Here is a 113932-nt window from a genome sequence, read left to right as displayed (position 1 = left end):
ACCACATCGATCACCGCGATGATCGAGGTGAAGATCAGCACGCGCGGCAGCGACAGGAACGACTGGAGATCGAAGCCGTTGCTCTCGTTCGAGCCGGTTGCCTCGCTGATCGTCCCGCCGACCGTCGAGAAGACGCCCATGGCGTCCATGACCATCCACAGCACCGCGGAGGCGACCACGGTGCAGATGCCCAGCGCGATGGAGAGCAGGAAGCTGACCTTCATCACCGACCACGGATCGGCCTTCGCCACCCGCAGCCGCGCCTTGCGCGTGCGCGGCGTCGTGCGGGCACCGGTCTTCGGCCGGCGCACCGCCGACGCGGGCTGCGGCCCGCCGTGCGTGCCGCCCGGCGAGGGATACGCCTGCGGCGGGTGGTACGGCTGGCCGGCCTGCTGCTGAGCAGGCTGCTCGCCGCCAAACATCTCGTATGGGGGCTGAGGCCCCCGGGTGTCCGTCACTGTGGCCCCCTGGGAGTCCGCGGCGGGGCCACGGGCACCATTCGCTCCAGAAGCGGACGCTCCGGCACCCGTGGCTCCACTCACGCTCTACTCCTCGTGCTCCCCTGCCGAGGACGGAGTGCCCTCGACTGCCGACTCGGCCGACGCTTCGTCGCCCGCTTCGGTCCCGTCGACCTCTTCGGCCTCGCGACCTGCCTCGGCGTTACGAGCGATGCCCACCACGGCATCGCGCTTGCCCAGGTTGATCAGTTGGACGCCCATGGTGTCACGGCCCGTCTCCCTGACTTCGTTGACTCGCGTACGAATCACACCGCCGCCGAGCGTGATGGCGAGGATCTCGTCGGTCTCCTCGACCACCAGCGCGCCCACGAGCGATCCGCGGTCCTCCACGATCTTGGCGGCCTTGATACCGAGGCCGCCGCGGCCCTGGACGCGGTACTCGTCGACGGGGGTCCGCTTCGCGTACCCGCCGTCGGTTGCGGTGAACACGAACGTACCGGGCCGGACGACATTCATCGAGAGCAGTTCGTCGCCCTCGCGGAAACTCATGCCCTTCACGCCGGAGGTCGCGCGCCCCATCGGGCGGAGCGCCTCGTCCGTGGCGGTGAACCGGATCGACTGCGCCTTCTTGCTGATGAGCAGCAGATCGTCCTCGGCGGACACCAGCTCCGCGCCGATCAGTTCGTCGTCGGCGCCGCTCTCGGTCTCCCGCAGGTTGATCGCGATGACACCGCCCGAGCGCGGGGAGTCGTAGTCCTTCAGCGACGTCTTCTTCACCAGACCGGCCTTGGTGGCGAGCACCAGGTAGGGCGCGGCCTCGTAGTCGCGGATCGCCAGGATCTCGGCGATCTGCTCGTCCGGCTGGAAGGCCAGCAGGTTGGCGACGTGCTGACCGCGCGCGTCCCGGCCGGCGTCCGGCAGCTCGTAGGCCTTGGCCCGGTAGACCCGGCCCTTGTTGGTGAAGAAGAGCAGCCAGTGGTGCGTGGTGGAGACGAAGAAGTGGTCGACGATGTCGTCTTCCTTCAGCTTCGTGCCGCGCACGCCCTTGCCACCGCGCTTCTGCGAGCGGTAGTCGTCGGTCTTCGTACGCTTCACATAGCCGCCACGCGTGATGGTGACGACGATGTCCTCCTCGGCGATCAGGTCCTCCATGGACATGTCGCCGTCGAAGGGCACCAGCTTGGATCGGCGGTCGTCGCCGAACTTCTCGACGAGCGCGGCCAGTTCCTCGCTGACGATCTGGCGCTGACGGGCCTCGGAGGCGAGGATCGCGTTGTACTCGTTGATCTTCGCCTGGAGTTCGTCGTGCTCGGCGACGATCTTCTGGCGCTCCAGGGCGGCGAGCCGGCGCAGCTGCATCTCGAGGATGGCGTTGGCCTGGATCTCGTCGATCTCCAGCAGGCCCATCAGGCCCTCGCGCGCGACCTCGACGGTGTCGCTGCGCCGGATCAGCGCGATGACCTCGTCGATCGCGTCCAGCGCCTTGAGCAGACCGCGCAGGATGTGCGCCCGCTCCTCCGCCTTGCGCAGGCGGAACTTCGTGCGACGGACGATGACCTCGATCTGGTGCGTCACCCAGTGGCGGATGAACGCGTCCAGCGAGAGCGTGCGCGGCACGCCGTCGACGAGCGCCAGCATGTTGGCGCCGAAGTTCGTCTGGAGGTCGGTGTGCTTGTAGAGGTTGTTGAGGACGACCTTGGCGACCGCTTCGCGCTTGAGCACGATGACCAGGCGCTGACCGGTGCGGGACGAGGTCTCGTCCCGCACGTCGGCGATGCCGCCGATCTTGCCGTCCTTGACGAGGTCGGCGATCTTCTGGGCCAGGTTGTCCGGGTTGACCTGGTACGGAAGCTCCGTGACCACCAGGCACTGGCGGTTCTGGATCTCCTCGACCTCGACGACCGCACGCATCGTGATGGAGCCGCGTCCGGTGCGGTACGCCTCCTCGATGCCCTTGCGGCCGACGACGAGGGCGCCGGTCGGGAAGTCGGGGCCCTTGATGCGCTCGATCAGCGCGTCGAGGAGCTCCTCGTGGGTGGCCTCGGGGTGCTCCAGCGCCCACTGGGCACCGGACGCGACCTCGCGCAGGTTGTGCGGCGGGATGTTGGTCGCCATACCGACCGCGATGCCCGCCGAGCCGTTGACCAGCAGGTTCGGGAAGCGCGCCGGCAGGACCGTCGGCTCCTGGTTGCGGCCGTCGTAGTTGTCCGTGAAGTCGACGGTCTCCTCGTCGATGTCCCGGAGCATCTCCATGGACAGCGGCGCCATCTTGCACTCGGTGTAGCGCATGGCGGCGGCCGGGTCGTTGCCCGGGGAGCCGAAGTTTCCGTTGGAGTCCACCAGCGGCATACGCATCGACCACGGCTGGGCCAGGCGGACCAGGGCGTCGTAGATGGACGAGTCGCCGTGCGGGTGGTACGTGCCCATGACGTCACCGACGACGCGGGCGCACTTGTAGAAGCCCTTCTCGGGCCGGTACCCGCCGTCGTACATCGCGTAGAGCACGCGGCGGTGGACGGGCTTGAGGCCGTCCCGCACGTCGGGCAGGGCACGCGACACGATGACGGACATCGCGTAGTCGAGGTACGACCGCTGCATCTCGGTCTCGAGCCCGACGGGCTCGACACGCAGGGCCACGGGCTCTTCTTCTTCGGTCGTGACGGGGGTGTTCTCGTCGGCCATTGCTGGTCTTCAGTCCTTTCGTGCGGTCAGCTGAGACCGACTCAGATGTCGAGGAAACGGACGTCCTTGGCGTTGCGCTGGATGAACGAGCGCCGTGCCTCCACGTCTTCGCCCATCAGCACCGAGAACAGGTCGTCCGCCTGCGCCGCGTCGTCCAGCGTGACCTGGCCGAGCACCCGGTGGTCCTGGTCCATGGTGGTGATGCGCAGCTCCTCGGCGTTCATCTCGCCGAGACCCTTGAAGCGCTGGATCGAGTCTTCCCTGATCCGCTTGCCGTTCTGCTTGCCGAGCTCGGTGAGCGCGTCGCGCTCGCGGTCCGAGTACGCGTACTCGAAGTCGTCCCGGCCCCACTTGATCTTGTAGAGCGGCGGACGGGACAGGTACACGTGCCCGGCCTCGACCAGCGGCCGCATGAAGCGGAACAGGAACGTCAGCAGCAGCGTGTTGATGTGCTGGCCGTCGACGTCGGCGTCCGCCATCAGGATGATCTTGTGATAGCGGAGCTTCTCGATGTCGAAGTCCTCGTGCACACCGGTGCCGAAGGCTGAGATCAGCGCCTGGACCTCGGTGTTCTGAAGGATCTTGTCGATCCGCGCCTTCTCGACGTTCAGGATCTTGCCTCGGATCGGCAGGATCGCCTGGTACATCGGGTTGCGGCCGGACTTGGCCGAGCCGCCTGCGGAGTCACCCTCGACGATGAAGATCTCGCACTGGGTGGGGTCGTTCGACTGGCAGTCGCTGAGCTTGCCCGGCAGCGACGCCGACTCCAGCAGGCCCTTGCGGCGCGTCAGATCGCGCGCCTTGCGGGCCGCGACCCGGGCGGTGGCCGCCTGGATCGACTTGCGGATGATGTCCGTGGCCTCGTTGGGGTTGCGGTCGAACCAGTCGTTCAGGTGCTCGTGCACGACCTTCTGCACGAAGGTCTTCGCCTCCGTGTTGCCCAGCTTGGTCTTGGTCTGGCCCTCGAACTGCGGCTCGCCCAGCTTCACGGAGATGATCGCCGTCAGACCCTCGCGGATGTCCTCGCCCGTGAGGTTGTCGTCCTTCTCGCGCAGCAGCTTCTTGTCGCGCGCGTACCGGTTGACGAGACCCGTCAGCGCAGCGCGGAAGCCCTCCTCGTGCGTACCACCCTCATGCGTGTGGATGGTGTTCGCGAACGAGTACACACCCTCGGTGTACTGCGAGTTCCACTGCATCGCGATCTCGACCGAGATCATCCGCTCCTTGTCCTCGGCCTCGACGGCGATGACGGTGGGGTGGACGAGCTCGCCCTTGCGGGAGTTGAGGTACTTCACGAAGTCGACGATGCCGCCCTCGTAGTAGTACTTCACGGTCCGGGCCGGGTGCTCCTCCACCGCCGCCGCGTCCGGGTCGTCCGCGCCGACGGTCGCCTTCGCGGACTCGCGCTCGTCCGTCAGCGTCAGGGTCAGGCCCTTGTTGAGGAAGGCCATCTCCTGGAAGCGGCGCGAGAGCGTCTCGAAGGAGTACTCGGTGGTCTCGAAGACGTCCGGATCGGCCCAGAAGGTGACCGCGGTGCCGGAGTCGGACACTTCTTCGTGCTTGGCCAGCGGGGCCGTGGGGACGCCCGACTTGTACTCCTGCGTCCAGCGGTAGCCGTCCGTCCTGATCTCGACGGCGAGCTTGTAGGACAGCGCGTTCACCACGGAGACACCCACGCCGTGCAGACCGCCGGAGACGGCATAGCCGCCGCCGCCGAACTTGCCGCCCGCGTGCAGCACGGTGAGCACGACCTCGACGGCCGGCTTCTTCTCGACGGGGTGGATGCCCACCGGGATGCCACGGCCGTTGTCGACGACGCGTACGCCGCCGTCGGCGAGGATCGTGACGTCGATGCTGTCGGCGTGGCCGGCCATGGCCTCGTCGACGGAGTTGTCGACGACCTCTTGGACGAGGTGGTGGAGTCCACGCTCACCGGTCGAGCCGATGTACATGCCGGGGCGCTTGCGGACCGCGTCCAGACCCTCGAGGACGGTGATCGCGCTGGCGTCGTACGAGGCGGTGACCTCGCCGTTCCCACCGGCAGCAGTGGACGGAAGGTTCTCGTTGGGGTTGCCGGAATCGGCCACGAAGCGCCCTTTCTGGCACAGCACAAGCCGCTCTCCGTCACTGCGGGACCGGCTGCGTCGTTCGGTATCTAATCGACGAGTCCCGCGAGAGACGCGGGATTGTCCACCAGTCTACCGGTACCTGCGACACGAATGGGGGTTTGCCGGTAGCTGAGTCCGCATGTGCCGCCCTCAACCTCCTCCCGCCGACTCCCCATATGCGGGAAGGGGCTCCAAGAGGCTCACGCGGGCTTTGAGAGCTTCGGGCTGTCAACCTCCGGCTACCGTGAGGGATGCCTCAGCCGTACCGCCCGGTTTCCTGCGTCGCACAGCCCGGTTTCCTGCGTCGCACAGCCCGGCCTCAGCCGTACGTGTCCCCCGGGCCGGTGCTCCCCGGCGCCCGCAGTGGGCCGAATCTGCGCGCGGGTCCGCCGGGGCCCAGCACCTTGATCATGCGGACCGTGCCGTGCCCCAGGTCCTCGTTCAGCCGCGCCACCAGCCGCGGAGCCAGCAGCCGCAGCTGGGTCGCCCATGCCGTCGAGTCGCACTGGACCGTCAGCACGCGCTGGTCGGGGTCCTCGTCGTAGCGCAGCGGTACGCAGTGCTTGGCCAGGTCCTCGCCGACGATCTGCGGCCAGCGGCCCATCACACCACCCACCGCGGCCGGCGTCTCCCAACCGCGTTCGGTGATCAGGCGGTTGATCGCCGCGCCCAGCGGCAGCGGGTCGCGGCCGTCCGCCCGTGCACCCGAGCGCAGCCCGCCGCCGCGCCTGGCCTGCTTCTTCTGCTGCGCGGCCGCGCCTTTGGCCTTCGCCTGCTCCTTGGCCGCGCGCAGCGCGACCCGGGCCAGGTCCACGCCCGAGGACTCGGGGACCTTGGGGACCGGGGTCTCGTCCTCACTCATACGCGCTCCACCGCCCCGTCGGCCACCACGTACCGGGCGCCGGCCAGCACGCCCGGGACGTCGTCGTCGACGGCGGCTGTCACCAGCACCTGCTCGCCGGGGGCCACCAGCTCCGCGAGGCGCTCCCGGCGGCGTGCGTCCAGCTCGGCGAACACGTCGTCGAGCACGAGCACCGGCTCGTTGCCCTCGGCACGCAGCAGGTCGTACGACGCCAGCCGCAGCGCCAGCGCGTACGACCAGGACTCGCCGTGGCTGGCGTACCCCTTCGCCGGCAGCTGCCCCAGCTTGAGCAACAGGTCGTCACGGTGGGGCCCGACCAGGGTCACGCCCCGCTCGATCTCCTGCTTGCGGGCCTCGGCCAGCGCGGCGATCAGCTGCTCGTACAGCTCCTCACGGCTCGCCTGGCCGGCGGGCTCCGCACCGGCGGAAGCGGAGGAGGAACGGTACTCCAGGGCGATCGGGCCGCCGCCGGGGGCAAGCGCCTCGTACGCCTTGTCCGCGAGGGGTTGCAGGGCGGCGATCAGGTCGAGCCGCCTGGCCAGCACCTCGGCGCCGGCCCGCGCCAGGTGCTGGTCCCATATGTCCAGCGTGGACATGTCCATCGAACGCCCGCCGTGCCGTCGCGCCATCGCGGCCGACTTCAGCAGGGTGTTGCGCTGCCTGAGCACCCGGTCGTAGTCCGAGCGCACCCCCGCCATGCGGGGCGAGCGCGCTGTGACCAGCTCGTCGAGGAAGCGGCGGCGCTCACCGGGGTCGCCCTTGACCAGGGCCAGGTCCTCGGGTGCGAACAGCACCGTGCGTACGATCCCGAGCACGTCGCGGGGTCTGACCTGCGAGGATCTGTTGATGCGGGCCCTGTTCGCCTTCCCCGGATTGAGCTCGAGCTCGACCAGCTGGGAGCGCTCGCCCTGGGTGACCGCGGCCCGGATCACCGCTCGGTCTGCCCCCATCCGCACCAGCGGCGCGTCCGAGGACACCCGGTGGCTGGACAGGGTCGCCAGATAGCCGACGGCCTCGACGAGATTGGTCTTCCCCTGCCCGTTCGCCCCCACGAAAGCGGTGACGCCAGGATCGAGAGGGACCTCGACCCGGGCGTACGAGCGGAAGTCGGCCAGCGACAGATGCGTGACGTGCATGGTGTGGCGCCGACCTTCCCCCGGCGTGGCTGCGCACCGCCTGGTGCACAGCCTGTGGATTACTTCTTGCTCTCCACCGCGTGGCCGCCGAACTGGTTGCGCAGCGCGGCGATCATCTTCATCTGCGGGGAGTCGTCCTGGCGGGACGCGAACCGCGCGAACAGCGACGCGGTGATCGCCGGCAGCGGCACGGCGTTGTCGATCGCGGCCTCGACGGTCCACCGGCCCTCGCCGGAGTCCTGCGCGAAGCCGCGCAGCTTCTCGAGGTGCTCGTCCTCGTCCAGGGCGTTGACCGCGAGGTCGAGCAGCCAGGAACGGATGACCGTGCCCTCCTGCCAGGAGCGGAAGACCTCGCGCACGTCGGTGACGGAGTCCACCTTCTCCAGCAGCTCCCAGCCCTCGGCGTAGGCCTGCATCATGGCGTACTCGATGCCGTTGTGGACCATCTTGGCGAAGTGGCCGGCACCGACCTTGCCGGCATGGACGGAGCCGAACTCGCCCTCGGGCTTGAGCGCGTCGAAGACCGGCTGGACCTTGGCCACGTGCTCGGCGTCGCCGCCGTACATCAGCGCATAACCGTTCTCCAGGCCCCAGACACCGCCGGAGACACCGCAGTCGACGAAGCCGATGCCCTTGATGCCCAGCTCGACGGCGTGCTTCTCGTCGTCGGTCCAACGGGAGTTCCCGCCGTCGACGACGATGTCACCGGGGGAGAGCAGCTCCGCCAGCTCGTCGATCGTGGACTGGGTCGCGGCACCGGCCGGGACCATGACCCAGACGACGCGCGGGCCCTTGAGCTTGCCCACAAGCTCCTCAAGGCTGTGGACATCTGCCAGATCCGGGTTGCGGTCGTAGCCGATGACGGTGTGGCCTGCGCGGCGGATGCGCTCGCGCATGTTGCCGCCCATCTTGCCGAGGCCGACGAGACCGAGCTCCATCAGAGATTCCTCAATCGTTGAGTGCCGTTTCCTACCCGCGTCCGAGACTACGCCCGGGCGTGGGTGCACACCTGTGGGGTCAGGCGCTCAGAAGCCGCTGCTCAGCCGCTCAGGCGCACCGGCATGATCAGGTACTTGTACGCCTCGTCCGCCTCCGCGTCCACGGCCGGCCTGCCGCTCAGCAGCGCGGGCTTGGTGGACGTGGTGAAGGAGAGCTGGGCCACCGGCGAGTCGATCGCGCTGAGGCCGTCCAGCAGGAAGGTCGGGTTGAAGGCGATCGAGATGTCGTCACCTTCCAGCTGTGCGTCCACACGCTCCACAGCCTGTGCGTCGTCGCTGGAGCCGGCCTCCAGGATCAGCACGCCCTGCTCGAAGCTGAGGCGCACCGGGGTGTTCCGCTCGGCGACGAGGGCGACACGCTTGACGGCCTCGACGAAGGGCGCGGTCTCGATGACGGCCACCGAGTTGAACTCGGTGGGGAACAGCGTGCGGTACTTCGGCAGGTCACCTTCGAGCAGGCGGGTCGTGGTCCGCCGTCCGGCGCCCTCGAAACCGATCAGCCCCTCACCGGCACCGGAGCCGGACAGCGCCAGCGTGACCGTGTCGCCGCTCGTCAGCGCCTTGGCGGTGTCGAGGAGCGTCTTGGCGGGCACCAGGGCGACGGCCGAGGCGTCCGGGCTCTCGGGCTTCCACAGGAACTCTCGGACCGCGAAGCGGTAGCGGTCGGTGGAGGCCAGGGTGACGGTGTCGCCCTCGATCTCGATCCGCACACCGGTCAGCACGGGAAGCGTGTCGTCACGACCGGCGGCGATGGCGACCTGGGCGGCGGCGGAGGCGAAGACCTCGCCGGGCACGGTGCCGGTCGCGGTCGGCATCTGCGGAAGTGCGGGGTACTCCTCCACAGGCAGGGTGTGGAGCGTGAACCGCGAGGAGCCGCAGACCACGGTCGCCCGTACACCGTCTGTGGAAATCTCCACCGGACGGTTGGGCAGCGCGCGGCAGATGTCGGCGAGCAGGCGGCCGGAGACGAGGACGGTGCCGTCCTCGTCGATCTCCGCCTCCACGGAGACCCGGGCCGAGACCTCGTAGTCGAAGCTGGAGAAGCTGAGGGCGCCGTCCTCCGCCTTCAGAAGAAGGCCTGCGAGTACGGGCGCCGGCGGACGGGCCGGAAGGCTGCGGGCCACCCAGGCCACCGCCTCCGCGAGTACATCGCGCTCCACCCGGATCTTCACCGGAACCGCCTCCTGCTGTTGCTGGCTCGCCCTGCTGGCCTTCGTCGTCGGCTTGATGCCGGAGACCAGTCTGACGCACGGCGCCGACAGTCGGTGCGGGTCGGGGTCAAGTCTCGCCAAGAGGTACGGGGCGCTCCGGGCTCGAGTTGTGCACAGGCCCGGCTTCCAAGCGAATTTCCCGGTAACTCTGAGTGGGAGTAGTAGTAGGGCCTGTGGAAACCGTGGATAACGTCGTCCGCGCAGGTCAGGGCACGTTTTTTGTCCACTGCGCCTGTGGGCGGGAACCGTGGACAACCCTGTGCTTCTGTGGACACCGAAAAGTTCTGCACACCCGATGCACAGCCCACGGGGACTTCTCCCCAGTGCCGTCCCCAGCTTTACCCACGTTCCCCACAGGCCAACCCACCTCCGTGGTGTGACGCCTTTCACTCGACCCGGTGAGCGGGGGTGTTGGGTTGCCGAACAGTGGACAGGGGTGGGGAAAAGCTGTGGGCAACGGAGCCCTGCCTGTGGGCTGCCGGTGGACAACGTGGATCAAGGTCTGTGCACGATTTCCCTGTCCACAGACTGTGGAGGGCGTCCGGCCACAAATCCACAACTGGCTGACCTGGCCCGACATCTGCCGCACAGGCTTGCCTGTGGATCGAATATGGACAACTTCCCGGTCCCCAGGTTGTGGACGGAAGATCGTGACCAGTTCTGTGGAGAACGGGCAGCGGCCGGGTGGTATTCGAACACGATCTTCCGGGGGGGAAGCGCGGGGGGCCGTGCGCCGTGAGGGTCCCGGACTGCTCGCGTGCCGACGGTGAGGCTCCCGGGGACGTCCGGCGAGGACTCACGGGCCTGCGTCGCGCTGCCTGCGGCGGGGGCCGGGGCGCGCCCGGCGGGCTCAGGCATGAGCCGGCGCGAATGCGGGTCTCCGGTTCGGCGGGCTCCGACGCCGCTCCGGCAGGTGCCGCCGGGTGCGGCGAGGACATCCGCTCTCCGGATTGGTGGGCACCGCGGGCCCGCCTCTGGCGACGCTCCGGCGGGGGCAGTGGGTCTCCGGTCGGCGGCTCCGGCTCCCTCCGGCGGGTGCCGGCGGGAGCCGTGGGGACTCGGTGGCCACCGCGCGGCTCCGGCAGGGGCCCCGGGGACGCCGAAGGCGCCCGCGGGATCTCGTCCCGTGGGCGCCTTCGCAGGCCGTGCCGGCGGCTGGGTCAGCCGTTCTTGATGCGGTTGGTGAGCTCGGTGACCTGGTTGTAGATGGACCGCCGCTCCGCCATCAACGCCCGGATCTTGCGGTCCGCGTGCATCACGGTCGTGTGGTCGCGCCCGCCGAACTGCGCGCCGATCTTCGGCAGCGACAGATCGGTGAGTTCGCGGCACAGGTACATCGCGATCTGGCGCGCCGTCACCAGAACACGGCTACGCGAGGACCCACACAGATCCTCGACCGTGAGGCCGAAGTAGTCCGCTGTGGCCGCCATGATCGCCGTTGCGGTGATCTCCGGGGCCGCGTCCTCGCCGCCGGGGATCAGGTCCTTGAGCACGATCTCGGTGAGACCGAGGTCCACCGGCTGCCGGTTGAGCGAGGCGAACGCCGTCACCCGGATCAGCGCGCCCTCCAGTTCACGGATGTTCCGCGAGATGCGGGACGCGATGAACTCCAGTACCTCCGGCGGGGCGTTGAGCTGCTCCTGCACGGCCTTCTTGCGCAGGATCGCGATACGCGTCTCCAACTCGGGCGGCTGTACGTCGGTGGTCAGACCCCACTCGAAGCGGTTGCGGAGCCGGTCCTCCAGGGTCATGAGCTGCTTGGGCGGCCGGTCCGAGGACAGGACGATCTGCTTGTTGGCGTTGTGGAGGGTGTTGAAGGTGTGGAAGAACTCCTCCTGTGTCGACTCCTTGCTCGCCAGGAACTGGATGTCGTCGACGAGAAGGATGTCGACGTCCCGGTAGCGCTTGCGGAAGGTGTCGCCCTTGCCGTCGCGGATCGAGTTGATGAACTCGTTGGTGAACTCCTCCGAGCTCACGTACCGCACCCGGGTCCCCGGGTAGAGGCTGCGGGCGTAGTGCCCGATGGCGTGCAGCAGATGCGTTTTTCCGAGCCCTGACTCCCCGTAGATGAAAAGGGGGTTGTACGCCTTGGCCGGCGCCTCGGCCACCGCGACGGCGGCCGCGTGCGCGAACCGGTTGGACGCGCCGATGACGAACGTGTCGAAGAGGTACTTGGGGTTCAGCCGGGCATGCGGCTCGCCGGGGCCGGGCGCCGGCGAGGGCTTGGCACCGAGCGGTCCGGGTGCGCCTGACGGGCCGCCGCGGTGCGGGGCCTGCGACTCGGGGAGCTGACGCTCGGGGCGCGGGTCGTACTGCTGGCGCTCGGGCGGCTGCCGGTAGTCGTGCTGCGACCGTCCGGGCGGTGCTGAGGCGTAAGGATCACGCTCCTGGAAACCACCGAGACGGGGCTGCTGCCAGTTGAGGTCTTCCTGGATCCGCGGCCAGGCGCCGGGCTCGGGTCGCTGCTGCTGGTACTCGGGGTACGACGGGCGCACGTTCGGCAGGCCGTCGTCCGGTGAAGGGTGGTGGCCGTAGCCGCTGTCATAGGGGGAGCCGCCCTGGCGCCTGGTCTCGTACGCGTCGCCGCCCTGGCGCGGTCCGTCGTACGCGTCGCTCTGGCGGGAGCCGTCGTATGCGTTCCCGTTCTGGCGCGGCTCGTCGTGCTGCGGCCCTTGATACCGGGGCTGCTGCTGAGAAGGCGGCGACTGGGGGGCCGGCCCTTCACCCACGGAGTCGTCGACGGTGATCGCGATCCGGATCGGGCGGCCGCACTCACGGCTCAGCGTCTCGCTGATCAGCGGGGCGAGCCGGCCCTCGAGCACGCGCTTGCCCCACTCGTTGGGTACGGCGAGCAGCGCGGTGTCGGCGACGAGTGCGAGAGGCTGGCAGCGCTCGATCCACTGCTTGTCCTTGGGCTCGACGCCCTGCTGGCCCTCATCGAGGAGCTGCTCCAGCACTCGTGGCCACACTGCGGCAAGATCGGCAGGTACATCAGCCACAAGGCACGCTCTCTCACAGGTCCCACTGAATGTGTGGTTCTCGGGACGGGATGGGAAGACAGGCAGGAAAGGAATCCGAGTTCAGCCACGGTAGTCAGGCCGAGCCGTACGGTTCAAGTTGTTGTCCACAGCCTGTGTACAGCGGGGTCCGTCATCGACCTGGTTTGACCGGATGGCGTAGCCGCGCGTACCGTAACCAGGTCGAGTTGTCGATGGCTGCTGCCGCCTGCCTCCGATGGGCAAAGATCACGGTCTGTGATTGTGAAGCGGTGCACTCGGGCGTAATCGCGAGCTACTCGTGGGCGCACGGTGACAGCCAGGCGATGTCCCGCCATCAACGAATCATTTCTGGAGCCCCCGAGTGAGCAAGCGCACCTTCCAGCCGAACAACCGTCGTCGTGCGAAGACCCACGGTTTCCGCCTGCGCATGCGTACCCGTGCCGGTCGCGCCATCCTGGCGAACCGTCGCAGCAAGGGTCGCGCCAACCTGTCCGCCTGATCGCGTACAGGTCGTGACGTGCTGCCTACCGAGAATCGGCTGAGGCGGCGCGAGGACTTCGCGACTGCGGTACGCCGAGGACGCCGGGCCGGGCGCCCGCTCCTCGTCGTCCATCTACGCAGCGGTGCTACGGACCCGCACGCGCCTGGGGAGAGCGCTTCCCCGACGTGTGCGGGTTTCGTCGTGAGCAAGGCCGTGGGCGGAGCTGTCGTACGCAACAGGGTCAAGCGGAGACTGCGCCACCTCATGCGCGATCGGCTGTCCGAGCTGCCCCCCGGTAGCCTGGTGGTCGTACGGGCGCTGCCCGGTGCGGGCGACGCCGACCATGCACAGCTGGCCCGAGACCTGGACGCCGCTCTGCAGCGGCTGCTGGGAGGGGGCGCGCGATGAAGTACCCACTGCTGGCACTGATCAAGATCTATCAGTGGACGATCAGCCCGCTGTTGGGGCCTGTCTGCAGGTACTACCCGTCGTGCTCCCACTACGGATACACGGCCATCGACCGGCACGGCGCGGTCAAGGGCACGGTGCTGACCGCCTGGCGCATCCTGCGGTGCAACCCGTGGTCGCCGGGCGGCGTGGACTACGTGCCGGAGCGCGAGCGCCCGCGGTGGCACGAAATGCTGCGCAACGCCTTGCGCGGCGACAGCAAGGGCGGGGACTCCGCCGCTGATCTGCCTGCCCCGGGGCCTGCCTCCGCATCCCAGGGCCCGGCCGCAGAGACCTCGCCCAATGCTCAAGGAGCCTGATTAGTGGACACGATTGCCAGTCTGTTCAGTTTTATCACCACGCCTGTCTCGTGGATCATCGTCCAGTTCCACAGTCTCTACGGGGCGATCTTCGGCCCGGACACGGGATGGGCCTGGGGACTGTCCATCGTGTCGCTGGTGATCCTCATCCGGATCTGCCTGATCCCGCTCTTTGTGAAGCAGATCAAGTCGACGCGGAACATGCAGGCGCTCCAGCCGAAGATGAAGGCGATCCAGGAGCGCTACAAGAGCGACCGACAGCGTCAGTCCGAAGAGATGATGAAGCTGTACAAGGAGACCGGGACCAACCCGCTCTCCTCGTGCCTTCCGATCCTCGCGCAGTCGCCGTTCTTCTTCGCGCTGTACCACGTGCTCAGCAAGATCGCCTCGGGTGACGAGATCGGCGTGCTGAACAAGAGCCTCGTCGACAGCGCGCGTGAGGCGCACATCTTCGGTGCTCCCATCGCGGCCAAGTTCATGGACGACCCGTCGAAGGTGGAGGCGCTCTACGCTTCGCTGACCGACGTGCGCATCGTCACCGCGATCATGATCATCATGATGTCCGCGTCGCAGTTCTACACGCAGCGCCAGCTGATGCAGAAGAACGTCGACCTCACGGTCAAGACGCCGTACATGCAGCAGCAGAAGATGCTGATGTACATCTTCCCGGTGATCTTTGCCGTCATGGGCATCAACTTCCCGGTCGGTGTCCTCGTCTACTGGCTGACCACCAACGTGTGGACCATGGGTCAGCAGATGTACGTCATCAACCAGAACCCGACCCCGGGCAGCAAGGCCCAGGACCACTACCTGCAGCGCCTGCTCAAGAGCGTCGTCGCGCACGGCGAGGTCCGCTCGCGGCGCAAGCGCACCGTCGTCCAGTCCATCGTGGCCAAGGGGACGGACCGCAACGACAACGAGCGCCGTTTCATCACCGGGCTGGCCAAGGCGGGTCTGGCCGCCCAGGCGGACGGCACCGTGGCCAAGAGTGAGACGGCGGTGGCCGAGGCCGAGAGTGGCAGCGGCGCTCAGCGGCGCCAGCAGCCCAAGCGGCAGAGCAAGGCACGGCGCCAGACCGCGGTCGCCACCCCGGGTACGGCCAAGGACACCGAAGGCCCGGCCGAGTCCACGTCCAAGACGTCGCTGCAGAAGGAAGGGTCCGCCGAGGGCACCAAGCCCAAGGCCGGCGGTGGCAAGGCCACCGGATCCGCCCGCCAGGCCAAGCCCGGACAGGCCAAGTCCGGACAGCGCAAGGGCCAGCAGCGCCCCAAGCACCCGTCGTCCAAGAAGTAAGAAGGAGTCCATCCGTGACGGAAGGCACCATCTCCGCCGCCGAGGGTGGCGACACCCTGACCCGCCTCGAGCAGGAAGGGGAGATCGCGGCTGACTACCTCGAGGGTCTGCTCGACATCGCCGACCTCGACGGTGACATCGACATGGACGTCGAGGCGGACCGAGCTGCGGTCTCGATCATCAGTGAGGCGGGCAGCCGGGACCTGCAGAAGCTCGTGGGCCGGGACGGCGAGGTCCTCGAAGCCCTCCAGGAGCTGACGCGCCTGGCCGTGCACCGCGAGACCGGTGACCGCAGCCGCCTCATGCTCGACATCGCCGGTTTCCGGGCGAAGAAGCGCACCGAGCTGGCCGAGCTCGGCGCCAAGGCGGCCAACGAGGTCAAGACCACCGGTCAGCCGGTCAAGCTCGACCCCATGACGCCCTTCGAGCGCAAGGTCGTCCACGACGCGGTCGCGGCCGCGGGGCTGCGCAGCGAGTCCGAGGGCGAGGAGCCTCAGCGCTTCGTCGTCGTACTCCCTGCCTGACCCCAATGTTCCGTCGGCCCCGTCTGTTCGCAGGCGGGGCCGATCTTTGTCAGCCTGAATAGTCAGCCACCACAGCCCCGAGCGGCAGTGCGGTACGGAAGGACGGTTCCCGTGACGGAGGCAGCAGAGCTTCCCCAGGCGCCCGAGGCGGCGCGGACGGTATTCGGAGAGCTCTTTCCGGAGGCCGTGCGGTATGCGGAGCTGCTCGCGGATGCGGGGGTCAAGCGAGGTCTGATCGGTCCGCGTGAGGTGCCCCGACTGTGGGAGCGCCACCTGCTGAACTGCGCCGTGCTCTCCGAGGTCGTCCCGCAGGGGGTGACGGTGTGCGACGTCGGCTCGGGCGCCGGGCTTCCGGGTATCCCGCTGGCACTCGTCCGGCCGGACCTCAAGATCACCCTTCTCGAACCCCTGCTGCGGCGTACGAACTTTCTCCAGGAAGTCGTCGAGCTGCTGGGCCTCGACCATGTGACCGTGGTCCGTGGCAGGGCAGAGGAAATGCTGGGCAAGGTGCCTCCGGTGCACGTGGTGACGGCGCGGGCCGTGGCACCGCTGGACCGGCTGGCCGGCTGGGGAGTCCCCCTGCTTCGTCCCTATGGCGAGATGCTGGCACTCAAGGGCGACACCGCGGAGGAGGAGCTCCAGGGCGCTCGGGCCGCGCTGAGCAAGCTCGGGGTGGTGGAGACGTCCGTTCTCCATGTCGGTGAAGGAATCGTCGACCCGCTGTCCACCGTCGTACGGGTCGTGGTGGGTGAGAGCCCGGGCGGTGTGAGGTTCGCCGCGAAGCGCGCGAAGGCCGCAAGGACGAGCCGTACGCGCCGTCGGCGCTGATCCGTTGGTCCGCTGAGCCATACAAGCTTCCATACGTACACATTTCGGAGTGTCGTCCCGGTTCGGTCATGCGGCGCGTGCATCGTGTTTCACGTGAAACGTCGCTCACTGCTGCAGGGAATCATCAGCCGCGGCCGTGCGGCCGCCCCGGTAAAGGGCCGCAAGCCCCTCGTGCGGGCCACCGAGTTGTCCACAGAGGTGGATTCCTCCACAGAACCACGGGCCTCGCTGGTTCACGACCCCGAAAGCATGGCAGGCTCTCCTCATCGCGAGCCTGAAGTCGAGGAGAGTGAATCCTTGCGGTCCGACGCCAATATCGCGGGACCGATGACCGATCCGGTCCCCGGTCCCCGTACCGAGTCCCCGGGGGAGGATGTTTCACGTGAAACACCGCCGCCCATGGACGACACCCCCATCGGCCGCGCTGCACAGCTGGCCGTGGAGGCGCTGGGGCGTGCCGGTGAGGGGCTGCCCCGACCTGAGCAGACACGCGTCATGGTTGTCGCCAACCAGAAGGGCGGCGTAGGGAAGACCACCACGACGGTCAACCTCGCCGCCTCGCTCGCCCTGCACGGAGCGCGCGTTCTCGTGGTCGACCTCGACCCTCAGGGCAACGCCTCCACGGCGCTGGGTATCGATCACCATGCGGAAGTCCCCTCGATCTATGACGTCCTGGTGGAGAGCAGGCCCCTCGCCGAGGTGGTCCAGCCCGTCCCCGACGTCGAAGGACTCTTCTGCGCTCCCGCCACCATCGATCTCGCCGGTGCGGAGATCGAGCTGGTGTCGCTGGTGGCGCGGGAGAGCAGACTTCAGCGCGCCATCCAGGCGTACGAGCAGCCGCTGGACTACATCCTCATCGACTGCCCGCCGTCGCTCGGCCTGCTGACCGTCAACGCACTGGTCGCCGGTGCCGAAGTCCTCATCCCCATCCAATGCGAGTACTACGCGCTGGAAGGGCTGGGTCAGCTGCTGCGTAACGTGGACCTGGTGCGAGGACACCTGAACCCCTCGCTTCACGTCTCGACGATCCTGCTCACCATGTACGACGGCCGGACCCGGCTCGCCTCGCAGGTGGCGGAGGAGGTGCGCACCCACTTCGGGGACGAGGTCCTGCGGACGAGCATTCCGCGGTCCGTACGTATCTCGGAGGCACCGAGCTACGGGCAGACGGTGCTCACCTACGATCCGGGTTCGAGTGGCTCCCTGTCGTACCTCGAAGCCGCCCGCGAGATCGCGCTCCGAGGCGTAGGGATCCACTACGACCCGCAGCATGCCCACGCGGCTCAGAACAATCAGCAGAACATCTCGGAGGGGATCCAGTGAGCGAGCGACGTAGAGGATTGGGGCGTGGTCTCGGTGCGTTGATCCCCGCTGCGCCCCAGGAGAAGCAGGTGCCCCTGTCGTCGGGTGCCACCGCCTCTTCGGTGGCGGCTCCGGTGCTGACCACGGACCGCGGGGTGGCGGCGGCCAAGGTCGCCACCCTCCCGGCGGCTGCCACGCCCCTGGACGCGGCCGGGAGCACCGTGGACCACGACGAGGCATCGCGCCCGAGCGAGCCGGCGGGAGCGCACTTCGCGGAGGTGCCGCTCGACGCGATCACCCCCAATCCGCGCCAGCCCCGCGAGATCTTCGACGAAGACGCTCTCGCCGAGCTGATCACCTCCATCAAAGAGGTCGGACTCCTCCAGCCCGTTGTCGTACGGCAGTTGGGGCCGGACCACTACGAGCTCATCATGGGTGAGCGCCGCTGGCGGGCCTGCCGCGAGGCCGGCCTGGAGCGGATCCCCGCGATCGTCCGGCACACCGAGGACGAGAAGCTTCTTCTGGACGCCCTGCTGGAGAACCTCCACCGGGCGCAGCTGAATCCGCTGGAGGAGGCAGCTGCCTACGACCAGCTGCTGAAGGACTTCAACTGCACCCATGACCAGTTGGCCGACCGCATCGGTCGCTCGCGTCCGCAGGTCTCCAACACGCTGCGGCTGCTCAAGCTTTCACCGCCTGTGCAGCGCAGGGTCGCTGCCGGCGTTCTGTCCGCGGGGCACGCGCGGGCGCTGCTCTCCGTCGATGACTCGGACGAGCAGGACCGGCTGGCCCACCGCATCGTGGCCGAGGGGCTCTCGGTGCGGGCGGTCGAGGAGATCGTCACTCTGCTCAACTCGGGGCCCAAGAGCACGCCCAAGCCGAAGGGGCCGCGAGCGGGGAACCGGCTGTCCCCCGCGCTCAGTGATCTCGCCTCCCGGCTCTCGGACCGCTTCGAGACGCGGGTGAAGGTCGACCTCGGGCTGAAGAAGGGGAAGATCGTCGTCGAGTTCGCGTCGATAGACGATCTGGAGAGGATCCTGGGCACGCTGGCCCCTGGTGAGGGGCGAGTCCTGGAGAAGGGGTTGGGCGACGAGCCCGCCGAGGGCGAAGACGTCTGAAGCGTTCGATCGCCGCCATCGGTAGGGCGGGGCGTGTTCCGGTTCAGGGAACACGCCCCGCCCTTTGCCGTGGTGCGGTATCCGTGTCGCGGCTGGGTGGATACGATGCGTTCTGGTATGACGCATCCACCTTGAGCCACCTCAGAGGGAGGGCGGGGGCCATGCGAGCGGTGAGCCGCAGCCAACTGGTGACAGCGGGTCTGGGACTTGGGGCAGTAGGCGGATTCGTCAGCAGCCTGCTTCGGGAGCGGAGCGCGCTGGCAGCCGCGCGAAGCGCGGCACATCAGGGAAGTGAGGATGAGCCTCCATGGGGCGTCGAGTCGTACCGCTCACGCTGGACAACCTTTCAGACCTTCCCCAGCGCTGTCGTGCGTGTGTCTTCTGGGAGCTTGACCCGGTCAGCGGCGAGGCAGCGGTAAAGGCGGGGACGCCAGAGCTCGAGAAGGAAGCCTGGATCTCGGCCGTCCTCCTCGACTGGGGCTCGTGCGGCCGCGTCGTCTATGTCGATGATGTCCCGGTGGGCTTCGTTCTCTACGCGCCACCTGCCTATGTGCCCCGCTCCATGGCCTTTCCGACGAGCCCGGTCGCTGCGGACGCGGTTCAGCTCATCACCGCCTGGGTCATGCCCGGCTATCAGGGCCAGGGGTTGGGGCGGGTGATTGTGCAGACCGTCGCCAAGGACTTGTTGCGGCGAGGCTTTCGCGCGATCGAGGCATTCGGGGACGCTCGGTGGAAGGAGCCCGCATGCGTACTGCCCGCAGACCATCTGCTCGCGGTGGGCTTCAAGACGGTTCGACCGCATCCGACGCACCCCCGGCTGCGGCTGGAGCTTCGGACGACGCTCTCCTGGAAGGAAGACGTCGAGCTGGCTCTGGACCGGTTGCTGGGCGCGGTCCAGAAGGAGCCGGCGCTGCGCCCGCTGTGAGGCCGACAGGCCCCCGGGTGACGCCGACAAGAGAAATGGGCTCATCCCCGAGGTGGGGATGAGCCCATGCGACGTTTCACGTGAAACATCGAGGCGATGACTACTCGCCGATGAAGCCCTCGAGGTCGCGAACGATCGCGGCCTTCGGCTTGGCGCCGACGATGGTCTTGGCCACCTCGCCGTTCTGGTACACGTTCAGCGTCGGGATGGACATGACGCCGTACTTCGCCGCGGTGGCCGGGTTCTCGTCGATGTTGAGCTTCACGACCTGGATCTTGTCGCCGTGCTCGGCCGCGATGGCCTCAAGCGACGGCGCGATCTGGCGGCAGGGGCCGCACCAGGCGGCCCAGAAGTCCACCAGTACGGGCTTGTCGCTCTTGAGGACGTCCTCTTCGAAAGAGTCGTCGGTCACGTTCTTCAGGTCGCCGGCCACGGCGTCCTCCTTACTTCTTTGCGGGGTGTAGGGGAATGCGGTTCTCGGGTCAGACCACAGGGGTCTTCTCGGGCTCGGCGACCTTCTCGCTGTCCGAGAGGGCGGCGAGGAAGCGCTCGGCGTCCAGGGCGGCGGAGCAGCCCGTGCCGGCGGCCGTGATGGCCTGGCGGTAGGTGTGGTCGACGACATCGCCCGCGGCGAAGACGCCGGTCAGGTTGGTGCGCGTGGAGGGCGCGTCGACCTTGAGGTAGCCCTCGTCATCGAGCTCGAGCTGTCCCTTGAACAACTCGGTCCGCGGGTCGTGGCCCACGGCGATGAACAGGCCGGTGACGGCGAGCGGCGAGGTCTCTCCCGTCTTGGTGTTGCGCAGGGTCAGACCGGTGAGCTTCGGGTCGCCGTGGATCTCCGCGACCTCGCTGTTCCAGGCGAACGAGATCTTCGGGTCGGCGAAGGCGCGCTCCTGCATCGCCTTGGAGGCGCGCAGCGTGTCACGACGGTGGACGATCGTGACGGACCTGGCGAAGCGCGAGAGGAATGTGGCCTCCTCCATGGCGGTGTCGCCGCCGCCGACGACGGCGATGTCCTGGTCCTTGAAAAAGAACCCGTCACACGTGGCGCACCAGGAGACGCCGCGTCCGGAGAGAGCGTCCTCGTTCGGCAGACCCAGCTTGCGGTGCTGCGAGCCGGTGGTGACGATCACGGCCTTCGCGCGGTGCACGGTACCGGCAGTGTCCGTGACGGTCTTGATCTCGCCCGTGAGATCGACGGCCACGACATCGTCGGGAACGAGCTCGGCACCGAAGCGCTCGGCCTGGGCGCGCATGTTGTCCATCAGATCCGGACCCATGATGCCGTCGCGGAAGCCGGGGAAGTTCTCCACATCGGTCGTGTTCATCAGTGCGCCACCGGCGGTGACGGCACCCTCGAACACCAGCGGCTGCAACGAAGCGCGCGCGGTGTAGAGCGCGGCCGTGTAGCCCGCGGGCCCGGAGCCGATGATGATCACGTTGCGGACGTCGCTCACGGGTATTTTCCTCGTCTCTGCAGACTGCCTACTGCCTACGGGGCGGGTTACAAGGTCTCACCCCACCCAACGGATCCTACGGGGCTTGCATTCCCGGGACTCGAAGCGGCACAGGCAAGGCCGTCAGTGGTGAGGGTAGGTCTCCGTGTGCAGCAGTTTCCCCGCACCCGCGGCGGCGTTGCCGACGCATGCCGCATCGATGACATACGCCTGGACCCGCGTTGCGTCGGTGGGGTGCGCCATCACGACGAGGTAGGCGTCGACGCCCGCGTATCGGCCCTGCTCGAAGGCAAGGGGGCGGTCAGACCGGCCGGTCCCCTGCTGGATGCACGACGGCACTGAGGTTTCCGGCGAGCTCCTGGGCGAGACCGGGGAGGTCTCGGCGTCGAGCGAGGGTGCCTTCTCGATCCTCGGCTCGGCCTGGTAGGCCGCCGCGAGCAGCGTTTGCACCCGGTCCTGGATCGACGTCCCCGAGAACTCTCCGGTCCCGGCGCTGACGCTGGCCTCCTTGGCGGTGCCGGAGTCGCTCCCCGACTGCGTCTGCACGGACTGGAGGATCAGGACGCTGACCCCGACGGCAGCAGCGCCGAAGACGGCGCCGAGCACGGCCACCCGCCGGCGGCGGGTCCGACGGTTGCGTCCGAGGCCGGTCGCGCCACGCGAGTGCCCTGCGGGCCGGTCCGCGGCAGGAGGGTTCGTGTCCGCCGCGGGCTCCGGCGGCGTCGCTGTTTCACGTGAAACATACGCGGCATCGGCGGGCGCGCTGGCATCGAGGACTGCCTCCGCCGCCAGGGCGGCATCGATTCGGCCGGCGATGTCGGCGGGCATGCGTGCCGCGCCTGGGAGGGTCCCCAGGAGCCCTCGGATCTCTTCCAGCGAACTCAGGACGTCCGCGCACAGAGAGCAGTCTTCGAGGTGGTGGCGCACGTCGGCTGCGCGGGAGGGAGGAAGAAGACCTTCGCTGAGGTCGGAGATCTCTGAGACGTCCGGGTGCTGTGTGGTGTCGGCCCTGTCGCTCGAGGATGTCACGCGCGCCCACCTCCGCCCTTCACAGCCGCTGGACCGTTCGGTCCGGTCTTTCTTGCTCCCGACTCCGGTGGGACGGATGTCCCCGGCGTCCGGTTCCTTCCCCCGCTGACGTCGGGGTCATCCCCGCTCTCTGTACGGAGGTGGGTGAGCATGGGCAGCAGTCGGGCTCGTCCCCGGGCGCACCGGCTCTTGATCGTTCCGGTGGGTACGTCGAGGACTCGTGCGGCTTCGGCGACGGGGTAACCCTGCATGTCCACCAGCACGAGTGCGGCCCGCTGATCAAGCGGCAGCTTGGCCAGTGCCGCCAGGAGCTCGCGATGGAGGTCCTGGCGCTCGGCGGGCGCCTCGGCGGACTCGTGGGGCTCCAGCAGCTGTTCCAGTCGCTCGGTGTCGTCGACAGGAGAGGTCTTGCGGGAGGCCGCTTTGCGGGCCCGGTCGAGGCAGGCGTTCACGGTGATGCGGTGCAGCCATGTGGTGACGGCGGACTGGCCGCGGAAGGTGTGGGCGGCGCGGAAGGCGGAGACGAGGGCGTCCTGGACGGCGTCCGCGGCCTCCTCCCTGTCCCCCAGGGTGCGCAGCGCCACGGCCCACAGCCGGTCGCGGTGGCGCCGCACGAGCTCACCGAAGGCATCCGGGTCCCCGGCGACGTGGCGGGCCAGAAGATCCTGGTCGCCCGCGTCGCCGAGTGTGGCGTCGTCCAACGGTGAGCCCCCTCCCCGCTTCGTTCTCCGTCAGCCGGTGAACGTGACGTCCGTGATGCCTTGCTTGTAACCGGTACCGCTGTACTCGTCGTTCGACGAGTGCGGCATCGCGGTCATCCAGAGCAGGACATAACGGCTTGTCACCGGCTTCTTGGCCGTCAACGTGAGTGCCGATCCGCTGGTCTGTCCGGAGGCGATCTGTGTCATGGAGGCCACCGGGCCGGACGGCGACAGTGAATCAGCGGCGTAGAGGCTGATCGTGGTGTGATCTCCGCTGTAACGCAACGCTATGGACGCGTTGGAGACGCCCTTCTCAGAGCCCAGGTCGAAGACAATGCCCACACCCTGTTTCACCGACGGAGCGAATTCCGGTCCGTCGAAGTAGCTCTTGGTCCGCCAGTACGTGGTGCTGTCGCCGTCGTGGGCGGCACCGACGTTCCCCGCGTTCTGGGGAGCGCCGTCCGGGGCGTACTCCTGTGCCGACTGCACGGCCAGGGGGACGGGAGCCTTGGGCTTCTCGTTCTCGCCGCCCGTGATGGACGTCTGAGAGGTCTGGGGCTCCTCGGAACCGTTCTCCTGGCCCAGCAGCGTGTCGGCCACCTGCCAGCTGCCGAGGCCCAGCGCCGCGATGAGGAGCGCGGACACGGCCCACTTCAGTGCCTTGCCGGTACGGCTCTCGAGCGGGGCGGGCGGTGTGGGCGCCGTCTGGGTGACGCCCATGCCCGGTCGTGCGGCCGGGCGGCCGTAGTTGCCCTGCTGGTAGGTGGTGCGCTGGTACTCGGGCGGCGCGGTGAACGAAGGCTCCGGCGGCCGGATGCGCGGCATCGCGGCGACCGCCTTCGCCAGTTCGTCCGGCGTGGTGCACGGCGGCTCCTGGCGGGATGCGGTGGCACCGTCGTTGACGAGAGCACGCATGGCCAGTTCGGACAGTCCGCGATGGACGCCGGCGCGTACCTGGTCGGGTGCGACAAGACCGACGCCCTTGGGGAGCCCCGAGAGGCCGTACGCATCGCTCTCGTACGGCCAGCGCTGGGTGAGCGCGGCGTACAGCAGGGCGCCGATCGCCTCGGTGTCGGTGCGCTGAGGACGCTCGGCGGAGATGCCGCGCAGCGCTGCGTTCACCGCGAGGCCGCGGATGCGGTACTGCCCGGTGGACGTCCGCAGAACCGCGCCGGGGGTGAGCCGGAGATGTGCGAGCCCCTCGCGGTGGGCCGCGGCCATGGCCAACGACACCTGCTCGACGAGCTGGTAGGCGTCGTGCGGTTCCAGAGGGCCGGCGGCCAGCAGCGTGGTCAGCTCGACGGCGTCGGGGAGCCATTCGTGGACGACGTAGACGAGGTCGTTCTCCTCGACGGCGTCGAGGACCTGGACGAAGCGCGGGTCGCCGAGAAGGGCTGATGAGCGGGCGGCCGCGAGAACGGACCGGGCCCTGGGGTGGTCGGCGGGCAGGAGGTGGACGCCGACGGCTCGGCGCAGTTTCTCGTCGACGGCACGCCAACTGCTGAAACCGTCCAGACGGGTGACGCATTCCTCCAGGCGGTAGCGTCTGGCGAGTTTGTGGCCGCTGTGCAGTTCAGGTGTCGAGTGGGAGAGCTCCCCGCCCTTTGCCGCGCTCTTCGTTCCGGTCTTCGCCTCGCCGTCCTCAGGTGCGGTCGTCTCCGCCGTCTTCTGGGATTCTGCCGCCCCGTCGGTCGTGGCCTTACCCGCCTGTGCGGTCAGCGGTTCGTCCCCGCCGTTGTCGGCCACGTCGACGGCAGCCGTGCTACGTTCCGCCACCGTCGTTCCTGCCTCCCCATCCGTTGCGCCGTATCCAAACGCCATGCCAATTGTGCCCACAGTCGGACGCTATGCACGACACGCGACGTCCGACGATGGTTGTGCCAGGGCCGGTCCGTCCTAGCGGCCGAGACGTCCTCGGACCATGCCGACCATGGCGTTGAGTTCCGCGATGCGCATCCTCTTCGCCGCGACGAAGAAGACGCCCAGCAGTACGGCTCCGCCGACGACCAGTGCCACCACCGAGCCGCCCGCGCCGCTGCCCAGTACTGTGATGACGCCGAAGGCGGCCGTACCGCCCGCGATCGCGGCCGGTACGGAGGCCATGCAGAGCCGTGCGTAGGTCCGCATCACATGCGGGCCGTCCAGATCGCCGCTGAGGCGCTTCTTGAGCCGTCGCCAGGCGACTCCGACACCCACCGCGTAGGCGAATCCGTAGGAGGCGCCCATGCCGACAACGGCCCATTGGGCGGGCAGCAGCACGTAACAGAGGGTGGAGGCACCGGCGTTGACCGCGGCGACGATGACCGTGTTGTAGAACGGGGTCCGGGTGTCCTCGTACGCGTAGAAGCCGCGGAGCACGACGTACTGCACGGAGTAGGGGATCAGGCCGAGACCGAAGGCCATCAGGATGAAGCCCATGCCCCGGGCGGCCTCCTGGCCGCTGGACGCGAAGAGCAGCGTGGACATCGGGACGCCCAGCGCGAGGAACGCGAAGGAGACCGGGACGATGGCGACCGCGGAGTTGCGAAGCCCCTGGGAGATGTCGTCCCGTACGGCACCCGGATCGTCGTCGTGCGCGGCGCGGGAGATCCGCGGCAGGAGGGCGGCCATCACGGAGACGGTGATGATGGCCTGGGGCATGCCCCAGATGAGCTGGGCGTTGGTGTAGGCGATGAAGCCCGCGCCCTGCTTGCCCGAGGCCTCACCGGCCGCGGTGGCGAGCTGGGTGACGACGAGCACTCCGGCCTGGTTGGCGAGAACGAAGAGCACCGTCCACTTGGCCAGCTTCACCGTCTTACCCAGGCCGTGGCCCTTCCAGTCGAACCGCGGACGGAAGCGGAAGCCGGTCTCACGCAGGTACGGAATCATCGCCAGCGCCTGGACGACCAGGCCGAGCAGGGTTCCGATGCCGAGGAGACGGACGCCTTCCGGCGGGATCGTCTGCACACCCATCTGTGATTCGGCCGAGGTGCCGTACACCCAGATGAAGAGGCCGAACGTGGTGATCATGACGATGTTGTTGAGGACCGGGGTCCACATCATCGCGCCGAACTTGCCGCGGGCGTTGAGGATCTGGCCCATGACCACATGGATGCCCATGAAGAAGATCGTGGGCAGGCAGTAGCGGGCGAAGGTGACGGCGACACTGTTGGCCGCCTGGTCGCTCGCGATGGTGTCCGACATCAGCCGGATCAGCAGCGGCGCGGCGAACACGGCAAGGGCGACGATGGCGCCCAGCGCCACCATCACCAGGGTGAGCAGGCGGTTGGCGTAGGCCTCGCCGCCGTCCTCGTCGTTCTTCATCGCCCGCACCAACTGCGGCACGAAGACAGAGTTCAGCCCGCCGCCCACGGTGAGGATGTAGATCATCGTCGGCAGGGTGTACGCGACGGTGTACGTGTCACCCAGGAAAGCCGCACCCAGCGCCGCGGTGATCACCAGGCTGCGGACAAAGCCGGTGAGACGGGAGACCAGTGTGCCCGCCGCCATCACGGCGCTGGACCTCAGCAGACCGGAGGCCTTCCCGGCCGGCTTCTTCGGCGGGGGCGCCGCGGGCACGGGTTCGGCCGGAGCCGGTTGCGCCGAGGTCTGCTGGTCCCGGAAGAGGTGGGCGAACGCGTCGGGTTCCGGAGTCTTGTCGCCGGCGCGGGTGACGAGATCGTCCACGCCGGTGAACTCGGTGGTCCTGGCCGCGTCCCCGTAGGGGAGATGGCGCAAGGGCCCCTCCGGCTCGGGCGGCGGCGTCTGGGCCCAGACGCGGGGGTCGGGGGCGTACGCGGAGGCAGGAGGCTGCTGGTAGAGCGGCTGCGGTTCCGGGTAGCTGCCCGGAGGCGGTGGAGGGTGTGCCGACCGGTCGTAGAGCGCCTCGGTCACCGGGTCCTGGGCCGAGAGGTCCTGCGACTGGAAGGGGTCGGGGGCGTAGGCGTCCTGGACGTAGGGATCCTGGGAAAACTGATCGGGAGCGGGCTGATGCGGCGGCGGGACCTGGCCGGCCGGGTCTGCACCCGTGCCTTGGCCGCGGTCACCGTCGTACGGCGCGTTCATCACTACCCCACCTCATCGTCCCCGGCCGACCGGCCACCACATCGCTCAACGGTCCACTTTCTCACCAGCGCCCGACGGGGCGCCGCTTTCGGGTCGGGTTTCCGGTCCCAGGTCACTCGCCTGCCCGCGATCCGGGCCCTCGATGTCACCCCGCGTGCTTTCTGCCCCGTCCGCGTCGGTGTCGTCGCCGACCGATGCTTCCTCGGCCTCCGCAGCCGCCGTCTCCTGGGCGCCGGCGCGCTTGCGCTGGGTGTACATCCTGATGCCGGCGAGCACGAGAAGCAGAACGCCGCCCGCGATCACCAGCATGACCGTCGGTGTGATCTCGGAGACCTTCACCGTGAAGTCCATGGCCTCGCCGTACAGCCTGCCGTCCTGCGTGTAGAGCTGCGCGGTCACCTGGACCTGACCGTTGACATTGGCCGTCGCGGGGAACTTCACCGTCTGGCTGTGGCCGCCGTCGATCTGGACCCGCTGCTCGGCGATGCCCTTGTCGCCGTCGAGGTTCAGACGCGTCGGGTTGTGCGAGGTGAGCCGGAGCACCAGATGGTCGATGCCCTGGACCAGTTCGTTCTGCACAGTGACCGGAATCGTGGCGCTGCGGCCGGAGAGGGTCACATCCGACTTCTCGATCAGCTGGACCTCCTCCGTGAGGTCCCGCAGATAGCTCCGCACGCCATTGCGGTACTGCTGGGCCGCTGCGGGGTTGCCCCGCCAGGAGGCCGACAGCTCGCGGTCTATGGCCCTGCCGAAGGGCGTGTTCACCCGGTCGGCCTGGGTGAGGATGCCCTCGAACATGTCGAGGCCTTCCTGAGTGCCCCTGACGTCCTGGAACGCCTCGACGGGCAGCTCCTGCCTACGGAGCTTGCCCGGGTACTGGGAGGTGCTGGGCACCTTGGTGTTGGCGTCGGCGTCCGGCTTCGCGGCCGCGGCGGAGACCAGGTCCAGCGGCTGGGTCCAGCGCTGGCTGCTGAGTGCCTGGACGGCACGCGCCATGGACTGGGCCTGGGCGGCCGTGGGCACACGCTGGGGGGCGACGACGATGCTGCGCTGTTTGTCCGGGGCCTGATGCAGTACGGCGAGCGACTGGGCGAGGAACTCCTGGACGGCGAGCGTCGAGGTGTCCGACCGGGTCATGTCGCCCTGGAACGCCTTGGAGAGCCGCGAGTCGGCGACGACCGCGGTCGTGCCGCCGCCGATGGGCCGGGCAGCGGTGGGCGTGTAGCCCAGGCTGTCCTGGAGGCTGTCGCTGCGGGCGATCACCTTGTGTGCACCGGCCGACGTGGCCACATCGACGATCGAGGAGTCGATCGCCCCCTCCACGGGCCAGGCGAAGTCGGTCGACGCCTTCACATGGAGGACGGTTTCCACCGTGACCGCGGCGACCTCGGTGGCCGGCTTCAGATGGCTGAGGGAGCCGGAGACGGATTTGCCGCGGTGGGCCAGGGAGGCCAGATCGGGATCGGCGAACGGCAGGGCGACGACCTTGCGGTCCTTCACCGCCGCTTCGAGATCGCTGAGCCAGCGCTTGGCCACGGCCTGGTTCTTGCCGGGGACCGTGGTGTTCCCCTTCTTGACCTGGTAGTCCCGTGTCATGGCGTCCACGGTGGCCAGCAGGTCGGGATCGATCACCCAGGTGACCGGCAGCTCACCGCCGAGGGAGACGAGCTGATCGAGGCGGCCACCGGTGGACAGTTCGGCTGCCAGCGACTCGTCCTCGAAGACGGGTGTCTGCTGCTCGTCGGAGCCCGTCTCGGAGGTGAGATGGGTGGAGGAGATCAGCGGCCACAGGTAGGTCAGACGCGTCTTCTTCTCCGCCGCCTCCGGCTGCCACGGCAGGAAGGTGCGCTCGATGCCCAGCACCTGGTCGAACGGCAGGCTCGCGGTCTGACCGGAGAGCGAGACCCCGAGCTGGTAGACGCCGCCGTCCTCGTCGAGGTCGAGCTCGTCGGCGGGGACGGAGAGCCGGAAGTCATGGCTGATGCCGGAGGCGAGCCGTGGGATCTCGACCGTGTACTTGTCGTCGATCTCCGGGCCGTCGAGGCCCGGGTAGTAACCGGTGCGCTCCGCGGCACGGTCGATGGAGGTCCGACCGGACAGCTTCTGCCCCACCCGCAGATCGACGTGTGCCTCCGTGATCGTCTGCTTGCCCTTGTTGATCACCGTGCCGGAGATGGTGATCGTGTCCTTCTTGCCCGGTGCCGAGGGCGTGAACGTGTCGAGAGACACATCGACCGTCCGCGATCCGGTGGCGTCCTGCGCGGCATGTACAGCCGGCGCCGCGGGGCCGCCGAGCAGCCCGGCCACGAGAGGTACGCCGGTGAGCAGGGAGGCTGAGCGACGCAGCCACCGGCGGGCAGGAGAAGTACGCATCCCCTGGAAGTCTGCCGCCTCGGCCACGCGCTCGCCCGTCCCTCGTCGTCTGCTTGCCGGTGGTGGTTCTCTGGTTCTTGCGTCCACGCATGGTAACGAGGCCCGCTGTGTCGAAGTGCCGCGGAGTGCATCACAAGATCGCAAGGGTCTGCCAGGGCCGCCGTAAACCGGGGCGCTCCGGTCGGCCCGGGCACGTACCCTTTTCTGTTGTGCCGAACGCCAATGAAGACAACCCCAACGCCCTGAACCAGGTGCAACGCCGCGCGGTGAGCGAATTGCTGCGGGTGTCCCCGGTCGCCGACGATCTTGCCCGCCGTTTCCAGGAGGCCGGGTTCAGTCTCGCCCTGGTCGGGGGGTCGGTACGTGACGCACTTCTCGGCCGGCTCGGCAACGATCTCGACTTCACGACGGATGCTCGGCCCGAGGACGTATTGAAGATCATCCGGCCGTGGGCGGACTCGGTCTGGGACGTCGGCATCGCCTTCGGCACGGTCGGCTCGCAGAAGGACGGCCGGGTCGGGGACGAGGTGCAGCGCTTCCAGATCGAGGTGACCACCTACCGTTCGGAGGCCTACGACCGGACCTCGCGCAAACCCGAGGTGTCCTACGGCGACTCCATCGAGGAAGACCTCGTCCGTCGGGACTTCACGGTGAACGCCATGGCCGTGGCCCTTCCGGAGAAGGTGTTCATCGACCCGCACGGCGGCCTTGAGGACCTCGCGGCGCGCGTGCTCAAGACCCCTGGCACCCCTGAGGAGTCCTTCTCGGACGATCCGCTGCGCATGATGCGCGCCGCCCGATTCGCGGCTCAGCTCGATTTCGAGGTGGCACCCGAGGTGGTGGCCGCCATGAGGGCGATGGCACAGCGCATCGAGATCGTCTCCGCTGAGCGTGTGCGCGACGAACTGAACAAGCTGCTGCTGTCCGCGCACCCCTGCAAGGGGCTGGGGCTGCTCGTGGACACCGGGATCGCCGAGTACGTGATGCCCGAGCTGCCGGCGCTGCGTCTCGAGAGCGACGAACACCACCGCCACAAGGATGTGTACGAGCACTCGCTCACCGTGCTCGAGCAGGCCATCGACCTCGAGGACGACGGTCCGGACCTGGTGCTGAGACTCGCTGCTCTGCTCCACGACATCGGAAAGCCGAGGACACGGCGGTTCGAGACGGACGGGCGCGTCTCCTTCCATCACCACGAGGTGGTGGGAGCGAAGATGGTCAAGAAGCGGATGGCGGCGCTCAAGTACTCGAACGAGATGGTCAAGGACGTCGCGAGGCTCGTCGAGCTGCATCTGCGTTTCCATGGCTACGGCACCGGTGAGTGGACGGATTCGGCGGTGCGGCGCTATGTGCGGGACGCCGGGCCGTTGCTGACCCGGCTGCACAAGCTGACGCGCTCGGACTGCACGACCCGGAACAAGCGGAAGGCCGCTGCACTCTCCCGGGCGTACGACGGGCTGGAAGAGCGCATTGCCCAGTTGCAGGAGCAGGAGGAGCTGGACGCGATCCGGCCGGATCTCAACGGCAACCAGATCCAGGCGATCCTGGGTGTGGGGCCGGGGCCGGTCATCGGCAAGGCGTATGCGTTCCTTCTCGATCTGCGTCTGGAGAACGGGCCGATGGAGCACGATGCCGCCGTTGCCGCGCTCAAGGAGTGGTGGGGGACTCACGGCTGAGTGAGAAACGGGTGCGATGTTTCACGTGAAACATGCGCCCGGGACGACTGTGGCGGGGCGATGTTTCACGTGAAACATCGCCCTGCGGCTTTACGGCATCTCCCCCGCGCGTTTCCAGCGGGCCAGCGTCACCGCGACCACCGCATAGACCACCGCGACCAACCCGACCAGCGGAGCCGATCTGCCGTCCGGGGGCAGCATGAGCGCCGCGATACCGGCCGCTCCGACGAAGCCCACGTTGAACAGCATGTCGTAAAGCGCGAAGATCCGGCCGCGGAAGGCGTCGTCCGTGGTGGTCTGGACGATCGTGTCCGTCGCGATCTTCGCTCCTTGGGTGACGAGCCCCAGAACGAAAGCGGCGGCCAGCATCGGCCAAGGCCTGAAAGGGAGGCCCAGCGCCGGCTCCAGGAGGGCCGCCGCCGCGGCACAGGCCACCATCCAGCCGTACCGGCCGAGGCGTCCGACGCCCGAGGGTGACAGCACGGCAGCGGCGAAGAACCCCGCGCCCGAGAAGGCGAGTGCAAGGCCGAGGAGGGCAAGCCCGTCCGATTCGGTTTCGGACCAGGCGTACCGGCACAGCATCAGCACCATCACGGTGAGTGCTCCGTAGCAGAACCGCATCAGCGTCATGGCTGCCAGCGCATGAGCCGCCGGAGGGCGCTGTGCGAGATGCCGCAGCCCGCCCATCAGCCCGCGTGCCGTGGAGGCGATCGCCACGAGCAGACGGGGCTGGACAAGCTCTGGGGCGGGGCCGAGCAGCTCACGCGCCATGCGCAGCGACGCCATGGCAGAGCAGAGATAGAGCACCGCCCCGAGCAGCACCACCACGGCATCGGAGTCGGCGACGACGAGACGGACAAGAAAGGCCAGCCCGCCGCCCGCGGTGGCGGCCAGGGTCCCTGCGGTGGGCGAGACGGAGTTGGCCATGACGAGGCGGTCGGCGTCGACCACCCGGGGCAGGGCGGCCGACAGCCCGGCCAGGACGAACCGGTTGACGGCCGTGACGGACAGCGCGGAGGCGTAGAGGAGCCAGTCCGGCAACGAGAAAAGGATCAGCAGCGCCGTACCGCCGGCGAGGAGGGCGCGCAGGAGGTTGCCGTAGAGAAGGACCTGTCGGCGCTGCCAGCGATCGAGAAGTACGCCGGCGAAGGGGCCGACGAAGGAGTACGGGAGCAGCAGGACGGCCATGGCGGTGGCGATGGCGGCCGGGGAGGTCTGCCTCTCGGGGGAGAAGACCACGTACGCGGCGAGCGCGACCTGATAGACGCCGTCGGCCGCCTGGGAGAGCAGTCGGACGGCCAGCAGTCGGCGGAAGTCGGACAGGCGCAGTAGTACGCGCAGATCACGTACAGCGGACATGCGAGCAAGCGTCACATACGAGGAGGGTCCCCGGTCCGATGACCCGGGGACCCTCCTCGATCGGACGGGACGAACGCTTAGCGCTCGACCTCGCCCTTGATGAACTTCTCGACGTTCTCCCGTGCCTCGTCGTCGAAGTACTGGACCGGCGGCGACTTCATGAAGTACGAGGACGCGGAGAGGATCGGACCACCGATACCCCGGTCCTTGGCGATCTTCGCGGCGCGCAGGGCGTCGATGATGACACCCGCGGAGTTCGGCGAGTCCCACACCTCGAGCTTGTACTCCAGATTCAGCGGGACGTCACCGAAGGCACGGCCCTCGAGGCGCACGTACGCCCACTTGCGGTCGTCGAGCCAGGCCACGTAGTCCGACGGACCGATGTGGACGTTCTTCTCGCCCATGTCGCGGTCCGGGATCTGCGAGGTGACGGCCTGCGTCTTCGAGATCTTCTTGGACTCCAGGCGCTCGCGCTCCAGCATGTTCTTGAAGTCCATGTTGCCGCCGACGTTCAGCTGCATCGTGCGGTCCAGGATCACGCCCCGGTCCTCGAAGAGCTTCGCCATCACACGGTGGGTGATGGTGGCGCCGACCTGCGACTTGATGTCGTCGCCGACGATCGGTACACCGGCCTCGGTGAACTTGTCCGCCCACTCCTTGGTGCCGGCGATGAACACCGGGAGGGCGTTGACGAAGCCGGCCTTGGCGTCGATGGCGCACTGCGCGTAGTACTTCGCAGCGTCCTCGGAACCGACGGGCAGGTAGCAGACCAGGACGTCGACCTGCTTGTCCTTGAGGATCTGGACGATGTCGACCGGGGCCTCGGGAGACTCCTCGATGGTCTGGCGGTAGTACTTGCCCAGACCGTCCAGGGTGTGGCCGCGCTGCACGGTGACGCCGGTGGACGGCACGTCGCAGATCTTGATGGTGTTGTTCTCGCTGGCGCCGATGGCGTCGGCCAGGTCGAGGCCGACCTTCTTGGCGTCCACGTCGAAGGCGGCCACGAACTCGACGTCACGAACGTGGTAGTCGCCGAACTGGACGTGCATGAGACCCGGCACCTTGGCGGCCGGGTCGGCGTCCTTGTAGTACTCGACGCCCTGCACCAGCGAGGCGGCGCAGTTGCCCACGCCGACGATGGCTACGCGAACCGAACCCATTCCGGTTGCTCCCTGTGTGATCTCGGTATTCCGGATGAAACCCTGCGGAGCGCAGGGCCTCACTTGGCGGTGTCGTCGGACGGATCCGGCGGGGTGGAGCCGTTGGGAGGTGTCCCTCCGGAAGACTCGCCTCCCTGATGCCGGGGCAGGCCGCCCGTCGCTCCTGATGTGTTGTGCTGCTGAGCGGTGCTCTCGGGGGAGGGCCGTCGCTGATCCCGCCCTGCCCGCTCACTCTCGATGAGCTCGTTCAGCCAGCGCACTTCGCGCTCCACGGACTCCATGCCGTGCCGCTGCAGTTCGAGCGTGTAGTCGTCGAGGCGCTCACGGGTGCGGGCGAGAGAGGCGCGCATCTTCTCCAGGCGCTCCTCCAGCCGGCTGCGGCGACCCTCCAGGACCCGCATCCGCACCTCGCGCTCCGTCTGCCCGAAGAAGGCGAATCGCGCTGCGAAGTGCTCGTCCTCCCAGGTGTCGGGGCCGGTGTGCGAGAGCAGCTCCTCGAAGTGCTCCTTGCCTTCCGCCGTCAGCCGATAGACGATCTTGGCGCGTCGCCCCGCCAGTGATGCGGCGAGGGCGTCCTCGGGTGCGTTTCCCGGTTCCTCGATCAACCAGCCGTTGGCGACCAGCGTCTTGAGGCAGGGGTAGAGGGTTCCGTAGCTGAAGGCCCGGAAGATTCCCAGCGAGGTGTTGAGCCGCTTGCGCAGCTCGTACCCGTGCATCGGGGCTTCGCGGAGCAGACCGAGGACGGCGAACTCAAGGATGCCTGAGCGTCTGCTCACTGCCGCCTCCCTTGCCCGTCGGTGCCCGTATGCTCATCCGATGTGTCGTGCTGATGTATCGAGTCGATACATCAGCACGATAGAGCGGACCTCCGCATGCGACAAGGGGGGGCATCGTGAGCGGCGTCACATCATCAATTCGTTGGTGGCCGGTTGCCTGATATGGGGTGAACTTCAGGGCTCGGGGGTTTTGACCGTGCGTAGTCTGTGCGGCATGCAGACCACTGGGAACCATGTGACGCCCCTGTGCGTCATCGCCGTGGATGCACAGCGGATGAGCTCTGCCAGGAGCTTGGTCCGTATCCATTTCGGGGGGACCGGAACTCAACTGCCGCTTCCAGGCGTCTCGCCTGCCCGAGGAGTAGTCGTTCGATGAGCGAGCACCGACGCAAACCGCCACAGCCGCAGGGTGGCGGACGCGCCGCGGCCCGACGCGCCGCCCAGCCTTCCGGCCGCCGCGCAGCACATGATCGGGCTGCCCCGGCAGCCCCCGCGCCCCACGGCGAAGAGCGCGCCTACGGCAGCCGGGCCGAGGCCCGGCGCGCTGCCCAACGGGGCGGCAGCCGCAGGCGTGGCCCGGAGACCGCCGCTGTCGGCGGCGGGCGACGTGCCGGGTCCGGAGGGGCTCCCGGCAAGAAGCGGCTGATCGACTACCCGCGCCACAACAAGTACGGATGGCGGCGCTTGGTGCCGTCGTGGAAGCTCGTCGCGGGGCTGTGCATCGGCTTCCTCGGGATGCTGACCGTGGCCGCGGCCATCGCGTACAGCATGGTCGTCATCCCCAAGGAGGCGGAGGCGGCCACGGCCCAGAACAACGTCTACTACTGGGCCGACGGGACCCAGATGGCCGCCACAGGTGGCGAGATCAACCGCCAGATCGTCGGCATCGACCAGATCCCGCGGGCGATGCAGCACGCCGTGATCTCCGCGGAGAACAAGACCTTCGAGAAGGACTCGGGCATCGACCCGATGGGTATCGCTCGTGCGCTGTTCAACATGGCCAAGGGCCAGGACACCCAGGGTGGCTCCACCATCACCCAGCAGTACGTGAAGAACGCGCGGCTGGAGGACCAGAACCAGACCCTGAGCCGCAAGTTCCAGGAACTGTTCATCTCCATCAAGATCGACAGTGAGATGGACAAGCCCGCCATCATGCAGGGCTACCTGAACACCTCGTACTACGGGCGCGGTGCGTACGGCATCCAGGCCGCGGCCCGGACGTACTACAACAAGGACGCCGAGAAGCTGAACCCGAGCGAGTGCGCGTTCCTCGCCACGCTCCTCAAGGGCGCAACGTACTACGACCCGGCCGGCGTCACGGAGATCGACGCGAGGGCGAGCGCGGACGCCAACAGGGACCGGGCCGAAAAGCGCTGGCGCTGGATCCTCGACGAGATGGTCAAGGACGGCCACCTCAAGGCCGAGGAGCGCGCCAAGTACACCGAGTTCCCCAATCCAGAGAAGCCGAAGAAGAACGCCCAGCTCAGCGGGCAGATCGGCTACCTGGTGGACCTGGCCAAGTCCAACTTCATCAACAACCACGAAGGCATGACGGCCACCAAGCTGGCGCAGGGTGGCTACGAGATCCACACGACCTTCGACAAGAAGAAGGTCTACGCGCTCGAGGCCTCCATCAAGGACATCTACAAGAAGCACATCGACCCGAAGGGGCGGCCGAAGACGGACACGCACGTCCAGTTCGGCGGCGCCTCCGTGGAGCCGGGGACCGGGAAGATCGTCGCGATCTACGGTGGCGCGGACGCGACGAAGCACTTCACCAACAACGCCGACGCGACCGGTGCTCAGGTCGGATCGACGTTCAAGCCCTTCGTGCTGGCCGCCGCGATGCGGGACGGCGTGCGCGACCCCCGCCTCGGATCGGAGCAGGGGTCGGACACCCGCAGGATCGTCGACCCGGACAAGAGCCGCTACAACGGCGCCAACAAGCTCAAGATCAAGAACTACGACGGCTCGATCTGGCGCAACGAGGAGGGCAAGGAGTGGCTCCAGCGCAACGACGGTGACGAGTCGTTCAAGAACATCAGCCTGCGCGAAGCCATGATCCACTCGGCCAACTCGCCCTTCGTGCAGCTCGGCATGGACATCGGCATCCCCCAGGTGCGAGAGGCGGCCATCGACGCCGGTCTGCTCGAAACCAGCCTGGTCAAGGCGAACGTCCCTTCGTTCTCCCTCGGTATCTCCGACCCCAGCGCCATCCGCATGGCGGGCGCCTACGGCACCTTCGCCGCCAATGGAAAGCAGCGCGACCCGTACTCCGTGACGTCCGTCGAGCACAAGGGCCAGACGATCTACAAGCACGAGGACGAGGTCGAGACGGCCTTCACCAAGGCCGTCGCCACCAACGTGACGGACGTGCTCAGGGACGTCGTCGACGACGAGGAGGGCACGGGTAAGAACGCGCGCCTCCCCGGCCGCCAGGTCGCCGGCAAGACCGGTACCACCGACGACAACAAGTCCGCGTGGTTCGTCGGCTACACCCCGCAGCTGTCGACCGCCATCGACATGTACCGCCTCGACGACGACGAGAAGAGCGGCAAGAAGCGCGAGTTCCTGAAGATGTACGGCACCGGTGACCGGGACACGATCCACGGTTCGTCCTTCCCGTCCGAGATCTGGCAGACGTACATGTCCAAGGCGCTCAAGAACGCCAAGATCATCGAGTTCGACGAGCCGGAGGAGCTCGACGCTGAGGCCGTCTGGGGCGGCGGCGCCGTCAGCCCCAAGCCGACGCCCAGCAGCACGCCGTCCTCGAGCCCGTCCGAGTCCCCCTCCTCGAAGCCCTCGAAGGGCCCCTCGAAGAGCCCCGGCCCCTCGGAGTCCTGCAACCCGTGGGAGGACTGGACCTGCGAGCCCACCGGCGGCGCCAACGGCGGCACCGACCAGGGCGGCGACAGCGGTGGGATCACCACGAGTCCCACGACGTCACCGACTACCGACACCGGAGGAGGCAACGGCAACGGCGGCGGTAACGGCGGAGGCTTTATCGGCGGCTCCGACGGCACCGAGCAGTAGCCACCACCCGTAGGTCCGGCAACGCCCGAGGGCCGCCGTACCCGGCATGCGCAGCGCCCCGCGCCTGTGCCCGCCGGAGACGGCGGCCCTCTCCGTGCGCCGACCCCTTACGGCAGGATGTGCACCATGCCCAGCGCAGAAGAGACGAGCGTGAACGAGGACCGCCGCCGTGGACTGCCCGCACGGCGGGAGAGCCCTGATGTGCGCCCCACCCGGCGCGACAGGATCGCCGCGGCCGGCAGCGAGCTGATCGGCGGCCCGGCGGGCCGCTGGGCACAGCGCGGCGGAAACGGTCCTCTCACGCCCGTACGCGTCATCGCCCTGGTGGCCATCGGCATGTTCGCGCTCGGCATGGTGCAGAAGCTGCCCTGCTACAACTGGGCCTGGTTCAGGGGCACCAGTTCGCAGTACACGCACGCCTGCTACTCGGACATCCCGCATCTGTATCTCGGCCGCGGTTTCGCCGACGGGCGCATTCCCTACTTCGACCGGCTGCCCGGCGACATGGAGTACCTCGAGTACCCGGTGCTGACCGGCCTGTTCATGCAGGTCGCGTCCTGGGTCGCCGACGCAGCCTCCTGGCTGGGCCTCGCCGCTGACGACATGATGCAGCGCGAGCAGCTGTACTGGATGATCAACGCGGGCATGCTGATGGTCTGCGCCGCGGTCATCGCCGTCTGCGTCACACGCACGCACCGCCGCCGGCCCTGGGACGCGCTGCTCGTCGCCCTGGCGCCCGCCTTCGCGCTGACGGCGACGATCAACTGGGACCTGCTGGCCGTGGCCCTCACCGCCTCGGCGATGCTGATGTGGTCGCGCAGCCGGGTGCTCGCCGCCGGCATCCTCATCGGACTGGCGACGGCCGCCAAGTTCTACCCGTTCCTGCTGCTCGGGCCGCTGCTGGTGCTGTGCTGGCGCGCGGGCAGGTGGCGCGAGTTCCTCACGGCGGCCTTCGGGGCGGTGGGGGCGTGGCTCGTGGTCAACGTCCCGGTCATGCTGCTGGCACCGGAGGGGTGGAAGAAGTTCTACGCCTTCAGCCAGGAGCGGCCGGTCGACTTCGGTTCGTTCTGGCTGATCATCACCCAGCGCACCGGTGAGTCGATCGAGGCGGAGACGGTCAACACGTACGCGATGGTGCTGACGCTCCTCGCGTGCGCCGGCATTGCCCTGCTCACGCTCACCGCGCCGCGCCGCCCCCGATTCGCGCAACTCGCGTTCCTGGTCGTCGCGGTGTTCGTCCTCACCAACAAGGTCTACTCACCGCAGTACGTGCTGTGGCTGATTCCGCTCGCCGCGCTGGCCCGGCCGCGCTGGCGGGACTTCCTCGTCTGGCAGGCCTGTGAGGTCGTGTACTTCCTCGGGATCTGGATGTACCTGGCGTACACGACCAGCGAGAAGCACCAGGGGCTGCCGCCCGAGGGCTACCAGGTCGCCATCGTCGTGCACCTGCTGGGCACGCTCTACCTGTGCGCGGTGATCGTGCGGGACATCCTCATGCCGGACCGCGATGTGGTACGGACGGACGGGTCGGACGATCCGTCGGGCGGGGTGCTCGACGGGGCCGCGGACGTGTTCGTCCTGGGACGGGCGGCGCGGCCGCGGCGGCACGCCGCGCCCGCCGTGGAGGGACCTCGCGTGGAATGGGGCACTCCGGCCGGGACAGCGCAGGGCACAGGGCGACAGCCGTCCGCGTGACGGCGCCGCTTCGGGCGCCGGCGAACGCCGGGCAGCAAAGGCGTCCTAGCGGTCGACGATGCGGTCGAACTGGGTGGTCGTGTGCCGCAGGTGGGCGACCAGCTCGTCGCCGACCCTGGGCTCGTCGGCGTCCGAGGGCACGAACAGGATCGACACCTGCATGTGCGGCGGTTCCGCGAACCAGCGCTGCTTGCCCGCCCACACGAAGGGCGACAGATTGCGGTTCACCGTCGCCAGACCGGCGCGGGCCACGCCCTTGGCACGCGGCATCACCCCGTGCATGGCCTTGGGCGCCTCCAGCCCCACGCCGTGCGACGTGCCGCCGGCGACGACGACAAGCCAGCCGTCGGACGCGGCCTTCTGCTGCCGGTAGCCGAAACGGTCCCCCTTGGACACCCGGGTCACGTCCAGGACCGCTCCGCGGTACTCCGTCGCCTCGTGGTCGCCGAGCCACAGACGGGTGCCGATCCGCGCCCGGAACCGGGTCTGCGGGAACTGCTGCTGCAGTCGCGCCTGTTCGTCCGCGCGCAGGTGGCTGACGAACATGGTGTGCAGCGGCAGGCGGGCGGCGCGCAGTCGGTCCATCCAGCCGATGACCTCCTCGACGGCGTCCGAGCCGTCCGTTCGGTCGAGCGGCAGATGCAGCGCGAAGCCCTCCAGTCGCACGTCCTCGATCGCGGCGTGCAGCTGGCCGAGTTCCTGCTCGGTGATGCCGTGACGCTTCATCGAGCTCATGCACTCGATGACGACCCGCGCACCCACCAGGGCGTGCACACCGTCCACCGACGACACCGAGCGGATCACGCGGTCCGGCAGCGGCACGGGCTCCTCACCGCGCCGGAACGGCGTGAGGACCAGCAGGTCTCCGCCGAACCAGTCCTTGATCCGGGCCGCCTCGTAGGTCGTGCCGACCGCCAGCATGTCGGCTCCGAAGCGTGCGGCCTCGTCGGAGAGCCGCTCGTGGCCGAAGCCGTAGCCGTTGCCCTTGCAGACAGGTACGAGGCCGGGGAACTGGTCGATCACGGACTTCTGGTGCGCCCGCCAGCGCGCGGTGTCTACGTAGAGGGAGAGCGCCATGACCGGCCCGGACCTTTCTGGTGGCTGCGGTGTATCGAAGACAGGTACGAGACTTCACAGACTACGGAGTTGTTCGCACCGCCGGAGCGGTGCGCGGCGTCCTCAGCGGCGCGACATGTAGATGTCCAGCGCCTTGTGGAGCAGCTTGTTGAGCGGGAAGTCCCACTCACCGATGTACTCGACGGCCTCGCCGCCGGTGCCGACCTTGAACTGGATCAGGCCGAACAGGTGATCCGTCTCGTCGAGCGAGTCGCTGATGCCCCGCAGGTCGTAGACCGTCGCGCCCATGGCGTAGGCGTCGCGCAGCATCCGCCACTGCATCGCGTTCGAGGGCCGGACCTCTCGGCCGATGTTGTCCGAGGCGCCGTAGGAGTACCAGACGTGTCCGCCGACGACGAGCATGGTCGCCGCCGAAAGATTCACGCCGTTGTGCCGCGCGAAGTACAGCCGCATGCGGTTGGGGTCCTCGTTGTTCAGGACGGTCCACATGCGCTGGAAGTACGACAGCGGCCGCGGCCGGAAGCGGTCCCGCTCCGCCGTGATCTCGTACAGGCGCTGCCACTCGGCCAGGTCCTCGTAGCGGCCCTGGACGACCTCGACTCCGGCCTTCTCGGCCTTCTTGATGTTGCGGCGCCACAGCTGGTTGAAGCCCTTCAGGACATCGTCCAGCGACCGGTTGGCCAGCGGCACCTGATAGACGTACCGCGGCTGTACGTCGCCGAAGCCCGCGCCGCCGTCCTCGCCCTGCTGCCAGCCCATCTTGCGCAGCCGGTCGGCGACCTCGAAGGCCCGTGGCTCGATGTGGGTGGCCTCGACGTCACGCAGCCGCTTGACGTCCGGGTCCTGGATGCCGGCCTTGATCGCGGGGGCGTCCCAGCGGCGGATGACGACGGGCGGGCCCATCTTCACGGAGAAGGCGCCCTGGTTCTTGAGGTGCGCCAGCATGGGCTGCAGCCAGTCGTCCAGGTTCGGGGCGTACCAGTTGATGACCGGCCCCTCGGGGAGGTACGCGAGATACCGCTTGATCTTGGGCAGCTGCCGGTAGAGCACGAGGCCCGCGCCGACGAGGTCGCCGTTCTTGTCGAACCAGCCCAGGTTCTCCGAGCGCCACTCGGTCTTCACGTCCGCCCACGCCGGGACCTGGCAGTGACTGGCCGAGGGCAGGCTCTGGATGTACGCCAGATGCTGCTCACGGCTGATGGTCCTCAGGGTCAGGCTCATGCGGGGCGCTCCTCGGCAGGTGTGTCCCCATGGGTACAGGGGCTCCGGCTCTCGCGCCGAAGCCTACTGCGCCCAGGAAGCGGCCCGAATGGCTGTACGCAGGAGCGGGCCGCACGCGGCCCGCTCCCGATGCGGCGTGTTCTAACCGAGTACCCCGCCGAAGAGTCCGCCGTGGGCCATGCCGAGGAAGAAGCCCACAGCCGACGCCCCCAGACCGATGATCAGCAGGAAGCGCTCACGCGTGGTCGCCGAGATGAACTGTCCGTACCCTCCCGTGACGATGCCCAGCAGGCCGGTCCACGAGCTCAGCAGGTGGAGGTGGTGGAACATCGCCGAGACGAATGCGATGGCACCGAGGGCCAGAGCGACCGCCATCAGGGTGTCCTGAAGCGGATGAGGCTTGCCGTCCGTGGCGAGGAGAGAGGCGGGGGACCGTCGTCGCATTGCATGTGCCATGAGGCACCTCCTGGCTGTGCCGGAAGGCGGCGCATCGTAGCGCCGCGCGCACCAGATGCGTACAGATTGCGGCCATCCACCGCCGGATTTCAACCGGAAGCCGGTCTGCGGGTAGTCTGTACGGTCTGCACCGGTGTCTGCCCAGGCCAGGACGCGATCACCCCTCGTCGAGGGGGATTGTCAGTGGCGGCGGATACCGTTGCTCACGCATCACGACCCTCCTGCCACGGAACGACCGTGGCCGCTGAGTCCAAAGGAGGTGGGTTCCACATGCGTCACTACGAGGTGATGGTCATCCTCGACCCCGATCTCGAGGAGCGCGCTGTCTCCCCGCTGATCGAGAACTTCCTCTCCGTCGTCCGTGAGGGCAACGGAAAGGTGGAGAAGGTCGACACCTGGGGCCGTCGTCGTCTCGCTTACGAGATCAAGAAGAAGCCCGAGGGCATCTACTCGGTCATCGACCTGCAGGCCGAGCCTGCGGTCGTCAAGGAGCTCGACCGGCAGATGAACCTGAACGAGTCGGTCCTCCGGACCAAGGTCCTCCGTCCCGAGATCCACTGAGCGTCTAGCTCAGAGGTCATCGGGTTCGAGTAGCAAGCAGCCAGAAGCAATCCCCGCCGAGAGGTTCCCCCATGGCAGGCGAGACCGTCATCACGGTCGTCGGCAATCTCGTCGACGACCCCGAGCTGCGCTTCACCCCGTCCGGTGCGGCGGTCGCGAAGTTCCGCGTCGCGTCCACTCCCCGCACCTTCGACCGGCAGACCAATGAGTGGAAGGACGGCGAGAGCCTGTTCCTCACCTGCTCGGTCTGGCGGCAGGCGGCGGAGAACGTCGCCGAGTCGCTTCAGCGCGGCATGCGCGTCGTCGTGCAGGGCCGTCTGAAGCAGCGGTCCTACGAGGACCGCGAGGGCGTCAAGCGCACGGTCTTCGAGCTGGATGTCGAGGAAGTCGGCCCCAGCCTCAAGAACGCCACGGCCAAGGTCACCAAGACCACCGGCCGCGGCGGCCAGGGCGGGTATGGCGGCGGTCAGCAGGGCGGCGGCAGCTGGGGCGGCGGCCCCGGCGGTGGTCAGCAGCAGGGCGGCGGCGGTGCACCCGCCGACCCCTGGGCCACCAGCGAGCCGGCCGGCGGCGGCCAGCAGGGCGGCGGGGGCGGCTGGGGCGGAAGCTCCGGCGGTTCCGGCGGTTCCGGCGGCGGCTACTCGGACGAGCCTCCCTTCTAAGGGCAGCTCGTACCCCACTTCTTGATCACACAGGAGAATCACCATGGCGAAGCCGCCTGTGCGCAAGCCTAAGAAGAAGGTCTGCGCGTTCTGCAAGGACAAGACCGCATACGTGGACTACAAGGACACGAACATGCTGCGGAAGTTCATTTCCGACCGTGGCAAGATCCGTGCCCGCCGCGTGACCGGCAACTGCACGCAGCACCAGCGTGACGTCGCCACGGCCGTCAAGAACAGCCGTGAGATGGCGCTGCTGCCCTACACGTCCACCGCGCGATAAGGGAAGGGTGACCGAGATATGAAGATCATCCTCACCCACGAGGTCTCCGGCCTCGGTGCCGCCGGCGACGTCGTCGACGTCAAGGACGGCTACGCTCGCAACTACCTGGTCCCGCGCGGTTTCGCGATCCGCTGGACCAAGGGCGGCGAGAAGGACGTGGCGCAGATCCGCCGCGCCCGCAAGATCCACGAGATCGCGACCATCGAGCAGGCCAACTCTGTCAAGGGTCAGCTCGAGGCCGTGAAGGTGCGTCTGGCTGTTCGCTCCGGCGACGCCGGCCGCCTCTTCGGCTCCGTCACCCCGGCCGACATCGCCTCGGCGATCAAGGCTGCCGGTGGTCCGGAGGTCGACAAGCGTCGCGTCGAGCTCGGTGCGCCGATCAAGACCCTGGGCTCGCACCAGGTGTCCGTGCGTCTGCACCCCGAGGTTGCCGCGCAGCTCGGCGTCGAGGTTGTCGCCGCCTGAGCAGCGCGCTCGACTGAGCAGTAGGAAGGGCCGCACCCCTCGGGGTGCGGCCTTTTCGCGCGTTCCCAGCGGTGGTGTGTTTCTCAGTGGTGTGTTTCACGTGAAACGTCAGCGGGTTGCGCCGGTCACGATCCAACGGCCTGACCGTGCCCGCCACCACAGGGTCAGCAGCCGCACGGTCATCATCAGGGTCATGGCCCACCACAGTGCGGTCAGGCCGCCGCCGAGAGTGGGGACCAACAGGGCGACCGGTGCGAAGGCGGCCAGGGTGACGAACATGGCCCAGGCGAGATAGGGGCCGTCCCCCGCGCCCATCAGCACGCCGTCCAGGACGAAGACGACTCCCGCGATCGGCTGGGACACCGCGATGACGAGAAGTGCGGGCAGGAGCGTGTCCTGTACCGCCTGGTCCGCGGTGAACAAGGGGATGAACAGCTGGCGTGAGGCCACGACCAGGACTCCGAGGACCGCACCTGCGGCGACACCCCACTGCACCATGCGGCGGCATGCCTGCCTGGCTCCCTCGGCATCATTCGCACCGAGGTAGCGGCCGATGATCGCCTGGCCGGCGATCGCGATCGCGTCGAGGGCGAAGGCCAGCAGGCTCCAGAGCGACAGAACGATCTGGTGGGCCGCGATGTCCGTGTCGCCCAGGCGGGCTGCCACGGCGGTGGCGATCATCAGGACGGCACGCAGCGAGAGCGTACGGACCAGCAGGGGGACCCCGGCCTGGGCGCTCGCCCTGATCCCGGCCGCGTCGGGGCGCAGTGAGGAGCCGTGTTTGCGGGCGCCGCGCACGACGACGACGAGATAGGCGATCGCCATGCCGCACTGGGCGGCTACGGTGCCCCAGGCGGAGCCCGCGACACCGAGCCCGGCGCCGTAGACGAGTCCTGCGTTGAGGGCGGCGTTGGCCGCGAATCCGCCGATGGCCACGTAGAGAGGTGTGCGTGTGTCCTGGAGTCCACGCAGTACGCCGGTCGCCGCGAGCACGATCAGCATGGCCGGTATGCCGAGGCTGGAGATGCGCAGGTAGGTGATCGCGTGCGGTGCCGCGGTGTCCGATGCGCCGAGGAGGTCGATGAGCCAGGGAGCGGTGGGCAGGGTCACGGCGATGACCACGATGCCGAGGAAGAAGGCGAGCCAGATGCCGTCCATGCCCTGGCGGATCGCCGACTGGAGGTCGCCTGCGCCCACCCGGCGGGCCACGGCGGCAGTGGTGGCGTAAGCGAGGAAGACGAAGACACTCACGGCCGTCATCAGCAGGGCCGCCGCGACGCCGAGACCGGCCAGTTGCGGTGTGCCGAGGTGACCGACAATGGCGCTGTCGACCATCACGAACAGCGGCTCGGCGACCAGTGCGCCGAAGGCGGGGACGGCGAGCGCGATGATCTCTCGGTCATGGCCTCGACGGCGTGCCTCGGTGGTCGCGGGAGCCTGTGTCATGGCGTCAATCTAATCTTCCACAGGTAAGAGATGCAAAGCGATTGTGTCCCTTACTTTGTGCCGCTTGTCGCGACGCCCTGTGTGCTGTTTGTTCTGATCTTGATCCGCGCGGGAAAGTTTTTCTCCCCCACAGCCGGTGGACGGAAAAGCCCCAGCTCAGAGGCCACATGGCGAGGTGGGTATGAGTTTGTCCACAGTGCTGTCCCCCGGTCCGTGCACAGGTTCCGAAGAGTTCTCCACAGCATCTCGTCGTTCGTCCACACCGCCTGTGGATAACCAGATTGGCTGACGGTGCCGCCGGGCCTACCGTGGACCGTCGCCCGACTCGCCGCAAGCGGAGTCTGGCGACATGTCTTGTCAGTGTCGTGCCGTAGAAAGAGGGCCACGGCAAAGGTCCGCGGAGCGGACGGAGGAGGTGGCCGCGGGTGAGCATTTCCGAGCCCTTGGACGACCCGTGGGCGGCCGATACTCCAGGTGACCGTCTCCCCGCATCCCGCCGCCGTGGCAGTGACAGCCGCCGTGACGACCAGCACGACCGCGGCCGGGACAGCACCGGCTGGGACAGCGGTCCCGGCTTCGAGCGCGTGCCTCCGCAGGACCTCGACGCCGAGCAGTCAGTCCTCGGCGGCATGTTGCTGTCCAAGGACGCCATCGCCGATGTCGTCGAGATCATCAAGGGCCACGACTTCTACCGGCCGGCCCACGAGACCGTCTTCCAGGCCATCCTCGACCTCTACGCCAAGGGAGAGCCGGCCGACCCGATCACGGTCGCGGCCGAGCTCGTCAAGCGTGGCGAGATCACCAGGGTCGGCGGGGCCTCCTATCTGCACACGCTGGTCCAGTCGGTGCCGACGGCCGCCAACGCGTCGTACTACGCGGAGATCGTCCACGAGCGCGCGGTGCTGCGCAGGCTCGTGGAGGCCGGCACCAAGATCACGCAGATGGGATACGCGGCGGACGGCGACGTCGACGAGATCGTCAACTCCGCTCAGGCCGAGATCTACGCCGTCACCGAGCAGCGGACGAGTGAGGACTACCTGCCGCTCGGCGACATCATGGAGGGCGCTCTCGACGAGATCGAGGCGATCGGCTCGCGCAGCGGCGAGATGACCGGTGTGCCGACGGGCTTCACCGACTTCGACTCCCTGACGAACGGCCTGCACCCGGGCCAGATGATCGTCATCGCCGCCCGTCCCGCCATGGGCAAGGCTCTCGCGCTCGACACTCCGTTGCCCACTCCGACCGGGTGGACCACCATGGGCGAGGTCAAGCCCGGCGACTACCTGCTCGACGCTTCCGGGAAGCCGACACGAGTGGTGGCCGCTACCGATGTGATGACGGGGCGATCCTGCTACGAGCTGTCGTTCGACGACGGCACCACGGTCGTCGCCGATGCGGATCACCAGTGGCTCACCGATACGCGGGCCTCACGCAAGTCGGCTCAGGCCGCAGCGAGCGGCTACAACCGTTCCCGCAATCAGCGCACCTTCGCCTCGGTCAAGACGACCAAGGAAATCGCTGAGACGTTGCACTGCGACACCGCTGACCGGCGCAGGAACCACACCGTGAAGAACGCAGCCTCTCTCGATCTCCCCCACCGGGACCTGCCCGTCCCGCCTTACACGCTGGGCGCGTGGCTCGGTGACGGCCACAGCGAAGCTGCGAGGATCACTTCGGCGGCCCCGTGGATCGTGCAGCGTATCGCGGAAGAGGGATTCGAGGCCCGCCGCGTGGGCACATCGATCACCTACGCCTTGCGGTTCTCGGTGGAGAAGCCGGAGCTGCTCGAGCGTTCCTGCGTTGTGTGCGGGAAGACCTTCGTGCCCAAGCTCGCCCACGTGCGGAGCTGCGGGAAATCGTGTGGGGGCAAAGCGCGGTTCGTTTCTGCGCCCGTCCCTCAAGCCGCGTGCGTCGACTGCGGCGAGCGCTGTTTCTCGCCCTGCTCCGAGCCGCGCTGTGCTACCTGTACCAGAAACCATGGCAGCCTTCGCGTCGTGCTCCGCGACATGCGTGTCCTAGGGAACAAGCACATTCCTCAGGAGTACCTACGCAGTTCCGTCGCCCAGCGGAGGGCACTCCTCGCCGGGCTCCTGGACACGGATGGAACCGTCACGAACACCGGATCGGTGCAGCTCACGGTCACCAACAAGGCCCTGGCGGAAGGATTCCGGGAACTGGTTGTCAGTCTTGGCTATCGCTGCGGCATGAGGACCAGGCAGGTCAGGGGACGCTCTGCGGAGTCGTCGACCGCATATCTCGTCACTTTCACGCCGACTGACGATGTGTTCGGGCTGGAGCGGAAGCGGCGAGTGCACGAGATGCGCAGGCGTTCTGGAACACCGAAGCTGACACAGCGTTACATCACCGGTGCCCGGGAGATCGACAGCGTACCGGTCCGCTGTGTCCAGGTGGACAATCCGGATCACATGTACCTGGCCACCCGGTCGATGGTTCCCACGCACAACTCGACCCTGGCCCTGGACTTCGCGCGCGCCGCGTCGATCAAGAACAACCTGCCGAGCGTGATCTTCTCCCTCGAAATGGGGCGCAACGAGATCGCGATGCGTCTGTTGTCGGCGGAGGCCCGTGTGGCGCTGCACCACATGCGCTCCGGGACGATGACGGACGAGGACTGGACCCGCCTCGCGCGCCGGATGCCCGACGTCTCCCAGGCCCCCCTCTACATCGACGACTCGCCGAACCTGTCGATGATGGAGATCCGCGCCAAGTGCCGCCGCCTGAAGCAGCGCAACGACCTGAAGCTGGTGGTCATCGACTACCTCCAGCTGATGCAGTCGGGCGGCTCCAAGCGTGCCGAGAGCCGCCAGCAGGAAGTCTCGGACATGTCGCGAAACCTCAAGCTCCTGGCCAAGGAGCTGGAGGTCCCGGTGATCGCGCTCTCCCAGCTGAACCGTGGTCCCGAGCAGCGCACGGACAAGAAGCCCATGGTCTCGGACCTGCGTGAATCAGGTTCGATCGAGCAGGATGCCGACATGGTCATCCTGCTGCATCGCGAGGACGCGTACGAGAAGGAGTCCCCGCGCGCGGGCGAGGCGGACCTGATCGTGGCGAAGCACCGTAACGGTCCGACGGCCACGATCACGGTCGCGTTCCAGGGGCATTACTCCCGCTTCGTGGACATGGCCCAGACGTGACCCCCGAACTGTAGGTTCGCGTTTCGCGTGTCCTTTTCTCGTTGACCGTGGCCTTTGTCTGGCCCAAGGGACGGCATCGTGAGACGAACTCCCGTGTGATCGTTCACTCGTCGTAGTGCTGATCCCGGTCGCGATCTATGCAGCAGCGATCTCCACCCTGATCGTGGAGACGTCGCAGCTGATCGAGACCGGGGTTTCAGCTCCCCGCTCTCGCTGCTCGGGGGTGGGGTATGTCGCGAGTCGTCGGCGAAGTTTCGATGAGTCTCCGTCGTACCGACGGGGAGATCGACGAGGATCTGGCCTGGTCGACGACGGGCGCCGATGTCTTCGAGCCCTCGTTGCCATGGCGGACATTCCGCTGGCGCTACGGGCAGAGGCACTACTCGGGCACGCACTGGTCTTCCACCATGCGCGACCACGTTGTCTACGAGTCCCGGCTCGAGCTGACGCGCCTTCTCTACGCCGACTTCGACCCGGATGTGACGGCGGTCTACGCCCAGCCATTCCTCCTGTCCACTACCGTCGACGGCCACCGACGCCACCATGTACCTGACTTCCTCGTTCTGCGCGAGAACGATGTGCCCCTGGTCGTGGACGTCAAGCCGGGGCACCTGCTTACCCGGCCGAAGGTCAACTTCGCGCTCGGCTGGGCACGTGAGGTCGTGCTGTCACGCGGTTGGGACTTCGAGGTCTGGGCCGAGCCGCCGGAGGCGGAGTTGGCGAACCTGCGCTTCCTCGCCGGCTATCGCCGTGACTGGCTATTCGACCCGGACCTGCTCGCGGAGATCCGGGCGACGGATCTGCACGGGGCAACGCTGGGCGAGGCATTTTGTGCTTTCCCTCAGCACTCGGACTGGCGCGTAAGGGCCGCTGTCCTGCGGCTGCTGTGGTGTCAGCACCTCGTGACGGACTTGGCGGAGCCATTGTCCGAGCGCCACGTGCTGCACAAGGGCGGGGCCGTAGTGGTCGGGGCCGGTCGGCGTGACCTGCCACGCCCCGTCGAGGAGCCCGAACCCGATGGCGCGGAGGGCGAATTGATCTGTCTGGTGCAGAAGTCCAGCAGGGGAGGGCATGTGACCGGAGCTGCTGTACGTGTCGGCGTTGGTACGAGGTTGAGGTACGACGGCGAAGTCGTCGTGGTGGAGGAGATGTTCGGCTCGGCGGCCGGCAACGAGGTCTTGGTGCGGGATGGTCCGGGGCGCCGGTTCCGGCTGTCGCTGCGTGAGGTGTTCGCCGCCGGCCGGGACCAGGTCATCGCGACCGAGCCGGGTCCAGATTCGGACGACGACCGCGAGACGGCCTCGGTGCTGCTCGCTCAGCTCAGCGAGGAGGAGCTGGAAAAGGTCAGGGAGCGGGCTGCCCATATCAACGAGGTGCTGACCGGCTTCCGGTCGGGTAGCGACGAGCTGCCGGAGCTGGGCGAGCCCCGGCCGCAGTACGCGGCCACCGTGCCCAAGCTGGAGCGATACGAGGCGAAGGCGACGGAGCTGGGCGTGAGCGTACGCACGATCAAGCGGTGGGTGCGCGCCTTCCACACCGACCGGGAGGCCGGTCTCGTACACGGCGGCCCGGATCGCGGGAACGGCGACATGGGCGGGCTCGGTCGGGCCGATGTGCGGTGGGTGGAGATGGCCCTGGAGATCATGGCCGAGCACGGGAAGGAGTCGAAGCCGACCCGCGGGAAGGTGATCCGTGCCGTCGGCCCGCGCCTCGTCGCCCGCTACGGCGAGGGTGAGGTGAAGCTGCCGGGCCGCGCGACGGCGTACCGGTGGCTTCAGGAGCTGGAGCGGCGGCTGCCGACCTTCCGGCTGAGCTCGAAACGCAACCGGGACATCGCCGCCCGGCCACCCGGCGCGTACGGGAAGCTGCGGCCGACCAGGCCCGGCGAGTACCTGCTGCTGGACACGACGCGTCTCGACGTGTTCGCGATGGACCCGATCACGATGAAGTGGGTCCAGGCCGAGCTGACGGCCGCGATGGACTGGTACGACAGGTGCATCACGGGGCTGCGGGTGACCCCGGTGTCTACGTCGTCGATCGACGTCGCGGCGGTGATGTTCCAGACCTTTCGTCCCCGCCCGGCAGGTAAGGACTGGCCTGCGTACGCGGTGTGGCCGGACCACGGCATTCCCCGCACGGTCTTCGTCGAACGCAAGGCGCTCAACCCGGAAGAGGACGAGGAGGATGAGGAGGCGGCGGAGGGCACACCACGCGGTGTCGCGTCCCCGGCGCTGGTGCCGGAGACGATCGTCGTCGACCACGGCAAGCCCTACATCTCCGAACACATCACCTCTGTCTGCCAGCGTCTGGGTCTGTCCATTCAGCCGGCCCGGCTGCGAACGGGCCGGGACAAGGGACCGCTGGAGCGATTCTTCAAGACCGTGCGCGAGGGGGTGCTTCAGGATCTGCCCGGCTACAAGGGGCCTGACTTGTTCTCGCGTGGCGAGCGTCCGGAGGACCAGGCGTTCTTCTTCCTCCATGAGTTGGAGGCGATCATCCGGGAATGGGTGGCATGCACGTACCACCACAGGCCACATAGGGGGCTCGTCGACGCCTACGTGCCAGGGCTGAACCTCTCGCCGGCGAAGATGTTCGAGCACGGCATCGCCCGTGCCGGATACATCGAGGTGCCCCGCGATCCGGACCTCGGCTTCGAGTTCCTGAAGACAGAGTGGAAGCAGACCCACCACTACGGCGTCGAGATCCGCAAATGCCGCTACAACGGCCCGGGGCTGGACGGCTACCGGGGCGAGACGAGCCCGTACACCGGCCCCAAAGCCAAGGGCCTGTGGCCCATCCAAGTCGACCCCGACAACATCAACTTCATCTACTTCCGCCGTCCGGACACCCGCCGCTGGCACGCCTTGGAGTGGGAGCACGCCCCGGCACAGAAGTTCCCGATCAGCCAGGGGGCCATCGAGATCGCCCGGAAGGTCGCGGGCCAGAAGTACCCGTTCCCCGACGACGAGACCGCGGTCGCGGAACTCCTTGACCGCTGGCACCTCGGGCTCGGGCTGACGATGACTGAGCGGCGCCTCGCCCTGCGCCAGGCCCGCGAGCAGTCCGCCTTCGACCTTCCGGAGACCGTCGCGGACGACGTACGCCTGCTGCCTTCTGTCGCCCGGATCCTCAGGGCCACCGATGACGAGGAAGACGACCCGGAGGAGACAGACGAGGCCGAGCCGTACGAAGGCCCGGTAGCCGGCGATGACGACGATGACGACGAACTCGACGGCCCAAATGATGACGACAACGGGGACTTCTACGACGACGCCTTGGAGGACGCATGATGCCGCCCCGTCCCGCCGAGCCAGCCGAGGGCACGCGTCCCCCGCTGGACAACCTCACGCTCTCCCGCAAGGAGGGGCTGCGGGCCCTGGCCGAGGCGCCCCGTCGTGTCCGACCGGAAATCTTGACACCCCAGCAGATCGCCGACTTGGGCGAGGCGGCACGGCTGGAGTACGACCACCTCCGCAGCGTCTGGCACGCCAACCTCGGACCGCTCAAGACTCCCCAACTCGAAGCTCTACACGAGGACTTGTGGGACATCATCGCCAGCAATCAGCAGGACGGCGACAAGGCCAAGGGAGCCGTCGCTGTGGACGCGTTTCCTGGGCTCGGAAAGACCACGGCGGTACTCGACTTCGCACTGAAGTACCACCAGCAGGAGATCGCCCGGGCCGGGGCCTTCACCGCCTCCGGGCACGAACGCTGGCCCGTCTGCAGGGTCGGGCTCACCAGCAACATCGGGATGAAGGACTTCAACCGAGCACTGCTGGAGTTCTACGCACACCCCGGCCGCACGAGCGGAACGGCCGCACTGTTCGTCCAGCGCGCCCTGGACTGCGTCCTGGAATGCGAGACGAAATTGCTGATCATCGATGACCTGCACTTCCTCAAGTGGCAGGACAAAAACGGCAAGGAGGTCAGCAACCACTTCAAGCACATCGCGAACGAGTTCCCCGTCACCCTCATCTTCATCGGCGTCGAGCTCGAGCGACGCGGCCTCTACTCCGAGGCCGACTCCCGCGGCGACATCACCCTCGCCCAGACCGCACGCCGCACCACCCCGCTGACCATGGACGCCTACTCGGTGAACAACGACAAGGAGCGGCGCCAGTGGCGCAAGCTGATGCTGGGGCTCGAACAGCGGCTCGTCCTCGCCCAGAAGTACCCTGGCATGCTCGCCGATGACCTGTCCGACTACCTCTACATCCGCACCACCGGCCACATCGGCTCGTTGATGACGCTCATCAACCGAGGCTGCCAGCGTGCCGCCCGCACCGGCGCCGAACTCCTCGACGAGGACCTGCTGAACCAGGTGAAACTCGATGCGGGGGCGGAGCGGGCGCGCAAGGTGCTGGAGAAGAAGTTCGCCCGCAAGCGTATGACGACCAAGCCCCGTCCCCGCACCGCGAAGGCCACGTCGGCGAAGACCGTGGCATGAGGCAGGCCCGTTTACTGCCGCTGCGCCAAGCCCCGCTTCCCGGCGAGGCCCTGGACTCCTGGCTGGAGGCCCTCGCTCAGCTGCTTCGGACGCCACTGGGCGAGGTGATGCAGAGCATCGGCCTGCCACCTCTACAGAAGGTTGGCAACCGTTTGCTCGGCATCCCGCCGGACTGGACGATCCTGCTGGGCCCGCAACAGGCCGCCGCTCTGTCCGCGACGACGGGACTGGACGAGGCCCACCTCCATGAGATGACGCTGCGGCACTACGACCAGCGGGCCCTGGAGATCAATAGCGAGCGTCGCTTCGTCAACCGCTGGGTGCTCTGGGGGCGAGGCGCCGGCTCCCGCTTCTGCCCGGATTGCCTGGCGGAATCCGATGGCCGCTGGATGCTGTCCTGGCGACTGGGCTGGTCCTTCGCCTGTCTGCGACACCACCAGCTGCTGGCCGACTGCTGTCCAAGCTGCGGGCGCATCCCCCGTCAACGGCCCCGAAGCCCGCGATCTATCCCCAGGCCCAGGTACTGCGGGAACGCTCCCTCTGCCCCGGGCGGTCCCTTCACCAGCGGCTGCGGTCACGACCTCACACAGACGCTCACCCTCCGCCTGCCCGCTGGACATCCAACAACGGCCGCCCAGGCGCTCGTCATGGACATCATCGAGAGTGGCACAGCCACTTTCGGCGCGTACGCACTCGCACCGCAGCCAGCGGCGGGCGCGCTGAGTGACATTCGTGCCATCTGTGGACGCGTGCTGTCCAACCTCTCCGCCAAGGACCTCACCCGATGGGCCCCAGCTGACATCACCGACGCCCACCTCCGTCCCGACTCCGGCGGCGCGCTCGCTGCGGCCGGCGACCGGCCCGGCTTCATGGCCCCGCCCAGAGCCGCGAGTGCGGCGACCGCCGTCACCGTCGCGCTGAGCATGCTGGACCAGCCGGACATCCACCAGGCCGGCGAGGCGATGCGAGACCTGCTCGCGGCTATGTACACCGACCTTTCCGAGGCCGGCATCGGACACATCAAGAGCTGGGGGCGCCGAGTGACCCCAGTCTTCACAGGCGTGCAACTGGCAGCAGCGGCACCACTTCTCCGCCCCGCCGACTATCTGCGGCACCGCATGGCGTCGCCGGTCCCGAGGCCGCCGATGGCGAAGAGCGAGGACATCACACGGCGGAGTCGGAAGATCCCCAGCATGTTCTGGAACCTGTGGACCCTCCGGCTTACCCCGCCCGACGGTACCGTCCTGCGCATCCTGGCGCCCGCCCTGGCCGCCGCTCTGCTGACCGTCGACAGCCGCACCGACTTCGACACCGCCGCCGACCTTCTGGGATCGGTGGTCGATCGTGTGGACGTCTCCCAGGCCTTGCAGCGGTTGGACGACCAGCCGCAGTGGATCCACATCGCCGCCGCTCTGATCAGGCTGGCCGACTACCTCGATGCCGCTGATGTCCCCATTGACTATGGACGGCGGCGGAGACTCGACTACACCAGCCTGCTGCCGACCGGACGCTGGGGGGAGATCTGCCGCCGCACCGGCACGCACCCCGGAGGTGACCGCCGCGAACAGATCATCCGCTGCCACCTCTTCCGGCGCATCAGCGGACTACCGCCCGAATCCGCACCTGGTGCCCCGAGCCATGGCGAGGCGTTGTTCCGTACGGAATACTTCCGCTTCATCGCCCTGCAGAGCCCGCAGTTGGCGCAGGAACTCGACGCTGAGGCACGGGCCTTCCTTGCCACACAGCATGTCCGCAATGAGCCGGTCACCTGGCAGCCGCCCAAGGCTCTTCTGGACGGGCTTGTCCTACCCGGTCCTGACCCGGACCAGGTCGACGTCTCCCATCTGCACCGCCTCATCCATCAGCGCAGGCACGCCGTCCAGTACGCAGCCGACATCCTTGACACTTCTGTCGAAGCCGTCCGGCACCTCCTTGGGGAACACCCCGCTCCTCTGCCACAGCCGACCACGGCCCAGGGCACAGCCAGGGAGAACTACTCCAAGGCCATGCAGACCCTGCCGAAGGAACGACTGGCCCGGCTCTATCTCGACGAACACCGCTCTCTGCCGCAGATCGCCAACCTCACCGGCTTCTCGCTCAAGGCGCTGGCCCGTCTCGCCCGTGAGTACGGCATCCCGATGCGCAGACGTGAGGACTACGACAACTGCGCACCTGTTGAACGAGACTGGCTCTTCGAGCAGTACGTCGTTCACCGTCGGCCCTTGACTGAACTTGCCCGCGAAAGGGGAATGAGCCCGACGAACATGATCCGTTGGGCGCATCGCCACGAGCTCCCACTTCGCCGTGGCGGAGCAGGCCATGCTGCTGCCTACCGCACACCTGACTGGGCCACCCGCGTCCCGGCATTCCTGCAAGACGCTCTGACCGGCCCCTATGCCTGGAAACGGTTGGAGCTCTTCGTCGCCGCACTGCCCTACGCCACGATGAGGAAAGCGGCCCAAGCCCTCGGCATCCATTCCTCCACGCTGATCATGAAGGTCAATCAGCTCGAACGGGAACTGGGCCACACCTTGATCGAGCGAGCTGAGCGCGGCCGTGAGATGAGACCAACCCTGTTCGGTACCAAGGTCGCGGAGGCCGCTCGGACGGCCATGACGCACTTCGACGACAGCTGACACGAGGAGCGGGAGACAGGGCCGGAGAAGAAGTTCTTCATGGCACTTCGACCCACTCGCTGTGCTCGCTTGGGACGTCTGCTGTGGCTCTACCGATGGGGGCCTGTGTACCGGCGTCGGCGGTGATGTGTGCGGGGGGTTCTGGAACGGTCGCGGCGTGGGGGATTGCAGCGGCGCAGGTACTACAGGTGTCGGCGAGGTGCCAGGTCCGGCCGTGATCCGCCCGGATGAGCAGGAGTCGAAGAGGGCCAGAGCACGGCCCTTGCCGTCGGTGCCACGCGCAGGACCTTTCACGACAGTGACAAATTCGCAGGTGCGCGGGCAGTTGGGGCTCGGCCAGGTGGCGCGCAAGGTGCCGGCGGACCTCTGGTGCTCCGGTAGCCCCGGCAACCGGAACGGACAAGGGACAGGCACTGCACGTCAGCGCAGGTTGCCCGGCCGGACTACTGATCGCGACGCTCCACGCACGTGAGGGCAGGGCGGTGGTCATGGGTTCCCTCCAAGCCGTGATTGGGCAGTCCCTGGTCCACCTCATCGGGCGGCTCCGGGCGCGGACACCGTAGTGCAGACCTGTGCCCTGGTGGAGATGCCGCCGCATCCGCACAAATAGGGCAGAGGTCTGCACTGTCAGGGCAGGGTTCTGCACCGTCGGATGGTTGGGTGACGATCTCCCCGCCGCCAGAGCCCGACCCGATGGCGCTGCGGCAGTCCCTCTCCCGGCTGCGTGCGGAGCGCGGCTGGAGCTATGACCGGCTCGCCGCCCGCAGCGGGCTGTCCCGGCGCACCCTCATCGAGATCGAACAGGGCCGCACCATCGGCACGCTAGGCACCTGGCACGCCCTCGCTCACGCCTTCAGCGTCCCCCTGGGTGAGCTCCTCGACCCGCTGTGCACCGGCCACGAACCCCCACGCTCCGAACGCTGAGACACCTGCTCGCCGGTCACCCAAAGGGGACACGACTGTCGTACGCCTGCCCGATGGGTATACATCCGTCCGCTTCCTGGCACTCGATCGAAGGGACCGGACGGTGTGCACATGGGCAGTGGGCGTGTTTGCTGGCACTTTTCACTCCGGCATCTGCCCCAAGAGATCAGGCTCCTCCTTCGCCCGTCCGGTGCGTGGTGTGGGCCGTCATGGCGTCCGGAGACCCCCTTACATGTCCTTCGCCCCCACCGATGAACAGGCCGCCGCCCTCCAGGCGTTCGGCAATGGCGAGCATCTCGTCATCCAGGCCGGCGCCGGCACCGGCAAGACGTCCACGCTCGCCTTTCTGGCCGAGCAGATGCCCGCCCGCCGCGGCCGCTACCTCGCCTTCAACCGGGCCATCGCCCTGGATGCCGCCACTCGTTTCCCCGCATCCGTGCAGTGCAAGACCGCTCACTCCCTGGCGTACGCCGCCCTCGGCTACCGATACCGCGACCGTCTCAACAGCCCCCGCAGGCCAGGCTGGAGGGTAGGCCAGGACCTGGGCCTGAACACCCCTGCCCGCATTCACGGTCGCGATCTCGTGCCCGCCACCCTGTCGAACACGGTGCTGCGGACAGTGACCTGTTACTGCCAGTCCGCCGACACCGAACTCGCCCCCCCACCACGTACCGCCACTGCGCGGCATCGACAGCAACGACGCCCACGCGGAGCTTGCCGACCTCCTGCTGCCGTATGCCGCCAAGGCCTGGGACGACCTGCAGAGCCCGAACGCGGGCACCGTGCGCTTCGAGCACGACCACTACCTCAAGATGTGGGCCCTGACTGACCCCGTGCTACAGGGCGACTTCCTGCTGCTGGACGAGGCTCAGGACACCAACCCCGTCCTCGAGCAGATCGTCCTGGCTCAAAGGGATCACACCCAGATCGTCATGGTCGGCGACTCAGCCCAGGCCATCTACGGCTGGCGAGGAGCCCAAGACGTGATGACCGGCTTCAAAGCCCGCCACCTCACCCTCACCCGTTCCTTCCGCTTCGGTCCCAAACTCGCCGCCGAGGCAAACCGCTGGCTCACGCTCAGCGGTGCTCCCATCCAACTCACCGGAACCACCGACATCCACACCTCCATCGGCCCCCACACGAGCCGCCCAGATGCGGTCCTGTGCCGCACCAACATCGGGGCCATCACCGAAATCCTCGCCCTCCTCGACGCCGGCACCGCAACGGCACTGGTCGGCGGCGGAGATGCCCTTCGTGCCCTGGCTCAGGCCGCCCGTGACCTCATCCAAGGACGGCGCACCCACCACCCCGAACTCGTGCTGTTCACCACCTGGACCGAACTGCGCGACTACGCCGAACTCGACCCTGCTGGCGCCGACCTGCAACCCTTCGCCAACCTCGTGGACGAACACGGACCCGATGCCATCCTCCAGGCCGTCGACCGCCTCGTCCCCGAAGCGCAGGCCCAGGTCACGGTCTCCACCGCCCACAAGGCCAAAGGCCGGGAATGGGCCAGCGTGCGTGTCGCCCCCGACTTCACCCCGCCGCGCGACACCGACGAAATCGACGCCGCAGGCCACCCTGTTCCCGGCCCCATCGATGAGTCAGAAGCCCGCCTGGCCTATGTGGCCGTCACCCGCGCCCGCCACCACCTCGACCCTGCGGGCCTGGCCTGGATCACGGGACACCCCGACAACCCGACAGCATCCGGCTCCTGCGGCAGCAGGCAGCCCCCACTCAGTTTGTGACGTCAGCCGTCGGCTTCGTCCTCGACGCGGCCGTGGTGTTCAGGGCCCGGGTGGCTGATGCCCGGGACCATCGGGTTGGCGTAGTCGCACTTGCAGCTGCACGCGCCAGAGCCCGCTCACGTGCACTGATAAGGCGCCGTTGCTTGCAGCCGGCCTGATCCGCCGGTCAGGCCTAGATGCGTCGTCGTCGAGACTGCGGGGCACGGTTTCCTCTCCTTCTTCGCGCCGGGTCAGCGGGCGAAGGCTTCGGTAAGGCGCACGCGGTAGCCGTCCTTTTCCGGGTCTTCAAAGTTGAGCGGTGCGGAGGTGTCTGCGGGCTCGACGGGTGGTGACGCAGCGTGTCCGTAGCCGTTGGTTGTCCGCGTTGCGGAAGCCGAACGCGTTGCGGGCGACGAGCTTGATCACGCGGTTGATCCCCTCGCTCTTGGCGTTGCTGTGGCCGGTGTCGATGAATGCGGCGATCTCGGTCCACCAGCGGTCGACGGTGGTAGCGAGGGTACAGACTTCGGGGATGTCGGAGTCCGCGCACCAGGTGAGGAACTTCCAGCGGGCGTGGCCGACTTGGTGGCGGTCGGCCCCGGTGCGGGCCAGGGCGAGGAGGTTGCGCAGGTTCTCCTTGGCAATCCACGCCGTCAGCAGCGTCCGCCCGATCTTCCCCTCGGCGAGCAGGGTGTTCCACATGGTGGCGAACTGGTCGTCGGTGAGATCCCCGCGGTTGCGCAGGAGCCGTCGTCTGGCCTTCCACTCCGGGTCGGTGGCGCGTCCACGTCGGCCCCGGATCTCGGCGGTGGTGCGGCGCCTCACCATGGAGAGCATCTTGTTGGCGAGCTGGACGACGTGGAAGTGGTCGACGACCACGATCGCGTGCGGCAGGCCGGTGCGGACCGCCGCGCGGTAGGTGGCTGACATGTCGATGGCGACGTGGCGGATACTCTTTCGCCAGGTCAGCGGTGTCGTGGCGAGCCAGGCCAGGACGTCGGCGGCGGTGCGGCCCTCGACCTGGCCGAGCAGTCCGCCGGTACCGAGGGCGTCGACGAAGCCGGTGTGCCACCGGTCCCGCGCCAGGTGCCACTTGCCGGTGTCGGGGTCCTGCTCCCACTTCGTCCTGCCCCGCCGGGTCTCGTCGATGCCCAGCACCCTGACCTCGGGCAGTGGGGCGCCCGTGACCTCGCGCGCCGATGTGCGGAAGGCACCCATCACCGTTGGCCATGACAGATGCAGGTCGCGGGCGGCCTGGATGACCGTGGAGCCGGCATCGCGTACCCGGTGCCCGGCCGCCTCCCGTAACCGGGCGGTGACCCGCTCCCCGGCCGGTATCTGGGCAATGCTCTCGGTGAACGACTTCCTCGGGCACTTCGGCTCGCGGCACCACCAGCGGCGCTTGTGCCAGAAGAACTCCAGCCTCCGCTCCCCGTAGGGCAGATCACGCGGCCGGGTCACCGCCGGCCCCTTCACCCGGGAGGCGATGACCCCGCAGGACGGGCAGGCCCGCGCCGCCTCGTCCGCCGTGATCAGGTGCACCCGACGCGTCCCGTCGCCCAGTGACTCGACCCGCACGACGGACACCCCGTCGAGACCGAGCAACAACGTCGTATCGTTGACCAAGCCCGTGGCTCCCCAATGATCCTTCTGTGTAGAGAACAGAATGATCAACCAGGACCACGGGCGTCCTGCGTCCGGGAGCCAGTCTCGCCATGCACATCACACGCCGTGACGAACAGTCAGCGCGCGTGACGAGATGCACCGCTCAAGACGGATTCAGCGGGCGGCTGTTTCCAGCCACTCCGCGTCGATCTCGCCTGTGGCGACGATCACTGCGGGCCCGGTCATGTCGATCTCGCCGTCGGGCCGCTCGGTGATCACCAGACGTCCGCCGGGGACGTCCACGACATATGTCGCCGGGACACCGGTGGCTGCCGGGTCGGCGCCGTCCCGGCGCGCGGCCGCCACGGCGACGGCACACGCGCCCGTGCCGGACGAGCGGGTCTCGCCGGCCCCGCGCTCGTGCACGCGCAGCCCGACGTGCCGTGGGCCGCGGTCCACGACGAACTCGACGTTGACACCGTCCGGGTAGGCCGAGGCGGGGCTGAACGGCGGCGGGGCGGACAGCTCGCCCGCGTGCGCGAGGTCCGCCACGAAGGCGACGGCGTGCGGGTTGCCCATGTTCACGTTCCGCGCGGGCCAACTGCGCTCGCCGACGCTCACCGTGACGTCCCCTTCGGGCAGGCGGGCCCTGCCCATGCCGACGGTGACGTCCCCCTCCTTGTCGAGGTGCGCCCGCTTCACGCCGCCGCGCGTGGCGACCGCGAGACCGCCCTCGGTGACGAGCCCGGCGTGCTGGAGGTAGCGCGCGAACACCCGGACGCCGTTGCCGCACATCTCCGCGACGGAGCCGTCGCCGTTGCGGTAGTCCATGAACCACTCCGCCTCGGCCGCCATGTCCTGCGCCTCGGGGTGCGCGGCGGACCGCACCACGTGCAGCAGACCGTCGCCGCCGATGCCCGCGCGGCGGTCGCACAGGGCGGCGACGGCGGCCGGGGAGAGTTCGATGGCGTTCTCGGGGTCCGGGACGATCACGAAGTCGTTCTCGGTGCCGTGCCCCTTGAGGAAGGCGATCCGCGTGCTCATCCCTCGATCGTACGGGATGGCCGGGAGACCCCGTCCCGGGGCGGCGGCGCCGGTGAGCACGCGCGCGTGGTGCTCAGCTTGTCCTACCTTCCAAGCGTGGGTCTGAGTCGGTCATTCGTAAGATCGGCGGGCGCGGGGGTTTCGGGTATGGCTGTGAGCTTGTCGCCGTTGGATGGCTCAAAGAACTTGGCCGCCCGGAGCCCCGCGACGACTCGACCGCTAATTGGTCACCCGCAACGCGTTCGGCTTCCGCAACGCAGAGGACCAACGCCTACGCACACGCTGCGTCACCACCCGCCGAGCCCGCGGACACCTCCGCACCGCTCAACTTTGAAGACCCCCTTTTCCATCAGGATCACGGTGACGCCGAACGCGTCGGGATGGTCCAGCCCGATCGGGGTGAAGGAGAAGTCGACCGCGGACTGGATGGGCGGCACCAGCTCGCCGCCGGGCTGCGGCGCGGGGGCCGGCCGCCCGTCGGGGGCGACCGACGCCCAGCCCTCGGGGCTGCGGGCCAGGAGCTGCTCGGTGTAGAGGAACTGGTGCAGCACGTGGCCCTCCCGGGTGGCGGCCACAATGTTCAGGCACGGGGCCGGACCGACGACGGGCAGGTTGCAGGCGGTGGCGACGTCGTGGGTCTCCCAGGCGAGCAGGACGGGCGTACCCATATCAGCCCCACCAGCTCGCCGCGCACCAGCGGCATGATGACCGGCCGTGGCACGGTCCCCTCGCCCAGTCCTGCGGTGTACGCGCTCTTCATCACGTCGACCAGTGCGTCCCACATTCGTGCTTCCACGAACTACACCTCGCCGTCAGGCTGTTCACGATCATCGACGACCCTGCCACGCAGGTTATGGCGGTGTCAGCGAGATGATCGGCCAGCTGCGGAGCAGCGCAATGCGGACAGCGAGAGGTCCCGCACAGCCGTCGGCCCTCCTGTGGGGAGGCCGATATGGACGGCGCCCCCCGGAATCGCTGTCCTCGATCTGGACCGGCCCTGGACTCCCAGCTCTGTCCCCAGGGGCAAGGTAGCTACGAGTGATGCTCAGGCCGTGGATCGCCGAGGGTGCTGACGCGGTTCTCGTACTCACGGCGGGCCTTGCGCTGGGCCGGAATGGCTCCGGCACCGTCCAGGCTCTGGCAGCGGTTAAGGAGTTGGCGGTGAAGCGCGGGTGCGGCGGTGACCCGCAGGGTGTAGCCCGTGCCGCGTCGTACGGCCTGGCCGTGGTCGAGTGCGGCCCGCTCGGCGTCGTCCAGTTCGGTGGCACGCAGGAAGTCGGCGACCTTGCCCGGCATGTCGAGGGTGATGGGCAGCTCAGGGGCCGGAACGGGGCGTCGGCGGCGACGTGCTCGGGCAGGAGGTCAGCGACGGCGGTACGGATGGCGCCGCGGCTGACGTGGTGATCGCGGGCCAGGGCGGCGATGGACTGGCCGCCCAGGTACGCGGCGCGTACGGCGGCGGCCTTCGCCGCCGTGACGACGGGGCGGCGTCCGCCCTTGTTGCCCTTCGCCTCGGCGGCCCGCAGCCCGTCGTACGTCAACTCGCGCTGTAGGTCGCGCTGGAGTTCGCCGGCGGCGGCGAGGGTCTGCACCATGAACTTCACGGTGGACAGCAGTTCTCCGGTGCGCGGGTGTCGGGCGGTGAGGTCCATGGCGGAGAAGGCGCCGTCGTGGATGCGAAGGGCGAGGCGGTCGCGGTGGAGGACGTCGAGCACGTCGAGGATGTGCCCGGTGCCGCGTACGAGGCGGAACATCTCGGAGATGTGCACGGTGTCGCCCGGCCGCGCGTAGGTGAGCAGCTCGCTGAACTTCGGTCGTTCCAGCGGGTGAAGGCGGCTGGAGGTGCCGGGGTCCTCCTCGAAGACGACCGGGTCTTCGATCCCGGCCTCGGCGAGGACGAGGTTCTGACGGTCGGTCGACTGCTGGTCGGTCGACACCCGCTTGTAGACCAGGTTGGCCATGCTGCCCCCGTTTCTGTCGGCGGATCAGACCCTAGCTGTCAGAAAACCCTGTCATCAGCCGTCATCGGATCTCATTGGATCGGAGCCCCGAAAAGTCCGGGTCCATTGGACGCCCGCCGCGCCTGTCGTCATTCGTTCGTTTGACGACAGGCACACCGAGAGGTGACGACCCCGAAAGGCAGAGCGCGCCGCGTGGCACCCGACTGCTCGGGCGGGGGGTGTCCGATATTTCTCGTTGTGTCCACACCTGAGACCCCTACCGACGTCCATTACCGCCTCGCCGCACTTGAGCGGCTGGATCAGCTGATCAAGAACTTGTCGGCGCAGCGCGCTGAGCTGGCCCGCGGCCCCTTCCAGGTCGAGGGCAGCGCGCGAATCCAGGCAGTCGTCCCGGTCCAGGCTGCCCTGCTGTACGCGCGCGAGGCGACGGAGGAGGTGGTGGGCGGACTGCATGCGTACGCGCGCCAGTTCTGCGTCGAGGCCGTGGCCCAAGCCGCCCTGTCGGGAGAGGACCTCGTCGCGGAGGACCGCGAGGAACTGCGCGAGACGAGCGCGCTCCTGCTCGGCGACATCCTCATAGTCGGCCAGTTACTGACTTCCTCGGGGTGTTGTCGGGGGTACCGGCGTCTCGACCGCCTGGTGGCAACGGGCGCGATCCGCGGTTTCACCGCTCTCGTCGACCCCCAGGCGCTGGCCTGGCACACCGAGGCGTTCGTCGAGGTCTACTGCGCAGGCAACCCCACCCCCGCCCAGCTGCGCCAAGCCCTGGAAGACGTCCCCGAAGTTGTCGAAGCCTGCACCGTCTCCGGAGCAGCCGACGCAGTGCTCCACATGCTTGCCAGAGACATCACCCATCTGGAACTGGCCATCCAACGGGCACGCGCCACCGCCCCCGTCGACAGGACCGAGAGCGTCATCGTGCTCTCCCGGCTGCTCAACCGGCCTCGGTTGTGACTACTGGCGATTCGGTGGGCTCAGCCGACCGGGCTGGGGGACAAGGCAAAGCCGAAGAGGTCCTTGGGGTCGTCGGGGTCGGCGACGAGGTCGATCTCCTCGCACAGCGAGGTGCCGTTCACGCACTCACGCAGGTATCGCAGCGCGGAGTAGTCCTCGATGGCGAACCCCACGGAGTCGAACACGGTGATGTGGTCGTCGTTGGTCCGACCGGCGGCCTTCCCAGCCAGAACCTTCCACAGCTGGGTCACCGGGAAGTCTGCCGGCATCGCCTGGATCTCTCCCTCGATGCGGGTCTGCGGCTCGAACTCCACGAAGACAGTGCCTCGGCGCAGGATCGCGGGGTCGAGTTCCGTCTTGCCCGGACAGTCACCGCCGATCGCGTTGATATGCACGCCCGGAGCGACGTCTGAGCTGGACAGCACCGTCGCGTGCGCCTTGTCCGCCGTGCAGGTAGTAACGATGTCGGCGCCACGAGCCGCCTCCGAGGCGGAGGCGCAGACCTGGATGTCGAATCCGAGTGGAGTCAGGTTGCGTACGAACTTTTCCGTCGCCCGGGGATCCATGTCGTAGACCCTGAGCTGCCGGATGCCGAGCACCTCGCGGAACGCGATCGCCTGGAACTCGGACTGGCTTCCCGCACCGATCATCGCCATGACCGCCGAGTCCGGTCGGGCGAGAGCGCGTGCGGCCATCGCCGACGTCGCGGCGGTCCGCAGCGCGGTGAGGACCGTCATCTCCGCAATGAACACGGGGTAGCCGTTGTGAACGTCGGCGAGGACGCCGAACGCGGTGACGGTCTGGTATCCACGAGCGGGGTTGAACGGGTGTCCGTTGACGTACTTGAAGCTGTAGAGGTCCGGATCGGCGATCGGCATGAGTTCAATGACGCCAAAGGGAGTGTGGCTCGCGACGCGTTCCGTCTTGTCGAACACCGGCCAGCGGCGGAAATCGTGCTCTATCGCATCAACCATGCCGGTCAAGATCGGTGCGATCCCTTGCTTGGAGATCCAGTGGACCATGTTCCGGACGCTGATGAATCCAGTCATCGGGCAATCACTCCCAGTATGGGCTCATGGGGACCGATGCGGGTTAGGCCGCCGAGGTACCCGGGTGTCGTGTTGGCAGGCAGGGGTGTTCAGGTGGGTGGATTCGCCGCGCGTGCCACCACTGCACCGGACGGTGTGCCACGGACGCGGGAAGCGTCTATGCCGTGGCGGCGCGGCGGTTGAGGAGTGATTACGGTCGCCGGCCCTGCCCTTGTCGTTGACGCACGGCGCGCAATGCACGACGCGTGATCAACAAGCTGCGGCTCCGCCACCCCGACAACGCTCACTGGCTTCGTTCACTTCAAGCAGCAGCGTTTGTCCATCGGTTTGGGTGGCGGTGGGCGGTCGGCGGGGCCGTGGATGTTCACGAGAAATGACGTCAGATCCCGTCCTTAAACCCGGAGGGCGGAGCAGTGCGGTTGTGAGTCGTTGGAGGGGATGTGAGAGATGAAGGACGTGCCCGGGCAGGTGGGTTGATCGGTCCGCGAGTCTTGATCGCTACCGGGCCTGTTGATTACTGACTTCCTCGGGGTGTGGTCGGGGGTGGTGACGGGTGGTGATCCCTGCGGTAGGCCGGTGGTATGCGGTACACGCAGGGTGGCGGGCTGACCGCCGAGAGGCGACGGCTTCGTGAGCGGATCCGGTACGAGGCAGGTGAGCGGCTGGGCCGTGGTGAGAGGACTGCGGTGATCGCTCTCGGGCCGGTGGCCGAGGACTGCCGTACTGTCGGAACCGCCGCTGTCCACCCCTGCGACCGCCTCCGGCTCGCCGCAACAGTCACTTCCACCGGGTCACAAGCAGCCGGTAGGGGGTGAGGCTGGGGGCTGCTACTTGGTGCCGACCGTGCGCAGTGTGGCGAGCACCAGTGCCCGGGTGACGGTGACGACTTCGCTCACGCGGACCTGTTCCTGCGGACCGTGTGCGAGGCGTACGTCGCCGGGGCCGTACTGCAGCGTGGGGATGCCCGCCCCGGAGTACAGTCGCAGGTCGCTGCCGTAGGGGGCGCCTCGCTCAGAAGGTCGCGGGCCGCCGGTGACGTCGGCGTGCGCGTCGGCGACCTGGGCCGCAAGCGGATGCCCGGCCGGCAGCCGTCCGCTGGCGAACTGCCCGCCGGGCCACGTCACCGTGGCGGGGTGGGAGCGCAGCCAGGGGTCGGCCGCGCAGGCTTCGGCCACGCACGCCTCCAGTTCGGTGCGTGCCTGGGCCGGATCCTCGCCCAGCCGGACGCCCAGTCTCCCCTCGGCCACCAGGAGGTCGGGCACGCTGCTGGCCCAGTCGCCGGAATGGACGGTACCGACGGACAGCGGGTAGGGGATGGGGTATTCGGACATGAGCGGGTCGGCGCCGACGTTGCGGCGGGCTTCCAGACGGGCGAGCGCGCGGTGGATGGGCAGGTATGCGTCGATGGCGCTCACTCCCACGTATCTGGTGCTGCCGTGGGTGGCCCGGCCGGGTACTTGGATGCGAAAGGTCAGGGCGCCGGCGTTCGCAGTCATGACCGCGCCGCTGGTCGGTTCGGTGATGATGCAGGCGTCGCCGGTGTAGCCGCGTTGGAGGGTGCCGAACGCCCCGAGTCCCCCGTCCTCTTCGCTGACTACGAAATGCGCGGACACCTGGCCGCGCAACCTTGCGCCCGCCTCCCGTATCGCGGCCAGGGCGGCGAGTATCGCCACCACCCCCGCCTTCATGTCGCACGCTCCTCGTGCGTGCACCACGTCCCCGGTAACCCGAGGGCGGAAGGGGTCACCCTCCCAACGCGCCAGGTCTCCGGAAGGGACGACGTCGACGTGCCCCTGGAGGATCAGGGTCGGCCCGTCGCCCTGGGGCACCGTGCCACCCACCAACCCCCACGCCTCGGTGCGCGGGGCCTCGCTGCCGGGAAAACGGGGATGGTCACGTAGCTCGGGCAGGTTCATGGACCACAGGTCGACATCGAGGTCCATCCGCTTCAGATGCCGGGCAAGGACGTGCTGAACCTCGGACTCCGCGGCGCTCCCCGTCACGCTCGGAACAGCGAGAAGTTCCAGCAGCGACCGGGCGATGGCCGCCTCGTCCACCGCGGCCAGTGCCGAGGCTTCCACATCGCTCAGGCTTGCTGTCATCTCAACACTGCTCCCAGCACGTGACATCAGGACAAGCCGGAGACTATGTTCCGCGGATAGCACAAGCAATCACCATTTGCTGCTGCCTACTGTCGCTTTCTTGCAATGTCAGCGGGTCCGTGGCTATTTCTTGCGCTGGGCCGCAGGTTCTGACGTCTGGAGTGAGGTCATGGACGCCATCGATCAAGCGATCATCCGGTACGTGCTGCACGACGCGCGTGCCACGTACGCCGAGATCGGCAAGGCGGCCGGGCTGTCCGCGCCCGCCGCCAAGCGGCGTCTCGACCGCCTCGTGGCTACCGGAGCGATCCGCGGTTTCACCGCTCTCGTCGATCCTCAGGCGTTGGCCTGGCATACCGAGGCTTTCGTCGAGGTCTACTGCACCGGCAACCCCACCCCCGCCGAACTGCGCCAAGCTCTGGAGGCCATCCCCGAGGTCGTCGAAGCCTGCACCGTCTCGGGCGCCGCCGACGCAGTCGTCCACATGCTCGCCAGAGACATCCCCCACCTGGAACAGGCCATCCAACGCGTGCGCGCCACCGCTCCTGTGGAACGGACCGAGAGCGCCATCGTGCTCTCCCGGCTGTTGAACCGGCCTCGCGTGTGATCGACACCGTGGGACCACCACGAGTGCCGAGGCCGGCGTCCGCCGGCCTCGGGCCGACGCAGCAGACCGGTGGTTGCCTCGGTGGCTACAGTAGACGGGCGATCGATCCGGAGACGTGGGCGATGCCAGCACTCGCCGCGCTCGTCGTGCGCGCCGTCCGCGAATCACAGAGGTTGCGTGACCTCGGAGACGAGGCCGAGAACCTGTAAAGCGGCGGAGCCTCCCGGCACCGCCTTGCGCTCGTTCTGAGCGTGTCCAGGAGGCGGGTGAAGTTGCGGCATCCGCCGCCGTCACAGAAGCGGATGTCGGGGTCACTCTCCCGGAACCAGCACGAGGTGCACAGTCCGCTGTGGCGGACCTGGCGGTTGGTCCAGAAGGCGAGTTCGACGCCGGAGCGGTGGGCCTCGCGGTCCTCGCCGGGGAGCCGCCACCACTCCGGCGAGGCCAGGACGCGCGCCCAGGCGAGCGCCTTGAGGACCAGGACGTCGCGGACGGGGGTTGCTGCGGTCACTGCTGATACCTGCCCATCAGGCGCTGAAGGTCCTCGGCGAAGACCTGACCGTAGCGGTCGGCGGACAACTCGTGTACGCACTTGGTCAGGATCTCCGCGTCCTGGGCGTCGGCGGCGAACTGGCCGAGCACGGCCCCGTCCGGGCCGGAGATGGTCAGCACCGCGGCGGCGGGGCCCGGTTCGACGCCCTTGGAGACCTCGTTGAGGGCGTGCAGGGCGCACGCGAGGGCAAGCGCTGCGGCCAGAGAGCCGTCCTGCGCGAAGCTGGCGGTGCCGGCGGCGCTGAGCCAGCGCCCGCAGTGTTCAACGGGCATGGCGGAACTCCATTGCTGGGTGGCCGGCGGCGCTGGCCGGGGTCCGGGGGTGGGGCACTGTGGGCAGGGCGAAGTCGAGCCGCTTGTCCATCTCCAGCCGGAACGTGCCGTACGGGTTGATGTTCGACCAGAAGAGCGCGGTCAGCCCGCGCCGGTCCTCGTCCGAGAGCTTCTTCGCCCACGCGGGTTCGGCAAGAACGCGCTGAAGCAGCAGGGTATTGATGTGGACCAGGCTGGACTGGAGCAGGTGGAGCGCAAGCATGGAGGTCTCGGCGTGCTCCTTGTCCGGGCCGGTCAGGGCGCCGTCCTTGCCGTAGTGCAGCACGGTGTTCGCCGAGTTCCAGTTCTCCACGACCTGGAGGCCGCCGTGGATCTCGCGGCGCAGGTCCGGGCTGGCGAGGTAGTCGCACGCGAAGATGGTGCGTACCGCGCGGCCGAGTTCTTCGAGCGCGGCGTAGGTGGGGTGTTTGGGGCCGCCGCGGGTGAAGCGGCGCAGGACCTGTTCCGCCTCCGCGGTGCCCAGGCGCAGGGCGGTGGCGTACTTGACCATCTGGTCGTACTGCTGGGCGATCAGGTCCCACTTGATGGCCCGGGTCGTCAGCGAGCCGCCGAGCGCCGGCCAGCCGGGCGGGGTGTCGTCCGGCCGGTACAGGCGGATGCTGCCGATGTTCTTCAGCCTCGGCAGCAGCCGGAAGTTGAGCAGCTCGGTGAAGGCGAACCCGACCACGCTCGCGCCGTGCGTGTCAACGTAGTTCGACTCGATTTCGGCGTCCGTGCAGTGCCGCAAAAGTCCTTCGATCATCGCCGCGACCTCGGACGACGAACAGCTCTTGAGCTGGGAGTAGATGCAGACGTTCTTCTTCTCGACGTGCCAGTACACCATCACGCCGTTGCCGCCGTAGCGGGCGTGGTACTCGGTCATGAAGTTCGAGGACCAAGACCCGAACTTCTTCGAGTCCGACGCGCACGAGGTGCCGGTGCCCCACCAGGCGGTGTCCCGGGCGGCGAAGGTGGAGTTCACCAGCTTCCGTACGGCGGCCCGCAGGTTGTCGACGGTGATGAAGTGCCGACGCACGTGCCGCAGGGCCGCCTCGCTCTCGCCGTGCTCGCCGGTCGCCACGATGGCCCGGATGCCCATGTTCGTACCGAGGGCGAACAGGGCCAGCAGGAGCCGTTGTTGGAGGACGGCGCGGTCGATGCGCTCGTACGCGGCGACCGAGGCGAACTCGTCGGTGAAACCGGTGTCGAAGTCAGCGTTCTTGAGCACGTCCAGGAGATCGAGCACACCCCAGCGGCGTACGACCTCGTCCTTGAGCGCCGTCAGGCCGGTGGGCTCGTCCAGCTTCTCCAGCTTCGGAACCTTGATCCACGGCTCGCCGTGCCGGGTGGTGACCTTCACCCCGCCCGCCGAGCCGTCCGCGAGCGCCCCGGACAGCCGGTCGAGAGCCTCGGTCATCCGCCGCTTCAGGTCGGTGATGAACTCCGCCGCGTCCAGCGGCTGGCGGATCGCCGCGTAGTGCACAGTGCGGGTGGCCTCGAAGTCGCCGGGCAGGTCGTCCTCCGGGTTGCACCACCGCCTCCCGCCCTCGACGTAGATCTCCCGGCGCCGGATCGCGTCCCGCAGCGCCACCAGGACGCACAGCTCGTACGGGATGCGCTCGACCCTGCCCTTGTCGTCCACGACGGCCTCACGCCAGTCCTTGCGTACGACGCCGTCCATCGGCACCACGTCCCCGGCGTCGTAGAAGCGCGTCTTGCCGTCGACGTCGGCGTACTTCTCCAGCAGCGCGAGCGCGTCCATCACCGGCCGGTAGGCGGTGTTGTTGCAGCGGAAGCCCAGCGTGCGCAGCAGCGGCGGCAGCATCTGCCGGTAGTAGTTGCTGTACGAGGAGCGCAGCGTGGTGCGGACCTTGGCCTTGAAGACCTTCTGGTTCGCCTTCGCCTCGGCGACCAGGTCGCGCAGCGTCTTCTCCCCGACCACCGGGTACAGGGCCGTGCGCACGATCTCGTCCGGTTTGCCGATCGCCGCGTCCGCCAGCCGGAAGAGGATGCCCTCCTTGCCGCGTACCTTCTTCAGCTCGGCGGTGAGCTGCCGTTCCACCCGCCGCTCGGCACGGGCGTTGATCTTCTGCACCAGGGCGATCAGCAGGTCCCCCAAGGCGTCGGTGATCTCCGCCTGCCGGGAGGAGCACAGCGCCGCGAGCAGGGTGATCCGTACGTCCTCGGCGGTGTCGCGGAAGTCCGAGGGGTACATCTTGATCGCCCGCGCCCGCCATGCGGCCAGCAGCTTCTCCGAGCAGTCCGCGAACAGACCCTTGGGCAGGCCGAGTCTGCGCACGTCGTTCAGCTTGGTGATCTCCGTCAGCAGGGATTCCAGGCCGACCGCGCCCGGGTCTCGCTTGAGCAGGGCCAGCAAGGCGGCGCCGTCCTCGTTGTCCTCGGCCACCAGCTCCAGCAGCCGGGCCACCCCGACGTCGCCCAGGCGCTCGATGTTCGTGCGCAGAACCTCTTCTCCGCCCGGGTTTGGGCCGCGGTGACGATGCGGTCGATGCGGCCCGGCGGCTCGATCGTCCTGGCCCGGCACTCCACCAACAGGGCCTCGCGCAGCCGGTCCTCCACCAGCTCGACCGGGCACACCTCTGCGGCCAGCCACGCGATCAGCTTCTCCTCGTCGGCCCGGGTGGCGGGCCGGAACTTCAGCGCCTCGCGGATCTGCTTGCGGTGGTTCGTCGCCGACCGGCTGGTCAGGTCGTACTTCGCGAACTCGGCCGCCGGCACCTTCACCAGCCCGGCGACGTACTCCACCGCGGGCTGCGGAACCTCTTCCAGCAGATCCGGGAACCGGCCCTCCAGCTCGAAGAACTTCAGCAGCAGACTGAAGCCCAGCCGCGTTGCCCCGGTCTTGTTCGCCACCAGGTCCCAGTCGCCGTCCACCAGCGTCCAACTCGCCAACAGCTCTTCCGGCGACCACTCTTGCCGCACACCCGCCCCTTCCCTCGCCTGCCCCGGGCTTCATCCGGACGGCCCAACGAGGCGCCCGAGAGCGAGGAAACGGGTCTCTGACTATCCGAAAGCTACCCGCCAGTTACTTTTCCCCTGGGGACAGAGCTGGGAGTCCGGGGCCGGACCTGGCTGTGGCGCGGCAGGAGACTTGGGCCGCGGCGCACAGCCAGTACGCGGCGCAGCCGTCCGACGGCGCGATCATCGCCACCACCGGCCCGCACCGGTGGGCAAGGGAGCCGGTCCGCGTACTGGACCTGACTCGTCTGCGGGTGGCGTGGCCGGAGGGCGCCTGTTCACGTGGGCCAGCGGGGTGGGTGCTCTCGGTTCGGGGGCCTGGGCGGCGGAGTGCTTCCATGAGCGCAGGAGGTACCGGATTTTGCTGGGTTCCTGCCCGGTGGTGGCGGCGATCTCCTTGAGTTCGCAGCCCACGATGTGGTGCAGGACGATCGCGTCGTACTGCTCGGGGGAGTCCACGGGGATGGGCAGCGGCGGGGTGCGGGCGTGAACGCTGTCGACGAGCTGGCGCCATCCGTATGCGGCGGGGCTGAGCCGGCTGACAGCGTGCGGCCAGTTGGTGGCCAGGAGGCCGAAGGCTTCGCGGACGGTGGCTTCGGCGGTGTGGCGGTCCAGGTGGGCCAGGGCGTAGGCAAGGTAGCGGTGATGGTGAAGGGCGTAGAAACCTTCGAAGGCTGCGGGCAGGGCAACGTCCAGGACCGTCCCCGCGGATCCACGAGCGGCGGATCCGCTGGGGAGATGTCGTCTAGGGCTGTGGCTGGGCGAGTCGGGTTTGCGCACGGGGCAGCTCCCTGTCGGGAGGATGAGCAGCGGGGTTACGGCGGGGGCCGTCATCCGAACGCACCCGCCGGCAGGGAGATTCGAAGCCGGGTGGCCCGGGTGGTGCGGCGTTGGGGCTGGTGGTGCGGGCTGCGTTCCACAGGGGCCGGATGGTGTCGGCCTGGCCGTGCAGGGCGCCCACGAGGTGGTCGACCAGTTCCCAGTCCGGGACGCGGGTGCCGTTGAGCATGCCGGTGATGTCCTCCATGGACAGGGTGTTGTCGGTGCGTTCGCGGATGAGGGTGGCGTCGGGGCGGGCGGCTGACAGGTGCAGGCCGCGCAAGGCGGCGTGGAGGCTGGCGGGTTGGACGACGCGGTAGCCGCGGGCGGCGTCCCACAGCGGTCGCAGTTCCTCTGGGTCTCCCCCGCAGGCGGCGGCGAGCTTCCATGACGGCAGCCGCTCGCCGCTGAGGACGCGTGAGACGTACGAGGGGTCGACCCCGGCTTCCTGGCCAAGAGCGCGCAGGGTCTTGTCGCTGGTGCGCTGGAGGTGGGACAGGGCCCGGACGAAGGTGGCGGCCGGCCCGTCGGCCGGGGGGCCGTTGTCGGTGTCCGGGAAGCCGCCGGCCGGGCGGGGCGGCGGGGCCTACCGCCGCTTGGTCGCCGTGGTGCAGGTCGAGTCCTGGATGCGGCCGGTCAGTCGCGCGTGAGCTCCAGCGGGATGTCACGGCCGATCTTCGATGCAAGTCCGCCGTCGCGGGCCCCAGGCCGGCCAGGAGTGCTGCCCGCGTGCGAGACCGGATGGCAGGATATCGACGTACTAAGTCATTTTTGCCGACCGCGGTGACGGGTCTCCCCTCGCACAATGGGGGCTCCGAGCCGGCCGTGCGGCCCTTTGACTGAGAGAAGATCTCCTGTGCGTTTCCTCGACTCCTCCTCCTTCACCGCCGAGCGTCCTTGGGGCGCGCTCGACCTCGCCGCCCTGGACGACGCGACCGTGCGGCTGCACTGGACCGACCAGCCCTACCGGTGGCACGTCAACGACGGGTCGGAGGTGTTCGTGGTACTCGACGGAGCGGTGGACATGCACTACCGCGTCGAGGGCACCGAACGGGTCGAACGCCTCACACCGGGCCGGGTGTGCTGTGTGGAACCCGGTGACGAGCACGTGGCCCGCCCAGTCCCCGAGGCCCGCATCCTGGTCATCGAGAAGCGCGACAGCGACTGACGGCCCGCCGTCGGCGCCGACCGCCGCCCCGCACCGAGGCGGGGCTCAGTGGCGGGTACCTGCGGACGCGAGGAGGCTGGTCACCTCGGCGATCGCCTCCGGCGACGGCTGAAGCGCCGGCGCACCCTGCTTGCGGCTGCGGCCCAGCAACTGCTCCACGACCCGCGGTGGCGCCTCGGGGCCACCCGCACCACGGCAAGTCGCGCCAGGGGGGTGCCTGTGCGTTGGCAGAAGAGAAGGCCGTTGATCACTGTGCGTTGATCGCGCCTCGCGTCCGCCCGGCCGTCCGCCGCCGGGCAGCAGTGGTTCAGCCGAGTCCACTCGTGATGTGTCAGATCGCCCCGCCGCCGTCGGGCACGACGTCTCCCGTTCCCCAGAGCAAATCGGGCTGTTACGCGGTGGCCCGCCGTGCGTACGCCTCGATCTCGACCTTCATGCGGGGATCGGCGAGGCCGCACATGAGCATTGTGGCGGCCGGCCGGACCTCGCCGAAATACCGGCGCAGGATCGGCCAGCAGGGCTCGAAGTCGGCCCGGTCGGGCAGCAGATACCGCACCCGCACCACGTCGGCGACGGTGCACTTCGCCTCCGCCAGCGCAGCCTCGATGTTGCGCAGGCACTGCTCGGCCTGCTCCACCACGTCCTCGGAGATCGTCATGGTGGCGTAGTCGAAACCCGTCGTCCCGGACACATGCACCCAGTCGCCGTCGACCACGGCACGGGCATAGCCGATCTGCTCCTCGAACGTCGAGCCGCTGAGGATCGCACGTCGCTCTGTCATGCGCCACACGCTAAGTGACCAGCACAGTTACGTCTAATACAGCTTCAGACATGAAGTAATATCTCTAAGCGTATGGAGCGCCCTGAACTTGCACGCCTTCGTCGTGCTCGCCGAGGAATTCCACTTCCGCCGCGCCGCCACCCGCCTCGCCCAGCCGCCACTGAGCCACCAGATTCGGCGCCTGGAGGACAAGGTCGGCCACGCGCTATCTCGAACGCGGCATCCGCTCCTGGCTTGCCGACCGGAACGACTCCCACGACCGTTCGTCTGGACGAAGACCGCCGACGAGATTCTCGACAAAGTCGCCGCCTATGCGACCGAAACTCTGACTCAGGTCACTAGGGTCTGTCCGGCGGAGCCTGGCTGACAATCGCTAGGAGGCTCGCGACCAGGGGATTTTGGTCGCTTTTGCGCCAGGCGACGGCGACTCGGGTGCGGGCGGTGCTGGGCTCGGTCCTGCGGAAGGCGACGCCTCTGAGGCGAATGCGTCGGATGCTCGCCGGGGCAAGGGAGACGCCAAGGCCGGTTTCTACCAGGGCGCAGACGGTTTGCCATTCCACGGCGTGCTGGACCACCTGGGGCGTGAAGCCTGACGCGGTGCACAAGCCGATGATCTGGTCGTGCAGCCGCGGGCCGACCTGACGGGGCAGAAGCACAAACGGCGAGTTTGCCAACTGCCCTACCTGGACGGCTCGCTGGGCCGTAAGCGGATGCGCGGAGGGCAGCACGGCCACGAAGGGCTCAGTGAGTACCGTTTTGAATCCGAGCTGTGTTTCGTCGGCGGGTGGCTCACGCAGCAGGCCGATGTCGATGGTCTTGTCGTGCAGGGCTGCGAGTTGCGGCGTGGTGGTCATTTCCTGGATGTCCAGGTGCACGCCGGGGAACCGCTCCCTGAAGGTGCGCAGCAGGCCGGGCAGGACGGTCAGGGCGAGCGAGGAGGCGAAGCCGATCCGCAGGCGGCCGGCCTGGCCGCTGCCGACGGCCCGGGCTGCCGCCAGGCCGTCCGTGAGGTCAGTGAGGGCCCGCTGAGCGGCGGGCAGCAGCTCTCGGCCAGCCGGTGTGAGCGTGATGCGTCCCGGTTCGCGGCTGAACAGAGGGTGGCCGACCTTGTCTTCCAGGCGGCGGATCTGCTGGCTCAGTGGCGGCTGTGCGATGCCCAGGCGGGTGGCGGCGCGGCCGAAGTGGAGTTCCTCGGCGAGCACGACGAAGGCGTGCAGCTGCTGAAGAGGAAGTTCAGGGCGCTCCATATGCTCAGAGATATCAGATCATGGCTGTGGCCGTATTCGACGTTGGTCACTTGCGTTTCGGCGCATGACAGAGCGACGTGCGATCCTCAGCGGCTCGACGTTCGAGGAGCAGATCGGCTATGCCCGTGCAGTGGTCGACGGCGACTGGGTGCATGTGTCCGGGACGACCGGTTTCGACTACGCCACCATGACGATCTCCGACGTGGTGGACCAGGCCGAGCAGTGCCTGCGCAACATCGAGGCTGCACTGGCGGAGGCGAAGTGCACCTTCGCCGACGTGGTGCGGGTGCGGTATCTGCTGCCCGACCGGGCCGACTTCGAGCCCTGCTGGCCGATCCTGCGCCGGTATTTCGGCGAGGTCCGGCCGGCCGCCACAATGCTCATGTGCGGCCTCGCCGATCCCCACGTGTTCGCGATCCCTATGAGGATGGCGGGCTGTCGTCTGCCACACGGGGGGTCTGTCTGACCGCTTGCCGGAGCGCTTGCCGAACGGCCTGGATGGCGGGGTGCCGACTGCTGCCGCGGCGTACGGCGGTGAACAGTCTGCGCGCCTGCTGGCCTGCTGGCAGCGGGTGCAGGGCCACGGCTGGCGGACGGCCCTGCCACGCGAGGGCCGGGAGGAGCGCGACGGCATGCCCCTGCTCAACGAGCCGCAGGTGAAGGTAGTGGTCGGTGGATTCGTAGCGCACATCGGGTTCAAATCCCGCATCACGGCACAGGGTCATAGCCCAGCGGCGGGGGACCGTCCCCTCCGGTTCCATGATCCACGGGTGGTCAGCCAGCGCGCGCAGCGCCTCCTGAGGCGACGCACTCGAGTCGGCGTTGCCCGGTCGAGCCAGGTGCAGGGAGTCTTCGCACAGGTCCTCTTGCTCGAGTTCAGCGGGACGAGGGCTGGGATCGCGCGGGTATTCCACGTCAATGACCAGGTCGAAATCGCGCGCGAGCAAAGCCGGCACAGCACTTTCCCGCTCCATCTGGGTGACATGGACGCGCAGGAGCGGATGGGCGTTACGGAGAAGCGTCAGCGCCGTGGGGACGAGAACCAGCGCAGCAGTTTGGAAGGAGGCGATGCGCATGGTGCCGACGAGGTCGGTCAAGGAGGTGGCGATGTCGGCTTCCGCCTGTTCGAGCCGCTCGAGCAGGGCTTCGGTGTGGGCGACGAGGATCTCGGCCTGCGGAGTCAGACGCACGCGTCGGCCGACGGGCTCTAGGAGAGGGACCCCAGCTTCTGATTCCAGGAGCGCGAGCTGCTGGGAGATCGTGGAAGGGCTGTACGACAGTGCGGAGGCGACCGCGGCAAGCGTGCCGCGGTGCTTGAGCTCCCGCAGAAGGCGGAGCCGGTGTAGATCAAACATCAAAACCTCGAGAACGGTCGTTTTTCCCAATGAATACTGCTCGAAAACATGCGCTAGAACAAGGAGCTATCTGTCGGCACAGTGGTCGCGTGCTGCAGAGCCGACCACCGCTCCGCGCACTTGCTGCCTCGGATCACGCTCACAAGGCTGCTCCGTGCCACATTTCCTGATCGGACGCACTGACCGATCCTGGCGGCCGCCAGGGACGACTATCCGGCTGTGACCCTGCAGTTCGTCCGTCCCTGAATCCTCAGCGCGATCACCATGTCCTCTCGCTGGGCCCGGCCTGCTCGGCCGCGCGCTGGTCCCTCTCCACCCGGCTCTTGCGGGAGCTGCTTGAAACCTGCTCTTCACTGTTCTCGGTCCGCCAAGGCACACCCAACTGGCTTCCCGCAGCGGCGACGAGCTCAAAGCGGCACGACAAAGGAACAAGCGTGCAAAAGCAGTCAGTACGGCGGATTTATCCCGATCTTCCGGTTCAGGAAAAGCAGCCGATCGTGGTGTCGGTGGGTGAGCCTTCGAGTTCGACGTTGGCCCCGCGGTTGGATCGTGCCGGCCTCGCCCTCAGCGGAGCTGTGCGGTGGGGGAGTGAGTCGGCTTGTGCCTCTCTGCTGGAACGAAGACCAGCGATGATGCTGCTCGACCTGCCCACGACAGAGGTTGACGGCATGGCCAGGCTCGTCCGGGCCGCGTCATTGATCGCCCCCGTTGCCGTGTTGCGGCACGAGGGACGTGATGCCGTCGTCGCATTCGCCGCCGGGGCGTTCGATGTCATCGATCGGCGAGCCCCGGCCGCTGAGCTGGCCTGGCGCATCCATGCCGACCTGAGACGCTGCCCGCCCGCGCCGCCGCCTCCTGCGTATGCGAGGGGCACCGCAAGCCAGCGCCTCCTGTTCGACGTGCTCGCCAGAGCGCAGGCTCCCGTCTGCTGCCACCATCTGAGACTGCTCCTGGGAACGCTATGCCTTCCCATGACACTGCGGGCACTGAGAGCGCGGATACGGCGGCTGCTGCCCACCTTCGCTGATCACGCCCTGGAACTGGTCGTCGATCAGCAGTGGGGGCTCGCCACCTTCCGCACCTGGAGTGCAGGAGATCCAGGCTCCCCTGCCCCAGTGCGGCGAGGGCTTGGGGCGCTCCCCAACTTCCCGCTACACGTGACGAATCGCCCTTTGGCAGCACGTCCGCATGCCAAGCAGGACTCCTCGCGTGAACCTGTCAGACAGCCTGACAGGGTTCGGCGAAAAACCGCCCGGCCCTCATAGGCGGAGCTCTGCCGCGAGCCGGAAGTCAGCCGTCTCATCCGCGAGGCTGCAGGGCCCTGCAGTGAGCCGCACCGTCTCCCGTACAGGAAAGTGAACATTCGTCACGCCAACGAACCCGGGGGGATCCCACCGTCGGTGACTATCAGGATATGGGCCTGTCCAACAGACAGAACGGCATCCTCCGGGATGTCGTCAACGCCGCCCATGCAGAAGGCCAGCGAAATGGCACAGCCGCCGCCTGGCAACTGATCGAACCCCAAGCGAACACATGCTGGGCTGAGCCATACCGCTCGGCGCCCAGTCCCTGGTAGCCGGCGTCGGCGACGATCTCCACGACGGCTCGCTGGCAAGGAGCTTGACCAGGCCTAACTGTCAGGCACCGATCGAGAGGACCGCGGCGCGGGCCCTGCTCGGCGGGATCGGCATCGGGACGCAGGCTGCGCAACCTGTTGAGAAAATAGAGGACGCTGCATATGAAACTTTCCAAGTCCGCCGCCGTCGCGGCGATCACTGGGCTGTCGGTCGCCCTCACCGCCACCGCCTGCGGCGGAGTGTCCGGCAATGCCTCCGGTGACGAGCCCACCAGCAGCTCGAACGGGAGCCACCCGAGGCTGCCCACGTACACGGTCGCCAAGGACGTCAGGATCGACTCCCCGATCCTGCGCAAGGCCCGTAAGGCCGGCAAGCTCGTCATCGGCGCCCATAACGACCAGCCGTTCCTCGGCTTCGAGGAGAAGGACGGCAGGCGCTCCGGCTTCGACATTGAGATCGCCAAGATGGTCGCCGCCGATCTCGGGTTCTCGCCCGACAAGATCGAGTTCAGGACGGTCGACACGAAGAACCGTGAGGCCGCCATCTCCAGCGGCGAGGTCGACCTGTACGTCGGCACGTACACGATCAACGACGAACGCAAGAAGAAGGTGGGCTTCGCCGGCCCGTACTACATGGCCGGCGCCGACCTCCTGGTCCGCAAGAACGACAGCACCATTGGGGGCCCGTACTCCCTGGAGGGCAAGACGGTCTGCTCGGTCAAGGGCTCCACCACCCTCCGGGAGATCCAGAAGCCCGACTACAACACCACGACGGTGGAGACGACCAAGGACACTGAGTGCGTCCAGCAACTGCTCGACAAGAAGATCGACGCCGTCACCACGGACGACGCCATCCTCATGGGCTACGCCGCCCAGCGCCCGGACAAACTGAAGGTCGTCGGCAACCCGTTCACCGAGGAGCCCTACGGCATCGGCATGAACAAGGACGACAAGGCGCTGCGTGAAGCGGTGACGGACGCGCTCGAGGCGCACGACGAGAACGGCGACCACAAGAGGGCGTACGCGGCGACGCTGGGCCTTTCCGGCTCGAAGTACAACGGGGCGCCGGTCGTCGAGCACTACTGATACGGGGCCAGCCTGCGGGGTAAGACGCACGCCGCGCCCCACGCGCTCAAGGAGGGGGACCCCAGCCTCTGACTCCAGTAGGGAGTGCTGCTGGGAGATCGAAGAGGGGCTGTATGACAAAGCGGAGGCGACCGCAGCGAGCGTGCCCCGGTGCTTGAGCTCGCGCAGCAGGCGGAGCCGATGGAGATCGAACACGAAGCCCCGCCCAACGATCGTCGGATTCTCTAATGATTAACGCTCAAAAACATCCACTGGAACAATGGCAGGAGCATCGGCACAGTGGCGGTGTGGCTACGGAAACCTACGCGCTTGTCGGGCGACCAGCGGCTCCGGACCCCTCGGTACCTGGAGCCTGATCATGGGGTGCCCGTTACTCGTGTGGACCCACCGCGAGGACTGTCGGGTCGCACGAGCCCGCTACCAACTGCCCTGGGCCCCCGACGCCCAAACCAGCTTCTGATGTACGCCGACAAGGAGGCATACAGCACCACGGTGCTGTGCCTGCCGCTGGCCGTGGCGGCCCTGGTCGGCGGCTGTTTCGTGGCCCGCCGCCGGGTGGACACCATACCCAGCGCCGCGGTGGCCGCGGACAGCGAGTTCGGGGCCTGACGGGTGGCGCAGACCGACGGGGAAGTTGGCTACCCGGAGCGTGTGCCGGCAAAGGCGGCAGCTATTCGTGAGCCAAGTCATGCGCCGCTCGCCCATGTGGTGCGCGGAGACCTCATCGAAGGGGTCCATTACGGCTCGGTCGTCGTCCTGTCCGCCGACGGTGGCGTGGAGTTCCAAGCCGGCGACATTGAGGCGGCGTTCTGCCCATGCTCCGCACTCAGGCCGGTCCAGGTCGTGGGCTTGCTGCGCGCCGGGCTGCTTCTGGATGGTGAACTGCTAGCGCTGGCTGCGGCCAGTCACTCAGGCGAGGAGCGCCATCTGGTTGGCGTCCTGCGCCTCTTAGCGGTTGCCGGGCTGATCGAAGCCGACCTGGGCAATACGCCCGACTGGCCGTGCGATCCCGCGGTGCGTGAAGCGTGGGTCCGCGGTGGACACGGCTTGTCCCGGCTCGCGCAGAACGGTTCCGGCATGCATGCAGCCATGCTGATGACGGCTCGAGCCCGGGGCTGGCCGCTCGACTCTTACCTCGACTCTGGGAATCTGCTGCAGCAGTCAATCGCCGCTGCGGTGGAGGATCTGACGGGTGAGAGTATCGCGCAAGTGATGGTCGATAGGTGTGGAGCACCGCTCTTCTCGGTCTCCTTGCACGGCCTCACACGAGCTGTGGCTCGGATTGCCTCTGCGGCGCCGGGCACCATGGAGGCCAGTGTCGCCGACGCCATACGCGAGTATCCGGAAATGGCTTCTGGGAGTTGGCGGGATGTCGCACGGCTGATGCGAGCCGTCCCCGGCCTGCTGGCCAAGGACGGGTTCGAAGGGGTCCAAGTGGCCGCCCTGCCGGATGGCCGCGCTGTCGGGGTGAAAATCGCCGACGGAGCCGACCGTGCCCGGATGCCGGTGGCCGCAGCGGCTCTCGCGCTGTGCGGAGTCGACCGGGGCGTCCTCGCCGAATTTGCCAACAGGCCCTTACTGAGCGGCATGACCATGATCGGCAGTCTAAGAGCCGCCGGTGCACTGACCCTCGACCTTCCCGCCGTACCGCCAGCTTCTGAAGCATAGGAGCAGACGGCCGACGCCACGAGAATGTCGGCGAGGTCGTCTGCGGGACCCATATGCGACGAGCTGGCGGAGGGGAACGTGCCCGACATCTGGGCCGGTGTGGACATCGGCAAGACGCATCACCACACCGTGGCGATCAACGCGGAGGGCAAGCGGCTGCTGTCCCGCCGGATCCACAACGACGAGACTGAGCTGCTGACACTGATCGGCGACGTGCTGGCGATATCCGACGACGTGCTGTGGGCCATCGACCTCAACCATGGCTGTGCCGCTCTGCTGATCGGTCTGCTTACCGCTCATGGCCAGTCTGTCGCCTACCTCACCGGCCTGGCAGTGCACCGGGCCTCGGCAACCTACCGGGGCGAGGCAAAGACCGACGCGAAGGACGCCTTTGTCATCGCCGACCAGGCACGGATCCGCCGGGGCCTTGGACTGCTCAGACCAGGTGACGAGGTCGCCATCGATCTACGCACGCTGACGACCAGACGTCTGGACCTCGTCTTCGACCGCACCCGTCAGATCAATCGGCTCCGAACCCAACTGCTAGCGATTTTCCCGGCGTTGGAGCGGGCACTGGATTTGACCAACAAAGGTCCGGTGATGCTGCTGGGCTATCAGACCAGCAGCAATCATGCGAACAGGAAGGATGTCGCCCACCTGCCGGTAGTACGCCATGAGACTCCCCTTGGTGTGTCAGTCCCGACTGTCAGTCCTGGAGGGCGTTCCAGACCTCACGGTCGCGTTCGGCCGTCCAGATCACGGGGCGGTCGATGCCGGACAGTTCGTCCCAGACCCGGGCCACGTCGAACGGCAGGCAGTGCTCGAAGATCGGCCAGCCGCCGTAGCGGTCGACGAGGGCGTCGTGGGTGGCCTGGAAGGCTTCCTTGAGGGTGCCGCCGCGCGTCTGGACGTCGCCGACCTCGCGCAGCATGACCTGGAGGAAGTGCCGGGTCTGGTCGATGGCGGCGTCGACTGCTGCGCGTCCGTGGGCGACCGCGCCACGGCCGCCGATGATCGCCTCGGCCCGGTAGTCGGCCACGCGGTCCAGCGTGGTGGTGGACCATTCCCGGTGGAATGCGTCGCCGGTGTACAGGGCGGCCTGGGCTTCGACGAGGTCACCGGCGAAGAGGATCTTGTGCTTGGGCAGCCAGGCGACGATGTCGCCCTCTGTGTGGCCGCGGCCGACGTGTTCCAGCACGAGGTCGCCGCGGTCGCCGCCGAGTTCGATGGTGACCCTGTCGCTGAAGGTCTGGGTGGGCCAGGTCAGGCCCGGAATGGAGTCCGGCTCCTTGAAGAGGCGGGGCATGCGGCCGTACTCCGACGCCCAGTCCTGCGTGCTGCGTTCGGCGATCAGCTCGAGGGTGCGGTCGTGGGCGATGATCACCTCCGCGTCGAAGGCGCTCGCGCCGAGCACGCGTACGGCGTGGTAGTGCGACAGGATCAGGTACTTGACCGGCTTGTCGGTGTGCTCGCGCAGCTGCGCCAGCCACTCGCGGGCCGCGACCGGAGTGGCGAGGGCTTCGAAGCAGACGACGAAGTCCTCGCCCTCGATGGCGCCGACGTTCGGGTCGCCCTCGGCGGTCAGGGCGTAGACGCCGTCGGCGAGTACTTCGAGGCACTGCTGCTTCTCGGACAGATCCGCCGAGGAGGCGAACGGCTTGCTCATCTGGGGTCTCCTGGTGAGTGGGATTCTTCCGGGGCGGCGGGAGCTGTACCTCGCGCCCGCCGAGCCCTACGAGCGAGCGTGGTCACTCGGGCAGGACCGCGACCGCGCTGATCTCCAGCAGGAACTGCGGCCGGGCGAGCCCTGCCACGACCAGCAGAGTGCTGGTGGGCGCCGGATCGGACGCCAGGTACCTGCCGCGGACCTCGTTGACGGGCAACAGCAGGGACCGGTCGGTCACGTACGTCGTCGTGGACACCACGTGCGACAGGTCGCCGCCCGCGGCCCGCACCACCGCCGAGAGGTTCTCGAAGACCTGTTCCGCCTGCCGCGTGATGTCTCCTTCGCCGACGACGGCTCCGTCTGCGTTCATGGAGACCTGGCCCGAGATCCACAGCTGACTGCCGTGGCGGACTGCGTGGTTGTAGAAGAACTTCGCGGCCGGGACGGAAGCCAGCTCGGGCGCGCTGATTGCCTGCGGTTTCGTTGCCATTCCCACCTCCAGAAAGTCTGTGGCGAACTGCTCTGTGCCAAGGAGGCTAGGCGGCGATTTCCTGGATGAACCTGACCATTCAGGGGCCGGTGAACCGGTCCATGTGGAGACCGGTTCAAAGGTCAGTTTCCGACGCGCCGAGTCGTCCGGTAGGCCTCGGCCAGCGCGGCGATCCCTTCGGTGATCTGCCGTCGGTGGACCTTGCCGTAGCCGATCACCAGACCGGGCCTCGGCGACGTACCGCTGTGGTAGTCACCGAGTCCGGCAGCCAGCACGCCCAGCCGCCGGGCCTCACGGACCAGGGCAGCCTCATCCGCGTCGTCGGGCAGCAGGAGCATGAGGTGCAGACCGGCGTCGACGCCCTGGATCCAGGCGCCGGGCAGATGCTCGGCCAGCGCCGTACGGAGCGTGTTCAGGCGCTCCACGTAACTGCTCCGGGTGCGGCGCAGATGCCGGTCCAGCGAGCCCGACTCGATCAGATGGGCCAGCGCCATCTGATCGAGGGTGGCCGGGACGGGGTCCCCGCAGTCCCGGAGGCCGACCAGGGCAGGCCGTAGCTCTCTGGGCGCGACCAGCCAGCCGATCCCCACGCCGGGACCGAGCGTCTTGCTGACCGTGCCGAGGTACGCGACCCGGTTGGGAGCCAGTCCCTGCAGCGCGCCGACCGGTCTGCGGTCGTAGCGGTACTCGGCGTCGTAGTCGTCCTCGAAGACCACCGCGTCGCATTCGCGCGCCCAGTCGAGCAGAGCCGTCCGACGGCTCGGCGACAGCACGACGCCCGCCGGGAACTGGTGGGCCGGAGAGACCAGCACCGCACGGGCCGAAGTCCGCCACAGCGCCTCGACGACCAGACCCTCCTCGTCCACCGGTAGCTGGACCGGCGTGAGACCCGCCCTGCGCACTGCCTTGCTCAGCCGCGGCCAGCCGGGGTCCTCGACAGCGACCTGGCGATGTCCCCGCTCGCGCAGCACCTCACACAGCAGCGTCAGGCCGTGCGTGACGCCCGCGCACACCAGCACGCCGTCCGCGTCCGTCCGGACTCCCCGCGTACGCGCCAGATGCTCGGACAGAACACGCCGCAGCAGGGGCACCCCGGCGTCGGCCCCGTAGTTGAGATCGTGGGGAGGCAGACTTCGCACCGTGTGCTGGAGCGCCCGCAGCCACGCACTGCGGGGAAACGCGGCCAGGTCCGGGAGGCCGGGTTCGAAGTCGACCAGAACCGCGGGCGGCGCAGGAACAGGAGTCCGTGGAATGTCCTTGGCCGGGGGCGAAGGACTGACGACCACCGTGCCACCGCCGGCCCGGGCCTGGAGATATCCCTCGGCGGTGAGCTGCTGGTAGGCCTCCACGACCACCCAGCGCGAGCAGGTGAGCTCGGCGGCCAGGACCCTGGAGGCGGGCAGCTTCGTCCCATCGGTGAAGCGGCCGCTGCGGATGGCGTCGCGCAGCGCGCCCTCCAGCTGTACGTGCATCGGGGTGTCGCTGGAGCGGTCCAAGCCGAGCAGGAGTTCCGACCCCCGGGTGGTCTGGTCGAACTGCACAAAATTGGACATTAGCATCGGCCCGTCTCGATCTGTGCCAGCGTGACGGGGGCGTACGCGGTGGGCACAGCACGGCACCGCGGCCTCGCAGGACTATGCCCGCTCCCCGCCTGTGTACGGCTCAGAGGTTGCCGCGGGCGGCCTGCTCTCGCTCGATGGCCTGGAAGAGGGCCTTGAAGTTGTTCAGGCCGAACCCGCGGGTTCCGTGCCGCTCGATGACCTCGTAGAAGAGGGTCGGCCGGTCCTGGGCGGGCTCGGTGAACACCTGGAGCAGGTAGCCGTCCTCGTCCTGGTCCAGCAGCACGCCAAGGTCGGCGAGCCGGTCCAGGTCGAGGCCCAGCGCATCGATGTCGACCCGCTCCCGCACTTCGTCGTAGTAGGTGTCCGGAACGCGCATGAACCGCACCCCGCTGTCCCGCATCTCCTTGACCGTGGTGGCGATGTCGTCGGTGGAGAAGGCGATGTGCTGCACCCCGGAGCTGCCGTAATAGTTCAGGTATTCCTGTATCTGGGACAGCGACTTGCCCTGCGCGGGCTCGTTGACATTGAGCTTGATCTTGCCGGTGCCGTCCCAGACGACCTTGCTCATCATCGACGTGAACTGAGTGCCGACGGTCTCGTCGTCGTAGTGGAGGAGCTGGGTGAGGCCGAGCACCCGCTGGTAGAACTCGGTCCAGGTGTTCATCTCGTGCAACGGGACGTTGCACACGATGTGGTCGATGGCGGTGATGCCGAAGTCGCGGCCCGGCGGCACGGTCCACAGCGGCTTCAGTCCGACCAGCCTGCCGGTGTCGCCCACCGCCTGGTAACCGGGCAGGAAGGGGCCCGAATAGCCGGACGCGTCGACGAAGGTGTGGATGGTGTCGCCGTAACTGGCGATGCTGGCGAGCTCCACCTTGCCGTGCTCGTCAACGATCTCGTGCGGCTCGGTCACAGGCTTGGCCCCGCCGGCGAGCGCGGCGTCGAACGCGGCCCGCACGTCCGGTACGGCGAAGGCGATGTCCCGTACGCCGTCGCCGTGCAGATGCTGCTGGTCGGTGGCGAGGTGACCCGGCAGCAGGCCGGCGGTCAGCACCAGGCGTACGTCGCCCTGCGCCAGCACCCAGGAGGCGCTGTCGCGGTTGCCGGTCTCCGGGCCGGAGTACGCGATGGGCGTGAAGCCGAAAGCGGTGCGGTAGTAGTGGGCGGCCTGCTTGGCGTTGCCCACGTGGAAGCGCAGGTGGTGGTAGCCAAGCAGAGGCTGACGATCGGTGGTCGCTTCCGTCATGGACGACTCCTTACGACGTGCGAGGAAGACTCAAGCTCGACATGCAGAGGAAGGGCCCGAGCACGGTCGTTTCCGAAGTTAGGGAGCCGTCCGGAGGAACACCCGGACCAAAGAAGGCCGAAGGGACCGCACCAAGTCGGCGGACGGACGGTCCGGTCTCTTCACCGCTGCTTGGACCGGAGTGCGCGAACGGCGCGGACCTACGTTGATGACGCCACGTCCCCAGCCGCTCACCAGGTGGAGGCCCTCATGACCTTGTTCCAGCATCCCGCCTTCGACGACCACGAGCAGGTCGCGTTCGTCAGCGACCCGAAGTCCGGCTTGCGGGCTGTGATCGCCCTCCACCGCGTCGGACCGCGCAACGCCATGGGCGGCACCCGCATGTGGGAGTACGCCACGGAGGCAGACGGCATCGGCGACGCCCTGCGCCTCTCGCAGGCGATGACCTACAAGTCGGCCCTGGCAGGGCTACCCTTCGGCGGCGGCAAGGCCGTCATCTTCGGCAACTCCGGACGGGACAAGACACCGGAACTGCTCCGCGCCATGGGCGCCGCGGTCAACCGGCTCGCCGGCCACTTCGTCACCGGAGAGGACGTCGGCATCTCGGTCGACGACGTGGCCCTCATGCGCGAGAACACCCCACACGTCCTGGGCGGCGAGGGAGTCGACTCCGATGAGCCCGCCGCCGCCGGAGTCCTGGCCTCCATCCAGTCCGCGGCACAACGCGTCTGGGGCACCTCCGACCTGAGTGGCCGCACCATCGCCGTCCAGGGCCTGGGCAAGGTCGGCTACCGCCTGGCCCAGCTACTCGCCGAAGCGGGTGCCCACCTGCTGGTCGCCGACATCCGCCCCGACGCCGTACGCCGCGCCGTGAAGGAGCTCGAAGCCCAGGAAGTGTCCAGCGAGGACATCCTCACCCAGCCCGCCGACGTGTTCGCCCCCTGCGCGCTCGGCGACGTACTCACCCCGACGACCGTGCCCCAACTGAAGGCCAAGGTCGTGGCCGGCGCCGCGAACAACCAGCTGTCCGCCCCCACTGTCGGAGACCTGCTGCGCAACGCCGGCATCCTGTACGCGCCCGACTTCATCGCGAACGGCGGCGGTCTCATCAACAACGCGGCCCTGCTCGACGGCTACGACCGAACCCGCGTCCTTGAGGACTGCGCCCGCATCGGCCACACCCTCACCGAGGTCTTCGAACTGGCGGACAAGAACAACACCTCGACGAACACCGCCGCCACCGGCCTGGCCCGCCAGCGCACACAGGACCTGTAACAGCCCACGGGCCCAGTCGGCCGCCGATTGGTCGTGTCGGCCTGGCCGTCTTGCATCAGGGAAGACATCCCACGCGACTTCGGGCAGCTTCGCCATGGCCACTGCAAGGTGCTCCGGGAGACCGTAGGGCCCGCGCTCCGGCGATCTCCACCGGGGCTGTCAGAGCGAGCACAGCCAGTATGCGGCGGCTGGTGGAGGTTGAGCGCGATCGGTCTCCAGGACAGCCCGTGCTCGTCCTTGAGACGGACCGTCGGCTTGTTCTGGCGCGGCGTGCCAGGCGGTGATTGCCGCGGTGCCGTGGGCGACGCGGATGGTGTCCGCCTTCTCGCCCGTGCCGCCGTCGTTGTGCTCGTCCCCGAGCGCGATCAGTGCGTCCGCCGGGTTTCCGTCGTCGATGGCGTTCGCGAGAAAGTCGCGCGGGTCGGTCGAGTTGCGGGTCCCAGGTGATCTGGGGCGATTCTTTCTATTCGATTTGTTGCTTTGGGAGTGGGGTTAGCGTGTCGTCCATGAAGCTTCTGACCGTGAATGTGGGCCAGCCGAAGATCGTCGAGTACACCGACACACCGGGCGGCGCGACCGGCATCGACAAACAGCCGGCCGAGGGAGCCGTTCGGGTGAGCGACCCCGGCCCTAAGGGCCAGGGCGCAGGCGGTGTCGCGGGGGACACGGTCTGCGATCTGCGCCACCACGGCGGCACCGACCAGGCGGTGTACGCGTTCGCGCGTGAGGATCTCGACTTTTGGGAGCGGGAGTTGGGGCGGCCCCTCGACAACGGTGCATTCGGCGAGAACCTCACCACGAGCGGGCTCGACGTGAACGGGGCGAAGATCGGCGAGCGCTGGCGGATAGGCGACGAGCTGGTCCTCGAAGTGACGAGCAGCCGCATTCCGTGTCGTACCTTCGCGAGCTGGCTGGGCGAGAAAGGCTGGGTCAAGCGCTTCACCCAGCAGAGCGCGCCCGGCGCGTATCTCCGAGTCGTCGAGCCCGGCGAGATCCGCGCTGGCGACCCGATCGAGATCGTGCACCGGCCGGACCACGAAGTGACGGTGGAGATGGCGTTCCGGGCCGAGACCACCCAGCGGACACTGCTGCCCAGGGTGCTCGCGGCGGGCGACACGCTCCACCCCGAACTGCTCAGGACCGCACGGGAGTACGTCGCCAAGCAGCGCGCGTAGCCCCGGATTCCAGGCGCTGCCAGCCCGGTGGACGCCTGCGCCGCGCCCGCATGCGCGGCACAAGGAACGCTTCCTGCTGGGGCTGGCGACCAGCGAGGACGACTATCGGCACGATGCGAAAGCCGTCACCGGCGGCTCGGAAAAAGGAGGGTGGGGGATGGAAGTCTCCTTCGTGGGAGCGGTCGCCGAATCGGCGTACCAGCGCGTTCGGTCCGTCCTTCGGCCAGCGATCCTCAACCACAGTGTCAGGGTCTGGCTGGTGGCTGACCACCTTGGTCAGCAGGAAGGACTCGGCGAGCGGGAGCGTGAAGCGCTGGCTGTTGCTTGTCTGTTTCACGACGCAGGTACAGCCGACGCATACGACGGACCGCAGCGCTTCGAGGTAGAAGGCGCCGACGCGGCAAGTGAATTCCTGGCTCCGTACGACTGGCCCGCCTCGCTGGTACAGAAGGTGTGGGAGGCCATCGCCCTGCACACGTCTCCCGGCATTGCCGAGCGCATGGGGCCGCTGACCAGACTCGTCAGGCTTGGCGTTCTGACCGACTTCGGCGCGGCTGACCCTCTCGGGGTCAATTACGAGCGGTTGTCTGCCTCGCTTGGGCGCTTCCCGCGGATGGACATCGAAGTGGTACTCGGTGACGCAGTGGTCGAGCAGGCCTTGCGGTGCCCCGGGAAGGCACCGAAGTCCAGTTGGCCTGGAGGGCTGCTGGCCGCCCGCCTGGCAGAAGCTGGGTACACAGGCGTCAACCCGGCCTTCTGAAGCCCGACCGCCGGTCTCCCGCTGCGAGAAGGAGCGGGTGTTGCGACAGCCAGGCTGTGGGAGTCTCAATGGGGGTCTTCAAAGTTGCGCGGTGCGGAGGTGCCCGCGGGCTCGGCGTTCGCCGAGACGGCGAACAGGTTCGGCCCGTGAAGAGTCCGACCGGGCGCGGAACCAGCGCATCCGCCTGCCTGATACCAGAATCAGCAATGGCCGTTGGCGTTAAACTGGTCGATGCTCCAAAGTGTCCGCATGTGCGATTCCCAACGCCTCAGTCCAGACGCTGGCAGCTCCGGCCCAAACCACGTGGTCACCCCAACACCAGCAGCTTTCCGCCTTGCCCGTGCAGAGGGCAATGACCGGTTGCGCAGTGGTGGCTCGATCTTCGAGTCGTTCTTCGCCCTCGACGGCGCGGCCTACACCTCCGGCGCATTGCCCACAGCGACCAAAGAGCTGCTTGGCCTCGTCGTGTCCGTGATCAAGGACTGCGAGGAGTGCGTCTACTATCACCTGGAACGCTGCGACGAGGAGCAAGTCAGCCGGGACCAGGTACTCGAAGCCCTGCAGATCACCCTCGTAGGCGCCGGGTCGGTGACCGTTCCGCTGCTTCGCAAGGCTGTCACCTTCATGTCCAAGCTCCCGCGCCTCGGCAGGGCCGATCACGAGGCCTGAGCGCTGCTGCGCCGCCCTTGTGGGGTCTTCGAAGTTGAGCGAATGCCTCCTCTCGGTTACTGACGTGGTGTCACGGTATGTGACCGTCGTGGTTGATGATCGTCCCCTGGACGCAGAGCGCCCGTGGCTCCTGCGTGATCATTTCTGTTCTTGACGCAGAACGATCACGCAGGAGCCACGGGGTTGGTCAACGATACGACGTTGCTGCTCGATCTGGACGGGGTGTCCGTCGTGCGGGTCGAGCGGCTGGCTGATGGAGGGCGCAGGGTCCACCTGGTCACGGCCGACGAGAGGGCCAGGGCCTGCCCGGCCTGCGGGGTGTTCGCCACCCAGGTGAAGGGCTCGGCGGTGACCCGGCCGCGCGATCTCCCTTACGGTGAGAGCGGGTTGGAGTTCCGCTGGCACAAGCGCCGCTGGTGGTGCCGCGAGGCCGGCTGCCCTCGCCGGTCCTTCACCGAGCAGATCCCGCAGATCCCGGCCGGTGCCAGGCTGACCGCCCGGCTGCGGGGTGCGGCCGGGCGCCGCATACGGGATGCCGGCTCCACGGTCCTCCAGGCCGCGCGGGATCTGCATCTGTCCTGGCCGACCGTGATGGAAGCTTTCCGCACGCAGGCCCGCGACGTCACCGAGGCACCTCTGCCGCAGGTCGCAGTCCTGGGCGTCGATGAGACCCGGCGCGGACGGCCGAGCTGGGAACGGGATGCGGATACCGGCAAGTGGCGCCTGACCGGGACCGGTGGCACACCGGCTTCGTCGACGCACTCGGTCACGGCGGGCTGCTCGGACAGGTCGAGGGCCGCACCGTCGCCGATGTCCTGGCCTGGCTCGCCACCACCGACCTGGACTGGAGAAGGGGCATCGGCTATGTCGCCATCGACATGTCGGCCACCTACCGCGCCGCGATCCGCAGCGGCCTGCCGCACGCCACTGTTGTGGTCGACCACTTCCACGTGGTCCAGCTCGCCAGCAAGATGCTGTCCATGGTCAGGCGTCGCACCACCGCCGAGACCCGCGGCCGGCGCGGACGGGCGAGCGACCCGGAGTGGAAGGCCAGACGGCGGCTTCTGCGCAACCGCGAGGACCTCACCGACGACCAGTTCGCCACGATGTGGAACACGCTCCTGGGCGAGGGGAAGAGGGGGCAGACGCTGTTGACGGCCTGGATAGCCAAGGAGAACCTGCGCACCCTCCTTGCCCTGGCCCGCACCGGAGCCGACCGCCATCAAGTTGGCAACGCCCGCTGGAAGTTCCTCACCTGGTGCGCGGACTCCGACATCCCTGAAGTCCGCCAGCTCGCCGCCACCGTCGACCGCTGGTGGCCCGAGGTCGCCGCGTTCATCGACACCGGACACAGCAACGCCAAGAGCGAAGGGATCAACCGCGTGATCAAGCTCGTCGCCCGGAACGCGTTCGGCTTCCGCAACGCCGAAAACCAACGACTACGGACACGCTGTGTCACCACTCGCCGAGCCCGCGGGCACGTTCGCACCGCTCAACTTTGAAGACCCCCCGCCCGGCCCGCTAACTCCTTGACCACAGCCTTGATTTGCCTGGTCAGACGGGCTGTGCGTCGCTGGTATCGCTCCAGCACCCCGGGAACCTGCTCGCGGAAGGGTTGACGGCAGCCGCGGGTGGGACACACCAGGCGCCGCACCCGTTCAGTGCGGCCTGGGAAAAGTCCGGGGTGGAGGGCAAGGCGTCCCCGTCCGTACCGGGGGCTTGAGGGTGTGCGGGACCGCGCCCCGGCGTGGGCCTCGGTGAACGTCGGCGGCGCGGGGTGGCGGAACTTAGTCGGTGATGGTCTGCGTACGGCGGGCGCGGGCGGCGCGGGCGCGGTCGCCGCAGCGGACCGAGCACCAGTGGCGGCGTCCGGCGCGGAGCAGGTAGCGATTGCAGGGAGCGGAAGGACAGGCCGTCAGCCGTTCGGCGTCAGGGCCGGTGAGCAGATCGGCGGCATCGGCGGCGAGGATGCCGAGGGCCTGGTCGACCATCTGGTCGATGGGGTGTGGGGCGGTGCGGTGCATGCCTCGGACGGAGTCCCAGCCGAGCGGGGAGGCCGTGGGGACCCGGGTGAGGGCGTCGTTGACGGCGGCCAGCGCGGCGGCTGGGGCGGGATGGCCGCCGATCTGGGCGGCGAGCAGGGTGCGTACCTGCTCGCGCAGAGAGCGCATGCGTGCCGCGCAGATCTCCTGCAGTCCCGCGTCCGCGGGGGCCAAGGTGTGGTCGACCAGCCACTGGTTGGCGCAGGACGGTGTCCCCAGCAGGTCGAGGAACCGGTCGCCTGGCAGGGCGATGGCGCTGTTGGCGAGGTCGAGCGCAGGGTACTGCCCGGCGCCCGGCGCCGGCGGCAGTCTGGGGTCGACGGTTTCGGCGGTAGCAGTTTTACTCACGCAATTCACGGTACAGCTTGCCTTCATCCGTGACCACGTCTAGGGTCACGGATGTAAGCCAATCTATCCGTGAGGTAACTTCATCATGGCAATAGCCGACACATGCAGTGAGCACATCCCCGTCCGTATCTTCGGCGGGCCGACGGCACTCATCGAGTACGGCGGGCTGCGGTTCCTGACCGACCCGACCTTCGATGCCCCGGGCACCTACGCCTCGGGTCTCACCAAGACCGCGCCCGCCTCCGCCGCACCGGCCGACCTGGGCCGTATCGACGTGGTGCTGCTGTCGCACGACGAGCACGACGACAACCTCGATGACTCGGGGCGCGCTCTACTCGCCGACGTACCCCTGACCCTGACCACGCCCAGTGGCGCCGGCCGCCTGGGCGGCACCGCCCGGCCCCTGACGGACTGGGAGTCCATCGAGCTGAACCGCCCCGGCGGCGGCAAGATCACCGTCACCGGTGTTCCGGCCCTGCACGGCCCCGGGGCGCGCGAGGACCTCGAGCCGGTCATCGGCGAGGTCGTCGGCTTCGTCCTAACCGGTGACGGCCTGCCCACCGTCTACGTCAGCGGCGACAACGCCCAACTCGCTCTGGTCCAGGAGATCGCCGACCACTTCGGCCCCGTGGACACCGCCGTCCTGTTCGCCGGCGCGGTCCGCGTCCCCACCCTGGACCACCAGCTGCTCACCCTCAACAGCGTCCAGGCCGCCGAGGCCGCCTGCATCCTGCAAGCCCGCCGCATCGTCCCCGTCCACTTCGACAGCTGGGCCCACTTCACCGAGGGCCGCGAGCAGCTGGTGGACGCCTTCACCACCGCCGGCCTGATCGACCGCGTGGAACTGGCCTGATCCCGCCGCCCCGGCCGCTGCGACGCCACGAGCGCACAGCAGCGCCCTTTCCACGGTCCTACAACCCTGCATCGGGACCAGTGCACCCCAGAAGGACACCCCCCGAGAGGCGCGGCTTCACCTACTACTGGGTGACCGAGCACCACTCCATGCCCGGCGTGTCCTCCTCCAGCCCCGCCGTTCTGCTGGCCCGGCTGAGCGCGCACACCACCTGCGGCTCGGCGGGCGGAGTGATGCTGCCAACCATCCCCACTGATCGTCGCCGAGCAGTACGGCCTGCTCCAGGCCCTCGACCCGGGCCGGATCGACCTCGGTCTGGGCCGCGCCCCGGGCACCAACCAGGCTCCGATTGCACGAGAAGAGATGGACTCATGACACAGCTGTTCCGCTTCGAAGTCGACGTCCCGATACATCACTCCACCGACCAGACCCGACGCGGTCTGCACGTGTTCACCGGCCCGGCCACTGGCCCCAACGAGGCGCTGGCCGCTGCGCACAGTGCCTACGACCAGGCCGTGCAGCGCGTGTCCGCCAGCCTCGCGGTCCCGGATGACGCCAGCAACGGGAGGGCCGTCTGCGGTGTGCGTCCCGACTGGGTCCTTGAATGGCACAGGGCCACCGTGAACGCGTGGGTGAACCACAACGGCCTGACCTGAATTCGCCCCGGGACGGCCGCCACAGGCCGGAAAACCAGTCGGCCGCCCCGGGTCTACCCATCCCGTACGAGACGAGAGGGAGATCCCAAGTATGGACTCCGCCCTGCGCTTACAGGCCCGTTCCGGGCAGCGCGCCCTGTTCCTCACCACGCTGGCGGTTCCGCTGGCCGGCTGGACTGTCCACGCCGTGGCGCTGCACCGGAGATTGGCTGCGGCTCGCCGTGACCCTCCGACCGGGCTGCTGCGGCCGTGACGGCTACACCGCCAAGGCCCGCCAGCTCATCGACCGCCACACCGACGCGGTGACTGGCCTGGACCACTTCAAGGAGAACAACGACAGCAGCGGGCACGCCGCCGGCGCTGTGCTGGCGGCCACAGCGAAACGGCTCACCGCCTGCCCGGGCAGCCGCGCGGTCGTCGGCAGGCTCGGAGGAGACGAGTCCTTCTATGAACTAGGACTTGTCCGGCCGATCATGCTGCTGGTTAGGTGCGAGCGCGTCGAAGACGAGCGTGAGCAACGAGACCGGCAGCATGATCGGCCTGTGGGTCGAGCCGTGGGGCACCGATCACTGGATGCGTCCGGGTGAGGAGTTCACCGTCGTGACCGAGACGGAGCCCGAGGAGTCGCCGTTCAACGTGGTCGTGCACGATCAGGGCATCACGGTGTGGGTGAACTCGGGGAACGACGCCGAGGTCTTCGACAAGCACGGCAATTCGGTTCCCTGTGGGCATCAGCGGCCGGCCGAGGACGGTTCTTGAGGCCGTCAGGTCCGGAGCCAGATGACGAGGGCTGCCGCCGTCGCAGTGCCAAGGAAGACGTAGCCGCGTTTGTCGTAGCGAGTTGCGACGGCCCGGAACTGCTTCAAGCGGTTGATCGCCCGTTCGACGGTGTTGCGCTTCTTGTATCGCTCTTCGTCGAAGCCTGCCGCCACTTCCGCCAGACGGCCGTGCAGGCTCTGCCACGCCGTCTCGCCCTGATGTTCTGCCGTTTCGGCCCCCTTTGACGCGGGAGCCGGCGGTGGATCGCTCCGAGCGCCGGCCGCGTGCTGGTGAGCGCGAACGATGGTGGAGTCCACGGAGATGTCCCAGTCGATCTCACCTGCCGCGTCTGCCGCGGCCTGGACCTGCTGGAGCAGACGCTCCCACGTTCCGTCGGCCGACCACAGCCGGTGACGTTCGTAGACCGTCTTCCACGGCCCGAACCGTTCGGGCAGATCACGCCACTGAACGCCGGACCGCACCCGGTGGAGAATCCCGTCGATCACCTGCCGATGGTCCCGCCACCTGCCACAACGCCCGTTGCTGACCGGCAGGAACGGCCGCAACCTTTCCCACTCCGCATCTGTCAGATCACCCCGCCCCACGTCCACAACAACGACCCGGACACGGAGCAGTCACATGATCGGCCGGACAAGTCCGCTGACCGAGGTGCAACGTCCACGCCGACTGAAAGCCGGTCCGCGTAGCGGACGGTTGTCATCCGCCACTGAACGCCGTGCCTGTCACGGGGTTCAGTCCCCAATCCTCACCAGGTAATCCGCCAGCGCGGCGTTGAACTCGGCCGGACGCTCCAGGTTGGGCATATGGGCGGCGGACTCGATGACCTTGAGCGTCGACTGGGGCAGGGCCGCGTGCATGGCTTCTGCGTCGCAGACCGGGGTGTACGCGTCGTCGCGGCCGACGACCACCAAAGACGGGACCGTGACGCGGGTCAGGAGGTCACGGTAGTCAGGGCGTTCCGCACGGCCGCGCAGAGCCGCAGCCGCGCCCTCGGGGTTGGTGGCGGTCATCATGCGATGCACATGGGCGGCGACGTCCTGCTCCGCGTACGGCGCGACCATCTTGTGCAGGACCTCATCGGCGTATCCCTTCATCCCTTCGCGCAGCAGCCGGTCTGCCAGGTCCCGCCGCCCCTGCTTCCCGGCGGGCGTCTCGGCCGTCGGGAACGTGTCCGCCAGGATCAGGCCCCGGATGCGCTCGCCGAAGAGCCGGTAGCACTCCATCGCGATCTGCCCGCCCATGGAGAGCCCGCCGAGCACAAAGCGGTCCACGTCCAGCGAGTCGAGGAGCTGCGCGATGTCTTCGGCGAACATCGACAACGGGACGACCCCCTCAGTCACCGGCGAGGCGCCGTAGCCGCGCAGGTCCGGGGTGATGACCCGGTGGCTGCCCGCGAAGGCGGCTGTCTGCGGGGCCCACATAGACCGGTCGAAGGGATGACCGTGAATCAAGACAAGGGGCGTTCCAGCGCCTTTGTCGTCGTACGCAAGGAAGGTTGCCATGGGCCAGGAGGCTAGAAGAGCTCACCTCTTCGGTGCAATAGAATCTTTGCCCTCGGTGCAATCTGGCAGGGAGCTTGAGCCATGAAGCGAAAGAGCGGTGGGGGTCGTGCATGACTACCGGCGGATCGCGGATCTGGTCGCCGCAGACATCGCCTCGGGGCGGCTCAGGCCCGGAGACCGGCTGCCCCCGCAGCGTGCCTTCGCCCGGCGCCGCCGTATTGCCGCCTCGACCGCCGGGAGGGTCTACGCTGAGCTAGTGCGCCGCGGCCTGGTCGTGGGCGAGGTCGGACGCGGCACTTTCGTCCGGGCTGCCGTTCCCTCCTCCGGCCGTGCGCTCGCCGAGCCCGCGACGGCGGCGCCGGTCAATCTGGAGCTCAACTATCCAGTCGTCGAAGGGCAATCGAAGCTGCTCGGTGACGCGCTGGCGCCGATGCTGCGGCCCGATGTCTTCGCGGAGGCCACCCGCACCGCGCCCGCCACGGGCACGACCCAGGCGCGCGAGGCGGTCGCCGGTCTGCTCGCCCGGCAGGACGAGAGGGGAACATGGCGGCCCGCGCCGGAGCAGGTCATGTTCACCGGGAACACGCGCCAGGCCATCGCCGGTGCGTTTGCCTCGCTGTCCCGCCCAGGGGGCCGCATCGGCGTCGAAGCGCTAACGTATCCGCTGGTCAAGGAGATCGCTGAGCGCTTGAGCATCACCCTGGTGCCGCTCGCCTCCGACGCCGAGGGCATCCTGCCGGCCGCGCTTGAGACAGCCCACGGCAGCGCGCCGCTGAGCGCCCTGTACGTGCAGCCCACCCTCCACAATCCGACCTCGGTTACGACGACCGGGCGGAGGCGGAGAGAACTGGCAGACTGCGTCAGATGCCTGGGGCTGCCCGTCGTGGAGGACCGGATCTGGTCCTTCCTGCACGAGGACGCTCCGCCGCCTCTCGCCGCGTACGCCCCCGAGCGTACGTACGTGGTCGACGGCCTGTCGAAGCGCGTGGCACCCGGCCTCACCGTCGGCTTCCTCGTCGTCCCGGTGCCCGGGGATACCCCGGTCGCCGCGGTGGACGGCACTGAAGGCGGCGGCCGGATCGCCGCCACGCTCCGCTCCGGCGGCTGGACTGCCTCCCGCTTCGCACTGGAGGCAGCCGTCCGCTGGATCGACGACGGCACCGTCGACCGGCTCGTCGCCGCCAAGCGCTCGGATGCCGCCCAGCGTCAGCGGCTCGTCGCCGAGCACCTGGACGGTTTCGTGGTGCGTACCGATCCCCACGGCTATTACGCCTGGTGGGAACTGCCCGCCCCGTGGCGCGCCGATACATTCACCGCTGCCGCCGCTGAGCGCGGCATCGCCATCACGCCCGGCCCTGCCTTCGCTGTCGGTGCGCACACCGCGGCGGACGCCGTTAGGCTCGGACTAGCGTCTGCTCCGCCAACGGCTCTGGCGGCCGCCCTGCGGATGCTCGCCGCCGTAGCACGAACCATGCAAACTGTCAGAAAGGCCGCAACCGACTGAACCGTTGTGGGTTGGGCAGCGAGCTGCCGCGGCGGGCTGGTCCTGGACGTCACCGGCAGAGGTGGCCGACGTGGCGGAGGAGCTGGTGCGCTTCCGGCGGCTGTCGGATGGGGAGTACCGCGCCGAGTGGGACGGCGCGCAGGCCGTACGGTACGTGGCTCTGCACTCGAGTTCGTACGCCGACAACAAGACGATGTGGTTGGCGTCTATCTGGACCCGCCCGAGCGGGCACTGGTGTTCTGCGTGGACGAGGAGTCGCAGATCCAGGCCCTGGATCGGTCACAGCCGGTCACGCCACTGCACACCGGTCCGCACCCGGTACAGAATCCCGTCGATCACCTGCCGATGGTCACGCCACCGGCCACAACGCCTGTTGCTTACCGGCAGGAACGGCAGCAGCCGTTCCCACTCCGCATCACTCAGATCACCCCGCCCCATGCTCACAACAACGACCCGGACACAGCGCAGACACATGATCGGCCGGACAAGTCCTAGACGAGTTGGTAGCCGAGAAGTGCTTGGGCCACGGCCAGGCAGACGAGTCCAGAGTTGCAGAGCGGAGGGGGTCTGCCCGAAGCATCGCGTTCCCCCGATCCCGTCGTCGATCTTATAAGTAGCATGCGGTCAAGAGGGTGTTCAGGTCTGTCATCACGCACGGATCCTGGACGCCCTGTGTCCACTCTGGATGCCAATCCACAGAGCTACGTGTCGAGCATGGTCGCGCTTGGCGGGAGTGCGCAGCCCGCAGGACCGAGGTCGGTGCCCAGGCGGAGGCAGCAGTGAAGTTCCCTGACGTGTCGCACGGTGCGCGTCTCACCGCCCATGGCGCCGTTTCCACAGCCCTGGCCCTGCACAGCGATCGCACCCTCGGCCACCTCGTGGACGCAGCCGCGCAGATCGGTTCGGGCATCGGCGGAATGTAAGCCCTGCTGGAGATCGCCGGAACCCCGGTCTTCCGTGAAGCGGGTCCCCTCACGGATCTGGAGAGGCAACCGGAGCACGCACACCATGACGACGAACTGGGTTCTCGCCGGGCAGTACGCGGGCTTCCCTCTGACGTACCACTGGCGGGTGCTGCCGGACTCGACGCCCCTGCCCGAGGAACTGGCCGGTGTGAAGGGGCCGTCGCCTACTGGGGAGGCGAATCGCAGTTGCGCACTCGCGTCGAGGCTCTCCAGAGGCTCGGCGAGCGTCGCGCTGTACCTGGAGTACATCCCGCAGAATGTGCACCAGTGGCTGGGCACTCAGGTCGAAGCGGGGCACGAGGCGGCTGGCCGCGCCTGCGGCATGGTGGAGAAGAACCTGGAAACCGGCACCTCGTTCATGAACAGCAGCGGGCTCCTGCACTTCGACGCGCACTTCGAAAACATCCTGACCGACGGCGAGCGCCTCTACAACGCGGGCTACGGCCTCGCCAACTCCTCCCGGTTCGAACTGTCGCAGGACGAGCCCGACTTCGCATCTGGTGAATTGGCTGGTCACCGCCCTGTATGGGTTACCAGAGGGTTGACCGGGAGGGCCGCTACGCGCTGGTGCGCGCCTACGCGGAGGGCAGGCGCCCCACGGGAATCCCGGAGGAGGCCGCGGCGATCCTCGCCCGGTACGCACCGCTCGCCGCAGTGATGTCGGACTTCAACCGCAAGCTCTACGCCAGAGCAGGCAGACCCCATACCCACTGGAGGAGATCCGCCGGATCGGCCGTATGCACAGCTGCGGAGTCGGATCGTCGGCGTCATCGCCTGCTCTACGCGCAGCCATGCAGCCGGATCGTCCGGCTCACCGTCGAGGACGTCATCCACGACGAGGACCAGGTGCTGCTCGCCTTGACGAACGGCCCTCGCCCGTCTGCGGAACGGCTGGCGACCTGGGTCGATAACCGCGACAACATGAACACTGCGGCGACCACGCGACCGCTGGCTGTTCCCCGGCCGACGCGCTGGACAGGCGCTGCATCCTTACGCCCTCGCAGACCTGATCAATGAGCTCGCTGTCCCCACCACCGCCCGGCCAGGCCGCAGCGATCCGCCAGCACGTCCTGGAGATGCCCGCCTCCATCGTCGCCGACAACCACGTCACCACGGCAAACCCGCCGCCCAGGCGGCGACACACGGAGTCGACACGCGCCGGGGAATCACTCGAGTTCACCCATTCCTCCGCCAAGGCGGAGAGCCGGCGAGAGCTGATTTCGCGAGTTCACCGAGCCATCGAGGTCGTTCTTCTCCTGCACTGCAGGGACAGGCAGGAGATATCTGACCTTTCGAGCGCTCTGGGCGCCGGTGCGGTCGTAGAAGCGGATGGCGTCGTTGTTCCAGTCGGGTGTCTGCCACTGCACTTGCGTCATACCGCGAGCGGTTGCGGCGGCAGTCACGGCGTCCAGCAAGCGCCGCCCCCAGCCCCCACCCCGGTGCCGCTCGGCCACGAACAGGCAGTCCAGGTGGACGTACTCGGCCGCGAGCCAGGTGGAAAACTCCAGCGTGTAGGTGGCATAGCCGAGCAACTCACCCCCGCAATCAGCCACCAGGCACCACACTCGAGCAGGAGCGCGGAACAAGGCCGGCTCCAGCCGGTCGGCCAGGTCGCCGGGAACGGGGCCGGCCTGCTCGAACGCGGCATGAGCCGCGCACAGCCCAGCCAGGGCGGGAAGGTCATCCGGCGTGGCCGGGCGGACGATACCGTCCGGCCACGCGGCATTCCTCAGCATGCGCAAGTGACAGAGCCGATCGGCGACGTCAGCGGGTCCGCCGGACGCTGCTCGATGCCGCCCACCGTCTCGATCGCGAAGCCCTCCCGGATCCAGTACTCGAGGCCGCCGATCATCTCTTTGACGCGGTAGCCGAGCCGGGCCAAGGCGAGCGCCGCGCGGGTGGCTCCGTCGCAGCCCGGCCCCCAGCAGTAGGTGATGACCGGGACCGCACGGTCCAGCAGATCTGGCGCACGGGCAGGAATATCGGCGGTAGGCAGGTGCAGCGCCCCCGGCACGTGCCCCTGCTGCCAGCCTGCCGCCCCACGCGAGTCGACCAGGACGAAGCCCGGGTGACCGGAGTCGAGAGACGCACGCACATCGGAGACATCCGCCTGGAAGGTCAGTCGTCCGGTGAAGAAGGCAACGGCATCGGCCGGGGCTGCCGGCGGCACGCTCAGTGCCGCGCTGGTTTCAGTGATCGTCATGCCCGCAACGCTATGACACGAACTCTTACGCTAGAACCGATGATCACCGACGAACCACTTGATCTGCCAGCGATTTCCCGGTACTTCTCTGATATGACCACTCATTCCACGGACGACACCGACATGCGCATCCTGGAGGCCCTGCAACGCGACGGACGGGCCACCTACGCCGAGTTGGCACGTACCGTGTCCATGTCCGCCAGCGCTGTCACCGAACGCGTCCGCCGACTGGAGGAGAACGGCGTAATCGCCAGCTACTCAGCCGTTGTTGACCCCAAGCGTCTCGGACTCGACATCCTGGCCTTCGTCCGGCTCCGCTATCCGACCAGCAACTACAAGCCCTTCCACGACCTGGTCACCACGACCCCCGAGATTATCGAGGCTCACCACGTGACTGGCGATGACTGCTTCATCCTGAAGGTCGTCGCCAGCTCGATGCGTCACCTGGAGCAGACCGCCGGCCGCATCGCCGGGCTCGGCTCTGTGACCACCACGGTCGTCTACTCGAGCACGCTCAAGAACCGCGCGATCACCGCAGCCGCCCTGAAGGACTGAGTGCCTGGCGCTCCACCAAGTCCCCCCAAGCGCCGAGCGCGCAGTGTGTGCATGGCGGCCATCCTGCCCGATCGTCCCAGCCTCAGTGGGGAGGCTACGACCTACATCTGATCCGCTTCTTCCGATCGGTCCGCCTGCCATGCCCGCCGTCCCAGCCTGCCCGATAGGCCCGACCTCGGCCGAGCGAAATCGGCTGAAGACGATGGCTTACGGCCATAAGACCGAGAACCAGCTGCGGGTCCACGCAGGCCGTCCTGCACGCCGCCCGCCCACGCTCCACTGCCCGCACCGCCCCACCGCGGTCAAGCTGCCTGCCGTATAGCGCTGCCACGACACTCGCCCACCCGCCTTCTGCGAGGAGTGGCGCACCGCACGCTCGGCAGCTCTGTCCTACGCGCCGGGCCTCGGCTCACGCGGGGGTGGGCCCGCGCGGGGCTCCGCACACAAGCCGCTCAGCGAACCGGAGTATCTGGTCGAAGCGGGTTGCCGATGCGGATTGCCGTGGCGACGGTCTCGGGCTCCGTACGGCGGCCTGCGTGTATCCGGGTGCCGCGGTGACGCCGGTGCCCACCGCGGTGGCGCTGAGGTTGATCTCGGCGAGCAGCGGGAGGGTCTCGGTGATGCGGGCAGTGTCCTCGGCCAGGGGGACGCCGAATGCGGCGAACTCCTGCCGACCGTCATCGGGACGGCGTCCTGCAGCTGGTTGCGGCCCACCTTCACGACATGCCGGACCCCTTCCCTTGGCAGTGAATGCCTCGGACAACAGGCCGAGTTCTGCGGCGAGGCCGCTGAGGGCCGGCCGCGCTCACGGCGATCTTCAGGGCAGTCGGCTCGACGTCGTTGGTCGACTGGCAGCGGTTGACGTCGTCGAGCGGATGGAGGACGTCGTGCCGCGCGGGCGCAACGCGGCCGTTCCAGGGCGAGGTTGGCGACGACTCATTTTGCCCGCCTCACCGACGAAAGGACTCTGCGCGTTCCTCCACCAGCCGCGGCCCGCCGACTTCGTGGAGAGCGAGCTGACGCGGTATCTGTCGGTACCGGCGCAGGCGATCGGCTACAAGCTGGGCGAGCGGGCCTGGCTGCTGGGCCGGGAGAACGCCCGCAAGGCGCACGGCGACGCGTTCGACGCGAAGGCGTGGCACATGGCGGCGCTGTCGCAGGGGTCGCTGGGGCTGGACGATCTGGTCGACGAGCTGTCCAAGCTCTGACGGCCGTTTCACACGGGCGAGTGAGGCGGCGGCGGGCTCGGGTGCGAGAGACACCCCCTGAGCCCCGCCGCCTTCGGTGAGGGTCGTCAGCAGCCGCAAGCGTCCGCGCCGACGGGCGCCGTCAGCGGGTCGGCCTCGCGCTTGCGGCTGCCCTCCCAGGTCTCGAACTCGAAGCCCTCACGGGCCCAGTACTCGAAGCCCCCGAGCATCTCCTTGACCTGGTAGCCCAGTTCGGCGAGAGCGAGCGCGGCACGGGTCGCACCGTTGCAGCCCGGGCCCCAGCAGTACGTCACAACCGGCACCGCCTTGTCGAGCAGTTGCGCGGCCTGCTCAGGGATCCGCGCGGTCGGAAGATGGATCGCACCGGGGACGTGCCCCTGGTCCCAGGCCTCTGTCGAACGGGAGTCGAGGAGGACGAATCCGGGGTCGCCGCCGGCCGCGAGTGCCGAGGCGACATCGGAGACATCGGCGTGGAAGGCGAGGCTCGCGCCGAAGTACGCGGCAGCGGCCGCGGGCAGGGCGGGTGGGACGCGGAGAACAGGGTTCGCGGTGAGCGGCGTCGTAGTCATGACCAAGAACCTACGGTCGGTGATTCTCCGGCTGAAGTGAGAATCCCCGGGGCTTGCCTTGATCGGCCGGGGATTGACCTGCCATCTCTCGGACATGACCGGATATTCACCGGACGCCACCGACTGGCGCATCCTGGAGGCCCTGCAGTATGAGGGCCGGGCGACCTTCGGGGAGCTGGCCAGGACCGTCTCCGTGTCGGCGAGCGCCGTGACCGAGCGGGTGCGACGGCTGGAGGAGGCCGGTGTCATCGCGGGCTACACCGCGGTCGTCGACCAGGAGCGGCTCGGCCTGCCGATCCTCGCGTTCGTACGGCTGCGCTATCCGAACGGCAACTACAAGCCGTTCCACGATCTGCTGGAGACGACTCCGGAGATCCTTGAGGCTCATTCATGTGACCGGCGACGACTGCTTTGTTCTGAAGGTCGCGACGCGCTCGATGACCCAAATGTCAGCGCCCCGGCCCCGTCCGCACCCATGCCAACGACGGCGCCGGTGCGAACACCCGCTGAACCGCCTGCTGGGCAGCCTTGCGGGCCGCCTCCTCGGCACCTTGCTGTGCTGCCCGCCGTGCCGCCTCCTGCTCGTTGCGTCGCTCCTCCTCCGGGTCCGGCAGCGACCCGGTCGAGATCTGCGCGTGCGTCGATGCAACAGCGGTCACCAGTGCGGCGAGTGCCTCGCCGGCCGCTGCCTGATTGCTCGTGGCGCCGGGCGAGGATTCAGCCCCCGAAGGTGCCCCCGCAGCGCAGCCGACACCGGGAAGGTCAGCGTCAGCATCTGCACCCACGGCCGTCACGAATGCGGCACAGACTCGTGGCCAGGCTCCTGAGGAGGTCCCCGCATTCGATGAGCGTCCGTCGACCCCAACGGCAAGTAGGCCTTCCCCGTTTGCTGCACACAAGCTGCGCCCGAGTCGGCTTCATCGCACCTGCTGTGTCGTATGGGCGAGTGGAACGGTTCTGTGTCGAGGCTCCGCATGTCCGAAGTCCAGGAGGGGGTTGTCTAGATGTGCGCACGGTCCGCGGCCGCCACCCCCGACTGCCGTGTCCTGGACACCGCCGCGCCCCCGGACCGCACCACCCTGGCCGGGACCTGCCGACCGGGTCGTGAGCGGGGCGGAGCCCGCCTCAGCGACGACGAGACGCGTTGGCATCGCCGGTCTGAATCGCTCGGACGAACGGTTCGCCGAGGTGCGAGGTGGCCAGGACGAGGCCGCTGGCGGACTCCAGCAGGGCGATGCGTGAGGCCCGTGCCAGCGCGGGGTCGTCGTCGTAGTGGTATGGCTGGGTCGGATCGATGAGCTGCACCGTGTGCACCAGCAGGTCGCCGGTGACAACGAGGGCCTCCCCGACGCTGGTCAGCACGACGGACTGGTGTCCCGGGGTGTGACCCGGTGTCGCTCGTACAGCGGCGCCGGGTGCGAGCCGGTACGTGCCGTCCACCATGGCCAGTTGGCCGGCTGCTCGCAGCGGCGCGAGCAGCCACTGCGCAAGCGTCGGCTCGCGGCTCTCGACGGCTGCGACCTCGGCGGCTTGCACCAGGTATCGGGCGTTCGGGAAAAACGCTGCCCCGTCTGCGTCCATCGACCATCCGATGTGGTCGGTGTGTACGTGGGTCAGCACCACGGTGTCGACGTCGTGCCGGTCGATGCCGGCGGCAGCGAGCTCGTCGGGGAGCCGACCGGGCAGCGGTGCCCAGGTCGATGGCGCCGAGGCAGGCCCGATGCCGGCGTCGACCACGATGATCCGTCCGTCGTCAAACCGCAGCGCGAAGCACCGGAACTTCAGCTGCCAGCTACCGTCGCGCACGCTGGCCGGATCGCGCTGGTCCGCCTCGGCCCACAGTCGCGGATCGGCCGCCGGGAAGGCGACCTCACGGGGTTCGAAGAACGGGCCGGTACCGTCCTCCAGGGCTATCACGGTGACATCGCCGATGGTCTTGCTGATGGGCATGTCCGAACCTTCTGTCTGTTATCTGACGCCGACCGCGCGCAGCGCGGCGAGCACGAGGACGCGGGTGGCGGCGACTATCTCGCTCACCCGGACCTGCTCGCGTGGCCCGTGCGCGAGACGTACGTCGCCGGGCCCGAAGTGCAAGGTCGGTACGCCGACCCCGGTGTACAGCCTCAGGTCGCTTCCGTATGGCACGCCGCGTTCGGGCAGTCGCGCGCCGCCGACGGCATCGGCGTGCGCGTCGAGTACCAGATCCCGCAGCGGGCTTCCGGGGGCCAGGCGGCCGCTGGCGAACTGGCCCCCTGGCCAGGTCACGGTGGGTGGATGCCTGCGCAGCCACGAGTTGGCGGTTGCGGCCTCGGCGACGCATGTCTCGAGCGCGGCCCGCGCCTGCGCGGGATCCTCGTCCAGCCGTACCCCCAACCTGCCCTCGGCAACGAGCAGGTCGGGCACGCTGCTCGACCAGTCGCCCGAGCGGAGCCTGCCCACCGACAAGGCGTACGGGATCGCGTGATCGCTCATCATCGGGTCGGCTGCGGTGTTGCGCTGCGCCTCCAGACGTGCCAGCGCCGCGTGGATCGGCAGGTACGCGTCGATCGCGCTGACCCCCGCGTCACGGGTGCTGGCGTGCGTCGCTTTGCCGGCCACCTCGATCCGGAAAGTCAACGCGCCGGCGCTGGCGGTGACCAGAGCACCTCCTGTCGGCTCGGTAATGATGCAGGCGTCGCCGGTGTGGCCGCGCCGTAGCGTTCCGAACGCGCCGAGCCCGCCGTCCTCCTCGCTGACGGCGAAGTGGGCCGCGATCCGGCCGCGCAGCTTGGCGCCGCTGGCGCGGATCGCGGCAAGCGCGGCGAGGTTGGCGACGACCCCGGCCTTCATGTCGCAAGCACCCCGAGCGTGGACCACGCCTCCGGTGACCCTCGGTACGAACGGATTCCCGCGCCACTGCGTTGGGTCGCCGGGCGGCACAACGTCCACGTGCCCCTGCAGGATCAGGCTCGGCCCGTCACCTCCACCCGGGGTGACGGCGGCCAGCCCCCACGCCTCGTCCCGCGGCGCCTCGGCGCCCGGAAACTCGGGATCCGCGCGCAGCCCGGGCAGATCCATCGACCACAGATCGACCTCGAGCCCCAGTGCCTCCAGGCGGGGGGCCAGGACGTGTTGCAGCTCCGATTCAGCGGCGCTGCCGGTGACGCTCGGGACGGCCAGCAGTTCCAGCAGCGTGGAGGCGATGGCCGCCTCGTCGACCGCGGCTAGAGCGGCGGCCTCCGTGGCAGTAAGCGTGGTAGTCATCTGCGCCCGCCTTCCGGGGCCTACGGCGATGTGATGCTGAGAAGGTATGCAAACGTCATGAAGCAATCAATCGCCAAACCTTGCTGATCCCCTACGATTTTTTGCATACTCCCGGTGGCCTTGGCATTTTTTTGCTCAGCAACGCAGCATCGCGGGGAGGGACGGCGCATGGACCGCATCGACGAGGAGATCATCCGATGCATGATCGGCAACGCGCGCAGCACGTATGCCGAGATCGGCAGGGCGGCTGGGCTGTCTCCGTCAGCGGCCAAACGCCGGCTCGATCGCCTGGTATCAGTCGGCGCCGTACGCGGATTCACTGCACTCATCGACCCCCAGGCCCTGGCCTGGCGCACTGAGGCGTTCGTCCAGATCCACTGTGCCGGCAACCCGACTCCCGCTGCCCTGCGGCAGGAGCTGGAGAAGATGCCCGAAGTGGTCGAGGCGTGCACGATCTCCGGCGCGGCCGATGCGGTGGTCCATCTGCAGGCCAAGGACATCACCCACCTCGAACAGGCCATCCAACGCCTACGGGCCTCCGCCGTCATCGCGAGCACCGATAGCGTCATCGTGCTCTCCCGGCTCATCAGCCGCCCCCGGACGTGAGCACGACCTCACCGGAGTAAGGCTCCCAGGAGAGCGTTGACAGGCCGTGATCCGGGGCCCGTCAGGGTGTGCCGGCGAGCGATGACCCGACTAAGGCGAGCGATGACCCGACTAAGGGGACTGTCCGAGCCGGCACGGCGCCGGTCCAGATGGTTCCGCCCGCCGTGCCGCTGGCGGTGGGGGCGAGGGAGGTCGGGCCGACCTCCAGTCAGCGCAGGTCAGGGTGGGGGACGCTGGTTGCCTGTTCGACTACCGCTCGGATGGCGAGCTGGGAGATGTCCCTCGATGTGCGGGACGGTGAGCGTGTTGCCTCTCCGGCTCACGTCGGCCGTTCGCTCCCGGGCGAGCTGCGCTTGGCCACCCCGTACGTGTCCGAGCCGATGATGCCCGCCACGTGCGTGCCGTGCCCCTCGCAGTGGACCAGTGCGATCCTGGACGGTGCTGCCCGGCGCGCGCCCGACCTCGAAGCCGGCCCGCCGGGCAGCACCAGCCGTCTGCTCCGGCTGAATCTGCCGGGGGAGTCAGAGGAGGTTGGCCGCCGACGAGGTTGCGGCACCCGGGCGGTCACTCGCTCGCCGGGGTTTGGCCGCGGCCCGCGCTGCGTCTCCAGCGCCGTGGGGCGGGTCAGCTGGCCCAGGCGCGCAACTGGGCGGCGACCTCGCGCAGGGTGAGAGTGCTGTCACGGAGTCCTATAACCAGTTGGGTCATGCCGCCGGCGGGCGGTTTGACGGGCTCGCCGGACTCGCGCAGGTAGCGGATGGCGAGAGCGCTGCCGACAAGACCGTTGCAGTCGGTCAGCGGTGTCGTAGCCACGAACATCTGCAGAAGACCGCGGCGCGGACCGGGGTTTCGATGTAGAAGGGTTCGCCGGCGTGCAGCTTGTATCCGTGCCGGTACACGGCGGCGGCGAGGGCGCCCCAGTCGTCGCTGCCGACTTCGCGCCCGGTGTTCTCCTCGAACTGCTGGAGGGATTCTTCGATCCAGCGGGCATCCACGCGGAGAATCAACGCTTACCCGCCTCGAAGGTCTCCTCGAACTCACCGAGCAGGTCCGTCATGTCATCGACCAGGCCGGACACGAAGGCGTCGCGCTGCGGGTCGACCTCGCTCTCGACGAGGCCGGAGACGTACGCCTGGATGGTGACGCCGCGGCGCTTGGCCCGCGCGGTGAGGAGCTCGTGCGTGCGAGCCCCAACCCGGACGTTCAACAGGTCGGCGGCGGAGGGAGTCAGCACGGAAGGGTGCTACGTGATCGTGCGAGTGGGCTCGGGCGGTGCACGCCGCCTATCGCGGGTTCGGGGCGCTGCCAGCCGCGTTTGCGGCCGGAGCCGTGCTGAACGCCGCTCGGTAGGCGCGTGGGCTGATGGCGAGGCGCGAGGCGAAGTGCTGGCGCATGGTGATCTCGCTGCCGAAGCCGGCGCGTCGGGCCACCTCGGGCATGGAGAGATCGGTTCGTTCCAGGAGCTTCTGTGCAGCAGCGATGCGCTGGTCGAGGAGCCACCGGAGGGGGGTTGTGCCGGTCGCCGCGGTGAATTGGCGGGCGAAGGAGCGCGCGGACATGCCCGCGAAGGCGGCCAGGTCGGCGACCGTGAGCGGTTCGTGAAGGTGGCGCAGGGCGTGCTCGCGTACGACGGCCAGGGCGTCACCGCCGCGGTCCGTATGGGGGGTGGGGCGCTCAATGAACTGTGCCTGGGTACCGGTGCGGAAGGGAGCCGTGACCATGGAGCGGGCGATGGTGGCGGCGACCTCGGCGCCGTGGGCGGTGCGTACGAGGTGGAGGCAGAGGTCGATGCCGGCTGCGACGCCGGCTGCGGTCCAGATGTTGTCGTCTTCGATGAAGAGGGCGTCGGGGACGACTGTGACGTGGGGATGGTTTGCGCGGAGGATGTCGACGAGGTTCCAGTGGGTGATGGCACGGCGGCCGTCAAGGAGGCCGGCCTGGGCCAGGATGAACGCACCGCCGCAGAGTGCGGCGATGGTGGTGCCGCGGGCGTGGGCGCTGCGGAGGGCGTCGAGGAGGGGGGGCGGTGCGGGGGTGACGTGGTCGTCGACGCCTGGGATCACGATGAGGTCGGCGCGGGACAGCCAGGTGAGGGTGCGGTCGGGGAGGAGGGTGAGGCCGCCGCGCATCGGGACCTGGGTCGTGTCGGTGGCGACGCGGTGCAGGTCGAAGGAGGGGAGGCCGCGGTCGGTACGGTCGGTGCCCCAGACTTCGGTGATGACGGAGACGTCGAAGGCGCGGATGCCCGGGAAGGCGACGAGTGCGACGCGGTAAGCATGCTCCATGCTGGCAGTAAACCATCGATCACTGGCTTTTGTGGATCTGGGATGAGGATGTCCGCGACGGCAGGATCGTGGGCATGGAGATCGCACAGAACGCAGCGCTGATTGTCGTGGACGTACAGAAGGGCTTCGAGGAGCTCGACTACTTCGGACCGCGGAACAACCCGGGGGCGGATGACAGCATTTTGTCCCTCATCGACGTCTGGCAGGCGACGGGTCGGCCGATCGTCTTCGTCCGCAATGACTCGGATTGGCCGGACTCGCCTCTGCGGCCCGAGTATGCGGGCAACGACTTCAAGGAGTACGTGGAGCAGCGGCGCGGGAAGGGAACCGGGCCGGAGTTGCTGGTGACGAAGTCGGTGAACTCGTCGTTCTTGGGCACGCCCAATCTGGACGCCTGGTTGAAGGCGCAGGGGACCTCACAGGTGGTCCTGGTCGGGATCCAGACCAACGGGTGTGTGGAGACGACCGCGCGGCATGGCGGGAACCTGGGGTACGACGTGCTGTTTGCGTACGATGCAACCTACACCTTCGATGTGGAGGGCCCGTTCGGATGGCGGCGGACCGCGGACGAGGTCGCGCAGGCGTCGGCGGTGTCCCTGCAAGGGATCGGCTTCGCTCGCGTGGTGACGACGAAGGAGGTCGTGGACGCAGCGCAGTGACCTGCTGTCCCTGAGAGCAGGTCAGTCTTTCTTGGTGGAGACCAAGATCGCGACTGTGGCCCTGCGGCCGCTTCGAGGACGGCGATGACCGCGGCCCGTACGCTGGGGTTCTCGGGTTCGCGGATGGCGTTGGTCGTGGCACCAGCGGGGAAGGTCACCTTCCCCCAGAGCTCGACTGGGTGTTCGCCGATCGTCCAAAGACGCGCCAGCGGGTACACAGACGCAAACCCCCAGGGCTGCTCCGTAGCGGCCGACCGAAATGCCCACAGCGCAAGCACTGGCCGGTATGAAGAGGAGAGTTCCTCGTAGGCGGGACGTGATGTCCCCATGCGAGGTCGGCATCTGCTGAGATGAGGGTCTTTCTCCTCTCGTCTCCGCCTTGTTCCCCTTGCTGTATACCCGTATCCGATAGGCCTACTTCGTGGCGGCCTACCGGCGACGTTGCCTTTCTGCCTGTGGGACTGGATACACACGCCTTCACGGTGCTGGGCGCGGCTGGTCCCATCAGTGAGGCCACGGGAGGACAGCCTTGCACAGTCGGCCACCTCCACAGCATCCGTCAGACCACTCAAGATCATGGATCACCTGGGTCGCCCGAGCGCACCGGGAGTGGCGGTGAAACCCGTGAGACCGCGAAGATCGCAGTGTCGAGGAGACAATGAAGTGACGGTGGAACACAGCGCAGAACCATGGTGGACGGTGCTTGGGCAGTCGGTGTCCTCAACGGCACCGCCCGTACTACAGATCGCTGCTGACGGACACTGGGAAACGGCAACGTCAGTCACCCTCGCGGATGGTCGCGCCAGTGCGCTGGAGGCCGTCGAGCAGGTCGCTCGCGCGGCTCAGCACGACATCGCTGTGGAAATCATGTGGCCGGCACAAGCCATCTGCGGCGTACGTTGGACCGTCGACCGCTGGAACGAGGCCGCTGGTCGGACCGGGCACGCATACGACGCCCTGACTACCGGGCACACGGCCGAGGCAGCACTGTTTGCTCTGCTGGGCAGCGCCCCGTCTGCCATGGTGGAGTTCGCCGAACTGGGCGCGGTGAATGCCTGGCGGTCAGTGGGGCCCGTGGCCCTGTGGCACCAGGGAGAGGAACTCAGCGAAGAAATGATCGACACTGCATTGCGCCGTCGCCCCGACATCGAGAGCTGCGGGTGCCCCTTGTCGGTCGAGCTCGCTGTCACAATCCCCCTCCCCTGTTGGGTCGGCGTCTATGTCTCGGTGCCACACGGACAGGTTCACCATCTCGACCGCCAAGCACTGCACGCCGTGTTCGATCGTGCAATCCCTGGTGACAAGGTCCCGGATTGCTGTCTCTGACCCCAGCCGCAGAGTAGTGGTCAGGGCTTCGTGATCACGGTCTTTTTCGGCTGGCGGGGGACGGTGTTCCTCCCGGTCGAGGTGCCCGTACACCGTTGACCGGGGACCGCCGAACACGTCGGCGATCTGTTGGACGGCCTTCTCCGGCTCGAAGGGGAGGGGCTTGCTGCCCTGCGCCGTATCGACGAGACGGGCAGGCCTCCCGACGTCGGTTCCGAGGACCGTGAGCTGCTTTCCCTATACCTGGCCGTTCAGAAGACGCGGACGCCTCGCAGCCGCGCCACGATGAGCTTTCCGGGTAACGTCACCGCCTATGCCGAAGGCCGTGAAGTTGACCAGGCCCTCGTTGCTGAGTACCTCACCCGCAGGCATCTGGGCTCCCACCCAAGCGCCCGCGAAGCCGAGGCCGCCTGGGTTTACTACCAGGCGGTACGTCTGGAAACTGGCGACGACCCCACGCACAACGACACAGTGATGCTGCCGCTCCGATCGGTGGAGGTGTGCATCCCACACTTCCGCGCCCGGCACTGGCGACTGGAGACGAGCCGCAAGCCAAACTTCCTCACGTCCGATGCCCCCCTCCTGCTCTGGAAGCCGCATACGGCCAACGACGTGTACCGCGGCTTTGGCCTTGGGGATGCCCAGGAGATCAGGTTCCCCATCAGCCCTACAGCCCAGCTCGTGTTGAAAGTCGGTAGTGGTACGTCTGCTGAAGAGGTCAAGCTCAGCCGGGTGGCACGATGCAATCAGGAACTCGCTGATAGCTGCGATCGGGTGGTAGTTGGGCATCCGGACCGGCATGCATCACTTGATAAGACCGAGCTGCGTCAGCGAGGGCCCACGCTCCGATTCGACATTGCCCCTGGCTTCCAGAGAAACCCGGACGGCACCACACAACCCTTGGGGAAGGACATCCTTCATCTCTGGACCACCCGCCGCTGACAAAAACACGCATCCAGGGGCATCAGGCAGGGGCATCTTCCAGCCCCGGGGCATGGGCGCGGCAGGTGCGATACAAGGGACAAGTTCGTGAGACAGAAGTGCCGTGTCCTTTAAGTGGGACAGCCGAATAGTCGCAGGCCGTCACGGCGGAACGGGACATTCCAAATACGGGCCTACACGAACCCTCCGGAAGGCACCGCGTCCGGGTCCCGTCGGGGACCCACGGTGCCGATCCGGGCGGGTAGCGGACCGCATACATCGGCTCTGCCGGCTCGGCCGGCTGTCAATCGGTTCGACGGAGCGCGCGTGCACCGATAGACCTGTCCCATGAATTCATCGGAAGAGCTGCTCCCCACCACCCGCAGGGCTCTCCTGCACCGCATCGCCGTGGCGCAGAGTGAGGGGCGCACGCCTTCGTTCGTCGGAGCGGTACTGAGGGACGGCCGTCTGGTGTGGACGGGTGGTCGCAGTTCGATCGACGGTCACGCGCCCGACGCCGATACGCAGTACCGCATCGGATCGATCACCAAGACGTTCACCGCAGTCCTCGTGATGCGTCTGCGTGACGAGGGGCTGCTCGATCTGAGCGACCCGCTGGAGAAGCACCTGTCGGGCACGGTCGTCGGTGAAGTGACCGTCGCTCAGCTTCTCGAGCACAGCGCCGGTTTGAGCGCCGAGTCTCCGGCGCCCTGGTGGGAACGGACTCCCGGCGTGCTGCGCCCCGAGCTCACCGATGTCCTGGGCGAGCAGACGCGGATGCATCCGCCCGGCCGTCGGCACCATTACTCCAACCCCGGCTACACGCTTCTCGGTTCGCTCGTGGAGGCGGTCCGCGGTGTCCCGTGGGAGGAGGCTCTCCAGACAGAGATCCTCGATCCACTCGGACTGAACCGGACCAGCACACAACCTCGGGCGCCGCACGCCGGGGGCTGGGCGGTGCATCCCTGGGCGGACGCCCTGCTGCCCGAGCCGGCCGAGGACCTCGGGCTCATGGCTCCTGCCGGACAGTTGTGGTCGACCGCGACGGACCTCTGCCGGTTCGCCTGGTTCCTTGCCGAAGGCGACGACCGTGTGCTGGGCGCCGCTTCCGTGCGAGAGATGCGTACTCCCTCGGTGCCCGCCGAAGCCGGGGACTGGAACAGTACCTACGGCCTCGGGATGCAGATCGTCCGAAACGAGCAGCGCACGCTGGTGGGGCATTCGGGCTCGCTGCCCGGGTTCCTTGCCGGGCTGTGGGTGAGCGTGGAGGACGGGGTCGCCGCTGTGGCGCTGAGCAATGTGACGTCCGGCGCACTGACCAGCACGGTCGCCGCGGATCTCGTACGCATCGTGTCGGATGCCGAGCCGAGGATCCCCGCGCCGTGGCGACCGCTTCCCGAGGTCGACCAGGAACTGCTGGACCTCACCGGCCCCTGGTACTGGGGGACGTATGCGTACGGGCTGCGTCTTGTCGCCGATCGGGGCGTCGAGTTGGAGCCTCTGCGCGGCGGGGGCAGGCGCTCGCGCTTCGTGGCAGGTCCCGATGGCGCGTGGACGGGGCTCGACGGTTACTACAGGGGTGAGACGCTCAAGGTGGTGCGCCGTGACGACGGCTCCGTAAGCCACCTGGACCTGGGGTCGTTCGTGTTCACCCGTGAGCCCTATGAGCCGGGTGACGCGGTGCCCGGAGGCGTGGATGAAGGCGGCTGGCGCGGCCTGTGACCGTTCTGTGTTTCACGTGAAACAGGCTGGGTTTCACGCTTGAAACGGGCCGGCTCGTCCCAGGACGAGCCGGCCTCTGCCTGTCTGACGCCTAGATGATCGATTCCAAGGGGTCAGTGATCATAGGCGGTCAGTGAGCGCAGGATGGGCTGCCCGGTGTGGTCGTTGTGCCAGATCGCGGCGGTCAGCGCGAGGATCCGCTGCATGACACGGGCGATGACACCG

Annotated in this window: 99 protein-coding genes and 13 pseudogenes (1 of these 112 cut by a window edge); 54 read left to right on the top strand and 58 right to left on the bottom strand. The window is 68.2% G+C overall.

Annotated features, from left to right (window positions below; genetic code table 11):
• The 8 genes from ACH5AF_RS18220 to dnaA form a co-directional block, all read right to left on the bottom strand.
• Positions 1-458, bottom strand: partial view of a DUF3566 domain-containing protein gene (locus ACH5AF_RS18220; protein ID WP_398902644.1) — the 5' portion only. 97 nt of this gene lie to the left of the window's left edge; the window shows 458 of its 555 coding nt (coding positions 1-458); its start codon is at positions 456-458; its stop codon lies off the left edge, out of view.
• Between the two features lie 87 nt (positions 459-545).
• Positions 546-3140, bottom strand: a complete 2595-nt coding sequence (gyrA, locus tag ACH5AF_RS18215) for a DNA gyrase subunit A (protein ID WP_398902643.1) — start codon at positions 3138-3140, stop codon at positions 546-548.
• Positions 3141-3181: 41 nt separating this feature from the next.
• Positions 3182-5251 (bottom strand): DNA topoisomerase (ATP-hydrolyzing) subunit B, encoded by a 2070-nt coding sequence (gyrB, locus tag ACH5AF_RS18210; protein ID WP_398902642.1) that lies wholly within the window; start codon positions 5249-5251, stop codon positions 3182-3184.
• Positions 5252-5567: 316 nt separating this feature from the next.
• Positions 5568-6110 carry a DUF721 domain-containing protein gene (locus tag ACH5AF_RS18205; RefSeq protein ID WP_398902641.1) on the bottom strand — a complete coding sequence of 181 codons (543 nt, stop codon included), beginning with the start codon at positions 6108-6110 and terminating at the stop codon, positions 5568-5570.
• Entirely contained in the window at positions 6107-7246 is a 1140-nt protein-coding gene (recF, locus tag ACH5AF_RS18200; protein WP_398902640.1) for a DNA replication/repair protein RecF, read from the bottom strand. The genes ACH5AF_RS18205 and recF overlap by 4 nt, the downstream gene beginning before the upstream one ends.
• A gap of 59 nt (positions 7247-7305) precedes the next feature.
• Positions 7306-8184 (bottom strand): phosphogluconate dehydrogenase (NAD(+)-dependent, decarboxylating), encoded by an 879-nt coding sequence (gene gnd, locus ACH5AF_RS18195; RefSeq protein ID WP_398902639.1) that lies wholly within the window; start codon positions 8182-8184, stop codon positions 7306-7308.
• Between the two features lie 101 nt (positions 8185-8285).
• Positions 8286-9416, bottom strand: a complete 1131-nt coding sequence (gene dnaN / locus ACH5AF_RS18190) for a DNA polymerase III subunit beta (protein WP_215182558.1) — start codon at positions 9414-9416, stop codon at positions 8286-8288.
• Between the two features lie 1199 nt (positions 9417-10615).
• Complete coding sequence (gene dnaA / locus ACH5AF_RS18185; protein WP_398902638.1) at positions 10616-12454, bottom strand: chromosomal replication initiator protein DnaA; 1839 nt, start codon at positions 12452-12454, stop codon at positions 10616-10618.
• Positions 12455-12815: 361 nt separating this feature from the next.
• On the opposite strand from dnaA, the gene rpmH reads away from it, so the two are divergent.
• The 9 genes from rpmH (at position 12816) to ACH5AF_RS18140 (ending at position 19692) form a co-directional block, all read left to right on the top strand.
• Positions 12816-12953 carry a 50S ribosomal protein L34 gene (gene rpmH, locus ACH5AF_RS18180; RefSeq protein WP_018846094.1) on the top strand — a complete coding sequence of 46 codons (138 nt, stop codon included), beginning with the start codon at positions 12816-12818 and terminating at the stop codon, positions 12951-12953.
• Positions 12954-12971: 18 nt separating this feature from the next.
• Entirely contained in the window at positions 12972-13343 is a 372-nt protein-coding gene (gene rnpA, locus ACH5AF_RS18175) for a ribonuclease P protein component (RefSeq protein WP_398902637.1), read from the top strand.
• Positions 13340-13702, top strand: a complete 363-nt coding sequence (gene yidD, locus ACH5AF_RS18170) for a membrane protein insertion efficiency factor YidD (protein WP_398902636.1) — start codon at positions 13340-13342, stop codon at positions 13700-13702. The genes rnpA and yidD overlap by 4 nt, the downstream gene beginning before the upstream one ends.
• A 3-nt stretch (positions 13703-13705) precedes the next feature.
• The gene (gene yidC, locus ACH5AF_RS18165; protein ID WP_398902634.1) at positions 13706-14995 is read left to right on the top strand and encodes a membrane protein insertase YidC; all 1290 of its coding nucleotides are present in this window, start codon (positions 13706-13708) and stop codon (positions 14993-14995) included.
• Positions 14996-15009: 14 nt separating this feature from the next.
• A complete protein-coding gene (locus tag ACH5AF_RS18160) occupies positions 15010-15519 on the top strand; it encodes a protein jag (protein ID WP_398902633.1) in 510 nt (169 codons plus the stop codon).
• 111 nt (positions 15520-15630) lie between these two features.
• On the top strand, positions 15631-16347 hold the full coding sequence (rsmG, locus tag ACH5AF_RS18155) for a 16S rRNA (guanine(527)-N(7))-methyltransferase RsmG (protein WP_398902632.1): 717 nt from the start codon (positions 15631-15633) through the stop codon (positions 16345-16347).
• 249 nt (positions 16348-16596) lie between these two features.
• Entirely contained in the window at positions 16597-17670 is a 1074-nt protein-coding gene (locus tag ACH5AF_RS18150) for a ParA family protein (RefSeq protein WP_398902631.1), read from the top strand.
• Positions 17667-18767: a ParB/RepB/Spo0J family partition protein gene (locus ACH5AF_RS18145; protein WP_398902630.1), complete on the top strand. Its 1101-nt coding sequence runs from the start codon at positions 17667-17669 to the stop codon at positions 18765-18767. Before ACH5AF_RS18150 ends, ACH5AF_RS18145 begins: the two co-directional genes overlap by 4 nt.
• 307 nt (positions 18768-19074) lie before the next feature.
• Positions 19075-19692: a GNAT family N-acetyltransferase gene (locus ACH5AF_RS18140; RefSeq protein WP_215182391.1), complete on the top strand. Its 618-nt coding sequence runs from the start codon at positions 19075-19077 to the stop codon at positions 19690-19692.
• Between the two features lie 100 nt (positions 19693-19792).
• Here the strand turns inward: ACH5AF_RS18140 and trxA are convergent, their stop codons facing one another.
• The 7 genes from trxA to ACH5AF_RS18105 form a co-directional block, all read right to left on the bottom strand.
• Positions 19793-20125, bottom strand: coding sequence for a thioredoxin (trxA, locus tag ACH5AF_RS18135; RefSeq protein WP_398902629.1), 333 nt, complete (start codon positions 20123-20125; stop codon positions 19793-19795).
• Between the two features lie 49 nt (positions 20126-20174).
• Positions 20175-21149: a thioredoxin-disulfide reductase gene (gene trxB, locus ACH5AF_RS18130; protein WP_398902628.1), complete on the bottom strand. Its 975-nt coding sequence runs from the start codon at positions 21147-21149 to the stop codon at positions 20175-20177.
• A gap of 123 nt (positions 21150-21272) precedes the next feature.
• The gene (locus ACH5AF_RS18125; RefSeq protein ID WP_398902627.1) at positions 21273-22178 is read right to left on the bottom strand and encodes a hypothetical protein; all 906 of its coding nucleotides are present in this window, start codon (positions 22176-22178) and stop codon (positions 21273-21275) included.
• A complete protein-coding gene (gene sigM, locus ACH5AF_RS18120) occupies positions 22175-22879 on the bottom strand; it encodes an RNA polymerase sigma factor SigM (RefSeq protein WP_398902626.1) in 705 nt (234 codons plus the stop codon). Before sigM ends, ACH5AF_RS18125 begins: the two co-directional genes overlap by 4 nt.
• 30 nt (positions 22880-22909) lie before the next feature.
• Complete coding sequence (locus tag ACH5AF_RS18115) at positions 22910-24655, bottom strand: serine/threonine protein kinase (protein WP_398902625.1); 1746 nt, start codon at positions 24653-24655, stop codon at positions 22910-22912.
• Positions 24656-24775: 120 nt separating this feature from the next.
• Complete coding sequence (gene murJ, locus ACH5AF_RS18110) at positions 24776-26923, bottom strand: murein biosynthesis integral membrane protein MurJ (protein WP_398902624.1); 2148 nt, start codon at positions 26921-26923, stop codon at positions 24776-24778.
• Between the two features lie 45 nt (positions 26924-26968).
• On the bottom strand, positions 26969-29323 hold the full coding sequence (locus tag ACH5AF_RS18105) for a DUF6049 family protein (RefSeq protein ID WP_398902623.1): 2355 nt from the start codon (positions 29321-29323) through the stop codon (positions 26969-26971).
• A 182-nt stretch (positions 29324-29505) separates the two neighbouring features.
• Here ACH5AF_RS18105 and ACH5AF_RS18100 point away from each other — a divergent pair, with 182 nt between their 5' ends.
• Positions 29506-30972 (top strand): CCA tRNA nucleotidyltransferase, encoded by a 1467-nt coding sequence (locus tag ACH5AF_RS18100; protein ID WP_398902622.1) that lies wholly within the window; start codon positions 29506-29508, stop codon positions 30970-30972.
• 90 nt (positions 30973-31062) lie between these two features.
• On the opposite strand, the gene ACH5AF_RS18095 is transcribed toward ACH5AF_RS18100, so the two are convergent.
• The 3 genes from ACH5AF_RS18095 to ACH5AF_RS18085 all read right to left on the bottom strand — a co-directional run bounded on the left by ACH5AF_RS18095 (position 31063) and on the right by ACH5AF_RS18085 (position 34267).
• Complete coding sequence (locus ACH5AF_RS18095; RefSeq protein ID WP_398902621.1) at positions 31063-32331, bottom strand: MFS transporter; 1269 nt, start codon at positions 32329-32331, stop codon at positions 31063-31065.
• Between the two features lie 77 nt (positions 32332-32408).
• A complete protein-coding gene (locus ACH5AF_RS18090; protein WP_398902620.1) occupies positions 32409-33491 on the bottom strand; it encodes an inositol-3-phosphate synthase in 1083 nt (360 codons plus the stop codon).
• Between the two features lie 59 nt (positions 33492-33550).
• Entirely contained in the window at positions 33551-34267 is a 717-nt protein-coding gene (locus ACH5AF_RS18085; RefSeq protein ID WP_398902619.1) for a helix-turn-helix transcriptional regulator, read from the bottom strand.
• A 372-nt stretch (positions 34268-34639) separates the two neighbouring features.
• Between ACH5AF_RS18085 and ACH5AF_RS18080 the strand changes: the two genes are divergently transcribed.
• Positions 34640-37300 (top strand): transglycosylase domain-containing protein, encoded by a 2661-nt coding sequence (locus tag ACH5AF_RS18080; RefSeq protein ID WP_398902618.1) that lies wholly within the window; start codon positions 34640-34642, stop codon positions 37298-37300.
• Positions 37301-37426: 126 nt separating this feature from the next.
• Positions 37427-38995: a glycosyltransferase family 87 protein gene (locus ACH5AF_RS18075; protein WP_398902617.1), complete on the top strand. Its 1569-nt coding sequence runs from the start codon at positions 37427-37429 to the stop codon at positions 38993-38995.
• A gap of 45 nt (positions 38996-39040) precedes the next feature.
• Here the strand turns inward: ACH5AF_RS18075 and ACH5AF_RS18070 are convergent, their stop codons facing one another.
• From ACH5AF_RS18070 to ACH5AF_RS18060, 3 genes are all read right to left on the bottom strand, one after another.
• Positions 39041-40072, bottom strand: coding sequence for an alanine racemase (locus tag ACH5AF_RS18070; protein ID WP_398902616.1), 1032 nt, complete (start codon positions 40070-40072; stop codon positions 39041-39043).
• 102 nt (positions 40073-40174) lie between these two features.
• Positions 40175-41293, bottom strand: coding sequence for a lipid II:glycine glycyltransferase FemX (locus ACH5AF_RS18065; protein ID WP_398902615.1), 1119 nt, complete (start codon positions 41291-41293; stop codon positions 40175-40177).
• Between the two features lie 141 nt (positions 41294-41434).
• Positions 41435-41749, bottom strand: coding sequence for a hypothetical protein (locus ACH5AF_RS18060; protein ID WP_398902614.1), 315 nt, complete (start codon positions 41747-41749; stop codon positions 41435-41437).
• A 270-nt stretch (positions 41750-42019) separates the two neighbouring features.
• On the opposite strand from ACH5AF_RS18060, the gene rpsF reads away from it, so the two are divergent.
• From rpsF to rplI, 4 genes are all read left to right on the top strand, one after another.
• Positions 42020-42310, top strand: a complete 291-nt coding sequence (gene rpsF, locus ACH5AF_RS18055; protein WP_015609864.1) for a 30S ribosomal protein S6 — start codon at positions 42020-42022, stop codon at positions 42308-42310.
• A gap of 71 nt (positions 42311-42381) precedes the next feature.
• Positions 42382-42972: a single-stranded DNA-binding protein gene (locus ACH5AF_RS18050; RefSeq protein WP_398902613.1), complete on the top strand. Its 591-nt coding sequence runs from the start codon at positions 42382-42384 to the stop codon at positions 42970-42972.
• 43 nt (positions 42973-43015) lie between these two features.
• Positions 43016-43252 (top strand): 30S ribosomal protein S18, encoded by a 237-nt coding sequence (gene rpsR / locus ACH5AF_RS18045; RefSeq protein ID WP_005315025.1) that lies wholly within the window; start codon positions 43016-43018, stop codon positions 43250-43252.
• Positions 43253-43270: 18 nt separating this feature from the next.
• Complete coding sequence (gene rplI, locus ACH5AF_RS18040) at positions 43271-43717, top strand: 50S ribosomal protein L9 (protein WP_215182355.1); 447 nt, start codon at positions 43271-43273, stop codon at positions 43715-43717.
• A 108-nt stretch (positions 43718-43825) separates the two neighbouring features.
• Here the strand turns inward: rplI and ACH5AF_RS18035 are convergent, their stop codons facing one another.
• The gene (locus ACH5AF_RS18035; protein WP_398902612.1) at positions 43826-45163 is read right to left on the bottom strand and encodes an MATE family efflux transporter; all 1338 of its coding nucleotides are present in this window, start codon (positions 45161-45163) and stop codon (positions 43826-43828) included.
• A gap of 425 nt (positions 45164-45588) precedes the next feature.
• On the opposite strand from ACH5AF_RS18035, the gene dnaB reads away from it, so the two are divergent.
• The 6 genes and pseudogenes from dnaB (at position 45589) to ACH5AF_RS18005 (ending at position 58073) form a co-directional block, all read left to right on the top strand.
• Complete coding sequence (dnaB, locus tag ACH5AF_RS18030; protein WP_398902611.1) at positions 45589-48318, top strand: replicative DNA helicase; 2730 nt, start codon at positions 45589-45591, stop codon at positions 48316-48318.
• A 257-nt stretch (positions 48319-48575) separates the two neighbouring features.
• Entirely contained in the window at positions 48576-51608 is a 3033-nt protein-coding gene (locus tag ACH5AF_RS18025) for a TnsA-like heteromeric transposase endonuclease subunit (protein WP_398902610.1), read from the top strand.
• Entirely contained in the window at positions 51605-52765 is a 1161-nt protein-coding gene (locus ACH5AF_RS18020; RefSeq protein WP_398902609.1) for an ATP-binding protein, read from the top strand. The genes ACH5AF_RS18025 and ACH5AF_RS18020 overlap by 4 nt, the downstream gene beginning before the upstream one ends.
• Positions 52762-55401, top strand: coding sequence for a TniQ family protein (locus tag ACH5AF_RS18015; protein ID WP_398902608.1), 2640 nt, complete (start codon positions 52762-52764; stop codon positions 55399-55401). The genes ACH5AF_RS18020 and ACH5AF_RS18015 overlap by 4 nt, the downstream gene beginning before the upstream one ends.
• Before the next feature lie 693 nt (positions 55402-56094).
• Entirely contained in the window at positions 56095-56325 is a 231-nt protein-coding gene (locus ACH5AF_RS18010; protein ID WP_398902793.1) for a helix-turn-helix transcriptional regulator, read from the top strand.
• A gap of 232 nt (positions 56326-56557) precedes the next feature.
• Positions 56558-58073 (top strand): annotated as a pseudogene (locus ACH5AF_RS18005) (UvrD-helicase domain-containing protein).
• Positions 58074-58358: 285 nt separating this feature from the next.
• On the opposite strand, the gene ACH5AF_RS18000 reads toward ACH5AF_RS18005, so the two are convergent.
• The 4 genes from ACH5AF_RS18000 to ACH5AF_RS17985 all read right to left on the bottom strand — a co-directional run bounded on the left by ACH5AF_RS18000 (position 58359) and on the right by ACH5AF_RS17985 (position 62662).
• Positions 58359-59678, bottom strand: coding sequence for an ISL3 family transposase (locus ACH5AF_RS18000; RefSeq protein ID WP_398902607.1), 1320 nt, complete (start codon positions 59676-59678; stop codon positions 58359-58361).
• Positions 59679-59831: 153 nt separating this feature from the next.
• Positions 59832-60701 (bottom strand): diaminopimelate epimerase, encoded by an 870-nt coding sequence (dapF, locus tag ACH5AF_RS17995; protein WP_398902606.1) that lies wholly within the window; start codon positions 60699-60701, stop codon positions 59832-59834.
• A 287-nt stretch (positions 60702-60988) separates the two neighbouring features.
• The gene (locus ACH5AF_RS17990) at positions 60989-61369 is read right to left on the bottom strand and encodes a hypothetical protein (RefSeq protein ID WP_398902605.1); all 381 of its coding nucleotides are present in this window, start codon (positions 61367-61369) and stop codon (positions 60989-60991) included.
• A gap of 183 nt (positions 61370-61552) precedes the next feature.
• Positions 61553-62662 (bottom strand): recombinase family protein, encoded by a 1110-nt coding sequence (locus tag ACH5AF_RS17985; RefSeq protein ID WP_398902604.1) that lies wholly within the window; start codon positions 62660-62662, stop codon positions 61553-61555.
• 237 nt (positions 62663-62899) lie between these two features.
• Between ACH5AF_RS17985 and ACH5AF_RS17980 the strand changes: the two genes are divergently transcribed.
• Entirely contained in the window at positions 62900-63616 is a 717-nt protein-coding gene (locus ACH5AF_RS17980) for an Lrp/AsnC family transcriptional regulator (RefSeq protein ID WP_398902603.1), read from the top strand.
• 20 nt (positions 63617-63636) lie between these two features.
• On the opposite strand, the gene ACH5AF_RS17975 is transcribed toward ACH5AF_RS17980, so the two are convergent.
• Entirely contained in the window at positions 63637-64665 is a 1029-nt protein-coding gene (locus tag ACH5AF_RS17975) for an ornithine cyclodeaminase (protein ID WP_398902602.1), read from the bottom strand.
• 827 nt (positions 64666-65492) lie between these two features.
• Positions 65493-66767 carry an ArgE/DapE family deacylase gene (locus ACH5AF_RS17970; RefSeq protein WP_398902601.1) on the bottom strand — a complete coding sequence of 425 codons (1275 nt, stop codon included), beginning with the start codon at positions 66765-66767 and terminating at the stop codon, positions 65493-65495.
• A gap of 169 nt (positions 66768-66936) precedes the next feature.
• Between ACH5AF_RS17970 and ACH5AF_RS17965 the strand changes: the two genes are divergently transcribed.
• On the top strand, positions 66937-67374 hold the full coding sequence (locus ACH5AF_RS17965) for an Lrp/AsnC family transcriptional regulator (protein ID WP_398902600.1): 438 nt from the start codon (positions 66937-66939) through the stop codon (positions 67372-67374).
• Between the two features lie 85 nt (positions 67375-67459).
• On the opposite strand, the gene ACH5AF_RS17960 is transcribed toward ACH5AF_RS17965, so the two are convergent.
• The 7 genes and pseudogenes from ACH5AF_RS17960 to ACH5AF_RS17930 all read right to left on the bottom strand — a co-directional run.
• The gene (locus ACH5AF_RS17960; RefSeq protein WP_398902599.1) at positions 67460-67885 is read right to left on the bottom strand and encodes a hypothetical protein; all 426 of its coding nucleotides are present in this window, start codon (positions 67883-67885) and stop codon (positions 67460-67462) included.
• On the bottom strand, positions 67882-68199 hold the full coding sequence (locus ACH5AF_RS17955) for a hypothetical protein (RefSeq protein ID WP_398902598.1): 318 nt from the start codon (positions 68197-68199) through the stop codon (positions 67882-67884). Before ACH5AF_RS17955 ends, ACH5AF_RS17960 begins: the two co-directional genes overlap by 4 nt.
• A complete protein-coding gene (locus tag ACH5AF_RS17950; RefSeq protein ID WP_398902597.1) occupies positions 68189-70666 on the bottom strand; it encodes a Tn3 family transposase in 2478 nt (825 codons plus the stop codon). Before ACH5AF_RS17950 ends, ACH5AF_RS17955 begins: the two co-directional genes overlap by 11 nt.
• The gene (locus tag ACH5AF_RS17945) at positions 70561-71181 is read right to left on the bottom strand and encodes a DUF4158 domain-containing protein (RefSeq protein WP_398902596.1); all 621 of its coding nucleotides are present in this window, start codon (positions 71179-71181) and stop codon (positions 70561-70563) included. Before ACH5AF_RS17945 ends, ACH5AF_RS17950 begins: the two co-directional genes overlap by 106 nt.
• Before the next feature lie 219 nt (positions 71182-71400).
• Positions 71401-71997: a hypothetical protein gene (locus ACH5AF_RS17940; protein ID WP_398902802.1), complete on the bottom strand. Its 597-nt coding sequence runs from the start codon at positions 71995-71997 to the stop codon at positions 71401-71403.
• Entirely contained in the window at positions 71963-72319 is a 357-nt protein-coding gene (locus tag ACH5AF_RS17935) for a hypothetical protein (protein ID WP_398902595.1), read from the bottom strand. Before ACH5AF_RS17935 ends, ACH5AF_RS17940 begins: the two co-directional genes overlap by 35 nt.
• Positions 72320-72391: 72 nt before the next feature.
• Positions 72392-72535, bottom strand: a pseudogene (locus ACH5AF_RS17930) (helix-turn-helix domain-containing protein); the annotation flags it as partial.
• 357 nt (positions 72536-72892) lie between these two features.
• Here ACH5AF_RS17930 and ACH5AF_RS17925 point away from each other — a divergent pair.
• The gene (locus tag ACH5AF_RS17925; protein WP_398902594.1) at positions 72893-73204 is read left to right on the top strand and encodes a hypothetical protein; all 312 of its coding nucleotides are present in this window, start codon (positions 72893-72895) and stop codon (positions 73202-73204) included.
• Positions 73205-73595: 391 nt separating this feature from the next.
• Here the strand turns inward: ACH5AF_RS17925 and ACH5AF_RS17920 are convergent, their stop codons facing one another.
• On the bottom strand, positions 73596-73985 hold the full coding sequence (locus ACH5AF_RS17920) for a RidA family protein (protein WP_398902593.1): 390 nt from the start codon (positions 73983-73985) through the stop codon (positions 73596-73598).
• A gap of 58 nt (positions 73986-74043) precedes the next feature.
• Here ACH5AF_RS17920 and ACH5AF_RS17915 point away from each other — a divergent pair.
• Positions 74044-74193: pseudogene (locus tag ACH5AF_RS17915) on the top strand (LysR family transcriptional regulator); the annotation flags it as partial.
• A 130-nt stretch (positions 74194-74323) separates the two neighbouring features.
• Here ACH5AF_RS17915 and ACH5AF_RS17910 read toward each other — a convergent pair.
• Positions 74324-75232 carry a LysR family transcriptional regulator gene (locus tag ACH5AF_RS17910; protein ID WP_398902592.1) on the bottom strand — a complete coding sequence of 303 codons (909 nt, stop codon included), beginning with the start codon at positions 75230-75232 and terminating at the stop codon, positions 74324-74326.
• Positions 75233-75296: 64 nt separating this feature from the next.
• Between ACH5AF_RS17910 and ACH5AF_RS17905 the strand changes: the two genes are divergently transcribed.
• Positions 75297-75698 carry a RidA family protein gene (locus ACH5AF_RS17905; RefSeq protein WP_398902591.1) on the top strand — a complete coding sequence of 134 codons (402 nt, stop codon included), beginning with the start codon at positions 75297-75299 and terminating at the stop codon, positions 75696-75698.
• On the opposite strand, the gene ACH5AF_RS17900 is transcribed toward ACH5AF_RS17905, so the two are convergent.
• A complete protein-coding gene (locus ACH5AF_RS17900) occupies positions 75652-76587 on the bottom strand; it encodes a LysR family transcriptional regulator (protein ID WP_398902791.1) in 936 nt (311 codons plus the stop codon). The genes ACH5AF_RS17905 and ACH5AF_RS17900 overlap by 47 nt on opposite strands.
• Positions 76588-78325: 1738 nt before the next feature.
• Here ACH5AF_RS17900 and ACH5AF_RS17895 point away from each other — a divergent pair.
• Complete coding sequence (locus ACH5AF_RS17895) at positions 78326-79249, top strand: glutamate ABC transporter substrate-binding protein (protein WP_398902590.1); 924 nt, start codon at positions 78326-78328, stop codon at positions 79247-79249.
• 9 nt (positions 79250-79258) lie between these two features.
• Here the strand turns inward: ACH5AF_RS17895 and ACH5AF_RS17890 are convergent.
• Positions 79259-79444, bottom strand: a pseudogene (locus tag ACH5AF_RS17890) (LysR family transcriptional regulator); the annotation flags it as partial.
• 264 nt (positions 79445-79708) lie between these two features.
• On the opposite strand from ACH5AF_RS17890, the gene ACH5AF_RS17885 reads away from it, so the two are divergent.
• From ACH5AF_RS17885 to ACH5AF_RS17875, 3 genes and pseudogenes are all read left to right on the top strand, one after another.
• The gene (locus tag ACH5AF_RS17885; protein WP_398902589.1) at positions 79709-79858 is read left to right on the top strand and encodes a hypothetical protein; all 150 of its coding nucleotides are present in this window, start codon (positions 79709-79711) and stop codon (positions 79856-79858) included.
• A 3-nt stretch (positions 79859-79861) separates the two neighbouring features.
• Positions 79862-80917: an asparaginase gene (locus ACH5AF_RS17880; RefSeq protein ID WP_398902588.1), complete on the top strand. Its 1056-nt coding sequence runs from the start codon at positions 79862-79864 to the stop codon at positions 80915-80917.
• A 24-nt stretch (positions 80918-80941) separates the two neighbouring features.
• Positions 80942-81560: pseudogene (locus ACH5AF_RS17875) on the top strand (IS110 family transposase); the annotation flags it as partial.
• A 63-nt stretch (positions 81561-81623) separates the two neighbouring features.
• Here ACH5AF_RS17875 and ACH5AF_RS17870 read toward each other — a convergent pair.
• The 4 genes from ACH5AF_RS17870 to hppD all read right to left on the bottom strand — a co-directional run bounded on the left by ACH5AF_RS17870 (position 81624) and on the right by hppD (position 85881).
• Entirely contained in the window at positions 81624-82583 is a 960-nt protein-coding gene (locus tag ACH5AF_RS17870; protein ID WP_398902587.1) for an MBL fold metallo-hydrolase, read from the bottom strand.
• Positions 82584-82665: 82 nt separating this feature from the next.
• Positions 82666-83073 (bottom strand): RidA family protein, encoded by a 408-nt coding sequence (locus tag ACH5AF_RS17865; RefSeq protein WP_398902586.1) that lies wholly within the window; start codon positions 83071-83073, stop codon positions 82666-82668.
• Between the two features lie 122 nt (positions 83074-83195).
• Positions 83196-84614: a PLP-dependent aminotransferase family protein gene (locus tag ACH5AF_RS17860; RefSeq protein ID WP_398902585.1), complete on the bottom strand. Its 1419-nt coding sequence runs from the start codon at positions 84612-84614 to the stop codon at positions 83196-83198.
• A 121-nt stretch (positions 84615-84735) separates the two neighbouring features.
• Positions 84736-85881, bottom strand: coding sequence for a 4-hydroxyphenylpyruvate dioxygenase (hppD, locus tag ACH5AF_RS17855; RefSeq protein WP_398902584.1), 1146 nt, complete (start codon positions 85879-85881; stop codon positions 84736-84738).
• A 249-nt stretch (positions 85882-86130) separates the two neighbouring features.
• On the opposite strand from hppD, the gene ACH5AF_RS17850 reads away from it, so the two are divergent.
• The 6 genes and pseudogenes from ACH5AF_RS17850 to ACH5AF_RS17825 all read left to right on the top strand — a co-directional run bounded on the left by ACH5AF_RS17850 (position 86131) and on the right by ACH5AF_RS17825 (position 91262).
• Positions 86131-87156: a Leu/Phe/Val dehydrogenase gene (locus ACH5AF_RS17850; protein ID WP_398902583.1), complete on the top strand. Its 1026-nt coding sequence runs from the start codon at positions 86131-86133 to the stop codon at positions 87154-87156.
• Between the two features lie 506 nt (positions 87157-87662).
• Positions 87663-88331 carry an MOSC domain-containing protein gene (locus tag ACH5AF_RS17845; protein WP_398902582.1) on the top strand — a complete coding sequence of 223 codons (669 nt, stop codon included), beginning with the start codon at positions 87663-87665 and terminating at the stop codon, positions 88329-88331.
• 157 nt (positions 88332-88488) lie between these two features.
• Positions 88489-89091, top strand: coding sequence for an HD domain-containing protein (locus ACH5AF_RS17840; protein ID WP_398902581.1), 603 nt, complete (start codon positions 88489-88491; stop codon positions 89089-89091).
• A 360-nt stretch (positions 89092-89451) separates the two neighbouring features.
• Positions 89452-89760, top strand: a complete 309-nt coding sequence (locus ACH5AF_RS17835; RefSeq protein WP_398902580.1) for a carboxymuconolactone decarboxylase family protein — start codon at positions 89452-89454, stop codon at positions 89758-89760.
• Positions 89761-89982: 222 nt separating this feature from the next.
• Positions 89983-90354 (top strand): annotated as a pseudogene (locus tag ACH5AF_RS17830) (transposase family protein); the annotation flags it as partial.
• Positions 90355-90476: 122 nt separating this feature from the next.
• On the top strand, positions 90477-91262 hold the full coding sequence (locus ACH5AF_RS17825; protein WP_398902579.1) for an ISL3 family transposase: 786 nt from the start codon (positions 90477-90479) through the stop codon (positions 91260-91262).
• A 285-nt stretch (positions 91263-91547) separates the two neighbouring features.
• Here ACH5AF_RS17825 and ACH5AF_RS17820 read toward each other — a convergent pair whose 3' ends face one another.
• Positions 91548-92150 carry a CGNR zinc finger domain-containing protein gene (locus ACH5AF_RS17820; RefSeq protein WP_398902578.1) on the bottom strand — a complete coding sequence of 201 codons (603 nt, stop codon included), beginning with the start codon at positions 92148-92150 and terminating at the stop codon, positions 91548-91550.
• An 85-nt stretch (positions 92151-92235) separates the two neighbouring features.
• Here ACH5AF_RS17820 and ACH5AF_RS17815 point away from each other — a divergent pair, with 85 nt between their 5' ends.
• The 5 genes and pseudogenes from ACH5AF_RS17815 (at position 92236) to ACH5AF_RS17795 (ending at position 94418) form a co-directional block, all read left to right on the top strand.
• Positions 92236-93003: an MBL fold metallo-hydrolase gene (locus tag ACH5AF_RS17815; protein ID WP_398902577.1), complete on the top strand. Its 768-nt coding sequence runs from the start codon at positions 92236-92238 to the stop codon at positions 93001-93003.
• Between the two features lie 104 nt (positions 93004-93107).
• Positions 93108-93357: pseudogene (locus tag ACH5AF_RS17810) on the top strand (LLM class flavin-dependent oxidoreductase); the annotation flags it as partial.
• Positions 93358-93374: 17 nt separating this feature from the next.
• Entirely contained in the window at positions 93375-93659 is a 285-nt protein-coding gene (locus tag ACH5AF_RS17805; RefSeq protein ID WP_398902576.1) for a hypothetical protein, read from the top strand.
• A complete protein-coding gene (locus tag ACH5AF_RS17800; protein ID WP_398902575.1) occupies positions 93608-94246 on the top strand; it encodes a diguanylate cyclase domain-containing protein in 639 nt (212 codons plus the stop codon). The genes ACH5AF_RS17805 and ACH5AF_RS17800 overlap by 52 nt, the downstream gene beginning before the upstream one ends.
• Positions 94170-94418, top strand: a complete 249-nt coding sequence (locus tag ACH5AF_RS17795; RefSeq protein ID WP_398902574.1) for a hypothetical protein — start codon at positions 94170-94172, stop codon at positions 94416-94418. Before ACH5AF_RS17800 ends, ACH5AF_RS17795 begins: the two co-directional genes overlap by 77 nt.
• A gap of 5 nt (positions 94419-94423) precedes the next feature.
• Here the strand turns inward: ACH5AF_RS17795 and ACH5AF_RS17790 are convergent, their stop codons facing one another.
• Together ACH5AF_RS17790 and ACH5AF_RS17785 are read right to left on the bottom strand one after the other, a co-directional pair.
• A complete protein-coding gene (locus tag ACH5AF_RS17790; RefSeq protein WP_398902790.1) occupies positions 94424-95023 on the bottom strand; it encodes an IS5 family transposase in 600 nt (199 codons plus the stop codon).
• Between the two features lie 147 nt (positions 95024-95170).
• Positions 95171-95941, bottom strand: a complete 771-nt coding sequence (locus tag ACH5AF_RS17785; RefSeq protein WP_398902573.1) for an alpha/beta fold hydrolase — start codon at positions 95939-95941, stop codon at positions 95171-95173.
• A 106-nt stretch (positions 95942-96047) separates the two neighbouring features.
• Here ACH5AF_RS17785 and ACH5AF_RS17780 point away from each other — a divergent pair, with 106 nt between their 5' ends.
• Positions 96048-97445: a PLP-dependent aminotransferase family protein gene (locus ACH5AF_RS17780; protein ID WP_398902572.1), complete on the top strand. Its 1398-nt coding sequence runs from the start codon at positions 96048-96050 to the stop codon at positions 97443-97445.
• Between the two features lie 192 nt (positions 97446-97637).
• A pseudogene (locus ACH5AF_RS17775) lies at positions 97638-97754 on the top strand (IS630 family transposase); the annotation flags it as partial.
• On the opposite strand, the pseudogene ACH5AF_RS17770 reads toward ACH5AF_RS17775, so the two are convergent.
• A pseudogene (locus tag ACH5AF_RS17770) lies at positions 97734-97883 on the bottom strand (transposase); the annotation flags it as partial. The pseudogenes ACH5AF_RS17775 and ACH5AF_RS17770 sit on opposite strands and share 21 nt — an antisense overlap.
• A 341-nt stretch (positions 97884-98224) precedes the next feature.
• Between ACH5AF_RS17770 and ACH5AF_RS17765 the strand changes: the two are divergent.
• Positions 98225-98368 carry a hypothetical protein gene (locus ACH5AF_RS17765; protein WP_398902571.1) on the top strand — a complete coding sequence of 48 codons (144 nt, stop codon included), beginning with the start codon at positions 98225-98227 and terminating at the stop codon, positions 98366-98368.
• Positions 98369-98371: 3 nt separating this feature from the next.
• Positions 98372-99321, top strand: a pseudogene (locus tag ACH5AF_RS17760) (protein kinase family protein).
• 255 nt (positions 99322-99576) lie between these two features.
• Here the strand turns inward: ACH5AF_RS17760 and ACH5AF_RS17755 are convergent.
• A complete protein-coding gene (locus ACH5AF_RS17755; RefSeq protein ID WP_398902570.1) occupies positions 99577-100146 on the bottom strand; it encodes a GNAT family N-acetyltransferase in 570 nt (189 codons plus the stop codon).
• A complete protein-coding gene (locus ACH5AF_RS17750) occupies positions 100140-100613 on the bottom strand; it encodes a rhodanese-like domain-containing protein (protein ID WP_175303397.1) in 474 nt (157 codons plus the stop codon). Before ACH5AF_RS17750 ends, ACH5AF_RS17755 begins: the two co-directional genes overlap by 7 nt.
• Positions 100614-100706: 93 nt before the next feature.
• Between ACH5AF_RS17750 and ACH5AF_RS17745 the strand changes: the two genes are divergently transcribed.
• Positions 100707-101168, top strand: coding sequence for an Lrp/AsnC family transcriptional regulator (locus ACH5AF_RS17745; RefSeq protein WP_175303415.1), 462 nt, complete (start codon positions 100707-100709; stop codon positions 101166-101168).
• A 980-nt stretch (positions 101169-102148) separates the two neighbouring features.
• Positions 102149-102376, top strand: a pseudogene (locus ACH5AF_RS17740) (DUF885 family protein); the annotation flags it as partial.
• 86 nt (positions 102377-102462) lie between these two features.
• On the opposite strand, the gene ACH5AF_RS17735 reads toward ACH5AF_RS17740, so the two are convergent.
• Positions 102463-102945 carry a rhodanese-like domain-containing protein gene (locus tag ACH5AF_RS17735; RefSeq protein WP_398902569.1) on the bottom strand — a complete coding sequence of 161 codons (483 nt, stop codon included), beginning with the start codon at positions 102943-102945 and terminating at the stop codon, positions 102463-102465.
• A 94-nt stretch (positions 102946-103039) separates the two neighbouring features.
• Between ACH5AF_RS17735 and ACH5AF_RS17730 the strand changes: the two are divergent.
• Positions 103040-103394, top strand: a pseudogene (locus ACH5AF_RS17730) (Lrp/AsnC family transcriptional regulator); the annotation flags it as partial.
• Here ACH5AF_RS17730 and ACH5AF_RS17725 read toward each other — a convergent pair.
• The 3 genes from ACH5AF_RS17725 to ACH5AF_RS17715 form a co-directional block, all read right to left on the bottom strand.
• Positions 103395-103604: a hypothetical protein gene (locus ACH5AF_RS17725; protein ID WP_398902801.1), complete on the bottom strand. Its 210-nt coding sequence runs from the start codon at positions 103602-103604 to the stop codon at positions 103395-103397.
• 466 nt (positions 103605-104070) lie between these two features.
• A complete protein-coding gene (locus ACH5AF_RS17720) occupies positions 104071-104895 on the bottom strand; it encodes an MBL fold metallo-hydrolase (protein WP_398902568.1) in 825 nt (274 codons plus the stop codon).
• A gap of 18 nt (positions 104896-104913) precedes the next feature.
• Positions 104914-106188 carry an ArgE/DapE family deacylase gene (locus ACH5AF_RS17715; RefSeq protein ID WP_398902567.1) on the bottom strand — a complete coding sequence of 425 codons (1275 nt, stop codon included), beginning with the start codon at positions 106186-106188 and terminating at the stop codon, positions 104914-104916.
• Between the two features lie 168 nt (positions 106189-106356).
• Between ACH5AF_RS17715 and ACH5AF_RS17710 the strand changes: the two genes are divergently transcribed.
• Positions 106357-106794, top strand: a complete 438-nt coding sequence (locus ACH5AF_RS17710; RefSeq protein ID WP_175304023.1) for an Lrp/AsnC family transcriptional regulator — start codon at positions 106357-106359, stop codon at positions 106792-106794.
• Positions 106795-107418: 624 nt separating this feature from the next.
• On the opposite strand, the gene ACH5AF_RS17705 is transcribed toward ACH5AF_RS17710, so the two are convergent.
• The 4 genes from ACH5AF_RS17705 to ACH5AF_RS17690 are packed head-to-tail and all read right to left on the bottom strand — an operon-like array spanning position 107419 to position 109079.
• Positions 107419-107607, bottom strand: coding sequence for a hypothetical protein (locus ACH5AF_RS17705; RefSeq protein ID WP_398902566.1), 189 nt, complete (start codon positions 107605-107607; stop codon positions 107419-107421).
• Positions 107589-107801, bottom strand: a complete 213-nt coding sequence (locus tag ACH5AF_RS17700) for a hypothetical protein (protein WP_398902565.1) — start codon at positions 107799-107801, stop codon at positions 107589-107591. Before ACH5AF_RS17700 ends, ACH5AF_RS17705 begins: the two co-directional genes overlap by 19 nt.
• Complete coding sequence (locus ACH5AF_RS17695) at positions 107798-108028, bottom strand: hypothetical protein (protein ID WP_398902564.1); 231 nt, start codon at positions 108026-108028, stop codon at positions 107798-107800. The genes ACH5AF_RS17700 and ACH5AF_RS17695 overlap by 4 nt, the downstream gene beginning before the upstream one ends.
• Before the next feature lie 49 nt (positions 108029-108077).
• A complete protein-coding gene (locus ACH5AF_RS17690) occupies positions 108078-109079 on the bottom strand; it encodes a GlxA family transcriptional regulator (RefSeq protein WP_398902563.1) in 1002 nt (333 codons plus the stop codon).
• Between the two features lie 74 nt (positions 109080-109153).
• Here ACH5AF_RS17690 and ACH5AF_RS17685 point away from each other — a divergent pair, with 74 nt between their 5' ends.
• From ACH5AF_RS17685 to ACH5AF_RS17670, 4 genes are all read left to right on the top strand, one after another.
• The gene (locus ACH5AF_RS17685) at positions 109154-109738 is read left to right on the top strand and encodes a cysteine hydrolase family protein (protein WP_398902562.1); all 585 of its coding nucleotides are present in this window, start codon (positions 109154-109156) and stop codon (positions 109736-109738) included.
• Positions 109739-110401: 663 nt separating this feature from the next.
• Positions 110402-111064 (top strand): hypothetical protein, encoded by a 663-nt coding sequence (locus ACH5AF_RS17680; protein ID WP_398902561.1) that lies wholly within the window; start codon positions 110402-110404, stop codon positions 111062-111064.
• A gap of 129 nt (positions 111065-111193) precedes the next feature.
• Entirely contained in the window at positions 111194-112006 is an 813-nt protein-coding gene (locus ACH5AF_RS17675; RefSeq protein ID WP_398902560.1) for a DUF4238 domain-containing protein, read from the top strand.
• 327 nt (positions 112007-112333) lie between these two features.
• On the top strand, positions 112334-113707 hold the full coding sequence (locus ACH5AF_RS17670; RefSeq protein ID WP_398902559.1) for a serine hydrolase domain-containing protein: 1374 nt from the start codon (positions 112334-112336) through the stop codon (positions 113705-113707).
• Positions 113708-113820: 113 nt separating this feature from the next.
• Here ACH5AF_RS17670 and ACH5AF_RS17665 read toward each other — a convergent pair.
• Positions 113821-113932: pseudogene (locus tag ACH5AF_RS17665) on the bottom strand (IS982 family transposase); the annotation flags it as partial.

The organism is Streptomyces sp. NPDC018833 (genome assembly GCF_044390825.1).
Taxonomy (GTDB): Bacteria; Actinomycetota; Actinomycetes; order Streptomycetales; family Streptomycetaceae; genus Streptomyces.
Note: the sequence above shows the minus strand (reverse complement) of the source record. Positions and strands in the feature narration are given on the sequence as shown.

What these genes read in the sequence shown, in the direction of transcription:
- gyrA (WP_398902643.1), bottom strand. Translation starts at nt 3,140, where the DNA reads ATGGCCGACGAGAACACCCCCGTCACGACCGAAGAAGAAGAGCCCGTG.
- ACH5AF_RS18205 (WP_398902641.1), bottom strand. Translation starts at nt 6,110, where the DNA reads ATGAGTGAGGACGAGACCCCGGTCCCCAAGGTCCCCGAGTCCTCGGGC.
- recF (WP_398902640.1), bottom strand. Translation starts at nt 7,246, where the DNA reads ATGCACGTCACGCATCTGTCGCTGGCCGACTTCCGCTCGTACGCCCGG.
- gnd (WP_398902639.1), bottom strand. Translation starts at nt 8,184, where the DNA reads ATGGAGCTCGGTCTCGTCGGCCTCGGCAAGATGGGCGGCAACATGCGC.
- yidD (WP_398902636.1), top strand. Translation starts at nt 13,340, where the DNA reads ATGAAGTACCCACTGCTGGCACTGATCAAGATCTATCAGTGGACGATC.
- ACH5AF_RS18150 (WP_398902631.1), top strand. Translation starts at nt 16,597, where the DNA reads ATGGCAGGCTCTCCTCATCGCGAGCCTGAAGTCGAGGAGAGTGAATCC.
- ACH5AF_RS18140 (WP_215182391.1), top strand. Translation starts at nt 19,075, where the DNA reads ATGGGGCGTCGAGTCGTACCGCTCACGCTGGACAACCTTTCAGACCTT.
- murJ (WP_398902624.1), bottom strand. Translation starts at nt 26,923, where the DNA reads ATGAACGCGCCGTACGACGGTGACCGCGGCCAAGGCACGGGTGCAGAC.
- ACH5AF_RS18095 (WP_398902621.1), bottom strand. Translation starts at nt 32,331, where the DNA reads ATGTCCGCTGTACGTGATCTGCGCGTACTACTGCGCCTGTCCGACTTC.
- ACH5AF_RS18090 (WP_398902620.1), bottom strand. Translation starts at nt 33,491, where the DNA reads ATGGGTTCGGTTCGCGTAGCCATCGTCGGCGTGGGCAACTGCGCCGCC.
- ACH5AF_RS18080 (WP_398902618.1), top strand. Translation starts at nt 34,640, where the DNA reads ATGAGCGAGCACCGACGCAAACCGCCACAGCCGCAGGGTGGCGGACGC.
- ACH5AF_RS18075 (WP_398902617.1), top strand. Translation starts at nt 37,427, where the DNA reads ATGCCCAGCGCAGAAGAGACGAGCGTGAACGAGGACCGCCGCCGTGGA.
- ACH5AF_RS18070 (WP_398902616.1), bottom strand. Translation starts at nt 40,072, where the DNA reads ATGGCGCTCTCCCTCTACGTAGACACCGCGCGCTGGCGGGCGCACCAG.
- ACH5AF_RS18065 (WP_398902615.1), bottom strand. Translation starts at nt 41,293, where the DNA reads ATGAGCCTGACCCTGAGGACCATCAGCCGTGAGCAGCATCTGGCGTAC.
- ACH5AF_RS18060 (WP_398902614.1), bottom strand. Translation starts at nt 41,749, where the DNA reads ATGGCACATGCAATGCGACGACGGTCCCCCGCCTCTCTCCTCGCCACG.
- rpsF (WP_015609864.1), top strand. Translation starts at nt 42,020, where the DNA reads ATGCGTCACTACGAGGTGATGGTCATCCTCGACCCCGATCTCGAGGAG.
- ACH5AF_RS18050 (WP_398902613.1), top strand. Translation starts at nt 42,382, where the DNA reads ATGGCAGGCGAGACCGTCATCACGGTCGTCGGCAATCTCGTCGACGAC.
- rpsR (WP_005315025.1), top strand. Translation starts at nt 43,016, where the DNA reads ATGGCGAAGCCGCCTGTGCGCAAGCCTAAGAAGAAGGTCTGCGCGTTC.
- rplI (WP_215182355.1), top strand. Translation starts at nt 43,271, where the DNA reads ATGAAGATCATCCTCACCCACGAGGTCTCCGGCCTCGGTGCCGCCGGC.
- ACH5AF_RS18035 (WP_398902612.1), bottom strand. Translation starts at nt 45,163, where the DNA reads ATGACACAGGCTCCCGCGACCACCGAGGCACGCCGTCGAGGCCATGAC.
- ACH5AF_RS18025 (WP_398902610.1), top strand. Translation starts at nt 48,576, where the DNA reads ATGAGTCTCCGTCGTACCGACGGGGAGATCGACGAGGATCTGGCCTGG.
- ACH5AF_RS18020 (WP_398902609.1), top strand. Translation starts at nt 51,605, where the DNA reads ATGATGCCGCCCCGTCCCGCCGAGCCAGCCGAGGGCACGCGTCCCCCG.
- ACH5AF_RS18015 (WP_398902608.1), top strand. Translation starts at nt 52,762, where the DNA reads ATGAGGCAGGCCCGTTTACTGCCGCTGCGCCAAGCCCCGCTTCCCGGC.
- ACH5AF_RS18010 (WP_398902793.1), top strand. Translation starts at nt 56,095, where the DNA reads ATGGCGCTGCGGCAGTCCCTCTCCCGGCTGCGTGCGGAGCGCGGCTGG.
- dapF (WP_398902606.1), bottom strand. Translation starts at nt 60,701, where the DNA reads ATGAGCACGCGGATCGCCTTCCTCAAGGGGCACGGCACCGAGAACGAC.
- ACH5AF_RS17990 (WP_398902605.1), bottom strand. Translation starts at nt 61,369, where the DNA reads ATGGGTACGCCCGTCCTGCTCGCCTGGGAGACCCACGACGTCGCCACC.
- ACH5AF_RS17985 (WP_398902604.1), bottom strand. Translation starts at nt 62,662, where the DNA reads ATGGCCAACCTGGTCTACAAGCGGGTGTCGACCGACCAGCAGTCGACC.
- ACH5AF_RS17975 (WP_398902602.1), bottom strand. Translation starts at nt 64,665, where the DNA reads ATGACTGGATTCATCAGCGTCCGGAACATGGTCCACTGGATCTCCAAG.
- ACH5AF_RS17970 (WP_398902601.1), bottom strand. Translation starts at nt 66,767, where the DNA reads ATGACAGCAAGCCTGAGCGATGTGGAAGCCTCGGCACTGGCCGCGGTG.
- ACH5AF_RS17965 (WP_398902600.1), top strand. Translation starts at nt 66,937, where the DNA reads ATGGACGCCATCGATCAAGCGATCATCCGGTACGTGCTGCACGACGCG.
- ACH5AF_RS17955 (WP_398902598.1), bottom strand. Translation starts at nt 68,199, where the DNA reads ATGCCCGTTGAACACTGCGGGCGCTGGCTCAGCGCCGCCGGCACCGCC.
- ACH5AF_RS17920 (WP_398902593.1), bottom strand. Translation starts at nt 73,985, where the DNA reads ATGACAGAGCGACGTGCGATCCTCAGCGGCTCGACGTTCGAGGAGCAG.
- ACH5AF_RS17910 (WP_398902592.1), bottom strand. Translation starts at nt 75,232, where the DNA reads ATGGAGCGCCCTGAACTTCCTCTTCAGCAGCTGCACGCCTTCGTCGTG.
- ACH5AF_RS17905 (WP_398902591.1), top strand. Translation starts at nt 75,297, where the DNA reads ATGACAGAGCGACGTGCGATCCTCAGCGGCTCGACGTTCGAGGAGCAG.
- ACH5AF_RS17900 (WP_398902791.1), bottom strand. Translation starts at nt 76,587, where the DNA reads ATGTTTGATCTACACCGGCTCCGCCTTCTGCGGGAGCTCAAGCACCGC.
- ACH5AF_RS17895 (WP_398902590.1), top strand. Translation starts at nt 78,326, where the DNA reads ATGAAACTTTCCAAGTCCGCCGCCGTCGCGGCGATCACTGGGCTGTCG.
- ACH5AF_RS17885 (WP_398902589.1), top strand. Translation starts at nt 79,709, where the DNA reads ATGTACGCCGACAAGGAGGCATACAGCACCACGGTGCTGTGCCTGCCG.
- ACH5AF_RS17870 (WP_398902587.1), bottom strand. Translation starts at nt 82,583, where the DNA reads ATGAGCAAGCCGTTCGCCTCCTCGGCGGATCTGTCCGAGAAGCAGCAG.
- ACH5AF_RS17865 (WP_398902586.1), bottom strand. Translation starts at nt 83,073, where the DNA reads ATGGCAACGAAACCGCAGGCAATCAGCGCGCCCGAGCTGGCTTCCGTC.
- hppD (WP_398902584.1), bottom strand. Translation starts at nt 85,881, where the DNA reads ATGACGGAAGCGACCACCGATCGTCAGCCTCTGCTTGGCTACCACCAC.
- ACH5AF_RS17850 (WP_398902583.1), top strand. Translation starts at nt 86,131, where the DNA reads ATGACCTTGTTCCAGCATCCCGCCTTCGACGACCACGAGCAGGTCGCG.
- ACH5AF_RS17845 (WP_398902582.1), top strand. Translation starts at nt 87,663, where the DNA reads ATGAAGCTTCTGACCGTGAATGTGGGCCAGCCGAAGATCGTCGAGTAC.
- ACH5AF_RS17840 (WP_398902581.1), top strand. Translation starts at nt 88,489, where the DNA reads ATGGAAGTCTCCTTCGTGGGAGCGGTCGCCGAATCGGCGTACCAGCGC.
- ACH5AF_RS17815 (WP_398902577.1), top strand. Translation starts at nt 92,236, where the DNA reads ATGGCAATAGCCGACACATGCAGTGAGCACATCCCCGTCCGTATCTTC.
- ACH5AF_RS17805 (WP_398902576.1), top strand. Translation starts at nt 93,375, where the DNA reads ATGACACAGCTGTTCCGCTTCGAAGTCGACGTCCCGATACATCACTCC.
- ACH5AF_RS17800 (WP_398902575.1), top strand. Translation starts at nt 93,608, where the DNA reads ATGGCACAGGGCCACCGTGAACGCGTGGGTGAACCACAACGGCCTGAC.
- ACH5AF_RS17785 (WP_398902573.1), bottom strand. Translation starts at nt 95,941, where the DNA reads ATGGCAACCTTCCTTGCGTACGACGACAAAGGCGCTGGAACGCCCCTT.
- ACH5AF_RS17755 (WP_398902570.1), bottom strand. Translation starts at nt 100,146, where the DNA reads ATGCTGAGGAATGCCGCGTGGCCGGACGGTATCGTCCGCCCGGCCACG.
- ACH5AF_RS17750 (WP_175303397.1), bottom strand. Translation starts at nt 100,613, where the DNA reads ATGACGATCACTGAAACCAGCGCGGCACTGAGCGTGCCGCCGGCAGCC.
- ACH5AF_RS17745 (WP_175303415.1), top strand. Translation starts at nt 100,707, where the DNA reads ATGACCACTCATTCCACGGACGACACCGACATGCGCATCCTGGAGGCC.
- ACH5AF_RS17735 (WP_398902569.1), bottom strand. Translation starts at nt 102,945, where the DNA reads ATGACTACGACGCCGCTCACCGCGAACCCTGTTCTCCGCGTCCCACCC.
- ACH5AF_RS17720 (WP_398902568.1), bottom strand. Translation starts at nt 104,895, where the DNA reads ATGCCCATCAGCAAGACCATCGGCGATGTCACCGTGATAGCCCTGGAG.
- ACH5AF_RS17715 (WP_398902567.1), bottom strand. Translation starts at nt 106,188, where the DNA reads ATGACTACCACGCTTACTGCCACGGAGGCCGCCGCTCTAGCCGCGGTC.
- ACH5AF_RS17710 (WP_175304023.1), top strand. Translation starts at nt 106,357, where the DNA reads ATGGACCGCATCGACGAGGAGATCATCCGATGCATGATCGGCAACGCG.
- ACH5AF_RS17690 (WP_398902563.1), bottom strand. Translation starts at nt 109,079, where the DNA reads ATGGAGCATGCTTACCGCGTCGCACTCGTCGCCTTCCCGGGCATCCGC.
- ACH5AF_RS17685 (WP_398902562.1), top strand. Translation starts at nt 109,154, where the DNA reads ATGGAGATCGCACAGAACGCAGCGCTGATTGTCGTGGACGTACAGAAG.
- ACH5AF_RS17670 (WP_398902559.1), top strand. Translation starts at nt 112,334, where the DNA reads ATGAATTCATCGGAAGAGCTGCTCCCCACCACCCGCAGGGCTCTCCTG.